Source organism: Herbaspirillum sp. Her2 (assembly GCF_057961375.1).
The window spans coordinates 686,312-800,628 of the sequence record NZ_CM176331.1 but is presented as its reverse complement, the minus strand read 5'-3'; the positions used below and the strand labels follow the sequence as shown (position 1 = coordinate 800,628).

Annotated in this window: 104 protein-coding genes, 1 tRNA gene and 1 pseudogene (2 of these 106 running past the window's edge); 49 read left to right on the top strand and 57 right to left on the bottom strand. The window is 62.3% G+C overall.

Going from position 1 to position 114,317, the window contains the following annotated elements; genetic code table 11:
* Positions 1-46, top strand: a pseudogene (locus ACWHXP_RS03635) (recombinase family protein) (its annotated part extends 758 nt beyond the left edge of the window); the annotation flags it as partial.
* Between the two features lie 368 nt (positions 47-414).
* Here ACWHXP_RS03635 and ACWHXP_RS03630 read toward each other — a convergent pair.
* Both ACWHXP_RS03630 and ACWHXP_RS03625 read right to left on the bottom strand, forming a co-directional pair.
* Positions 415-675 carry a hypothetical protein gene (locus ACWHXP_RS03630; RefSeq protein ID WP_489634480.1) on the bottom strand — a complete coding sequence of 87 codons (261 nt, stop codon included), beginning with the start codon at positions 673-675 and terminating at the stop codon, positions 415-417.
* 110 nt (positions 676-785) lie between these two features.
* A tRNA-Met gene (locus ACWHXP_RS03625) sits at positions 786-862 on the bottom strand.
* A gap of 200 nt (positions 863-1,062) precedes the next feature.
* Between ACWHXP_RS03625 and ACWHXP_RS03620 the strand changes: the two genes are divergently transcribed.
* The 4 genes from ACWHXP_RS03620 (at position 1,063) to ACWHXP_RS03605 (ending at position 4,458) form a co-directional block, all read left to right on the top strand.
* Positions 1,063-1,629, top strand: coding sequence for an NUDIX hydrolase (locus ACWHXP_RS03620; protein ID WP_252695288.1), 567 nt, complete (start codon positions 1,063-1,065; stop codon positions 1,627-1,629).
* Positions 1,630-1,646: 17 nt separating this feature from the next.
* Positions 1,647-2,390 (top strand): leucyl/phenylalanyl-tRNA--protein transferase, encoded by a 744-nt coding sequence (gene aat / locus ACWHXP_RS03615; RefSeq protein WP_489623344.1) that lies wholly within the window; start codon positions 1,647-1,649, stop codon positions 2,388-2,390.
* 120 nt (positions 2,391-2,510) lie between these two features.
* On the top strand, positions 2,511-3,239 hold the full coding sequence (locus ACWHXP_RS03610; RefSeq protein ID WP_034341208.1) for an arginyltransferase: 729 nt from the start codon (positions 2,511-2,513) through the stop codon (positions 3,237-3,239).
* 151 nt (positions 3,240-3,390) lie between these two features.
* Complete coding sequence (locus ACWHXP_RS03605; protein WP_209534346.1) at positions 3,391-4,458, top strand: quinone-dependent dihydroorotate dehydrogenase; 1,068 nt, start codon at positions 3,391-3,393, stop codon at positions 4,456-4,458.
* A gap of 71 nt (positions 4,459-4,529) precedes the next feature.
* Here the strand turns inward: ACWHXP_RS03605 and ACWHXP_RS03600 are convergent, their stop codons facing one another.
* Positions 4,530-4,673: a hypothetical protein gene (locus ACWHXP_RS03600; protein ID WP_157845704.1), complete on the bottom strand. Its 144-nt coding sequence runs from the start codon at positions 4,671-4,673 to the stop codon at positions 4,530-4,532.
* Positions 4,674-4,912: 239 nt separating this feature from the next.
* Between ACWHXP_RS03600 and ACWHXP_RS03595 the strand changes: the two genes are divergently transcribed.
* The 3 genes from ACWHXP_RS03595 to ACWHXP_RS03585 all read left to right on the top strand — a co-directional run bounded on the left by ACWHXP_RS03595 (position 4,913) and on the right by ACWHXP_RS03585 (position 6,780).
* Positions 4,913-5,512, top strand: a complete 600-nt coding sequence (locus ACWHXP_RS03595) for a gamma-glutamylcyclotransferase (protein ID WP_489634481.1) — start codon at positions 4,913-4,915, stop codon at positions 5,510-5,512.
* Positions 5,513-5,547: 35 nt separating this feature from the next.
* A complete protein-coding gene (locus ACWHXP_RS03590; RefSeq protein WP_489634482.1) occupies positions 5,548-5,967 on the top strand; it encodes an NAD-GH domain containing protein in 420 nt (139 codons plus the stop codon).
* A gap of 681 nt (positions 5,968-6,648) precedes the next feature.
* A complete protein-coding gene (locus ACWHXP_RS03585; protein WP_256497413.1) occupies positions 6,649-6,780 on the top strand; it encodes a hypothetical protein in 132 nt (43 codons plus the stop codon).
* A 138-nt stretch (positions 6,781-6,918) separates the two neighbouring features.
* Here the strand turns inward: ACWHXP_RS03585 and ACWHXP_RS03580 are convergent, their stop codons facing one another.
* Positions 6,919-7,767: an alpha/beta hydrolase gene (locus tag ACWHXP_RS03580; protein WP_489634483.1), complete on the bottom strand. Its 849-nt coding sequence runs from the start codon at positions 7,765-7,767 to the stop codon at positions 6,919-6,921.
* On the bottom strand, positions 7,764-9,182 hold the full coding sequence (locus ACWHXP_RS03575) for an HdeD family acid-resistance protein (RefSeq protein ID WP_489634484.1): 1,419 nt from the start codon (positions 9,180-9,182) through the stop codon (positions 7,764-7,766). The genes ACWHXP_RS03580 and ACWHXP_RS03575 overlap by 4 nt, the downstream gene beginning before the upstream one ends.
* Positions 9,183-9,328: 146 nt before the next feature.
* Between ACWHXP_RS03575 and ACWHXP_RS03570 the strand changes: the two genes are divergently transcribed.
* Together ACWHXP_RS03570 and ACWHXP_RS03565 are read left to right on the top strand one after the other, a co-directional pair.
* Positions 9,329-10,102, top strand: a complete 774-nt coding sequence (locus tag ACWHXP_RS03570; RefSeq protein WP_420840832.1) for a YdcF family protein — start codon at positions 9,329-9,331, stop codon at positions 10,100-10,102.
* Positions 10,103-10,352: 250 nt separating this feature from the next.
* Positions 10,353-12,161: a methyl-accepting chemotaxis protein gene (locus ACWHXP_RS03565; RefSeq protein WP_489635878.1), complete on the top strand. Its 1,809-nt coding sequence runs from the start codon at positions 10,353-10,355 to the stop codon at positions 12,159-12,161.
* Between the two features lie 61 nt (positions 12,162-12,222).
* Here the strand turns inward: ACWHXP_RS03565 and ACWHXP_RS03560 are convergent, their stop codons facing one another.
* The 5 genes from ACWHXP_RS03560 to ACWHXP_RS03540 are packed head-to-tail and all read right to left on the bottom strand — an operon-like array spanning position 12,223 to position 15,658.
* Entirely contained in the window at positions 12,223-13,110 is an 888-nt protein-coding gene (locus tag ACWHXP_RS03560; RefSeq protein ID WP_199725121.1) for an HD-GYP domain-containing protein, read from the bottom strand.
* Positions 13,107-13,691, bottom strand: coding sequence for a chlorite dismutase family protein (locus ACWHXP_RS03555; protein WP_209534350.1), 585 nt, complete (start codon positions 13,689-13,691; stop codon positions 13,107-13,109). The genes ACWHXP_RS03560 and ACWHXP_RS03555 overlap by 4 nt, the downstream gene beginning before the upstream one ends.
* Positions 13,692-13,709: 18 nt before the next feature.
* Entirely contained in the window at positions 13,710-14,351 is a 642-nt protein-coding gene (locus ACWHXP_RS03550) for a DUF1109 domain-containing protein (RefSeq protein ID WP_134134565.1), read from the bottom strand.
* On the bottom strand, positions 14,348-14,977 hold the full coding sequence (locus tag ACWHXP_RS03545; RefSeq protein WP_489634485.1) for a sigma-70 family RNA polymerase sigma factor: 630 nt from the start codon (positions 14,975-14,977) through the stop codon (positions 14,348-14,350). The genes ACWHXP_RS03550 and ACWHXP_RS03545 overlap by 4 nt, the downstream gene beginning before the upstream one ends.
* Positions 14,978-14,992: 15 nt before the next feature.
* Positions 14,993-15,658, bottom strand: a complete 666-nt coding sequence (locus tag ACWHXP_RS03540; RefSeq protein ID WP_252695298.1) for a DUF1109 domain-containing protein — start codon at positions 15,656-15,658, stop codon at positions 14,993-14,995.
* Between the two features lie 238 nt (positions 15,659-15,896).
* Here ACWHXP_RS03540 and ACWHXP_RS03535 point away from each other — a divergent pair, with 238 nt between their 5' ends.
* The 7 genes from ACWHXP_RS03535 to ACWHXP_RS03505 all read left to right on the top strand — a co-directional run bounded on the left by ACWHXP_RS03535 (position 15,897) and on the right by ACWHXP_RS03505 (position 21,757).
* The gene (locus ACWHXP_RS03535; protein ID WP_034336271.1) at positions 15,897-16,172 is read left to right on the top strand and encodes a BufA1 family periplasmic bufferin-type metallophore; all 276 of its coding nucleotides are present in this window, start codon (positions 15,897-15,899) and stop codon (positions 16,170-16,172) included.
* Between the two features lie 20 nt (positions 16,173-16,192).
* Positions 16,193-17,044, top strand: a complete 852-nt coding sequence (gene bufB / locus ACWHXP_RS03530; RefSeq protein ID WP_489634486.1) for an MNIO family bufferin maturase — start codon at positions 16,193-16,195, stop codon at positions 17,042-17,044.
* Positions 17,041-17,796 (top strand): HvfC/BufC family peptide modification chaperone, encoded by a 756-nt coding sequence (locus ACWHXP_RS03525; RefSeq protein ID WP_489634487.1) that lies wholly within the window; start codon positions 17,041-17,043, stop codon positions 17,794-17,796. The genes bufB and ACWHXP_RS03525 overlap by 4 nt, the downstream gene beginning before the upstream one ends.
* Positions 17,797-17,808: 12 nt before the next feature.
* Positions 17,809-18,279, top strand: a complete 471-nt coding sequence (locus ACWHXP_RS03520; RefSeq protein ID WP_039784798.1) for a DoxX family protein — start codon at positions 17,809-17,811, stop codon at positions 18,277-18,279.
* A 19-nt stretch (positions 18,280-18,298) separates the two neighbouring features.
* A complete protein-coding gene (locus tag ACWHXP_RS03515; RefSeq protein ID WP_489634488.1) occupies positions 18,299-19,927 on the top strand; it encodes a methyl-accepting chemotaxis protein in 1,629 nt (542 codons plus the stop codon).
* Between the two features lie 41 nt (positions 19,928-19,968).
* Complete coding sequence (locus ACWHXP_RS03510) at positions 19,969-21,288, top strand: class I SAM-dependent DNA methyltransferase (RefSeq protein WP_489634489.1); 1,320 nt, start codon at positions 19,969-19,971, stop codon at positions 21,286-21,288.
* Positions 21,289-21,568: 280 nt separating this feature from the next.
* Positions 21,569-21,757: a hypothetical protein gene (locus tag ACWHXP_RS03505; protein WP_034333213.1), complete on the top strand. Its 189-nt coding sequence runs from the start codon at positions 21,569-21,571 to the stop codon at positions 21,755-21,757.
* Between the two features lie 107 nt (positions 21,758-21,864).
* Here ACWHXP_RS03505 and ACWHXP_RS03500 read toward each other — a convergent pair whose 3' ends face one another.
* The 3 genes from ACWHXP_RS03500 to uraH all read right to left on the bottom strand — a co-directional run bounded on the left by ACWHXP_RS03500 (position 21,865) and on the right by uraH (position 25,046).
* Positions 21,865-24,189: a TonB-dependent receptor gene (locus tag ACWHXP_RS03500; RefSeq protein ID WP_489634490.1), complete on the bottom strand. Its 2,325-nt coding sequence runs from the start codon at positions 24,187-24,189 to the stop codon at positions 21,865-21,867.
* Between the two features lie 313 nt (positions 24,190-24,502).
* The gene (locus ACWHXP_RS03495; protein ID WP_158601279.1) at positions 24,503-24,658 is read right to left on the bottom strand and encodes a hypothetical protein; all 156 of its coding nucleotides are present in this window, start codon (positions 24,656-24,658) and stop codon (positions 24,503-24,505) included.
* A 34-nt stretch (positions 24,659-24,692) separates the two neighbouring features.
* Positions 24,693-25,046 carry a hydroxyisourate hydrolase gene (uraH, locus tag ACWHXP_RS03490; protein WP_034333215.1) on the bottom strand — a complete coding sequence of 118 codons (354 nt, stop codon included), beginning with the start codon at positions 25,044-25,046 and terminating at the stop codon, positions 24,693-24,695.
* Between the two features lie 270 nt (positions 25,047-25,316).
* Between uraH and ACWHXP_RS03485 the strand changes: the two genes are divergently transcribed.
* Positions 25,317-26,135, top strand: a complete 819-nt coding sequence (locus ACWHXP_RS03485; RefSeq protein ID WP_489634491.1) for an outer envelope protein — start codon at positions 25,317-25,319, stop codon at positions 26,133-26,135.
* Here ACWHXP_RS03485 and ACWHXP_RS03480 read toward each other — a convergent pair.
* Positions 26,126-26,473 carry a hypothetical protein gene (locus ACWHXP_RS03480; RefSeq protein ID WP_489637761.1) on the bottom strand — a complete coding sequence of 116 codons (348 nt, stop codon included), beginning with the start codon at positions 26,471-26,473 and terminating at the stop codon, positions 26,126-26,128. The two genes, ACWHXP_RS03485 and ACWHXP_RS03480, sit on opposite strands and share 10 nt — an antisense overlap.
* On the opposite strand from ACWHXP_RS03480, the gene ACWHXP_RS03475 reads away from it, so the two are divergent.
* The 3 genes from ACWHXP_RS03475 (at position 26,463) to ACWHXP_RS03465 (ending at position 32,244) form a co-directional block, all read left to right on the top strand.
* Positions 26,463-28,742, top strand: a complete 2,280-nt coding sequence (locus tag ACWHXP_RS03475; RefSeq protein ID WP_489634493.1) for a catecholate siderophore receptor Fiu — start codon at positions 26,463-26,465, stop codon at positions 28,740-28,742. The genes ACWHXP_RS03480 and ACWHXP_RS03475 overlap by 11 nt on opposite strands.
* Before the next feature lie 438 nt (positions 28,743-29,180).
* A complete protein-coding gene (locus ACWHXP_RS03470) occupies positions 29,181-31,418 on the top strand; it encodes a catecholate siderophore receptor Fiu (protein ID WP_489634494.1) in 2,238 nt (745 codons plus the stop codon).
* A gap of 145 nt (positions 31,419-31,563) precedes the next feature.
* On the top strand, positions 31,564-32,244 hold the full coding sequence (locus ACWHXP_RS03465) for a Fe2+-dependent dioxygenase (RefSeq protein WP_489634495.1): 681 nt from the start codon (positions 31,564-31,566) through the stop codon (positions 32,242-32,244).
* Positions 32,245-32,363: 119 nt separating this feature from the next.
* On the opposite strand, the gene ACWHXP_RS03460 is transcribed toward ACWHXP_RS03465, so the two are convergent.
* Together ACWHXP_RS03460 and ACWHXP_RS03455 are read right to left on the bottom strand one after the other, a co-directional pair.
* A complete protein-coding gene (locus ACWHXP_RS03460; RefSeq protein WP_489634496.1) occupies positions 32,364-33,992 on the bottom strand; it encodes an HAL/PAL/TAL family ammonia-lyase in 1,629 nt (542 codons plus the stop codon).
* 28 nt (positions 33,993-34,020) lie between these two features.
* On the bottom strand, positions 34,021-35,253 hold the full coding sequence (locus ACWHXP_RS03455; RefSeq protein ID WP_489634497.1) for a urate hydroxylase PuuD: 1,233 nt from the start codon (positions 35,251-35,253) through the stop codon (positions 34,021-34,023).
* A gap of 507 nt (positions 35,254-35,760) precedes the next feature.
* Here ACWHXP_RS03455 and ACWHXP_RS03450 point away from each other — a divergent pair.
* The 7 genes from ACWHXP_RS03450 (at position 35,761) to ACWHXP_RS03420 (ending at position 45,166) form a co-directional block, all read left to right on the top strand.
* Positions 35,761-36,705 carry a LysR substrate-binding domain-containing protein gene (locus tag ACWHXP_RS03450; protein WP_034332623.1) on the top strand — a complete coding sequence of 315 codons (945 nt, stop codon included), beginning with the start codon at positions 35,761-35,763 and terminating at the stop codon, positions 36,703-36,705.
* A gap of 277 nt (positions 36,706-36,982) precedes the next feature.
* On the top strand, positions 36,983-38,377 hold the full coding sequence (locus ACWHXP_RS03445) for a nucleobase:cation symporter-2 family protein (protein ID WP_121044866.1): 1,395 nt from the start codon (positions 36,983-36,985) through the stop codon (positions 38,375-38,377).
* 255 nt (positions 38,378-38,632) lie between these two features.
* Positions 38,633-40,396 carry an allantoate amidohydrolase gene (locus ACWHXP_RS03440; RefSeq protein ID WP_310839770.1) on the top strand — a complete coding sequence of 588 codons (1,764 nt, stop codon included), beginning with the start codon at positions 38,633-38,635 and terminating at the stop codon, positions 40,394-40,396.
* A 637-nt stretch (positions 40,397-41,033) separates the two neighbouring features.
* On the top strand, positions 41,034-42,410 hold the full coding sequence (locus ACWHXP_RS03435) for an 8-oxoguanine deaminase (RefSeq protein ID WP_134222940.1): 1,377 nt from the start codon (positions 41,034-41,036) through the stop codon (positions 42,408-42,410).
* 22 nt (positions 42,411-42,432) lie between these two features.
* A complete protein-coding gene (locus ACWHXP_RS03430; RefSeq protein ID WP_489634498.1) occupies positions 42,433-43,980 on the top strand; it encodes a methyl-accepting chemotaxis protein in 1,548 nt (515 codons plus the stop codon).
* Positions 43,981-44,175: 195 nt separating this feature from the next.
* Entirely contained in the window at positions 44,176-44,691 is a 516-nt protein-coding gene (locus ACWHXP_RS03425; protein WP_147432036.1) for a hypothetical protein, read from the top strand.
* 43 nt (positions 44,692-44,734) lie between these two features.
* Positions 44,735-45,166: a DUF2846 domain-containing protein gene (locus ACWHXP_RS03420; RefSeq protein ID WP_489634499.1), complete on the top strand. Its 432-nt coding sequence runs from the start codon at positions 44,735-44,737 to the stop codon at positions 45,164-45,166.
* A gap of 79 nt (positions 45,167-45,245) precedes the next feature.
* Here the strand turns inward: ACWHXP_RS03420 and pyk are convergent, their stop codons facing one another.
* The 4 genes from pyk to gcl form a co-directional block, all read right to left on the bottom strand.
* Positions 45,246-46,664 (bottom strand): pyruvate kinase, encoded by a 1,419-nt coding sequence (pyk, locus tag ACWHXP_RS03415; RefSeq protein ID WP_489634500.1) that lies wholly within the window; start codon positions 46,662-46,664, stop codon positions 45,246-45,248.
* A gap of 194 nt (positions 46,665-46,858) precedes the next feature.
* Positions 46,859-47,746, bottom strand: coding sequence for a 2-hydroxy-3-oxopropionate reductase (locus ACWHXP_RS03410; protein ID WP_343724619.1), 888 nt, complete (start codon positions 47,744-47,746; stop codon positions 46,859-46,861).
* A gap of 42 nt (positions 47,747-47,788) precedes the next feature.
* Complete coding sequence (gene hyi / locus ACWHXP_RS03405) at positions 47,789-48,577, bottom strand: hydroxypyruvate isomerase (RefSeq protein WP_489634501.1); 789 nt, start codon at positions 48,575-48,577, stop codon at positions 47,789-47,791.
* 17 nt (positions 48,578-48,594) lie between these two features.
* Positions 48,595-50,370, bottom strand: coding sequence for a glyoxylate carboligase (gene gcl / locus ACWHXP_RS03400; protein WP_489634502.1), 1,776 nt, complete (start codon positions 50,368-50,370; stop codon positions 48,595-48,597).
* 161 nt (positions 50,371-50,531) lie between these two features.
* Here gcl and ACWHXP_RS03395 point away from each other — a divergent pair, with 161 nt between their 5' ends.
* From ACWHXP_RS03395 to guaD, 6 genes are all read left to right on the top strand, one after another.
* Positions 50,532-51,449 carry a LysR family transcriptional regulator gene (locus tag ACWHXP_RS03395; protein ID WP_489623368.1) on the top strand — a complete coding sequence of 306 codons (918 nt, stop codon included), beginning with the start codon at positions 50,532-50,534 and terminating at the stop codon, positions 51,447-51,449.
* 870 nt (positions 51,450-52,319) lie between these two features.
* Positions 52,320-53,621 (top strand): NCS2 family permease, encoded by a 1,302-nt coding sequence (locus ACWHXP_RS03390; RefSeq protein WP_489634503.1) that lies wholly within the window; start codon positions 52,320-52,322, stop codon positions 53,619-53,621.
* 326 nt (positions 53,622-53,947) lie between these two features.
* A complete protein-coding gene (gene xdhA / locus ACWHXP_RS03385) occupies positions 53,948-55,432 on the top strand; it encodes a xanthine dehydrogenase small subunit (RefSeq protein ID WP_489634504.1) in 1,485 nt (494 codons plus the stop codon).
* 31 nt (positions 55,433-55,463) lie between these two features.
* Entirely contained in the window at positions 55,464-57,833 is a 2,370-nt protein-coding gene (gene xdhB, locus ACWHXP_RS03380) for a xanthine dehydrogenase molybdopterin binding subunit (protein ID WP_489634505.1), read from the top strand.
* A gap of 19 nt (positions 57,834-57,852) precedes the next feature.
* Positions 57,853-58,920 carry a xanthine dehydrogenase accessory protein XdhC gene (gene xdhC / locus ACWHXP_RS03375; RefSeq protein WP_489634506.1) on the top strand — a complete coding sequence of 356 codons (1,068 nt, stop codon included), beginning with the start codon at positions 57,853-57,855 and terminating at the stop codon, positions 58,918-58,920.
* A gap of 188 nt (positions 58,921-59,108) precedes the next feature.
* On the top strand, positions 59,109-60,407 hold the full coding sequence (guaD, locus tag ACWHXP_RS03370; protein ID WP_489634507.1) for a guanine deaminase: 1,299 nt from the start codon (positions 59,109-59,111) through the stop codon (positions 60,405-60,407).
* A gap of 120 nt (positions 60,408-60,527) precedes the next feature.
* On the opposite strand, the gene ACWHXP_RS03365 is transcribed toward guaD, so the two are convergent.
* Positions 60,528-61,130: a TetR/AcrR family transcriptional regulator C-terminal domain-containing protein gene (locus tag ACWHXP_RS03365; protein ID WP_413457283.1), complete on the bottom strand. Its 603-nt coding sequence runs from the start codon at positions 61,128-61,130 to the stop codon at positions 60,528-60,530.
* A gap of 241 nt (positions 61,131-61,371) precedes the next feature.
* On the opposite strand from ACWHXP_RS03365, the gene ACWHXP_RS03360 reads away from it, so the two are divergent.
* From ACWHXP_RS03360 to ACWHXP_RS03345, 4 genes are all read left to right on the top strand, one after another.
* Positions 61,372-62,931, top strand: a complete 1,560-nt coding sequence (locus ACWHXP_RS03360) for an efflux transporter outer membrane subunit (RefSeq protein WP_489623373.1) — start codon at positions 61,372-61,374, stop codon at positions 62,929-62,931.
* 5 nt (positions 62,932-62,936) lie between these two features.
* Positions 62,937-64,169, top strand: coding sequence for an HlyD family efflux transporter periplasmic adaptor subunit (locus tag ACWHXP_RS03355; RefSeq protein ID WP_166675609.1), 1,233 nt, complete (start codon positions 62,937-62,939; stop codon positions 64,167-64,169).
* Between the two features lie 27 nt (positions 64,170-64,196).
* Entirely contained in the window at positions 64,197-65,780 is a 1,584-nt protein-coding gene (locus ACWHXP_RS03350) for a DHA2 family efflux MFS transporter permease subunit (RefSeq protein WP_259432763.1), read from the top strand.
* Positions 65,781-66,455: 675 nt separating this feature from the next.
* On the top strand, positions 66,456-68,267 hold the full coding sequence (locus ACWHXP_RS03345; RefSeq protein WP_489634508.1) for an AIPR family protein: 1,812 nt from the start codon (positions 66,456-66,458) through the stop codon (positions 68,265-68,267).
* A gap of 83 nt (positions 68,268-68,350) precedes the next feature.
* On the opposite strand, the gene ACWHXP_RS03340 is transcribed toward ACWHXP_RS03345, so the two are convergent.
* Positions 68,351-68,800, bottom strand: a complete 450-nt coding sequence (locus tag ACWHXP_RS03340; protein ID WP_489634509.1) for a hypothetical protein — start codon at positions 68,798-68,800, stop codon at positions 68,351-68,353.
* A 178-nt stretch (positions 68,801-68,978) separates the two neighbouring features.
* Between ACWHXP_RS03340 and ACWHXP_RS03335 the strand changes: the two genes are divergently transcribed.
* Together ACWHXP_RS03335 and ACWHXP_RS03330 are read left to right on the top strand one after the other, a co-directional pair.
* Entirely contained in the window at positions 68,979-69,440 is a 462-nt protein-coding gene (locus ACWHXP_RS03335) for a hypothetical protein (RefSeq protein WP_489634510.1), read from the top strand.
* Entirely contained in the window at positions 69,437-69,958 is a 522-nt protein-coding gene (locus ACWHXP_RS03330; protein WP_489634511.1) for a PIN domain-containing protein, read from the top strand. Before ACWHXP_RS03335 ends, ACWHXP_RS03330 begins: the two co-directional genes overlap by 4 nt.
* Positions 69,959-69,995: 37 nt before the next feature.
* Here the strand turns inward: ACWHXP_RS03330 and ACWHXP_RS03325 are convergent, their stop codons facing one another.
* The 15 genes from ACWHXP_RS03325 to ACWHXP_RS03255 all read right to left on the bottom strand — a co-directional run bounded on the left by ACWHXP_RS03325 (position 69,996) and on the right by ACWHXP_RS03255 (position 83,209).
* Positions 69,996-70,505: a lysis system i-spanin subunit Rz gene (locus tag ACWHXP_RS03325; protein WP_489634512.1), complete on the bottom strand. Its 510-nt coding sequence runs from the start codon at positions 70,503-70,505 to the stop codon at positions 69,996-69,998.
* Positions 70,502-71,728, bottom strand: a complete 1,227-nt coding sequence (locus ACWHXP_RS03320; protein ID WP_489634513.1) for a DNA circularization N-terminal domain-containing protein — start codon at positions 71,726-71,728, stop codon at positions 70,502-70,504. The genes ACWHXP_RS03325 and ACWHXP_RS03320 overlap by 4 nt, the downstream gene beginning before the upstream one ends.
* A gap of 12 nt (positions 71,729-71,740) precedes the next feature.
* Positions 71,741-73,342: a phage tail tape measure protein gene (locus ACWHXP_RS03315; protein ID WP_489634514.1), complete on the bottom strand. Its 1,602-nt coding sequence runs from the start codon at positions 73,340-73,342 to the stop codon at positions 71,741-71,743.
* A gap of 69 nt (positions 73,343-73,411) precedes the next feature.
* Positions 73,412-73,597 carry a hypothetical protein gene (locus ACWHXP_RS03310; RefSeq protein WP_088757400.1) on the bottom strand — a complete coding sequence of 62 codons (186 nt, stop codon included), beginning with the start codon at positions 73,595-73,597 and terminating at the stop codon, positions 73,412-73,414.
* A 155-nt stretch (positions 73,598-73,752) separates the two neighbouring features.
* On the bottom strand, positions 73,753-74,193 hold the full coding sequence (locus ACWHXP_RS03305) for a phage tail assembly protein (protein ID WP_489634515.1): 441 nt from the start codon (positions 74,191-74,193) through the stop codon (positions 73,753-73,755).
* Positions 74,190-74,552, bottom strand: a complete 363-nt coding sequence (locus ACWHXP_RS03300) for a phage tail tube protein (protein WP_209534402.1) — start codon at positions 74,550-74,552, stop codon at positions 74,190-74,192. Before ACWHXP_RS03300 ends, ACWHXP_RS03305 begins: the two co-directional genes overlap by 4 nt.
* Positions 74,553-74,564: 12 nt before the next feature.
* Positions 74,565-75,911, bottom strand: coding sequence for a phage tail sheath C-terminal domain-containing protein (locus ACWHXP_RS03295; protein WP_489635879.1), 1,347 nt, complete (start codon positions 75,909-75,911; stop codon positions 74,565-74,567).
* Positions 75,796-76,410, bottom strand: coding sequence for a phage portal protein (locus tag ACWHXP_RS03290; RefSeq protein ID WP_489634516.1), 615 nt, complete (start codon positions 76,408-76,410; stop codon positions 75,796-75,798). Before ACWHXP_RS03290 ends, ACWHXP_RS03295 begins: the two co-directional genes overlap by 116 nt.
* A complete protein-coding gene (locus ACWHXP_RS03285) occupies positions 76,407-76,640 on the bottom strand; it encodes a DUF6148 family protein (RefSeq protein ID WP_088757394.1) in 234 nt (77 codons plus the stop codon). Before ACWHXP_RS03285 ends, ACWHXP_RS03290 begins: the two co-directional genes overlap by 4 nt.
* 8 nt (positions 76,641-76,648) lie before the next feature.
* On the bottom strand, positions 76,649-78,685 hold the full coding sequence (locus ACWHXP_RS03280) for a phage terminase large subunit family protein (RefSeq protein ID WP_489634517.1): 2,037 nt from the start codon (positions 78,683-78,685) through the stop codon (positions 76,649-76,651).
* Positions 78,666-79,181: a terminase small subunit gene (locus ACWHXP_RS03275; protein WP_082803227.1), complete on the bottom strand. Its 516-nt coding sequence runs from the start codon at positions 79,179-79,181 to the stop codon at positions 78,666-78,668. Before ACWHXP_RS03275 ends, ACWHXP_RS03280 begins: the two co-directional genes overlap by 20 nt.
* A 116-nt stretch (positions 79,182-79,297) precedes the next feature.
* Positions 79,298-79,885 (bottom strand): hypothetical protein, encoded by a 588-nt coding sequence (locus ACWHXP_RS03270; protein WP_489634518.1) that lies wholly within the window; start codon positions 79,883-79,885, stop codon positions 79,298-79,300.
* Positions 79,886-79,990: 105 nt separating this feature from the next.
* Positions 79,991-80,464, bottom strand: a complete 474-nt coding sequence (locus tag ACWHXP_RS03265) for a hypothetical protein (protein WP_489634519.1) — start codon at positions 80,462-80,464, stop codon at positions 79,991-79,993.
* A gap of 351 nt (positions 80,465-80,815) precedes the next feature.
* Complete coding sequence (locus ACWHXP_RS03260; protein ID WP_489634520.1) at positions 80,816-81,079, bottom strand: hypothetical protein; 264 nt, start codon at positions 81,077-81,079, stop codon at positions 80,816-80,818.
* A gap of 435 nt (positions 81,080-81,514) precedes the next feature.
* The gene (locus ACWHXP_RS03255) at positions 81,515-83,209 is read right to left on the bottom strand and encodes a virulence-associated E family protein (protein WP_489634521.1); all 1,695 of its coding nucleotides are present in this window, start codon (positions 83,207-83,209) and stop codon (positions 81,515-81,517) included.
* A gap of 42 nt (positions 83,210-83,251) precedes the next feature.
* On the opposite strand from ACWHXP_RS03255, the gene ACWHXP_RS03250 reads away from it, so the two are divergent.
* The 4 genes from ACWHXP_RS03250 to ACWHXP_RS03235 all read left to right on the top strand — a co-directional run bounded on the left by ACWHXP_RS03250 (position 83,252) and on the right by ACWHXP_RS03235 (position 86,135).
* The gene (locus ACWHXP_RS03250) at positions 83,252-84,010 is read left to right on the top strand and encodes a PRTRC system protein B (protein WP_489634522.1); all 759 of its coding nucleotides are present in this window, start codon (positions 83,252-83,254) and stop codon (positions 84,008-84,010) included.
* A complete protein-coding gene (locus ACWHXP_RS03245; protein WP_489634523.1) occupies positions 84,007-84,759 on the top strand; it encodes a PRTRC system protein A in 753 nt (250 codons plus the stop codon). Before ACWHXP_RS03250 ends, ACWHXP_RS03245 begins: the two co-directional genes overlap by 4 nt.
* 1 nt (position 84,760) lies before the next feature.
* A complete protein-coding gene (locus ACWHXP_RS03240; protein WP_489634524.1) occupies positions 84,761-85,522 on the top strand; it encodes a PRTRC system ThiF family protein in 762 nt (253 codons plus the stop codon).
* A gap of 352 nt (positions 85,523-85,874) precedes the next feature.
* On the top strand, positions 85,875-86,135 hold the full coding sequence (locus tag ACWHXP_RS03235) for a helix-turn-helix transcriptional regulator (RefSeq protein ID WP_489634525.1): 261 nt from the start codon (positions 85,875-85,877) through the stop codon (positions 86,133-86,135).
* Here ACWHXP_RS03235 and ACWHXP_RS03230 read toward each other — a convergent pair.
* On the bottom strand, positions 86,077-87,375 hold the full coding sequence (locus ACWHXP_RS03230) for a tyrosine-type recombinase/integrase (RefSeq protein WP_489634526.1): 1,299 nt from the start codon (positions 87,373-87,375) through the stop codon (positions 86,077-86,079). The two genes, ACWHXP_RS03235 and ACWHXP_RS03230, sit on opposite strands and share 59 nt — an antisense overlap.
* Positions 87,376-87,615: 240 nt before the next feature.
* Between ACWHXP_RS03230 and mutS the strand changes: the two genes are divergently transcribed.
* Both mutS and ACWHXP_RS03220 read left to right on the top strand, forming a co-directional pair.
* Positions 87,616-90,267, top strand: coding sequence for a DNA mismatch repair protein MutS (gene mutS, locus ACWHXP_RS03225; protein ID WP_489634527.1), 2,652 nt, complete (start codon positions 87,616-87,618; stop codon positions 90,265-90,267).
* Positions 90,268-90,321: 54 nt separating this feature from the next.
* On the top strand, positions 90,322-91,263 hold the full coding sequence (locus tag ACWHXP_RS03220) for a hypothetical protein (protein WP_259432765.1): 942 nt from the start codon (positions 90,322-90,324) through the stop codon (positions 91,261-91,263).
* A 164-nt stretch (positions 91,264-91,427) separates the two neighbouring features.
* On the opposite strand, the gene ACWHXP_RS03215 is transcribed toward ACWHXP_RS03220, so the two are convergent.
* The gene (locus ACWHXP_RS03215; protein WP_088754969.1) at positions 91,428-91,970 is read right to left on the bottom strand and encodes an FKBP-type peptidyl-prolyl cis-trans isomerase; all 543 of its coding nucleotides are present in this window, start codon (positions 91,968-91,970) and stop codon (positions 91,428-91,430) included.
* 225 nt (positions 91,971-92,195) lie between these two features.
* On the opposite strand from ACWHXP_RS03215, the gene ACWHXP_RS03210 reads away from it, so the two are divergent.
* Both ACWHXP_RS03210 and ACWHXP_RS03205 read left to right on the top strand, forming a co-directional pair.
* Complete coding sequence (locus ACWHXP_RS03210) at positions 92,196-93,323, top strand: cupin domain-containing protein (protein WP_227022811.1); 1,128 nt, start codon at positions 92,196-92,198, stop codon at positions 93,321-93,323.
* 322 nt (positions 93,324-93,645) lie between these two features.
* On the top strand, positions 93,646-93,918 hold the full coding sequence (locus tag ACWHXP_RS03205) for a hypothetical protein (RefSeq protein ID WP_075259113.1): 273 nt from the start codon (positions 93,646-93,648) through the stop codon (positions 93,916-93,918).
* A 440-nt stretch (positions 93,919-94,358) separates the two neighbouring features.
* Here ACWHXP_RS03205 and ACWHXP_RS03200 read toward each other — a convergent pair whose 3' ends face one another.
* The 10 genes from ACWHXP_RS03200 to ACWHXP_RS03155 form a co-directional block, all read right to left on the bottom strand.
* Positions 94,359-95,144 (bottom strand): MBL fold metallo-hydrolase, encoded by a 786-nt coding sequence (locus ACWHXP_RS03200; protein WP_121044979.1) that lies wholly within the window; start codon positions 95,142-95,144, stop codon positions 94,359-94,361.
* Positions 95,145-95,162: 18 nt separating this feature from the next.
* Positions 95,163-96,344 (bottom strand): NlpB/DapX family lipoprotein, encoded by a 1,182-nt coding sequence (gene bamC, locus ACWHXP_RS03195; RefSeq protein WP_209584046.1) that lies wholly within the window; start codon positions 96,342-96,344, stop codon positions 95,163-95,165.
* Between the two features lie 61 nt (positions 96,345-96,405).
* Positions 96,406-97,284: a 4-hydroxy-tetrahydrodipicolinate synthase gene (gene dapA, locus ACWHXP_RS03190; RefSeq protein WP_489623426.1), complete on the bottom strand. Its 879-nt coding sequence runs from the start codon at positions 97,282-97,284 to the stop codon at positions 96,406-96,408.
* A gap of 163 nt (positions 97,285-97,447) precedes the next feature.
* On the bottom strand, positions 97,448-98,647 hold the full coding sequence (locus ACWHXP_RS03185) for a tryptophan--tRNA ligase (protein WP_489623427.1): 1,200 nt from the start codon (positions 98,645-98,647) through the stop codon (positions 97,448-97,450).
* Between the two features lie 61 nt (positions 98,648-98,708).
* On the bottom strand, positions 98,709-99,368 hold the full coding sequence (locus ACWHXP_RS03180; protein WP_039784686.1) for a site-2 protease family protein: 660 nt from the start codon (positions 99,366-99,368) through the stop codon (positions 98,709-98,711).
* Between the two features lie 90 nt (positions 99,369-99,458).
* Complete coding sequence (locus ACWHXP_RS03175) at positions 99,459-100,094, bottom strand: L-threonylcarbamoyladenylate synthase (RefSeq protein WP_288063785.1); 636 nt, start codon at positions 100,092-100,094, stop codon at positions 99,459-99,461.
* A gap of 86 nt (positions 100,095-100,180) precedes the next feature.
* Complete coding sequence (htpX, locus tag ACWHXP_RS03170; RefSeq protein ID WP_121044989.1) at positions 100,181-101,056, bottom strand: protease HtpX; 876 nt, start codon at positions 101,054-101,056, stop codon at positions 100,181-100,183.
* A 64-nt stretch (positions 101,057-101,120) separates the two neighbouring features.
* Positions 101,121-101,963 (bottom strand): 3',5'-nucleoside bisphosphate phosphatase, encoded by an 843-nt coding sequence (locus ACWHXP_RS03165; RefSeq protein WP_121044991.1) that lies wholly within the window; start codon positions 101,961-101,963, stop codon positions 101,121-101,123.
* A gap of 136 nt (positions 101,964-102,099) precedes the next feature.
* Complete coding sequence (locus tag ACWHXP_RS03160) at positions 102,100-103,002, bottom strand: alpha/beta fold hydrolase (protein WP_489634528.1); 903 nt, start codon at positions 103,000-103,002, stop codon at positions 102,100-102,102.
* 104 nt (positions 103,003-103,106) lie between these two features.
* Complete coding sequence (locus ACWHXP_RS03155) at positions 103,107-104,123, bottom strand: patatin-like phospholipase family protein (protein WP_034338929.1); 1,017 nt, start codon at positions 104,121-104,123, stop codon at positions 103,107-103,109.
* Positions 104,124-104,374: 251 nt separating this feature from the next.
* On the opposite strand from ACWHXP_RS03155, the gene ACWHXP_RS03150 reads away from it, so the two are divergent.
* Positions 104,375-104,971 carry an LOG family protein gene (locus ACWHXP_RS03150; protein ID WP_088754957.1) on the top strand — a complete coding sequence of 199 codons (597 nt, stop codon included), beginning with the start codon at positions 104,375-104,377 and terminating at the stop codon, positions 104,969-104,971.
* Positions 104,972-105,097: 126 nt separating this feature from the next.
* Here ACWHXP_RS03150 and ACWHXP_RS03145 read toward each other — a convergent pair whose 3' ends face one another.
* From ACWHXP_RS03145 to trpB, 8 genes are all read right to left on the bottom strand, one after another.
* Positions 105,098-106,339, bottom strand: a complete 1,242-nt coding sequence (locus ACWHXP_RS03145) for a cystathionine gamma-synthase family protein (RefSeq protein WP_121044997.1) — start codon at positions 106,337-106,339, stop codon at positions 105,098-105,100.
* 168 nt (positions 106,340-106,507) lie between these two features.
* A complete protein-coding gene (gene purF, locus ACWHXP_RS03140; protein ID WP_088754955.1) occupies positions 106,508-108,028 on the bottom strand; it encodes an amidophosphoribosyltransferase in 1,521 nt (506 codons plus the stop codon).
* Positions 108,029-108,123: 95 nt separating this feature from the next.
* Entirely contained in the window at positions 108,124-108,624 is a 501-nt protein-coding gene (locus ACWHXP_RS03135) for a CvpA family protein (protein WP_121044998.1), read from the bottom strand.
* Positions 108,625-108,658: 34 nt separating this feature from the next.
* Positions 108,659-109,636 carry an SPOR domain-containing protein gene (locus ACWHXP_RS03130; protein ID WP_489634529.1) on the bottom strand — a complete coding sequence of 326 codons (978 nt, stop codon included), beginning with the start codon at positions 109,634-109,636 and terminating at the stop codon, positions 108,659-108,661.
* Positions 109,637-109,742: 106 nt separating this feature from the next.
* The gene (folC, locus tag ACWHXP_RS03125) at positions 109,743-111,056 is read right to left on the bottom strand and encodes a bifunctional tetrahydrofolate synthase/dihydrofolate synthase (RefSeq protein WP_121045001.1); all 1,314 of its coding nucleotides are present in this window, start codon (positions 111,054-111,056) and stop codon (positions 109,743-109,745) included.
* A gap of 124 nt (positions 111,057-111,180) precedes the next feature.
* Positions 111,181-112,050 (bottom strand): acetyl-CoA carboxylase, carboxyltransferase subunit beta, encoded by an 870-nt coding sequence (gene accD, locus ACWHXP_RS03120; protein ID WP_034331674.1) that lies wholly within the window; start codon positions 112,048-112,050, stop codon positions 111,181-111,183.
* 197 nt (positions 112,051-112,247) lie between these two features.
* Complete coding sequence (trpA, locus tag ACWHXP_RS03115; protein ID WP_489634530.1) at positions 112,248-113,045, bottom strand: tryptophan synthase subunit alpha; 798 nt, start codon at positions 113,043-113,045, stop codon at positions 112,248-112,250.
* A gap of 75 nt (positions 113,046-113,120) precedes the next feature.
* Positions 113,121-114,317, bottom strand: the 3' portion of a protein-coding gene (trpB, locus tag ACWHXP_RS03110) for a tryptophan synthase subunit beta (RefSeq protein WP_034331673.1). 63 nt of this gene lie beyond the right edge of the window; 1,197 of the gene's 1,260 nt are visible here — the last part of the coding sequence; the start codon falls outside the window, past its right edge; the stop codon is at positions 113,121-113,123.

The window sequence follows — 114,317 nt, the reverse complement described above, 5'->3', positions numbered from 1 at the left end:
ACGCCAGCGGACGGAGCGCCCCCGGGAGGAATGGCAAACGGCAAACCTGCCAGAGCTGCGCATCATTGATGACCAACTCTGGCGCCGCGTGCGCGAGCGCATCGACGCCGGCCGGGACGAGCATGGGCGCAAGCGCCAAGTCCGCCCTGCGACAACTCTCTTTGGGGGCATGATGCTCTGCCCGCACTGCGGCGGAGCCGTGGTTGCGATCAATGCCGAGCGCTATGGCTGTGCAGCGGCCAAGGATCGCGGCCCTGCCGTGTGCAAAGGATTTTCAATACTAAGAGAGCTGGTCGAAAAGAGACTGATTTCGATCATCCGCGCAGAACTACTGTCACCTGTGGCAGCTGCCGAGTTTGAGAAGGCCTTTGAAGAGATGCTGAAGGAGAATACCGATTCTACGGAAGATGTTTCTCAGACAACAAAACGTATAGCACAGCTGACGGCAGAGATCGGCAGAGTGGTTGATGCCATCACGATGATCGGTGTCTCGGAGGCGCTGGCGGAGAAATTGAAGACCCTCGAAAATGATCGCAGCTCCCTGCAGCGCAGGCTTGCGCTCAAAGCTGCGAGCGAAGCAGCACGCAATCCCAACGTGACCAGCATCTTCAACGAGATCCTGATGAACCTGACTGCTGCGCTTCGCGAAAATCCTCTGATGGCCAGAAAGATCATGGGCGATATCTTTGGCTCGATCCAGCTGGAGCTCAGGGAAGGCAATCAGGTGTGGGCCAAAATGGCAACGGCCCAGCTACTTAAGCAAGTAGCCGGGCCGTCTATATCGGTGGTTGCGGGGGCAGGATTTGAACCTACGACCTTCGGGTTATGAGCCCGACGAGCTGCCAGACTGCTCCACCCCGCGTCTGAAGAAAACAATTATAGGGCAGGTAAAATCGGAATGCAAACATTTTCTGCAATCTTTTTACAGTGATACACTCCTAACCGCATTGCAGCTTCCCGCAGCCGTCCAGGACAGCGTCCCAACGCCCCGTCGCCGCGGCAAGAAAATGCACCAAGGGCCTTTCCCTACTATATATATAGACAGACACCTTCCGAGCCTCTATGAAATTCTGTTCCGAGTGCGGCCACACAGTCTCCCTGCAGATCCCTCCCGATGACACGCGGCTGCGCCATGTGTGCGGCAACTGCGGTGCAATCCATTATCAGAATCCAAAGATGGTGGTCGGCTCCATCCCCGTCTGGGATCAGGATGGCCAAACCAAGGTCCTGCTCTGCAAGCGCGCCATCGAGCCGCGCCTCGGTTACTGGACCCTGCCGGCCGGTTTCATGGAAAACGCCGAAACCACCGAAGACGCCGCCCGCCGCGAAACCGAAGAGGAAGCCGGCGCACACATCCAACTGCACGAACTGTTCTCCCTGGTCAACGTGCCCCACGTACACCAGGTCCACCTCTTCTACCGCGCCACCCTGCTCGACCTCGACTACCAGGCCGGTGTCGAAAGCCTGGAAGTGGCCCTCTATACAGAAGACCAGATCCCCTGGCAGGACATCGCCTTCCCCACGGTGGAATTCACCCTGCGCGCCTTCTTTGCCGATCTCAAGAACGTGCGCAACGGTGAAGGCAGCTTCACGCTGCACACCGAAGACATCCGCCGCCGCATGATCTGATCCGCAGGAGCACGCGGATGATCGCCTGGCTGGACCTCGATACGCCCTTCCCCGATGTCTCCCGCGCCCTCGCCGACCCGGCCGGGCTGCTGGCGGCCGGCGCAGACCTGTCGCCGCAGCGGCTGCTGGAAGCCTATCGCCACGGCATCTTCCCCTGGTTCTCCGAAGGCCAGCCCATCCTCTGGTGGAGTACCGATCCGCGCATGGTCCTGCGCACCGATCAATTCGCCGTCTCCGACAGCCTCAAAAAGACCCTGCGCCGCATCGAACGCAGCCGCCACGGCGACGGCCTATGGCAAGTCACCTTCGATACCGTCTTCGAACAGGTCATGCAAGGCTGCGCCGGACCGCGCCGCCATGAACAGGGCACCTGGATCTCGCCCGAGATCATGGCAGGCTACACCGGCCTGCATCGCGCCGGCTACGCCCACTCCTCCGAAGTCTGGCTCAACGGCGAACTGGTCGGCGGGGCCTATGGCGTCTCCATCGGACGCATGTTCTACGGCGAATCCATGTTCGCCCGCGTGAGCGACGCCTCCAAGGTGGCGCTGGCGCATCTGGTGTTCTTCCTGCGCAGCCACGGCGTGGAGATGATCGACTGCCAACAGGAAACCTCACACCTGGCCTCGCTGGGCGCTCGCCCGATCCCCCGCAGCGACTTCCTGCGCCACCTGCGCGCAGCCATCCAGTGGCCGCAGATCCGTGGCTGGGAACCGCTGAACCTGCTGGAGCACGGCATCCCGTCGGCCCGACGCGACTGAGCCTGGCGCGGTTCTTCACTGCGGCCATCAAAATGGTGTAAATTGGAACCTGACTCCAGGGACCGCACGGGGCAGCAGAGACCTCGCCGCCGGCCTCCCGCAAGACAGGACAGGACGCACATGACGCATCTCAAAGACTTGCCGTTCTCCACGTTGCAGTTCTATGCAACCGCGCCCTACCCGTGCAGCTATCTCGATGACCAGCAGGCCCGCTCGCAAGTGGCCACCCCCTCCCATCTCATCAATGCAGATGTGTACTCGGAACTGGTCAAGACCGGCTTCCGCCGCAGCGGCATCTTTACCTACCGCCCCTACTGCGACGGCTGCAATGCCTGCACCCCGGTACGCATCCGGGTAGCCGACTTCGAACGCAACCGCAGCCAGCGCCGTGCCTGGGAACGCAATCGCGGCCTGCAAACCCTGGTCACCAACCTGACCTACGCCCACGAACATTACGAGCTCTACCTGCGCTACCAGTGCGCCCGCCACGCCGGCGGCGGCATGGATCAGGACAGCCGCGATCAGTACGCGCAGTTCCTGCTGCAGAGCAAGGTCAATACCCGCCTGGTGGAATTCCGCGAGCCTGACGGCACCCTGCGCATGGTCAGCATCATCGACGTACTCAATGACGGCCTGTCCTCGGTCTACACCTTCTTCGATCCCGACCTGCCCGCAGCGTCCTTCGGCACCTACAACATCCTGTGGCAGATCGAACAGGCGCGCCAGCTGGAGATGCCCTACGTTTACCTCGGCTACTGGATCAAGGAAAGCCAGAAAATGGCCTACAAAACCAACTACCAGCCGCTGGAAGCCCTCCATGAAGGGGAATGGAGCCTGCTGGAAGGCTGAAGCAAGCTTCACCTTTGTGGCGCAACGTCTGCAAAAACAGGGGTAGCGGGATCAAATTGGGGGCAACTACGCCGCCAAGGCAGGGAATGGGCGGTGGCACGCGTTAGAATAGCGGCAGTTTTTTGGCCCCTTCTTTCCTGATCGTCCCATCGTGTCCGACAAATTCCTCTACGCGCTCGCGCGTCCGCTGCTGTTTTCTCTGGAACCTGAAACCGCGCACCATCTGGTGCTGCCTGCCCTGCGCTGTGCCGCGCGCTACAGTCTGACGGACTTCGTCACCAAAAAGCCGGCCGCCGATCCGCGTACCGTCATGGGCATCACCTTCCCCAACCCGGTCGGCATGGCCGCCGGGCTGGACAAGGACGGTGCCTACATCGACGGCCTGGCCGCGCTGGGCTTCGGATTCATCGAGGTCGGTACGGTCACGCCACGCGCCCAGCCAGGCAATCCGCTGCCGCGCATGTTCCGGCTGCCGGCCGCCAACGCAGTGATCAACCGCATGGGCTTCAACAATGGCGGGGTGGATGCCTTCGTGGCCAATGTGCAATCCTCGCGCTTCTACCAGGAACGTCAGGGCGTGCTGGGCCTGAATATCGGCAAGAATGCCGATACCCCCATCGAGCGCGCCGCCGAGGATTACGTGGCCTGCCTGGAAAAGGTTTACCCCTACGCCAGCTATGTGACGGTGAATATTTCTTCTCCGAACACCAAGAACCTGCGCCAGCTGCAGGGGGCCTCTGAACTGGATTCCCTGCTGTCGCAGCTGAAGTCGGCCCAGCGCCGCCTGGCCGATCACCATGGCCGCTACGTACCGGTCGTGCTCAAGATCGCGCCGGACATGGATATGGAGCAAGTGAAGAATGTTGCCGACGCGCTGCTGCGTCACCAGATCGATGGCGTCATCGCCACCAACACCACCATCACCCGCGATGCCGTGCAAGGCATGCCGCATGGGGAAGAAGCCGGCGGCCTGTCGGGCAAGCCGGTGCTGGAACTGTCCAACCAGGTGATCCGTGGCCTGAAGGCAGAAGTGGGCGACGCCCTGCCCATCATCGGGGTGGGAGGTATCTTCAGCGGTGCCGATGCGCGCGCCAAGATCGATGCCGGCGCTTCACTGGTGCAGCTGTACACCGGCCTGATCTACCAGGGACCGGCGCTGGTGCATGAATGTGCCGAGGCGCTGCGCGCTCCGCAGGGCCCGGTCGCCGCGCATCACTGAAACCATCCGTCGCGCGCAAATGAAAACAGCAGGCCGCGTGCCTGCTGTTCTTCTTTGGGAAATCGCCGCGTTCAGTCCTTGGACGACTCCTTCTTGAGATTGAAAATCCGGCGCGCATTGGCATCGGATTCGGATTTCTTTTCAAAGTCGGTCTTTTCGCAACCGGCCAGCACAACACCGACGACCAGCGTCAGCAGCATGACGACGACACGCATGATATTCCCCTGAAGATTCGGATGAGGCCCCGGATGGCCGCACTCCCCTCCCAAGGGCAGGCGGACAGCGCCGCCGCATGGACCGTTGCGGCCAGCAGAGGGGGCCGGCAGGCTGCATTTTATGCGCAAAAGTTCAGAATTCGATGACTATCCCTGAAAGTTTTCGCTCAAAAACGCCTGCCCGTTCCCCTCTATAATGGCAAGCTTCCGACGCCCGGCCGTCGCCCTGCTCAGTCTCCATGTCCGTCAACACCATCGCCATCAACCGTGAGATGCGCCGTTTCGATGACCAGGCCAGCGTCTGGCTGTTCGGTTACGGCTCCATCATCTTCAAGGCCGATTTCCCCTATCTGGAACGCCGTCCGGCCCACATCACCGGCTGGGTGCGACGCTTCTGGCAAGGCTCGCACGATCACCGCGGCACTGCCGAGGCACCGGGCCGGGTCGTGACCCTGGTGCCTGAAGAAGGCGCCGACTGTGCCGGCATGGCTTACCTGATCACGCCAGAAGTCTTTGCCCATCTGGATCATCGCGAAAAGAACGGCTATCTGCGCCTGGCCACCACCATGCGCTTCGAGGACGGCCAGGCAGCAGAAGGCCTGATCTACATCGCCGCCGAAGACAATGAAGCCTTCGCCGGCCCGGCCAGCGAACTGGAGATCGCGCGCCAGATCGCCGGTGCGGTCGGTCCCAGCGGCCGCAACAGCGAATACCTGCTCAAGCTGGCCCAGGCCCTGCGCGAACTGGGCGCCGAAGACCGCCACGTGTTCGCCATCGAACAACATCTGCTGCAACTGACCGGGCAGCCAGCCGTGCTATCGTCTGCCTCTCGCTCCTGAGCACCGCATTGAACACGCCCACAAGGAAGAAGAACATGATCAAGTCCCTCGCAGCCAGCCTCACCCTCCTCATGGCGCTGACCGCCTGCACCACCCCGGTGGAGCGCACCGCCAGCGGCGATATCCCGGCCGCCCGCGTCTACATCAAGAGCATGACCGAACAGGCCGCCGGCCTGTCGCAGATCAGCTTCACGCGCGCCGCCGGCCTGCTCAACAATGACATGCTGGAACTGGCCATCAACGATGTCGTGCTGGCCCAGATCGCCGGTGGCGAGCGCTTGTCGATCTGGCTCAAGCCCGGCATCTACGATTTCAGCGTCAAACGCGTCAACAGCCTGGGCAGCAATGCCGGGCCGACCACCGACAAGCTGACCCTGCAAGTCGCCCAGGGCGGCAGCTACCAGATACAGATCAGTACCGAATTGCGCGGCCTGAACCTGCAACTGGCCAAGTAAGCCTGATCCTCCGACGCAACAAATTGCGCCGGATTGCGCAGTTTTACACTTCAGCCCCTGTGGTGCGGACGACACACCGTATCACAGGGGCTGGTTGCTTCTGGCCAGACTGAATTGCCAAGCGATTGATTTAAAAGGAAATATTTTTCAAATCCAGGTATCCCTGACGACGCAATGCGACATTATTCACAAATCAGATAACTGGTATTGGGATTCAAAAGTGGAAGCACGCCCGTGAAGCGAATATATTGCAATGCAACAGATCAATTTCTTCCTCACGGAGCTCACCATGAACATCGTCGCCGACATCCTCCCGTACACCCTGCTCATCGGCGCCATGGTCGCGCGCTACCTGATTTCGGTCAAGTAAGCAGCCTCCTGGCCGGGTGATCGCCGGTCTCCGCAAGGAGATCTGCTGGCATCCCGGAGCAGTCCTGAAAAGCGGTCATTGTCGCGTTGCAACGCTGACAGTCCGCTTTTTCTTTTGCCCCGGATTGTCCGCATGATTCGCACCATTCCGGCGCAAAATTGCACCATTATCATCATTCTTGATATCTGGACGATGTTCCCTGGTGCAATGTTTGTGGTCGGCTGCAGGTAAATGTCAGGTCGCGGCCTCACTTGCAAAGCTGCTGCAGCGCATTACACTCGCAAGCTTTGCCAACGCAACGAAAGTGAAGCATGAAGCGACTTGCCTCTCTCCTCGCCGCCTCCGCCCTGCTGCTGGCCGTGCAAGGCTGCGCCTGCGCGCCCGGCTTCGTCGGCTTTGACAGCCGCTGCCAGTTCATCAACGTTCCCAGCGGGCAACCCTGAATGAACAAAAGCGCCGGATCGGCTCCTTGGCGGAGCCCGTCACGGCGCTTTACATGCGTAATTTCAGGTTAAATCCTGAACCCTTCTTCACGCTGATTTCAGCGTTCATCTTTCCATCCCGCCTGCTTTGTCCGGTTTTTACTCCGCAGGCGGCAGTTGCCCCAGCCACTCCCGCAAATCGTGCATGGCCTGCTCGCGCAGCCCGGCTTCCTCGTTGAAGATCTCGTGATAGGCCGAGGCATACCAGTGCAGCGTCTTGCGCTCGCCCGGCAACGCCTCGAAGAAGGCCCGGCTGCCGCGCGGGGCGACGAAGGCATCGTCTCCCGCCACCTGCAACAGCACCGGCCGCGTGAATTGGGCGGCATCTCGCGCCACATGGTGCATGGCATCGAGCATGAAATTGAGCATGCGCGGCGCAATCTTGCCGTGGTTGAGCGGGTCCTGCCGGTAGGCCCGGACCTCATGCGGATCGTGCGAGATGCGCTCGGCCGGCAAGGCGGTCGGCAGGGCCAGCCCCGGCGCGATGGCCGACGACACCTTCAGCAGCAACCGCTGCCAGCCCGACAAATCCAGCGCCAGGGCCGGCGAAGACAACGCCAGTGCCCGCACCGGACTGAAACCGCCAGTGGCAAACCGCGCCGCCACCAGCCCGCCCATGCTGTGGCCGAACAGCAGCGGCGTACACTGGGTGCGGCGGCTGAAGTCATCGAAGGTCTGCTTCAGGTCTCGCAGCAAGTCATCCGGCTGGATCAGGCTGCCCTGCCGCCCTCCTGAATTGCCATGGCCGCGATGGTCGCAGATGCGCACCGAACAACCCGCTGCATTGAACAAGTGCGCCAGCGCGGCATAGCGCCCGCCGTGCTCGCCCAGTCCATGCACCATCTGCACGGCCGAAGTGGCCCCGGGCAGCAGCCAGTCGCGGCAAAACAGCCGGGTGCCGTCAGCGGCGTCGATCCAGTGTTCCTGTACCGGGAGGGAAAGCGTCATGGTTTGTCGAGAAGAGTGGAATTGACGTCGGCCTGGCGGCGCGCGGTGCGCCAGGCCTTGCGCAGGCGGCGGCTCTGGCGCAGGGCGAGGTGCAGCGATGCGGCCCAGGACAGCGGACGCGGATGCACCACGGCGCGCAGCGCGCGGGCATAGTCCAGCACCATGCCGGGGGTCCAGGCCATGGTCACGGCGCGTTTGCGGATCTGGCTGGCGACCCAGATCTCGGGCGTGAACATCATCCTGACCGCATTGAACCAGTGCCGGTCGCGTCCGCCGATGACGCCTTCCAGCGCGGCCTCCAGCGCATGCGCCACGGTGCTGGAGCAGTTGCGATAGGTCAGGTTGTAGATCTCGGTCTGGCGGTAGTGCTGCCAGAAGCGGTCCAGCGAGGGACGGCGGTAATCACGGAAAACGATCTTCTCGGTCGATTCGCACCAGGCGGCGGCTTCACTGCGGTAGTCGGTCAGGTAGCGGCCCTTGACGTCATTGTCGGCCGTGGCCCGCAGCAGGCGGGCGAACTGGTCCGGCGAGCGGTCGATTTCTTCGGCCGGATAGAGACTGATGTAGAGCTCGGGCAGGATTTCCAGCGCCGCATGGCCGGTCGAGATGACGCCCTGGTTGTCGACGGCGGCGATGTAGCGGTCGATCAGCGGCTGCCGCCGGGCGGGGCCCTTGGCACTGCCGGCGGGCGTCCACACGTGCACGGTCAGCGGGGGCTGTGCCCCGGAAGGCGGCTTTGCCGGGGCCGGCGCCCCGGCACCCAGTTGCGCCTGCAGGTCCGACGCACCGTCATGCAAGCCGGCATCAAACGGGCGGTCATCGCCGCTGTTGCGCTCAACCAGTACATCGGCCGAGGCTTGCTGCGGCAGCATGCGGCTGCGCAGCGCCAGCCAGATCATGTTCCAGCCGCCAAAGACCAGGCCCAGCCCGATGCAGTAAGGCACCGTGCCCTTGTAATGGGTGGGATAGGGCTGGAAGAAAAAAATCGCCAGCGCAATCTGCACGATCCCGCCGAACATGGCCATGCGCCAGCGCGGAAAGCGCACCACCAGCGCCGAGGTGATCTGCAGCGAGCCGCCGATGGTGAAGGCAATGCCAAAAAGCATGGCCAGCGCCATGTTGCTGGCCTGATGTTGGGTAATGACCAGCACGGCGATGAGCAGGAACAGCCCGCCCTTGGCATAGCGCAGGGTCTTCTGGGCACCCATGCCGCTGTTGGCGACCCACAAGGTCACCAGGCTTTCCACCAGCAGCAGATAGCCGAACAGGGTCAGCGGGAAATTGAGCACGCCATCGAGCGCGTCAATGATCAGCGAGACGCCGATGGTGCCCCAGGCCAGACCGGCCACGGCCAGTGCATGCCAGTTGCGGCGGATGAAATCGGCACCCAGCAATAACAAGACAAGTCGTATCACGGCATTCTCCGGGGCATGCGCCCTTCCCTTTGCGATCCCGCATTCTGGGGGATTCCCTGCGGCGAGGCAAATCGGCCTGCCGGCAAGGCTGGCCGAAGCGGACGCAATCGCGCACAATGCCGGGCTGTCTTCCCTTGCTGCCGCCCATGTCCATGTCCTTGCCGGTCCTGATCTCCGCCCTGGCCAGCAGCCTGCTGCTGCCGCCCGTCTCGCCCTTCCTGATGTGCCTGGCCGGGTTCTGGCTACGCCGTCGCGCACCCCGCACAGGCCTGGCGCTGATGCTGCTGGGGGCCATGATCCTGCTGGTACTCAGCACGCGGATCGGTGCCCTGTGGGTGATCCGGCCACTGGAAGCGCAATACGCTCCACTGGCCGGCGCCGGCAATGCGCAAGCCATCGTCGTCCTGGGATCGGGCCGGATCGACCAGGCACCGGAATACGGCGGCAGCGATGACTCCACCGCCATCGGCATGAAGCGCCTGCAATACGCGGCCTATCTGGCGCGCCACACCGGCTTGCCGCTCCTGGTCACGGGCGGCAGCCCCGACGGCTCGCCCGAAAGTGAAGCCGCGCTGATGGCGCGCAACCTGCAGCGCGACTTCGGAGTGCCGGTGCGTTGGCAGGAAACGCGCGCCGATACCACCGCCCAGAACGCCAGCTATTCCGCCGCCATGCTCAAGGCTGACGGCATCGAACGCATCCTGCTGGTGACCGACAGCATCCACATGCCGCGCGCCATGCGCGTCTTTGCGTATACCGGCTTGCAGGTGCAGGCCGCGCCGACCGTGTTCGCCGGGCGGTCGCGCCCGCGCCTGACCGACTACCTGCCGCGCGCCGGCAACCTGGAGCTGGCCAGCTACGCCCTGCGCGAGTGGGTCGGTCAGCTGTGGTACAGCCTCAGGCGCGCAGCGGGACAGTGAAAACAAGCGTTGCAGCACAAGCCAACTCATAAAATGAATGCCCTTGCGCCTCTTGTTCCGCCATTCAGCACAACGACAGCGGCGTAGAGTGACAAGGTCGCGCGCATTTCGTCCGTAAACGCCCGTGCACACTACTTGACCTAGCAACAACACGCTCACGCAAGGCGATGTACCCGGCCCGCCAGGCCAGGTGCCATCGTCCCGGCACAACGATGCCAGCGAGCGCCTCTACACAATGGGAGATATCACCATGGGCCAGTTGTCCTTCAGTAAAAAACTTTGGCTGCCACTCGGTTTGAGCCTCATCGCACTGCTGGCGATATCCATCTTCAGCGCCGTCATGGTGCGCGATGTGCGCCTGGAAGAGCGCAAGAACGACCTCACCAACATCGGCCAGACCGCGCTGTCCATGGTCAAGGGCTATGGCGCGCTGGCCGAATCCGGCGCGCTGACCAAGGAAGAAGCGCAAAAACGCGCCAAAGCCGCCGTGAAGAGCCTGCGCTACGGCACCGACGGCTACTTCTCGATTTCCACCTCGGCGCAGATCATCATCATGCACCCGATCAAGACCGAACTTGACGGCAAGGACCTGACCAACTTCAAGGATCCGGCCGGCAAGAACCTGTTCGTCGAGATCACCAAGGCCGGCAGCCAGCCCGGCGGCAGCTTCGTCAATTACCTGTGGCCCAAGGTCGGGGCGGCCGAACCGGTGCCCAAGACCTCCTTCGTGATCGCCTATCAGCCCTGGGACTGGAACCTGACCACCGGCGCATACATGGATGACATCAACGCCGCCTTCCTGCGCACCCTGACGCAGATGGCCATCCTCTTTGCCGTGGTGGCGGCGGCCCTGGTAGCGCTGGTGATCGTGATCAACCGCGGCATCCTGCGCACCATCGGCGGCGATCCGGCCAAGGCGGCCGAGGTCGCCAACCGCATCGCCCAAGGCGACCTCACCCCCAACATCGACACCGCACCGGGCGACCGGAGCAGCCTGCTTTACGCAGTACGCAGCATGCGCGATTCGCTGCTGAGTACCATCGCCAACATCAAGACCTCGGCCGACACCATCGCCACTGCCAGCCAGGAAATCGCCAGCGGCAACCTCGACCTGTCGAGCCGCACCGAGCAACAGGCCGGCTCCATCGAGGAAACCGCCTCGGCCATGGAAGAACTGACCGCCACCGTCAAGCAGAATGCCGACAACGCGCGCCAGGCCAACCAGCTGGCTGAATCGGCATCGGAAGTGGCGATCCAGGGCGGCAGCGTGGTCGGCCAGGTGGTGCAGACCATGGAAGGCATCACCGACAGCTCGCGCAAGATTGCCGACATCATCGGCGTGATCGACGGCATCGCCTTCCAGACCAACATTCTGGCGCTCAACGCGGCAGTAGAGGCGGCGCGCGCCGGCGAGCAGGGGCGCGGCTTTGCGGTGGTGGCCTCGGAAGTGCGCTCACTGGCTCAGCGTTCGGCCTCGGCCGCCAAGGAGATCAAGTCCCTCATCGATGACTCGGTGGCCAAGGTCGATACCGGCAGCAAGCTGGTCGAACAAGCCGGTGCCACCATGACCGAAGTGGTGGCCAGCGTGCGCCGCGTCACCGACATCGTGGGGGAAATCAGCTCGGCCAGCCAGGAACAGAGCGCCGGCATCGCCGAAGTCGGCCGTGCGATTACGCAGATGGATGAGGGGACGCAACAGAACGCCGCCCTGGTGGAGCAAGCCGCCGCTGCGGCGCAATCGCTGCAGGATCAGGCGGCCACCCTGGCCGGTCTGGTCGGACGTTTCCAGATTGATGGCAGCCAGGCGCGCACCGTTGCGGCTGCACCGGCGGCGGTCAAGCCGGCCGCACGCCCGGCACCTGCCGCATCAGCGAGCGCTGCGCCGCGCAAGCCGACGGCGGCTCCGGCGGCACGTGCGACCATTCCAGCACCCAAGGCCGCCCCGGCCAAACCCGCTGCAGCAGCCGCGCCCAAGGCGGACGCTCCCGCAGCCAAGCCCGCTGGCAAACCGTCGCGCCTGCCTGCGGGCGACGATGAAGGAGATTGGGAAACCTTCTGAGCCCCCTTGCCTTGCGCACCACCAGCCCGCTTCATGCGGGCTTTTTTCATGGGGACGCCATTCACGCCAGGGCGGCGCGGCTTTCCCCCACCAGCCGGCTGATCAGCCCGGAGTCGGGTGCCACCGCCAGTGCGCGCGCCGTATCCTGCTTGCCGCTGGCCAGCAGGCCCTGCTCATTGGGAGCAATGGTGTATTCGCTATGGCAGGCCGGGCAGTACAGCGTATCGCCGGCCACGGCTTCCCGGGGCCGTACGATGATCGGACCGCATGAGAGGCAGCGCTGCAGAGGAATGCCCTCATCGCTGTGGCCCACGATGTGGGCCAGCTCCGCATCGGCCTGCAGGCCGATGAAGCGGCGTCCCAACTCGGCATCGAACTGCTTGCCGAGCTCACCCTCGATGATTTCCATGGCCCGTGCAATCGGCATCCCGCTGCGGTAGGGACGCGTGCTGGTCATGGCGTCGAAGGCGTCGCAGATGCCGACGATGCGCGCAGCCAGCGGGATGTCCTCACCGCGCCGTCCGAAGGGATAGCCCCGCCCGTCCGGTGTTTCGTGATGCAGCAGCACCGCCTCTTCGGCCAGGGCTGCCAGCGGGTGGCCCGCCAGCATGCGGTGGCCGATCTCGGGATGCGTCCTGATGACCGCGTATTCCGCCTCATCCAGCCGCGATTTCTTGCCCAGTACGGCATCGGGGATGCCGATCTTGCCGAGATCATGCAGGAAGGCACCGATGGTGATGCGGGCCACCTGCTCCGCGGGCAGTCCGGCGGAATGCGCCAGCAGACGCGACAATCGCGCCACCCGCCACAGATGCCCGCCGGTATAGGGATCGCGCGCCTCCACCGCCCAGGCCAACAGGAACAGGCTCATCAGCAGCTGCTCGTCATGCGCCGCCTGGCGCGCAGCTTTGTTGCGGGTGGCGCGCTGCCACAGTGAAAGCAGATTCATCCGGCAGCTCCTTGTCGGGCAGGCTCATCGTAGACCAGGCGGATATCGACCTCGCGATCAACGAACTGCCATTCGGCACTCCGGCGCAATCGCGCGACCAACTCTTCGAATGCTTCAGCGTGTTCCGGCGCGTACTCGAACCAGGTCAGGAAATCGAAAGGCTGGCCCAGTTCGCGCGCATGGTAGAGACGGCGCGCAATCGGTGGCAGGTACTCCAGCCCGATGGCGATGTGGTGCGACTGCTCCTCCAGGATCGCGCGGCGCTCATCCTGCGCCAGCGCCCACCAGGCCGGGTTCTTGCGGATCGGGATGAGGGCTGCGCAGCGTGCCTCGGGCCGCCCCAGGCCCTGCTGCACCGCGCCCAGCGTATCGAGTTCGTGCCGCGTGGCATAACGCGCATGACCGGTGGCACCGTCCAGGCGCCACTGCACGCCGGGCGTAGCGGTGGACTGCGCCTCGCCGGGACCGGCGACGGCAAGCCTTCCCGCCATTGCCAGCGATTCGCCGACCACGGCGTCGACGCGCAGGATACGCCAGCCTCCACTGAGACCAGCGACGAATGCGGTATGGATCACGCTCATGCTCAATCTCTCCAGGACTTACCAGCGCAACAGGCGCGGACCCAGCAGCAGGCCAAGTGCTGCCGGAATGAGGATCCCGAGGAAATACCAGATTCCCCAGAACGGCACGCCCATCTCCGGGCAATGCAGGCAATACACCATGGTCGCCGTGGCACCGGCCAGCAGGCCCGCCACCGCACCGCTCAGGCGCAGCCGGGTCGGGGCCATGCCGCGCACGGCCCAGAAGATGCCGATGAAGAGTGGAATCGACAGCAGCGCGATGTTGAACGGGCAGCTGCGCCAGCTGATCCCCATCAGCAGCGGCAGCCGCTGGGCTACCGGTGCACTGAGCAACACGGCTGCGCCACCGAGCCACACGGCCATGGCAGGCAGGGCGATGCCCGCCCAGTTGGCACCCACGCGCAATCCCGGACGCACCAGGCGTCGCAGCACCAGCATGGCCCCCACGGCCAATGTCGTGGGAAAGGCCAGCTTGATCCAGAACAGCGGCACGCCCAGCATCACCGCCAGATCGGGACGCAGCCCGTAGATCTTCAGCATCAGCAACAGCGAACCCAAGCCGCCCAGCACCAGGGCCTGGGCCATCTGCTTGACCGGCAAACGCCGGTCCACCGGTGCCACGCCGCTGGCCATCATCGAAATAAGGTCTTCAGTCTTCATGCTTGCAGTTTCTCCCGGATCTTCAGGGCCAGGGCCTTGAGGCCACGATGGATGCCGACTTTCACGGCCGATTCCGACATCCCGGTCAGTTGTGCCGTCTCGGCCACCGACAGGCCTTCCAGCTTGACGTGAACGATCGGCAAACGCTGCTTGTCGGGCAGTTCCTCCAGCAGCGCACCGACATCGCGCCGCGCCTGCGCCGGTTCATCGTCACAGGTGGTGAGCAGCTCGTGCTCTTCGTCCAGCGGGTCGTTGAAGGCTTCGCGGCGCGAACGGGCGCGCAGGAAGTCCATCAGCTTGTAGCGCGCGATGACATGCACCCAGGCCGTCAGCGGCTGATCGGGGCGATAGGTATGGCGGGCGTTGTGGATGGCCAGCAGGGTTTCCTGCACCACATCCTCGACGTCATCCTGCAGATGCACCAGGCGCTTGCGCAGGAAGGCACGCAGGCGGCCGCTCAGTTCGGCCAGAAACTGGCGATAGGCCACGGCGTCGCCGTCGAGACCGGCCAGCAGCAGCATGCGCAGGCGCTCCTCGGCGGGATGCGAGGGCTTGCCAGGACGGCCGGCCACCTCATCCGGCACGGCCGGTCCGCCAGTCGCCAACAGGAATGGACTTTCAGTCATGGGCATGCCACCCGATCACCAACGAAGCAGCCACGGGCCGCACAAGGCGCCGGCCGCCGTCGGCAGCGCCACCCCCAGTACATACCAGACGCCCCAGAACGGCGGCGCCATCTCCACGCAATAAAGCGAATAGACTAGCACGCCCTGGGCACCCGCCACCAATCCGGCCACCGCACCGGCGGCACGCAATTGCGTGGGGGCCATCCCGCGCAGGAACCACAGCATGCTGGCCAGCGTGGGCAGCGACAGCAAGGCCACATTGGCCGAACACACTTCCCAGCTGCTGCCCAGCAGCAGGTCCAGACGCTGCGAAGGCGGAGCCAGGGCCAGCCAGCTGCCACCGGCCAGCCACAGCAGGGCCGGTGGCAGCAGCAGTCCTGCCGCCGGAGCCAGCCCCATGCGCATGCCCGGCAGGGCCAGGCGCGAGGCCGCCAGCTGCCCGGCCAGCAAGGCCGCCAGCGGGAACGAGACCTTCATCCAGAACAGCGGCTGCTGCAACAGTTCACGCAGGTCGCTGCGCACCCCATAGAGTATGGCCAGCAGCAGGGCCGCACCCATCAGGCCCAGGGCCAGCGCCACCGCCATGCGCGCGGCCACGTTGCGCACCAGGCTGCGCTGGACGGGGCCGGGGGGCTCGCCCGTTCCGGTTGCCAGCATGTTGACCAGTTCCATCGTTTTCATTCACATCCCCTTAGTGCCCCTGCGGGCGGACTGCGCAATGGCGCGCTCTCTTTTGTATTCGTTCACAACAGCGCTGCGGTTACAGCAGACGCGAAAAATATTTTTTCAAAAAATCTTCATCGCGCTGTAACCGGCCAGCCACTCCCTGCGAATTAACAAGCAGATCGGACGCAAAGCAGCAGCAAGCGAAACGCCGGTCAGTGTCATCTTCCACTTCATCCATTTTCAGGAGCACACCATGAACCACTTCGTCGCCACCGCCGCACTGACCCTCGCCACCCTCGCCTCCGGCGTCGCCATGGCCCAAGACAAGCAACCGATGAACAAGACCGCCGTCGAGAAGTGCTACGGCGTCTCCATGGCCGGCCAGAACGACTGCAAGGCCGGTGAAGGCACCACCTGCGCCGGCACCGCCAAGATGGATTACCAGGGCAATGCCTGGAAGAACGTCCCGGCCGGCACCTGCACCTCGATCAAGACTCCGCGCGGCATGGGCTCGCTCAAGCCGGTCTGATCGTTCCGGAGCCATCGGCCATGACAACGTCACCCCTCACCGCCGGCCTGGGTCTCAAACCCCAGCATTTCGATGCAGCGCTGGCCTGCAAGGCAGCGGGACTGTGGTTCGAAGTCCATCCGGAAAACTACCTGATGGACGGCGGCCCCCGCCTGGCATGGCTGCAGGCGATCCGGGAGCAGCATCCGGTGGCCCTGCACGGGGTGTCGATGTCACTGGCCGGGCCCGACGCGCCCGATCCCCTTCATCTGCGCAAACTGGCACAACTGGTGTCGCGCATCGAACCGGTGCTGGTCTCCGAACACCTCGCCTGGTCGCGCATCGGCGGCCACTACCTGCCCGACCTGCTGCCGGTGCAGCGTACCAACGACACACTGGCACGCCTGGCTGACAACATCAGCCGCACCCAGGATGTGCTGCAGCGCCGGATCGCGCTGGAGAACCCGTCGCATTACCTGCACATGGAGCAGCACAGCTGGAGCGAGCCGGACTTCCTGCGCGAACTGGTGCGCCGGACCGGCTGCGGCTTGCTGGTCGACGTCAACAATGTGCACGTGAGCGCCTGCAATCTCGGCACCGATGCGCGCCACTACCTGGACCAGTTGCCGTTCGATGACATTCTCGAAATCCATCTGGCCGGCCACAGTGCCGATGCCAGCCTGCCCGGCCTGCTGGTCGATTCCCATGACGCCCCGGTGGCGGCAGCGGTCTGGGAGCTCTACACGCATCTGCTGGCACGCACCGGGGAGCGTCCCACCCTGATCGAACGGGATGGCAACGTGCCCGCTTTCGACGTGCTGCTGGCCGAGCGCAACATGGCCGGCACCTTGCTGCATCCGGCAGTTGCCGCGCACGAGGAGCAAGCCGCATGAACGCCCCCGACCATCGCTACTACGCCAGCTTCCTGCAGGCCCTCCTGAACGGGCAGAGCGACGACCCTGGCGTTGCCGCGCTGCTGGCGCAACCGGCCTTCGCGGTCTATCGCAATACCGTCTTCAAGGGCTGTGTCGACGCACTGCTGGCCAACTATCCGGCGGTGCACCGGCTGGTCGGCAGCCCGTGGATGGAGTCTGCAGCGCAAGCTTTTGCGCGCGAGCACTTGCCACAAGAAGCCAGCCTCATCTGCTATGGGGCGGGCTTTGCCGATTTCCTTGCCAAGCTGGAAGCAGCACGGGAATTGCCCTACCTGCCGGGCGTCGCCACCCTGGACCGCTGCTGGACCGAAGCGCACCTGGCCGCCGACGACCCGCTGCTGGACGTGTCGGCCCTGCACACGGCGCTGGCCGCCGGCCAGGACATCAGGCTGGTACCGCATGCCGCCAGCCGCTGGCATCACGATCCGCAGCATCCGGTCTACGCCATCTGGAGCATCAACCGCAGCGACGCTGACGACACCGAAATCGCCCCCGAATGGCAGGGCGAAGGAGCCCTGCTCACGCGGCCGCACGGCCAGGTGCAATGGCAGCCGCTGAGTGCGGGCGCATCACGCTTTCTCGATGCCTGCCGCGATGGCTGCGGCATCGCCAGCGCTGCCGGCCAGGCGCTGGCCCGGGAGCCCGGCCTGGAGATCGGCACCATGCTGGGCCAGTTGATCCAGGCCGATGCCTTTACCTCGTTTCACTGAACGGAGACTTCCATGAACCAGCCCGCCACCCTGCCTGCCGACGTGCAGCCCTCTCCCTCGCTGTGGTCGCGCGCCGCCGACCTGGCCACGCGGGTGATCAGCGACAACGTGCTGACGCTGGTCGCCCGCGTGGCGATCGCAGCGATCTTCTTCCTATCGGGCCGTACCAAGGTCAGCGGTTTCCTTGACATCAAGGACAGCACCTATGTCCTGTTCCAGGAGGAATACCACCTGCCGCTGGTACCGCCCGACCTGGCCGCACACCTGGCGACCTATGCGGAACACTTCTTCCCGCTGCTGCTGATCCTCGGCCTCTGCACCCGGGGCGCGGCCCTGGCCTTGCTGGGCATGACCACCGTCATCGAGATCTTCGTCTATCCCGATGCCTGGCCCACGCACCTGTCCTGGGCCGGCTTGCTGCTGCTCCTGATAGCGCGCGGTGGCGGTGCCTGGTCGCTGGACCGGCGCCTGGGACTGCGTTGATCACGGGGAGGAAAGCATCATGTTGACCAGAATGAAGCTGCGTACCGGCCTGATGCTGGTACTGGGACTGTTGACGCTGGCGCTGTGGCTGGCTGCCGGCATGGCCTGGCAGGGTGCGCGCTCGGCCAGCCGCGCCACCGCCGCGCTGATTGAACTCTCGGACCGCCACATCCAGCCGCTGCATGACACCGAGCGCCTGTTCCTGAACACCCTGATCAACATGGACAATGCCTACATCAACCTGGTCAAGGGCGATGAAATCAAGTCCAACGACTACAGCCGGCGCGCCTCGGCAGCCCTGCAGGACGCACGCAAGGCCTTCGATGGCTATCGTCAGGGATTGACGCCATCGGCACTGGCCGAACCGGAAGCGCTACGTGTTTCGGCCGCCTACGACAGCTACATCAAGGTATTGAACCTGCGCGAGGTCGCCCTCTATGACGTATCGCTGGAGGACTACGCCGCCGCCACCGTCAGCGCCGAAGCCGCCGACCGCGAATTCGCCGCCACGCTGCGCGCCGTGATCCAGCATGCGGAACAGGTCAAGGATGGCCTGCGCCTGGCCTCCGAACGCCGCTCGGACCAGGCCACACTGCTGGCGGTGGCCATGCTGGCGGCCTCGGTCCTGCTCATCGCGATCTGCTGGCTGCTGTTTGATCGCCTGCTCTTGCAGCCGCTCAAACGCGCAGCCGACCATTTCGACCGGATCGCCGATGGCGACCTGAGCCAGGCGGTGCAAGGCATCTCCGGCAATGAAATCGGCGTCCTGCTGGCGGCGCTGCAGCGCATGCAGCATGGCGTGGCCCGTACCGTGGGCGACATTCGCGAAGCGACCCGGGACCTGCATCACGGGGCCGCCGACATCGCCCAGGGCAACGGCGAACTGGCACAACGCACACAAGCCCAGGCCAGCACGCTGGAGACCACCGCCGCGACACTGGAACGGCTCTCCGGTGCGGTGCGCAACAATGCACAAAATGCCGAGCGCACCAACGCGCTGGCCGCTGCTGCCGCCAGCGATGCCGAGCGCGGCGGACAGGTCATGAGCGGCATCGCCGGGGCGATGGCCCAGGTTACCGCCGGGGCGGGACGCATTTCCGACATCGTCAGCCTGATCGACGGCATCGCCTTCCAGACCAACATCCTGGCATTGAACGCCTCGGTCGAAGCCGCCCGTGCCGGCAGCCAGGGCCGGGGTTTCGCGGTCGTGGCATCGGAAGTGCGCTCGCTGGCACTGCGCAGCGCCGAGGCCGCTCGCGAAGTCAAGGACCTGATCGCCACCTCGATCGGTTCAGTCGACCAGGCTGCGCAACAGGTCAAGGAGGCCGACCAGGCCATCGTGCAGATCGTGCAGTCCTTCGGCAACGTCATGACCACCGTCAACGAGATTGCGATGGCAACGCGTGAGCAGGCCGAGGGGATTTCCCAGGTCAGCCTCAGCCTCGCCGAGATGGATCGCGCGACCCAGCAGAATGCTGCCCTGGTCGAACAGACCGCTGCCGCCGCCGATGCCCTGACCGAACGGGCGGCCACACTCACGGCGTCGGTGGCGGTGTTCACGCTGACCGCACCGGCAGCGGTGATGCTGGCCGACACGGACGGCAGTCCCGCTTTGCCACTTCCTCCGCTGGCCGCGTTGAGTCAATGAATTCACCCCGCATGACCGATACCAAGAGAAGGAGCGAACCCATGCCGTCTACCGGGGTCCTGGAAGAGCTGATTGAAGAAAGCTTCACTTCGGCCTTCAACCACCATGCAGCGGGCCGCCTGCAAGCTGCCGAGGAGGACTATCGCCTGGTCCTCGCCATGGAGGAGCAGTACGCCCCGGCCCAGCACTACCTGGGCGTACTGCTGTACCAGTGCGGACCGCACGAAGAAGGCCTGGCGCTGATGCACGAAGCCGCGCGCACCAGCCCGCCCGATGCCGACTGGAGCAATGATCTGGGCAACGTCCTGTTCGCCTGCGGGCGCTTCGACCAGGCGGAGCTGGCCTATGGAAAAGCCCTGGCCTTGCACTCCGACGATGCCCAGCTGTGGACCAACCTGGCCGCCGCACGGCGAGCGCAACATCAGCCGCAGGCCGCCATCGCTGCCTGCGAGCAAGCTTTGCTGCGGGATCCGCATTGCCTTGCAGCCCTGCATCAGCTGGCCGAGCTCTACGCTGCGCTGGGCGACCGCATGCAGAGTTCGCGTTACCAGTGCCTGGCCTTCGTACTGCCTCCGCATGAGGGGAAGTCACGCGAGCTGCTGGCCATTTCCTTCTATTTCCTGGGACGGATGGAAGAAGCGGCGCAAGTCTGCCGCCAGTGGCTGCAGGAAGAGCCAAGCCACCCCATCGCCAGCCACATGCATGCGGCGTACGCGGGTCTGCCCAGCCACAGCGTGCCGCGCGATTACATCGTGCGTCGCTTCGACGAGTATGCCGATCACTTCGACAGCAACCTGGTCAGCCACCTGGACTATCGCGGACCGGAAGTGCTGGGCACGTTGCTCAACACCTTCCTGCCGGGGATGGCGCCAAGTACGGTGCTGGACGCCGGCTGCGGCACCGGGCTGTGTGCGCCGGTCCTCGCGCCTTACGCAATGGCGCTGGGAGGCGTGGACCTCTCCCCCAACATGTTGCGTCATGCCGCGCAACACCCGCAGTACACGGCGCTGGAACAGGCGGACGTGGTGGAATGGATGGCAGCCCATCCGGCACGCTATGGCCTGATCGCCGCCTGTGACGTGCTGATCTACTGCGGGGAGCTGGCGTCCTTCTTCGCAGCGGCGCGACGCTCCCTGCAGCCGCAGGGCCATCTGATCTTCACGGTGGAACTGGCTGGTGAAGAACACGCCGCACCCTACACGCTCCATCCCAGCGGCCGCTTCCGCCACCAGCGCAGTTATGTCGAACACTGCCTGCAAGCGGCGGGCCTGGAGGTGCTGCTGGTGCGTGAAGAAAGCCTGCGCGTCGAAATGCAGCAAGCCGTGCCGGGACTGGTAGTGCTTGCAGTGCGCGCGCGCTGAGACCACCGCGATGACTTCCTGGCAATGATGCAGCCCAAAGCATGACCTGACGGCAACGCAGGCCCATCTTCATATCCACCGTGCAACACGGATGAAGAAAGTTTCACTTTTTGTCGCACTTTTAGACCAAGGTACAGTCGTACCGGCATCCGGCATGGCTTAGAATAGCCAAAGCTCACGACGTAATCGATTGGTACGCACCGGCTTGATGCGCGATGAATTTCCCCTTTTCGTCGCCCTGGACAGGCCGCCAAGGTGCGACATCTGAAAAGGAAACGTAATGACGCAGTCACCCAAAAACATCTCGGCCCTGATGTGTGAGCTCAGCGTGGCGCTGGCGGAATTGTCGGAGAAGATGAGCAATCTCTCGGTCACGCTGGAAAATTCCTACCTGGAATCCAACGCCCCCGAACCTGCCGCCCTCATGGAAGCGGCCCGCGAAACCATCGAGAAGGCCCGCGGCAGCTAAGTCCACGCCGCGCCCGCATCTCCCTGCAACTCACCTCATCCGGCAGCCGGATTCATTCCGGCCTGCCCGGCCAACCGGCCACCCAGCCACAGCAGCGGCCTCCGTCATCAAAAGTCATATTTCAGTTCGGCAAAGACCGTGCGCTGCGGGAAGGGATGGAACAGGAAGTAATCCCGGTTGGTCAGGTTGTCCACGCCCACCGCACCGCTCCAGTGGCGGTCGATGCGATAGCGCACGCGGGCATCGAACACGGTATAGCCATCGAAGCCCTGATAGGTGTGCGTGTTGATGTCGGTATTGTCGACGGTCGCGTAGACCCGCCCGCTGTAACGCCCTGCCACCGTATAGGTCCAGCGGTCATCCGGCTTGTAGCTGGCCACCAGCGTGGCGCGCCATTCCGGCACGTAGGGCGTGCGCTTGCCCACCGAGGTCGCGCCCGCCGTGGTGGCGACATAGCCCTTGTTTTCCAGGATGCGGGCATCGACCCAGGTCACGCTGCCGTTCAGCGAGAAACCGCGTACCAGCAGATCGTTGCGCTCGAAGGCCGCCTCGATGCCGCGCTGGCGGGTGCGATCCACGTTCTGCGTGAAGGAGGCGACACCGCTGCCGATGGTGGAACTCTGCGAAATCAGCGCATCCGACACCCGCTCTTCGAACAGCGAAACGCGCCACTTGCCCTGCCCTTCCTGCAACTGCTTTTCGATGGCCAGTTCGGTGGACCAGACCTTCTCGGGCTTCAGGTTGGGATTGGCCTGCAGATAGACGCCATTGAGCAGCACGTTCTGGTACAGCTCGCCCACGGTCGGGAAGCGCAGCGCGCGGCCGGTGGAGAGCGTCGTCACCCAGTCGTCCGCCAGGGCCCAGGCCAGCGAGGCTTTGGGCGAGAGTCCGCTGTGGCTGACCTCCGGCTGGTTCACCGCGAAGACGGTGCTGCCTGAGGTCGAGACATTGCGGCCATCGAAGGCACGCCACCATTCGTACCGTGCGCCCAGCGTGGCCTTCAGGGAAGACGACAAGCGCCACACATCCTGTGCCCACAGCGCGGAAGTCTCGGTCTTGCCGCGCGAGTCGGAGGCCAGCGTGCCGTTGCCACCGCTGATCCAGTTGCTGGTGTTCCAGGTCGGCGTGGCCAGGGTGTAGCGATCCACATGCGCACCAAAGCTGATGACCTGGGCACTGCCCTGTGGACGCCAGATGCCCTTGGCATCGACCGTGCTCCAGCCGGTGCCGCTGGCATCGGCGATGGTGCCGGCCCCGCCGCTCTGGCCGGCCGGGAAGGTGGCCGTCGAGGTGCGCGTCAGGTCACGCGAGGCCGACAAGGTCGACGCCGCCAGTTGCCAGTCCCACTCGCCCCCGGTCTTGCTGCGCAATTCCAGCGATTGCATCCATTGCTGCTGGTCCACGTCGTTGCTGGAAAAGCCGCTGGTGTAGGCCGTGGCGCCACTGGCGGTCTTCAGGAAACTCTGCGGATTGGCGCTGGCCTGGTTCTGCCAGAAGCCCAGGGTATAGGTGGCCGTGAGCGCTGGCGTGAAGTCGTAGGAGACCTTCAGCCGCGCCGTGTCCTGCACCGTATGGGTTAGATTGCCGGCCCCCAGCACATACAGGTTCTTGCCGGTACGATCCTGCGCCAGCACCGCGCCGGTAGTGCCGGCCGGCAGGCTGGTGGCGGTGATGTAGGTCACCGGCTGCGAGTAGCTGTCCAGATGATTGACCGAGAAGCGCCAGGCCAGCGCCCCGCTGCGATTGCCCAACCCGACGTTGTACTCTTGCGCGCGATAGGTACCGGACGCGCCGTACTGGCTGAAATCCTGCTGCGCATATTGCGCCTTGATGCTGGCCTCGAACTGCTGCGGCATGCGCGTGGTGATCTCGGTGACCGCACCGTAGGAATTGCCCGGATACTCCGCCGCAAACGGTCCATACATCACGTCGATGCGCTCGATCTCTTCCGGTGCCACCATGAACCAGCGCGGCGAGCCATTGCCATTGTTGTTGTTCACCAGCGCCGAGAGCAGGATGCCGTCGGCATAGATCAGGCTGCGCGCACTGGCGTTCACGCCCGTGGTGCGAGTGGCCAGCGGGGATTGCGTATCGCCGATGTAGCGCTTGCGCACCGAGAGGCTGGGCAGATACTTCAGCGCATCCGAGCTGTCGGTGACGTTGATGCTGTTGGCAGCGGTATCGGCAGTGACGCTGGCCGTGGTCTGCGGCAGTTGCTTGCGCTCGGCGACAGAGCCGCTGCTGCGCACTTCGATGGTGGGCAGGGTCGCGGCCTCGCTGCTGCCGTCACTGGCGGCGACCTGCTGGGCCAGGGTGCTGCCGCTCCAGGCGCAGAGCACGGCCAGCAGCAAGGGATGCAGGCGAAGCGGACGGGAGACGGCAGAAGCCGGCGAAGACGGAGACAATGAGGAGCAAACAGGCAGCGTGTTCATGGCGAGGATGTCTGGCTTTTCTTGGTGTTGTGAGGGAAGCGCGCGCAGCCGCACCCGCGACCGCCGTGACGTTCGCACTCCCTGTTTTTTTCATCGGCGCAATCTATCACGCAGCCTGTGCGCTGCAATCCCGTGGCCGTGCTGCCGTCCGGCAAGAGCGACTTGCGGATCCGGAGAAAGTCCTTTTGGCACAAGCAGTTAGCGGCAGCGAACAACAAAAAACATGGGCTGCGACATATTGCCGCAGCCCGCAAATACAACAGAGAGGAGGTGTGATTGGACCCGATTTCCGTCCCCCGTCCCTTAATCCACATCAAACACGCTGCGCTGATCCTTGCCCTTTTACCTTCACGCACAACATCCGGTCACGCCACCAGAAGCCGCGGGTGAATTGCGCATCGCCACGCCTGCGCCGCCTTTTGCGGAAATAAAAAAATCCGGCTTCTTGCGCGAAGGCCGGATTTTTCATTCATCGATTCGAGAGATGAATCAGGTGCGCATCATCAACTGCCGCGATAAGTCGAATAAGCCCACGGCGACACCACCAGAGGCACATGATAGTTCTGCGAGGCATCGGCCACGCCGAAGGCAATCACCACTTCGTCGACGAAACGCGGTTCCGGCAGGCTCACGCCCTGTTCCGCAAAATAATCACCGGCCGCAAAGACCAGTTCGTACTTGCCGGGCTGCAGCGCCTCGCCTTCCAGCAGCGGCGCATCGCAACGGCCATCGCTGTTGGTGACGGCGTGCTTGAGCAGCGTCTTGCCGCCGCCAGTCACCGCATAGAGCGCCAGCTTCACGCCCGCGCCGGGCTTGCCCTTGGTGATATCCAGCACGTGCGTGCTCAGTTTGCCCATGTTGCTGTCCTTTCGCTGTGTAATGGATGAGTGAGGATGAGTAAGGATGAGTGATCGTGAGCGCCGATGATATACCGCCGCCCGCCGAACCCTATACGAGTGCGCTTATACCGGCCATCGATGCAGCGGACATAATGCCTTACCGCGCAGCCCCCTGCCAAACCGGAGCCGACATCCGGACCGCAGATACCAGCACGGGCCCGGCGCGGCAATCATTTAAATCATTTAAATCATTTATATCAAACAACATCCATCACTGGAGGAGACACCATGCCCATTCCATCCCTGCGCCTGCACGGCACGCTCGCGGGCGTCCTGCTCATGGCCGGCGGCAGCGCCATGGCGGCCGACTGGGCCGACAACTCGATCGGCTACCGTTACGGCACGAAGTTTGCCGAGCCCTTCAATACGCAGGAAATCAGCAAGAACATCGTCAATTTCCAGCATGCCAGCGGCTACAAGTACGGCACCAATTTCCTCAACGTCGACCTGCTGATGTCGGACAGCAAGGATGACAATGCCCAGGAAGCCTATGTCACCTATCGCCATACGCTGGACATCGGCAAGATCAGCGGCCGCGACCTGTCCTTCGGACCGGCGCGCGGGGTGGGCCTGACGCTGGGCTTCGACTGGAACACCAAGAACGACAACAGCTATGCCTCGAAGAAACGCATGTGGGTGGTCGGCCCGACCCTGATGATGGATGTGCCGGGTTTTCTCAACGTGAGCGTGCTGGCGCTGTTCGAAAGCAACCAGCCCAAGGGCATCAGCAGCCGCTACACCTATGACACGCATCCGATGCTGAACCTGGCCTGGGGGATCCCGCTGGGCGGCAGCGGATGGGCCTTCGAGGGCTACCTGAACTACATCGCCGCCAAGGGCAGGAACGAGTTCGGCGGGTCGACTGCGCCCGAACTGAATTTCGACGGACAGCTCATGTACGACCTCGGCACGGCCATGGGACTGGGCAAGAACACCTTGCGCCTGGGTCTGGAATACCAGTACTGGCGCAACAAGTTCGGCAACCCGAGCAACGTGCCGGGCTCGCTGGCCAAGACACCGATGGTGCGCGCCGAATATCACTTCTGATCGCCTCCGGCAGCGGGAAGCCGCCCGTTGCGCCAAGGAGTTGGCCGCTCCTGATTGAAAAAAATCGAGCTTCCGATACAAATTTCAATCTTCAAAAACTCCTGCAAAAAATCGAAATTTGCAGGAGTTCTTTTTTTCTCCCCGCTTCCTATACTCAGCCGGATCCGCTCCCGGCACGTCGCCATCGCCGGCCGGATTTCCCCTGACATCTGACCGCCAGCCCCCGTCCGGACGCGCATCCCGCTTTTTTCACAAAGCTTCATATCGTCCCGGACACCGCTCATCGCCAGCCCAGAGATTTCGCCCCCCTTACTCTCGGAACCTGACATGAGCTTCATCAAGAGCAAAAAGCACCCCTCTTCCCCGCCCTCTCCTGCCTCATCCAGCTGCTGCCTGTCGGCGACGCTGGCGGGCGTCCTGCTGCTGCCGGCAGTCACCGCCCAGGCCCAGTCCGCTGGCGGCAAACTGCCTTCGGTACAGGTCGATGCCGTCAAGGAATCGCCCTACAAGGCCGAGCAATCGGCCTCCCCCAAGTACACGCAGCCGCTGGTGGATACGCCGCAGACGCTGCAGGTCTTCAAGCGTCCGCTGATGGAACAGCAGGGTGCCACCACGCTCACCGAGGTGCTGCGCAATACGCCCGGCGTGGGCACCTTCTTCCTCGGCGAGAACGGCAGCACCAGTACCGGCGACACCATCTACATGCGCGGCTTCGACATCTCCAGCGCCATCTTCGTGGACAACGTGCGCGACCTTGGCGCGATCTCGCGCGACGTCTTCAACCTGCAGCAGGTGGAGGTCCTGAAGGGCGCCGCGGGCACCGACAACGGCCGGGGTTCTCCGACCGGCTCCGTCAACCTGGTCACCAAACAGCTCGAACTGGCCGATGCGGTCAGCGCCAGCGGCACCTATGGCAGCTGGAACCAGAAGCGCGCCACCGTGGACTGGAACAAGGTACTGAACCCCGATCAGGGCCTGGCGCTGCGCCTGAACCTGATGAAACAGCACAGCGGCGTACCAGGCCGCCACCAGGTGCACAGCAGCCGCGACGGCTTCGCGCCGTCGCTGGCCTGGGGATTGAACGGCCCCACCCGCATCCTCTTCAACTACGTGCACATGCAGCAGGACAACGTCCCCGATGGCGGCGTGGTCACCCTCGGCCTGCCCGGCTATCGCTCGCCGGATCCGGCGCGTCCCTTCATTGGCGACGCGCCCAAGGTGAATCCGAGCAACTACTATGGCCACGTGGACGACTATGACCGGGTCAACGCCGACATGTACACCCTGCGGGTGCAGCACGACTTCTCGCCCACCCTGAAGCTGGAAAACAGCACCCGCTACGCCCGCACCGACCAGGATTACCGCCTGGCCTCCTTCATTGCCACCGGCAGCGACCGGGGCAAGTACAAGTGCGGCATCCGCACGCCCTCGGCCACTGACCGCACCACCTGGCTACTGGCGCGCAACATCGTCACGCGGCGCGACCAGGCCAACGAGATCCTCAGCAACCAGACCCATGCCACGGCGCAGTTCAATACCGGCACGATCCGGCACACCCTGGTTGGCGGCCTGGAACTGACGCGCGAACGCCAGCATGCGCTGGCCTTCACGGTGGACGGATTCCGTCCACCGGCCAACCTGTACCAGCCGAATCCCCGCTTCGACGAATCGGAAGTCAGCATCCAGACCACCGGCCGCAACGAGGGCCAGATCGATACCGTCGCGCTGTACGTGCTGGACACGCTCAAGTTCGGCGAGCGCTGGTCACTGAACCTGGGCTTGCGCGAGGATCATTACCGCACCTCCTTCGACGGCATCGCCTCCGGCACCGCCACTGCACTGAAAACCTCGGGCAACCTGCTGAGCTGGAAGCTGGCAGCCGTCTTCAAGCCCACCGGCTACAGCAGCGTCTACGCCCTGCTGGCGAGTTCGCAGCAGCCGCCGGGCGGCAACAATCTCGCCCTCAGTGCCAGCCGCAGGAATCCCTCCCACCCCGACTACGCGCCACAAAAGACCCGTACCGCCGAAATCGGCACCAAATGGGACCTGCTCGGCCGCCGCCTGGCCGTCACCGGCGCGCTCTATCGCACCGACGTGCACAATGAGATCGAGCCGGGAACGCTGGCCGACACCTGGTTCCAGATCGGCGAGAAACGTACCGAAGGGGTGGAACTGGGCGTCACCGGCGAGCTCACCCGGGACATTTCGCTCACCGCCGGCTACAGCCGCATGAACAGCCGCGTCAACAAGGGACGCGTGGTCACCGCCAACGGCGAGAACTACCTGGCCTACGCCCCGCGCCAGTCCCTGACCTCGTGGGCCACCTGGCGCGCGGCACCGGGCCTGGCGCTGGGCGGCGGCCTGCGCTATACCGACGGCCTGCTGCGCGGCACCGACAGCAATGCGCTGGGCACGCCCACCCGGACCGACGCCTACTGGCTGGTCGATGCCATGGCCAGCTATGCCATCAACAAGACCGTGGAGCTGCAGTTCAACGTGACCAACCTGTTCAACAAGCAGTACGCCGCTGCGATCAACAAGAGCGGATATCGCTACACACCGGGCGGCACGCGTGCCTTCTCGCTGACCGGCAACTTCCGCTTCTGATCTCCTGCCCGGCGGTGGCGGCGTTCTGCCGCCACCGCTGAACTGCTCCCACACCTCCCTCACGACCAGCCCACTGCATCACGCAGCGCACTGCCGTGAGGCTTCGTGTTTTTTATGCAACAAATGTAGTTTCGGCTTGCCCCGTCCGCCTTCCCGGATGCGGTGCGGCTTTGCGCGGGATGTTCTGAATGGAAGACCAAGAGCAGACGATCAGGGAACAGAAATTTTTAGAATAAGAATCACTTTTATTTGGAACCGTGGCTATAATTGTAAAAATCTCGTAGCAATTTGAAACATTGCGATATCAACGAGATACAAAAACTACAATCTCGCCAGCCATTACGGCGGAGCCTGCCAGGTCTCACCAGACCATGCGATTGCCCGTTCGACTCATAGCCAGCCAAGAGAACTCTCAACATTTTCTCTCGGAACCCTGCCATGAGTTACATCAAGAGCCGCAAGCACGCGCAGCCTGCCTTTGCTTCGACCCGTCTGTCCGCCGCCGTTGCCGGCGCCCTGCTGCTGCCGGCCGTGGGCGTGCACGCACAGACCAGCACCGCCCTGCCCAAGGTCGAAGTAACCGCCACCCAGGAATCGGACTACAAGGCCGACAAGGCCTCCTCGGCCAAGTACAGCCAACCGCTGGTCGACACCCCGCAGACCCTGACCGTGATCAAGAAGCAGCTGATCGACCAGCAGGGCGCCACCACGCTGACCGAAGCCCTGCGCAACAGCCCGGGCGTCGGCACCTTCTTCCTCGGCGAAAACGGTACTACCAACACCGGCGACGCCATCTACATGCGCGGCTTCGACAGTTCCAGCGCGATCTTCGTGGACAACGTGCGCGACCTCGGTTCGATCTCGCGCGACATGTTCAACATTCAGCAAGTGGAAGTCCTGAAGGGCCCGGCGGGCACCGACAATGGACGCGGCTCGCCGACCGGTTCGATCAACATGGTCACCAAGCAGGCCGAGATGAACAACTTCTTCAATTCCTCCGCCACCTATGGCAGCTGGAACCAGAAGCGCGCCACCGCCGACTGGAACAAGGTGATCGATGAAGAGCGCGGCATCGCCATGCGCCTGAACGTGATGAAGCAGGACAGCGGCGTCCCCGGCCGCCATGAAGTCAAGAACGACCGCTGGGGCGTGGCGCCCTCGCTGGCCTTTGGCCTGAACAGCCCGACCCGCGTGTTCCTGAACTATCTGCACATCGACCAGGACAACGTGCCCGACGGCGGCGTGCCCACCATCGGCCTGCCGGGCTATACCTCGCCGGATGCCTCGCGCTCCTTCCTAAGCGGCGCGGCGCGGGTGAACTCGTCGAATTTCTACGGCCTGTCGAGCGACTACGACAAGGTGACCGCCGACATGTTCACGGCGCGTGTGGAGCATGACTTCTCGCAGAACGTCAAGCTGCAGAACACCACGCGCTATGCCAAGACCAGCCAGGATTACCTGCTGACCGCCTTCATGGGCACATCGGCCAACCTGGTCACGCCGTCGGCCAGCAATCCCTCGGCCTGGACCCTGTCGCGCTCCAACCCGACGCGCAAGGACCAGAGCAACGAAATCATCACCAACCAGACCAACATCACGGCCGATCTGCAATCCGGCAGCCTCAAGCACACGCTGGTGGGCGGTGTCGAATTCACCCAGGAGAAGCAGCACGCGCTGTCCTTCACCCGCAGCGGCACGCTGTCGGTGGCCAACCTGTACAACCCGAATCCGAACGCCCCCAAGACCTACACGATGACGGCCACCGGCTACAACGACGGCAAGACCGACACCGTCTCGGCCTATCTGTTCGACACCGTCAAGTTCAACGACCAGTGGTCGATCAACGCCGGCATCCGCGAGGACCATTACCGCACCACGTACTATTCCAACGCCGCCGGCACCATCACCAACCTGTCGACCTCGGGCAACCTGTTCAACTGGAAGCTGGCCGCAATCTACAAGCCGACCGACTACAGCAGCATCTATGCCCTGTACGCCACCTCCCAGCAGCCGCCGGGCGGCAGCAACTTCGCCCTGTCGGCCTCGGCCAACAGCGCGGCCAACAGCAACTACGCCCCGCAAAAGACCAAGACCTCCGAACTGGGCACCAAGTGGGATCTGATGAACAAGAAGCTGGCCCTCACGGCGGCCCTGTTCCACACCGAAGTGACCAATGAAGTCGAGCAGGATCCGACCTCGCTGCAGTACTTCCAGACCGGCAAGAAGACCGTGCAGGGTATCGAACTGGGCGTGACCGGTGACGTGACCAGCAACCTGTCGCTGGCAGCGGGCTACACCTGGATGGACACCAAAGTGAACAACGGTGCCATCACCACGGCCGCCGGCGAGAACAATCTTGCCTATACGCCGAAGCAGGCCTTCACTTCGTGGGCCACTTATCGCCTGCCGCAGGGCTTCACCGTCGGCGGTGGTGCACGTTACGTCAGTTCGCTGCTGCGCGGCACCGATGGTGCGGTCGGTACGCCCAAGTACGCCAACAGCTATTGGGTCTTCGATGGCATGGTTGGTTATATCGTGAACAAGAACGTTGATCTACAGCTCAATATCTACAATATTTTCGATAAAGACTACGTAGCGGCAATCAACAAGAGCGGCTATCGTTACACCCCAGGCACGCCGCGTTCGGTGGCGCTGACCGCCAACTTCAAGTTCTGATCCTGCCCCTGGCATTGAAGCCCTCACCGGGTGTTGTGCTCTGACTCGCAAGAGTTCGTGCCCCCTCCGGTGAGCCAGCGATCGGCGACTTGACGGCCCCTCCCGTGCGGAGGGGTTTTTTCATTCGCTACAGGAGAATTCCATCATGATGCTGCACATCCCCCAGCTCCTGACCCCGCAACAGGTCAGCCACATCCGCTCCAAACTGCAGCGCGCCGACTGGGTGGACGGCCGCGAGACGGTGGGCGACCAGGGGGCGCGCGTGAAGCGCAACCGGCAGTTGCCGGAACATTCGCCGCTGGGGTTCCAGCTCGGCGAGATCATCCTGGAAGCACTGCGCAGGAATCCCCTCTTCTTTGCCGCTGCGCTGCCCAAAAAGACCATGCCGCCGCTGTTCAACAGCTATGAAGGCGGCGAACACTACGGCCTGCACGTGGATGGCTCGGTGCGCATGCTGCCCAATGCGGCCGACAGCATCCGTACCGATGTCTCGACCACGGTGTTCCTGTCGGAGCCGGACGAATACGATGGCGGCGAACTGGTCGTGGTCGATACCTATGGCACCCATGAAGTGAAACTGCCGGCGGGGGACATGATCGTCTATCCCTCCACCAGCCTGCACCGGGTGGAGCCGGTCACGCGCGGGGCGCGCGTGTGCTCCTTCTTCTGGACCCAGAGCATGATCCGCGACGACTGGAAGCGCAGCATGCTCTTCGAACTGGACCGCAACATCGTCGGCCTGCGACAAAAACTGGGGGATACCGACGAAGTGGTGGGACTGACCGGGCATTATCACAACCTGCTGCGGCAGTGGGCGGAGGTCTGACTACGCCAAATTGTTTATTTGTTTTATATCGTTTTTAAATTAGCGTATCCCGATACGCCAAAGACGAAGGCCGTCCGGCATTGCACCGGACGGCCTTTTTCATGCAAGCCAGTGCGGGATCAGACGAAACGCCCGATCGTACCGATCACCGCCTCTCGCACCGATCCGCTGACCACGAAGTCATGCGCAGCGCGCACGTCGTCGTGGAACCAGCGATCGCCATCCAGGCAAGCCGCGATCTGCCGGCGAATCTCCTCGTAGGCCGCCTGCGTACCCTGCCCCAGCTTGAAGTCCTTGAGCAACTCCTCGGTCATGGTCAGCGCCTGCGCCGCCAGCAACATTTCCACGCCGACGATGTATTGCGTGTTCTGCACCACCGTCATCGCCTTGCGGGCGCACCAGGTCGAGTTGGAGATGTGATCCTCGCTGTTGCCCTTGGAAGGGATGCTGTCCACGCTGCCCGGCATGCACAGGGTGCGGTTTTCCATCACCAGCGAACTCATGGAACACTGCACCACCGGATAGCCGGTATTGACGCCGCGCACGCCGCTCATCAGGTTGCGCGGCAATCCCCACGACAGGGTGGGGTCGATCAGGCGCGCGATACGGCGTTCGCAGATACTGCCCAGATCGGTGATGGCCATGGCCAGCAAGTCCATCGCCTGCGCCAGATACTGGCCGTGGAAGTTGCCGCCGGAAATGATTTCGAAACCTTCGCCGTCTTCCTTGTTGAAGATCAGCGGATTGTCGGTGGCGGAGTTGGTCTCTTTCTCGATGATGGTATCGATGTAGTCGAGTGCATCGAATACCGGACCATACACTTGCGGCGCGCAGCGCAGCGAATACACATCCTGGATGCGCGCGGTGTAGGGGATATCGGTACGGCGCAATTCATCGGGCAGTTGTATTGCACGCGCTTCATGCGTAGTACGCGTGGACCCCTTCAACAAGTTGCGGATGACTTCAGCCGTCTTGATCTGCCCCGCATGCGGACGCGCCTGCTGGATACGTGGATCGAAAGCCGACATTTCGGCGCGCATCGCTTCCAGCGTCAGCCCCAGTGACAGGCAGGCATCGGTCAGCAGATGGCGCGCATCGTGCGCGGCGAGGATGGCAACAGCCAGCGAAGCCGTACAGCCATTGATGAGAGCCGAGGCATCCTTGGCCTTGAGATCAAATTTGACCGGACCAATGCCGGCCTGCTCGATGGCCTGCGTGGCGCGCATGCGCTGGCCTTGATACATCACTTCCGCTTCATCAAACCCGGCAATGGCCGCCGCCAGATAAGCCAGCGGCGCCAGATCGCCGGAAGCGCCGACCGATCCCTTCTGCGGCATGATCGGGTGGATACCCGCATTGATGAAAGCCAGCAGGCGATCCACCACTTCCACGCGTGGCGCGGAATAATTCGATGCGAATGCATTGGCCCGCAGCAGCATGGTGGCGCGGCTGACCTCTTCTGAGAACGGCTCGCCGATGCCCGCACTGTGCGCGCGGATCAGCTGGGTCTGGAACAGCTCGATATGCTCGACCTTGATGCGGGTGTCCTTGAGCAGGCCCACGCCGGTATTGAAGCTGTACATCATGGGCGCTTCATCGTGCATCCAGGTCGATTCGATGTAGTCGCGGCTTTGCTTGAGGGCGGCACGCGAAGAATCGGCCAGCGCCACTTTCAGGTGAGGCGCACGAGCCACGCTGACAACTTGCGCGGCGGTGAGATTGAATCCGTCGATGGTAATGGTTTGCATGAGTGCTCTCTGATGGAATCGGGTGCGATTACTTGGCCCCAGCCTGGAACCATGCGGCCAGCTCGGCGCGTTCCGCATCGGTCATCTGGGTCATGTTGGCCAGCGGCATGTCCTTGGTCTGGACGGCGCGCTGGAAGATCTTGGCCGCGTGCTGATGAATCAGCTCGGGCGTTTGCAGCATCATCCCGGCTGGTGCGGTGGCGAAGCCGGCCTGGGTCGGCTTGTCCGAATGGCAGCTGGCGCAACGCTGGGTGACGATGGCCTGGATGCGGGCAAAGTCCGGTGCGGCAGCGGCCACCGGCGCTGCGCCCTCACCTGCGGAGGCAGCAGGTGCCACGGGACGCGGCGCAATCGCCACGGCCACCGCCAGAAGCAGGGCCACACCGGCGATTGGATAGCCCACCGACACCTTGCCCTTGTGCCGCAAATTGAAGAAGTGACGAATCAGCACACCGGCCGCCATGATCGCCGCCAGCACCAGCCAGCTATGGGCATGCGTGTAGGTCATCGCATAGTGGTTGCTGATCATGATGAAGAGGATGGGCAGCGTGAAGTAGTTGTTGTGCACGCTGCGCTGCTTGCCCTTGCGGCCGTGGATGGGGTCGGGCGAGCGGCCGGCCTTCATCGCCTCCACCAGCTTGCGCTGGCCGGGGATGATGACCATGAGCACATTGCCCACCATGATGGTGCCGATCATCGCGCCCACGTGGATATACGCCGCGCGGCCCGACAGCAGGTGCGTGAGCAGATAGGCCACCGCCACGATGAAGACGAACATCACCAGCCCCAGCAGCCCTTCGCGCTTGCCCAGCGGCGACTTGCACAGCAGGTCGTAGACGATCCAGCCCAGCACCAGGGTACCGATGCCCACACCGACGGCTTCCGGCCCGGTGAGGTTGGCCACCGACTTGTCCACCATCATGGCCGAGGCATTGAAGTAATACACGATGAACAGCATGGCCACACCGGTGATCCAGGTGGCATAGGCCTCCCACTTGAACCAGTGGAGTTCTTCCGGCAGCTCGGCCGGCGCGACCAGATACTTTTGCGGATTGTAGAAACCGCCGCCGTGCACGGCCCACAGCTCGCCGGAGACGCCCTTCTTCTCCAGGTCGCTGCCCGGCTTGGGCGGGCGGATGGAGTTGTCCAGCCAGACGAAATAGAACGAGGCACCGATCCAGGCGATGCCCGTGATCAGGTGCAGCCAGCGGACCAGCAGGTTGGCCCAGTCGATGCCATATGAAACCAGGAGTGCTTCCATGTCTTCCCCACGCAGGATTGCTGTCCGCCACCGCGACCTACTCCGGACAGGCGAGGCATTGCCTCAGGAATGGGCCGCCATGGAAGTCTTCCCACCGCCCTGCGTGTACCAAGGCTGCAACTGGATGAGTGGAGTGAAGGCTTCCCGCGCGCCGGGAAGCGCAGGCGCCTTGATGGCGCCCTGGCTGGTCTCCCGTCGTGCTGCCGCTACGACCCGATGGCTGATGCCATCTGTTTTTTTGGCCATCCTGCTGATGCGGGACGGTTGCAGGAAAGATAAACGTGAGGGTCACGCAAAACATGGTCATCAACGTATATTTGACATACGAATGACGATATACAAAAATGCCCCCTGGATGTGGGACGCTTGCGCTCGCATCACGCCAGGCCGCCGCCCGAGCCGGCCCGGCACAAGACAACGATAATGCGCCTGCCCCCGATGCAGCCGCCCCAGAGTGAACGAAAAACCGTCACCTGCCCCGCACCACAAGACCCCGGAGACATTCCCATGTCCAGGCTGCCTGACCATCTCGACATCCACCTCATCCGCATCCTCTATCTCCTGCTCTGCGAGAAGAATGTATCGCGGGTCGCCCTGAAACTGAACCAGCCGCAGCCCTCGATTTCAGCCTCGCTGCGCAAGCTGCGCGAACTGACCGGCGACCCGCTGCTGGTGCGCGGCGCGCGCGGCATGGTGCCGACCCAGCATGGCGAGAGCCTCTTGAAACCCGCCAAGCGCATCCTCGACGAAACCGAGCGCCTGTTCGTGCCCAAGACTGCTTTCGTGCCACAGGAGGAAGAGCGTACCTTCCACATCGCCGCGCCCGATTACATGAACACGCCCTTCTTCACCGAAGTGATCGCCCGCCTGCGGCGCGAGTCGCCGCGCAGCCGCATCGTCATCCACGCGCTGGGTCCGGATACCGATTACGTGCGCCTGCTGTCGGACGGGGAACTGGACCTGGTGATTGCCAACTGGGACGAGCCGCCTGCGCATTTGCACCTGTCAAAGCTGTTTGACGACCCCATCGTCTGCCTGATGCGCGCCGACTGTGCCTACGCCAAGCGCACCGCGCGCGACGCCATGAGCATCGAGGACTATCTCTCGCTGCCGCACGCCGCGCCCTCGCAGATCCTGCCCGGCTATCACGGCACCATCGATACCTTCCTCGAAAAGCAGAACCTGCATCGCAACGTGGTGGTCGAATCAGCGCACTTCCGCATGCTGCCCTACATGGTGGCGCAGACCGACCTGGTGCTGACGGCCGGCCAGCAGTTCGCCAGCTTCTACGAAAAACTCCTGGGCCTGAAAAGCTATACGGTACCCATCAAGTTCCCGCCGCTGCGTTTTTACCAGCTGTGGCACGAGCGGGTGCACCAGGCCACCGAGCACAAATGGCTGCGCGCCCAGGTCAGCGCGGCGGCCAAGATGATGGCGCAGGGCCGCGCCTGAGCCGGTGCCGGGCCGCTCCGGCAAAGGAAACGGGCATTCCGGCATATATCGGCGGCGCGCCAGCCGGTATGCCGGGGCTTATATATCGCACTCCCAGGATTGCATTAGTATCGCCAGCATCAGACCGGCATCCGCACACAAGCCCCACCAAGACGCGGAGCACGGTACTGGGCCGGAACCACCTTCAAGCGGCAAGGCACGCCACCCTCTCAGAATGATCACGGCGGCGCGGTCACATGCCAGGTTCCATCGATAAAAAATACCAGGAGACAATCCCATGCAAGCCACTCGCCATCCGGTGGATGAACGCCTACCCGTATTCAAGCTCTTTGCCCTCGGCATGCAGCACGTGCTGGTGATGTATGCCGGTGCGATTGCCGTGCCGCTCATCATCGGTGGTGCGCTCAACCTGCCCAAGTCCGAGATCGCCTACCTCATCAGTGCCGACCTGTTCTGCTGCGGGCTGGTGACCATCATCCAGAGTGCCGGCCTCTGGAAATTCGGCATCCGCATGCCCGTCATGATGGGCGTGACCTTTGCCGCCGTGGGGCCGATGGTGGCCATGGCCAACAATCCGCAGCTGAACATCCTGCATATCTACGGGGCGGTGATTGCTTCGGGCGTATTCTGCATCCTCGCCTCGCCCTACATGAGCAAGCTCATGCGTTACTTTCCGCCGGTGGTCACCGGCACTGTCATCACGGTGATCGGCGTCTCGCTCATGGGCGTGGGCATCAACTGGGCCGCAGGTGGACAGCCGGTGATCGGCAAGCTGGTCGACGGGGTCTTCGTGAAAGTCCCCAATCCCGACTACGGCTCGCCGCTGTCGCTCTCGATTGCGGCGGTGGTGCTGGTCTCGATCCTGCTCATCACCAAGTACACGCGGGGGTTCATCTCCAACATCTCAGTGTTGATGGGCATGGTGGTCGGTTTCGTGATTGCCTTTGCCTTGGGCAAGATCAGCTTTGACGGGCTGGATGCGGCGGACTGGTTCGCCTTCATCCAGCCCTTTCACTATGGGCTGCCGCAATTCGACATTGCCTCCATCATCAGCATGTGCCTGGTGATGATCGTGACGATGATCGAATCGACCGGCATGTTCATGGCCTTGGGCGACATCGTCGGCCGCCGCATCGACGACCGCACGCTGGCCAGCGGCTTGCGCGTGGATGGCCTGGGCACGGTGATCGGCGGTCTCTTCAACACCTTCCCTTACACCTCCTTCTCGCAGAACGTCGGGCTGGTGGGCGTGACCGGCATTCGCAGCCGTTTCGTCTGTGTGGCGGCCGGGGTGATCCTGATTGCGTTTGGCCTGTTCCCCAAGATGGCGCACGTGGCCGCGTCGATTCCGCAATTCGTGCTGGGCGGTGCCGGCATCGTGATGTTCGGGATGGTGGCGGCGACCGGCATCAAGATCCTGTCCAAGGTCGATTTCCACGGCAACCGCAACAATCTCTTCATCGTCGCCATCAGCATTGGCGTGGGCATGATCCCCATCGTTGCGCCGACCTTCTTCGACAAGATGCCGCATCTGCTGGGCACCATCTTCCACAGCGGCATCCTGCTGGCCTCGGCCATGGCGGTCGGATTGAACCTGTTCTTCAATGGCCGGGGCAGTGAAGAGGACGTGGCCCGCTATGCGGTGGCGGCGGCGCAGAGTTCGGATCACTGAAGCGGGTGCGGCGAGATATGCCGCTGCGCATACGGCCCAGATGAAACCGTTGATGCCATCCGGGCCAAGATGTTTTAAAGTCTCATCTGCGCTGCAGACCGCACCGGGCGGGCTTTGGCGCAGACCGTGAGACGACAGCCGCAGACAACAATCGGTGCCGACAATCCTGATTTTCATGAGGGATGTCGGCGTCGGCTTTGCGGCATCACCCATGAACACAGCGAGGGAGCCGGCGGCGAGCCGACCGGCCAGCACATGACGACGACACTGGAACACCTGAACGCAGCCGAGACTTCGGCCTTCATCGCCGCCCTGCACGGCATTTACGAGCACTCTCCCTGGATTCCCGAGCGGGCGGCGCTGCAGCGTCCCTTCCGCAATCTCACCGCCTTCAAGCTGGCCTTGCACAAGGTCGTGACCGACGCCAGCCGCGCCGAGCAACTGGGCCTGATCCGCGCCCACCCCGAACTGGCTGGCCGCGCCGCGATTGCCGGCGAGCTGACGGCCGAGTCCACGGGTGAGCAGGCCAAGGCTGGATTGAACCTGTGCAGCCCGGAAGAATTTGCCCGGCTGCAACAGCTCAATGCCGACTACAACGCGAAGTTCGGTTTTCCCTTCATCCTGGCGGTGAAGGGTCCTACTGGTGCGGGCCTGACGCGCCAGCAGATCATCGCCACGTTTGCGCGCCGCCTGCGCAACCAGCCGGAAGACGAAGTGCGTGAAGCCCTGCGCCAGATCGGCCGCATTGCCGAGATGCGCATCAACGACCTGCTGGGCTATCGCCCGGCGATGGGGGCCACGGTGATGCAGTGGGCTGAAGAAATCGGCGCCCTGTCGGAAGACGAAGGCGCGCTCACCTGTACTTATCTCACCGAGACGCACCAGCGTACTGCCCAGCAGATTGCGCAGTGGATGCGCGAGGCGGGCATGCATGTGCATATCGATGCTGTGGGCAACGTGGTGGGGCGTTATCTTTCCACGGATCCGCAGGCCAGGACCTTGCTCACCGGTTCGCACTACGACACGGTGCGCAATGGCGGCAAGTACGATGGGCGCGAGGGAATCTTGCTGCCCATTGCGGTGGTGAAGCATTTGCATGAACGTGGCGAGACCTTGCCTTTCCATTTCGAGGTGATTGGATTTTCGGAAGAAGAAGGCGTGCGTTTCAAGAGCACCTTCCTGGGCAGCAATGCGGTGACCGGCCATTTCGACATGAAACTGCTGGACCTGCAGGACAAGGATGGCATCAGCATGCGCGAGGTGATCACCCAGGCGGGCCATGATGTGGCGGCCATCCCGCAGATTGCGCGTGATCCGGCCGACATCCTGGGCTATGTGGAGGTACACATCGAGCAGGGACCGGTATTGCTCAATCGTGATTTGCCGGTGGGCATTGTCACTTCGATTGCGGGCAGTTCGCGCTATCTGGTGGAGTTGAAGGGAGTGGCCAGCCACGCGGGTACCACGCCGATGGACATGCGCAAGGATGCGGCGGCAGCGGCGGCCGAGATCATCCTTTATGTGGAGCAGCGTTGTTCGCAGGATCAGCATGCGGCGCTGGTGGGCACGGTGGGGCAATTGCAGGTACCGCGCGGATCGACGAATGTGATTCCGGGTGCGTGCCAGTTGTCGCTGGACATACGTGCGGCGGTGGATGAGGTGCGTATGGCGGCGGTGAAGGACATCCTGGGCAAGATCGAGGAGATCTGTGGCCGGCGCAGCATTGATTTCAAGCTGGAGGAGACCTTGAGCGCAGCGGCTGCGCCGTGTGCGCCGTGGCTGATGGATCAGTTGCGTGCCGCGACGGAGCGTGCCGGCGTGACGCCGTTTGAGCTGGCGTCGGGGGCTGGGCATGATGCGATGGCGATAGCCAAGCTGACGGATGTCTGCATGTTGTTTACGCGATGTGGCAATGGAGGCATCAGCCACAATCCGCTGGAGACGATGACGGCGGATGATGCGGAGGTATCGGGGCAGATTTTGCTGGATTTCCTGCGCAGTTTTGAGGCGAAGCGTTAATGATTTATATGATTTAGCGTTCTGCGCGTCTTCGATACGCGGCTGTGCCGCTACTCAGTCCGAACGGGAATTTGCAGCACAGGTCCGGACGAAGCCGCAGGCGAGTACGACCGAAGCCGCAGGCGAGCAAGACAAGGGCGATGCCGCAGGCGAGCCCGAGTTGGTGTTGGCCCCATAGGGCCAGCCGCCGCAGCGGAGCGAAAAGTGGATCAGAAGGATAGTGGGAGCGAAGCGACTCTATCCTTCCCACTTTTCGCTTCGCTGCGGCGGGGACCCTCCGCAGGAGGGCTGGCTCTTTGGGGTCGCCTTCTTTTGCTTACTTTTCTTGGCGAGACAAGAAAAGTAAGCGGCTGCCGGGCCGCTCCCGGCGCTCCGTTCCGCCCGGAGAGAGAAAGTAATTAAGCTAGAGCGCAGGAAGAAATTCCGTGCAGACTACCCAAAGCTCAACAACACGAAAACACCAGCATTAAGCAAACCTTAACGCAAAACAAAACCAGCATTAAACGGACCTAAACCCTCCCAACAACCCCACCCGTCGCAGTCGTTAATAGGGCAAGAAAGGGACTCCCCCCCTGTCACCTGCGCCGACCCGCAAGTCAAACACATCAACAAGGAAGCCAAGAAGGAGTCCAACATCATGCAAGAGCAAGCAACAGGCAAGACGCTGTTGATCAGGAACGCGCGCGTCCTGGTCACGATGAACGAGGGCCGTGAAGAGATCGCCGATGGTGCGCTTTACATCAGGGGCAAGGTCATCGAGCAGGTCGGCAAGACGGAAGATCTGCCGCAAGAGGCGGACGAGGTCATTGATGCCAGCCATCACGTGGTCATCCCGGGCCTGATCAACACGCACCACCACATGTACCAGAGCCTGACGCGTGCGATCCCTAGCGCGCAGAATGGCGAGCTGTTCAACTGGCTGACCAATCTGTATCCGATCTGGGCGGGCCTGACGCCGGAGATGATCCGGGTATCGACGCTGACGGCCATGGCCGAGTTGATCCTGTCGGGCTGTACCACCAGCAGCGACCACCTCTACATCTACCCCAACCAGACCCGCCTGGACGACAGCCTGGAGGCTGCGGCCCAGATCGGCATGCGATTCCACGGAGCGCGAGGTGCCATGAGCGTAGGCCAGTCCAAGGGAGGATTGCCGCCGGACCGTGTGGTGGAAGAAGAGCCTGCGATCCTCAAGGACACACAACGCCTCATCGAGACTTACCACGACAGCCAGCGCCACGCCATGCAGCGCATCGTCGTCGCCCCTTGCTCCCCCTTCTCGGTCTCACGCGACCTGATGCGCGAGGCCGCCGACCTGGCGCGTCACTATGGCGTATCGCTGCACACGCACCTGGCCGAGAACGTCAACGACATTGCCTACAGCCGCGAGAAATTCAACATGACGCCGGCGGAATATGCCGAAGATTGCGGCTGGGTCGGCCACGACGTCTGGCACGCCCACTGCGTGCAGCTCGACGAGCATGGCATCGACCTGTTTGCCCGCACCGGCACGGGCGTGGCGCACTGTCCCTGTTCCAACATGCGGCTGGCCTCCGGCATTGCGCCCATCCGCAAGATGCTGGATGCGGGCGTACCGGTCGGCCTGGGCGTGGACGGCAGTGCGTCCAATGACAGTGCCCACATGCTGGGCGAAGTCCGCCAGGCCATGCTGCTGCAACGGGTCGGCTTCGGCCCCGACGCCATGACCGCGCGGCAGGCGCTGGAAGTGGCCACCCTGGGCGGTGCCAAGGTATTGAATCGCGACGACATCGGCGCGCTCAAGCCCGGCATGTCCGCCGACGTCGTGATGTTCGACACGCGCCAGATCGCCTTTGCCGGCGCACTGCATGATCCGGTGGCCGCACTCGTTTTCTGCACCCCGGCCAACGTGAACACCAGCATCATCAACGGCCGCGTGATCGTGCGCGAGGGACAGCTCACCACCATTGACCTGGGGGCGGTGCTGGAGCGGCACAATCATCTCGCGTACCAGCTGGCCGAAGCGGCGCGCTGACATGGGCAAAGGGAAAAGCAGCATGCGTATTGCAGACATGAAAATAGGGGCGCGACTGGCGCTGGCTTTCGGTGCCGTCATGGTGCTGTTGCTGGCCATTGCGGTACTGGGCAATCTTCAACTGGGGCGACTGGCCGACGGGATCGGCCTGATCGTCAAGGACCGCTACCCCAAGACGGTGATGGCCAACACGGTACAGATCCAGGTCAACAAGATCGCGCTCGACATCCGCGACATCCTGCTCACTGATGATCCGCAACGCATCAAGGCCCTGGTCGCCGACGCCACCGCAGCGGACCGCAAGATGAACGAGTCGCTGGCCAGGCTCAAGGAGGTAGCGCGGTCCGAAGAAGACAAGCGCTACGTCGAGGCTGCCATGACCGCGCGCCAGGCCTACGTACCGGCGCGCGACAAGCTCCTGGCCCTGGCACTGGCGGGCCAGGTGGACGAGGCCAAACAATACCTGCCGCAGCAATTCATGCCGGTACAGATCAAGTACTTCATCGCGCTCGATGTCATGTTCGACTACCAGGGCGGCCTGATGGATGCAGCCGGCGAGGCCGCCACCCAGGACTCCGCCAGCGCTCGCAACATCATCAACGGCCTGGCGCTGGCTGCCCTGCTGCTGGCGGCGGGCGTGGCATGGCTGGTCTCGCGCAGCATTGCGCGGCCGCTGGTCAATGCGGTGGACGTGGCGCGGCGGGTGGCGCAAGGCGACTTGTCGGCGCGGGTCGAGGTGAGCTCACGGGACGAGACAGGCGAACTGATGATGGCCTTGAAGCTGATGAACGACAACCTGCGCAACATCGTCAGCCGCGTGCGCCTTGGCACCGACACCATCCATCATGCTGCTGAAGAAATCGCCAGCGGCAACCTGGACCTGTCGGCGCGTACCGAGCAGCAGGCAGGCTCCATCGAAGAGACCGCTGCCGCCATGGAAGAACTGACCTCCACCGTCAGGCAGAACGCCGACAATGCCCGCCAGGCCACCGAGCTGGCCGGGAATGCTTCGCACATTGCGGTGCAGGGCGGTGAGGTGGTGGAGCAGGTGGTCAGGACGATGGCCGACATCAATGCCTCCTCGCGCCAGATCGTGGACATCATCAGCGTCATTGATGGGATTGCCTTCCAGACCAACATCCTGGCCCTGAATGCGGCCGTGGAGGCGGCGCGCGCGGGCGAACAGGGACGCGGCTTCGCAGTGGTGGCCTCCGAAGTGCGGTCACTGGCACAACGCAGCGCCACCGCCGCCCGTGAAATCAAGGAGCTGATCAACGATTCGGTGGGCCGCATCGACAGCGGCGCCACGCTGGTACAGCAGGCCGGCAGCACCATGCATGAGGTGGTGCAGAGCGTGCAGCGGGTCAACGCCATCATTACTGAAATCAGCGCGGCCAGCCGGGAACAGAGCAGCGGCATCGAAGAGATCCACCGCGCCATCACCCTCATGGACGAATCGACCCAGCAGAATGCGGCGCTGGTGGAAGAAGCAGCCGCAGCTGCCCAGGCCATGCGCCATCAGGCCGGACAGTTGCAGGAGGCGGTGGAAGTGTTCAGGCTTGATGCGTGAGGCTCGGGGAGCGCAACGCCGGTTCGCCACGATCCTCTGCAACCGGCGCAGGTGCAAGCGGTGCCCTGACAAGTCTTGCAAGATGGATTATTATTCCTCCCGTCATTGCTGAGCTGCGTCGAGAGCGCAGGGCAGTGGCGAAAAATGAAGAAGTAGAAAAATACGACATTCAACAACACAGATGTCAGGGGAAAAATGAGATTGACTGGATTGGCTTTGGCCACGGCCATCGCATTGACAGGCTGCGCAAGTCTCAAGCAGACGCTGCCGGAAAACTATCAGGGGCCGAAGGCAACCATCAAGGACTCGACCAAGCGCCACTCGTCCCAAAAAGCCGATATCTTCTACATCGATACCGTTGATGGCGAGTCAGTCCTCACTTCCCCCATGCGTACGCGTGCGGAGAACCAGGGCAAGTTTTTGTTCATGCGTGTCTACCTGATCAGCCACGATTTCCCGATCCAACCCACCACCTTGGGCATTCGCGGCGAGACGCAATATGCCGCGCCCATCCTGGCCTTGACCAATCCTGTCTATCGCGTTGAGGGCAAGGTCCAGTTCACGCCGGAAGCCGGCAAGGTCTACGTGGTCAAGGGGGAACTGGGCGAAGATTATTCCGCGGTATGGATCGAGGAAGAACAAACGCATACCGTGATCGACAAGAAGATCGAGACGAATGGCTCCGCCAAAGCGGGCGCCATCCAGAAATAAGAAGCAAGAAAAACATCGCCATCACAACCCAAGGGGAAAACCAATGAAAGTCATGCTGTTCAGTCTCGCGCTGGTCTCAGCGCTGTCCGGTTGCGCCGTGCCCATGGCCGATCCGGCCAAGGATGCACAACTCAAGGAATTCAAGATCGACAAGGACAAGAGTGCCGTCTACATCTATCGCAATGAAACCATGGGCGCGGCCGTGCGCATGGATGTCGCGGTAGATGGCGCGCCACTGGGCCGCACGGCTGCACACACTTATCTCTACAAGGAGCTGACGCCTGGCAAGCACGTCATCACCTCCACCGCCGAAAATACCGAAACGCTGGAGATCGATGCCAAGCCGGGCGTACTGACCTATATCTGGCAGGAAGTGAAGATGGGTATCCTGATGGCGCGCAACAAGTTGCACCTGGTCGATGAAGAAGAAGGACAGGCCGGCGTCAAGGAAAGCAAGCTGGCTGAATCAAAGTAAGCCGGCTCGATGAAGCACGGCCCCTTGTGACGCTCTTCCTCCAGAACGTCGCAAGGGGCCGTTTTCATTGTGTCGCCCCCTACCCCCACACCTCCGCCACCCGCAACAGATTCGTACTGCCCGGCTGCCCGAAGGGCATGCCTGCGGTGATCGCGATCTGGTCTCCCTTGCGCGCAAACCCTTCGCGCACCGCCGCCTGGCAGGCCGCGCTGACCATCTGGCGTTCGTCATGCACGGCTTCGCTGATGGTGGAATGCACGCCCCACACCAGCGCCAGCCGCCGCGCCGTGGCCAGTTGCGGCGTGATGCTCAAAATGGGCGCAGCAGGACGTTCGCGCGCCGCGCGCAGGCTGGTATGCCCCGAGCTGGTATAGGTCACGGTGGCGCTCGCCCCAAGGATGCCGGTGACGTCACGCAGCGCCGCGCAGATGGCGTCGGGCCGGTTGCGTTCGGGGGTCGCGTATTGCGCCTGCATCAGGGTGCGATACAGCGGATCCTTCTCCACCTCCGCAATCACCCGGTCCATCATCGTGACCGCCTGCAAGGGATAGCTGCCATTGGCCGACTCGGCCGACAGCATCACCGCATCCGATCCATCATAGATGGCACTGGCCACATCCGAGACTTCGGCCCGCGTGGGTACCGGTGCGACAATCATCGATTCCAGCATTTGCGTGGCGATCACGATGGGCTTGCCCTGCTGGCGGCAGGCGCGCAGGATGCGCTTTTGCGTGCCCGGCACGCACTCCGGCGGCAGCTCCACACCGAGGTCGCCGCGCGCCACCATGATGGCGTCCGACACTGCCACGATCTCATCGAGCCGCTCCAGCGCGGCCGGTTTCTCCAGCTTGGAGAGGATGGCCGCGCGGCCCGCCACCAGCGCCCGCGCCTCCAGCACATCCTCGGGGCGCTGCACGAAGGACAGCGCGATCCAGTCCGCGCCCATCTCCAGCGCGAAGTCCAGATCACGGCGGTCCTTGGCGGTGAGCGCCGGAATCGGCAAGACCGCATCGGGCACATTGACGCCCTTGCGATCGGAGACCACGCCGCCATTGACCACGCGCGTGCGAATGGCATGGCCATCGCTGGCTTCTACCTGCAGGCGCAGCTTGCCGTCATCGATGAGCAGGCTTTGTCCGGCTTGAATGGCCTCGAACAATTCAGGATGGGGCAGGCAGACGCGGCGCTGGTCGCCAGGAGAGGCATCACGGTCGAGGGTGAACACCTGCCCGGTTTGCAGCACTGTCCTGCCCCCGGCAAACTGGCCTATGCGCAGCTTGGGGCCCTGCAGGTCGGCCAGCACGCCGATGGGGCGGCCGACTTCGCGCTCCACCTGGCGCACGATCTGGTAACGCGCGTGATGATCGGCGTGGCTGCCGTGACTGAAGTTGAAACGAAATACGTCAGCACCGGCGTCGAAGAGCGCGCGGATCATCTCCGGCGTGGCGCTGGAGGGACCGAGGGTGGCGACGATTTTGGCCTGGCGTAGTCGGCGCATGGAAAACCTCTTGTTCTGGTTGGATACAAAAAAACCGTTCGGACTGAGTAGATCCGCAGGATCGTATCGAAGGCGCGCAGTCGTCTGTGCGCCTTCGATACGCCGCATGCGCGGCTACTCAGTCCGAACGGGATGTGAAGTGAAGCCGAGGCGAAATACGCGCAGTCTCACTTCACATTGACATCATCATTCGCTCAGGCCTTGGCGATCTCGTGATTGGACAGGATCTCCACCGCCCGGCACAGCGCCGAGTGATCCATCCCCGCCAGTCCATTGGCGGCGCAGGCGTTCATCAGCTCCTGGGCCGCGGCAGTATTGGGCAAGCTGATGCCCAGTGCCTTGGCGCCTTGCAGGGCCAGGTTCAAATCCTTCTGGTGCAGCTCGATGCGGAAGCCCGGCGCGAAAGTCCGTTTGACCATGCGCTCGCCGTGCACTTCAAGGATGCGCGAGGAGGCAAATCCACCCATGAGCGCCTGCCGCACCCGTGCCGGATCGGCCCCGGCCTTGGAGGCGAAGAGCAAGGCCTCGGCCACGGCCTGGATGTTCAGGGCCACGATGATCTGGTTGGCGACCTTGGTGGTCTGGCCATCGCCGTTGCCGCCGACCAGGGTGATGTTCTTGCCCATCAGTTCGAACAGCGGCTTGACATCGTTGAAGGCCGATTCCGAACCGCCGACCATGATGGTGAGCGAGGCCGCCTTGGCGCCCACTTCACCGCCCGAGACCGGCGCGTCCAGATATTGGCAACCGAGCGCATTGATCTTCTGCGCGAACTCCTTGGTGGCGATGGGCGAGATGGAGCTCATGTCCACCACGATCTTGCCCGGCGACAGGCCTTCGGCCACGCCCTTCTCGCCGAAGAGAACGGCCTGCACGTGGGGCGTATCCGGCACCATGACGATGACGATGTCAGCGCGCCGCGCCACTTCCGCACCCGACGTGCAGACGGTGGCCCCGCCCTCCAGCAAGGGCGCCGGGGGATTTTTCTGGTCGTGCAGGTAGAGCTTGTGGCCGCCCTTCTGCAGGTTTTCCGCCATGGGTGCGCCCATGATGCCCAGGCCGATGAATCCAACTTTTGCCATGCTGTGTCTCCTCAAGAAAGATGAAATCCTGCTGTCATGTGTTCAGGCTGTCTGCAATCCGTGTTGCGCGATCCAGCCCAGTCCTGCAACGGTCCCGGCCTGCGGTTTGTATTCGCAGCCGATCCAGCCGCGATAGCCGATGGCCTCCAGCCAGTTGAACAGGTAGCGGTAATTGATCTCGCCGCTGCCGGGTTCACCGCGTCCGGGGTTGTCGGCCAGCTGCACGTGGCCGATCAGGGATAGGTTGGCCTTGAGCGTGTTGGCCAGTTCGCCCTCCATGCGCTGCATGTGATAGATGTCGTATTGCACGAAGAGATTGTCCGAGCCCGTGGCCAGGATCAGCTCCACCGCCTGGCGCGTGGTGTTGAGGAAGAAGCCGGGAATGTCGAAGTGATTGATCGGCTCGATCAGCAGACGGATGCCCTGCTCCTTCAGGCGCGTGGCCGCGTATTTCAAATTGCCGACCAGCACCTCGCGCGCCGCTTCGCGCGAGACGCCCGGCGGCAGGATGCCGACCAGGCAGTTGAGTTGCGGCACCTCCAGCGCGCGGGCATAGCGGATCGCCTCATCGACCCCGGCACGAAACTCCGCCACGCGATCGGGATGGCAGGCGATGCCGCGTTCACCGGCGTCCCAGTTGCCGGCCGGGAGGTTGTGCAGCACGAGTTGCAGGCGATGCGTGCGTAATTGATCGGCGATCTGTTCCGGCGCGAAGGCGTAGGGGAAGAGGAATTCCACTGAACGAAAGCCGGCCTGCGATGCGGCCTGGAAGCGTTCCAGGAAAGGCTGTTCAGTAAACAGCATGGTGAGATTGGCGGCGAGTTGGGTCATGCGAGTCTCCTTGGTTTTCAGTCGAGCAGGCTGATGGCAGTGGGCGCATCATCGGCGCGCTCGGCCAGGGGTTCGAATTCATTGATGGCATCGATCTCGGTGCCCATGGCGATATTGGTGACGCGTTCGAGGATGATTTCCACCACCACCGGCACGCGGTATTCGGCCATCCAGCGCTGGGCCTGGACGAAGGCATCCTGGATGGCATTGGGATCGGTGACGCGGATGGCCTTGCAGCCCAGGCCCTCGACCACGGCCACGTGGTCCACGCCATAGCCGTTCAGTTCGGGGGCGTTGATGTTCTCGAAGGCCAGCTGCACGCAGTAATCCATGTCGAAACCGCGCTGCGCCTGGCGGATCAGGCCGAGGTAGGAGTTGTTGACCAGCACGTGCAGGTAAGGCAGCTTGAACTGCGCGCCCACGGCCAGTTCCTCGATCATGAACTGGAAGTCATAGTCGCCCGAGATGGCCACCACCTTCTTCTGCGGATCGGCCGCCACCACACCCAGTGCGGCAGGAATGGTCCAGCCCAGCGGCCCGGCCTGGCCGCAGTTGATCCAATGGCGATCGCGATAGACGTGCAGGAATTGCGCGGCCGCGATCTGCGACAGACCGATGGTCGCCACATAGCAGGTCTCACGGCCGAAGGCGCGGTTCATTTCCTCATACACGCGTTGCGGCTTGACGGGCGTGTCATTGAAGTGGGTGCGCCGCTGCAGCGACTTCTTGCGCTGCTGGCATTCGGCCAGCCAGGCAGAACGGTCGGGCAGGCGGCCGGCGGTCTTCCACTCCTTGGCCACTTCGACGAAGAGTTTCAGCGCGGCACCGGCATCGCTGACGATGCCGTAATCCGGACCGAAGACGCGGCCGATCTGGGTCGGTTCGATATCGACGTGGACGAAGGTACGGCCCTTGGTGAAGACATCGATGGAACCGGTATGGCGATTGGCCCAGCGGTTGCCGATGCCGAGCACGAAGTCCGAGGCCAGCAGGGTCGCGTTACCGTAGCGGTGGCTGGTTTGCAGGCCGACCATGCCGGCCATCTGCGGGTGGTCGTCGGCAATGGCGCCCCAGGCCATGAGGGTCGGAATCACGGGGATGCCGGTGAGCTCGGCGAACTCCACCGCCAGTGCGGCCGCATCGGCGTTGACCACGCCGCCGCCGATGGTCAGCAGCGGACGCTGGGCCGCGTTAAGCATGTCGAAGGCCTTCTCGATCTGGGCGCGGGTGGCGGCGGGACGATAGACCGGGAGCGGCGCGTAGGTATCGGGATCGAAATCGATCTCGGCCATCTGCACATCGAAGGGCAGGTCGATCAGGACCGGGCCGGGGCGGCCGGAGCGCATGAGGTGGAAGGCTTGCTGGAACACGCGCGGCACCAGGGCTGGTTCGCGCACGGTCACGGCCCATTTGGTGACGGGCTTGGCGATGGATTCGATGTCGACGGCCTGGAAGTCTTCCTTGTAGAGCCGGGCGCGGGGGGCCTGGCCGGTGACGCAGAGGATGGGGATGGAATCGGCCTGGGCGGAATAGAGCCCGGTGATCATGTCGGTCCCGGCCGGCCCCGAGGTACCGATGCACAGCCCGATGTTGCCGGCCTTGGCGCGGGTATAGCCTTCGGCCATGTGGGAGGCGCCCTCCACATGGCGGGCGAGGATGTGGCTGATGCCGCCGTGTTTCTTCAATGCCGAGTAGAAGGGATTGATGGCGGCGCCGGGCACGCCGAAGGCTTGCAGGCAGCCTTCCTTGACCAATACGTGCACTGCCGCGTCGACTGCTCTCATCTTTGCCATGCTCGTTCTCCAGGATGTCCGTTGGTGGATGTGTGATCGCTGGAGGCCATGCTAGTCATTACAAATCCGGATGATAAGTATCATCACAGTCCACTGATTACTGAGCAAAAGTATGGAAACATCCAAAAAGTATTGAATTACACTCAGGCCGGGAGGGATTGATGGACAAACTCAAGCAGATCGAAGCATTCGTGCTGGTGGTGGACAAGGGCAGCCTGGCGGCGGCGGCACTGGAAGACAAGGTGACGCCGGTGATGATGGGGCGGCGCATTGATGCGTTGGAGAAGCGTTTGGGCACCAAGCTCATGCATCGCACGACGCGGCATTTGACGTTGACGGAGCAGGGCAGCGTGTTCCTGGATCATTGCCGCAAGTTGCTGGAGCAGATGGACACGGCCGAGAAGAGCATTGCCGAGGGGCGCCACAAGGCCACGGGCCACCTGGTGGTCTCGACCCCGGCGGCGTATGGGCGGCTGCATGTGGCGCCGCATGCGCCGGCGTTTTTGGCGGCGCATCCGGAGGTACAGATTTCATTCAATCTGACGGATCGCGTGGTCGATCTGGTGCGCGAGGGGTATGACCTGGGCATCCGCATTGGGGGGGCGATTGAGCCGAGCTTTGTGGCGGTGCGGTTGGCGAGCAACCGGCGGGTGGTGTGTGCGGCGCCGGAGTATTTGCATCGTCATGGTGTTCCGCGCACGCTGGATGATCTGGCGCAGCACAACTGCCTGGCGTTCAATTTGCAGGGTGGGCAGCAGCGCGGATGGTATTTCCAGCAGAACGGCAAGCCGGTGATTGCCAAGGTGCAGGGCAATCTGGATTGCAACGATGGGGAGTTGTTGCATCGCTGGGCCAGTGAAGGGTTGGGGTTGGCGTGGCGGTCGACGTGGGAGATCCAGGCGCAGTTGGCGTCGGGGGAGTTGGTGACGGTGTTGGATGAGTATGCTTTGCCGCATTACGACATCATGGCGGTGTATCCGCAGCAGCGGCATTTGCCGGCGAAGACGCGGTTTTTCATTGATTACTTGAAGGACGTTTACGGGCAACAGGATTACTGGAATCGGGCGCGGAAGGTGTGAAACAGGGGACGGTGCGCCTTCGATACGGCCCTGACGGGCCTACTCAGGACGAACGGGCGTCGATAAAACAAGGGCAAAACCAAAGCCGACGAAGCCGCAGGCGAGTACGGCCGAGGCCGCAGGCGAGCGAGAAAGGGCGAGGCCGCAGGCGAGCGAGAAAAGGCGAGGCCGAAGGCGAGCCCGTGGGGGGGTGTCCCCATAGAGCCAGCCGCCGCAGCGGAGCGAAAAGTGGATCAGAAGGATAGTGGGAGCGAAGCGACTCTATCCTTCCCACTTTTCGCTTCGCTGCGGCGGGACCCTCCGCAGGAGGGCTGGCTCTTTGGGGTCGCCTTCTTTTGCTTACTTTTCTTGGCGAGACAAGAAAAGTGAGCGGCTGCCGGGCCGCCCCCGGCGCTCCGTTCCGCCCGGAGAGAGGAAATAATTAAGCTAGAGCGCAGGAAAGCATTCCGTGCAGACTACCCAAGCAAGCAATCAAACAAACAAGCAAGCAAATAATTTCCCCAAAACAACAAACCCCACCCCAAAAAGCCCCCGCAAGATAAAACTGGCAAAATCTCGCCTGCGAAACACAAGATTCCATACCTCCGTGTCACCAATGCGCAGCAACAATCTCCAGCGCCAGCGCTGATTTCCGCCGAAAATCCCACTTATAACTCCAGGTTAATAATGGCTATGTGCCATCCCTTACATCCCTCAGATGAAATTCAACGACATTAGCAACGCTGCCAAAACAATGCGAAAAGCACCCCCACCAGCACCGCCCATTTTTTGCCTGCCCCCGGCCCTGACGCATGCTCAAGCGCATGCACAGCGCCCATGCCAGGCAAGTTTTCCGGCGCATAAAAACGGACCAAACGGAGACAACCCACAATGAACGCCCTGAACAAGTTCTTCCGCCTGGAAGAGAACGGCACCACCGTCCGCACGGAGTTGCTGGCCGGCCTGACCACCTTTTTGACGATGGCTTACATCATCTTCGTCAACCCCAGCATTTTGGGCGATGCCGGCATGCCCAAGGACTCGGTCTTTGTGGCCACCTGTGTGGCGGCGGCGGTGGGCACGCTGATCATGGGCCTGTATGCCAACTATCCGATTGGCCTGGCCCCTGGCATGGGCTTGAATGCCTACTTTGCCTATGCCGTGGTCAAGGGCATGGGTTTCCCGTGGCAGGCTGCGCTGGGCGCGGTGCTGATTTCGGGCTGCCTGTTCTTGCTGGTGAGCGTGCTGCGGGTACGTGAGCTGATCATCAAGAGCTTCCCGCAGTCCTTGCGCACGGCCATCCCGGCCGGCATCGGACTGTTCCTGGCGATCATTTCCCTGAAGAGCGCCGGCATCGTCGCTGCCAACCCGGCCACCTTCGTCACCCTCGGCGACCTGCACCAGCCGGCCCCGGTGATGGCCATCATCGGCTTCCTGGTCATCGTGGCGCTGGACCGATTGAAGGTGCGTGGCGCGCTGCTGATCGGCATCCTGCTGGTGACGGTGCTGTCCTTCGTCTTTGGCGGCAACCATTTCTCCGGCATCTTCGCCGCCCCGCCCTCGATCGCCCCGACCTTCCTGCAGCTGGACATCAAGGGGGCCATTTCCATGGGCCTGTTGAATGTGGTGCTGGTGTTCTTCCTGGTCGAGCTGTTTGACGCTACCGGCACCCTGATGGGCGTGGCCACCCGTGCCGGCCTGATGAAGGACGGCAAGATGGAACGCCTGAACAAGGCCCTCATGGCCGACAGCACCGCCATTGTCGCCGGCTCCCTGCTGGGCACCTCCTCCACCACCGCCTATATCGAAAGCGCTGCCGGCGTGCAGGCCGGTGGCCGCACCGGCCTGACTGCGGTGGCCATTGCCGTGCTGTTCCTGCTGTGCCTGTTCATCGCCCCGCTGGCCGGCGTGGTCCCCGCCTACGCCACGGCACCGGCACTGTTCTTCGTGGCCTGCCTGATGCTGCGCGAACTGGTGCACATCGACTGGGAAGACACCACCGAATGCGTACCGGCCGTGATCACCGCATTGGTGATGCCCTTCACCTACTCCATTGCCAATGGCCTGGCACTGGGCTTCATCAGCTATGCCGGATTGAAGCTGCTGACGGGTCGTATGAAGGATGTATCAGTGGTAATCTGGATCATCGCCGCGATCTTCCTGTTCAAGATCATCTACCTCGGCGGTGAATGAGCGGCCAAGCGGCCTCATGAAGTAAAAGGAAAAATCGAAGAGGCAGCCCGGTGACAAACCGGCCGCCTCTTCGGGATCGTGACAAGAGGGAACCCGACAATCGTTCGCAACAATCATCCGCGGACAATCGGTTTCCTCTTTTGACGACCCCGGCACGTTTCTTGAATGCCATCTGGCCACGGGAGACACCACAGGCCGGCCACCGCCCCAAGCGGAGGTGCCGCCTGAAAGCAGATCCAACAACAAGAAGCACGCCCCACGATACGCCCTGGAGCGCGCCATAAAGCAGTCTGTTTTGTAGACAATCCAAATTCGAGTAAAGCCAAATGCCAGAGACCACCCGCCCCATCCAGTTCTACTTTCGCGGCCAGACCCACGAAGTAGCAGGCCAACCCACGACCCGCACCGTTCTGCAGCATCTGCGCGAGGACCTGCATTGCACCGGCACCAAGGAAGGCTGTGCCGAAGGCGATTGCGGGGCCTGCACCGTGGTCGTGGGTGAGCTGCGCGATGACCAGCTGGAACTGAAGACGGTCAATGCCTGCATCCAATTCCTGCCGACGCTGGACGGCCGCGCCTTGTTCACCGTCGAAGACCTGAAGCAGTCCGACGGCTGCCTGCATCCGGTGCAACAGGCCATGGTGGAATGCCATGGCTCGCAATGCGGCTTCTGCACGCCGGGCTTCGTGATGTCGCTGTGGGGCCTGTACCTGAAGCATGACAAGGACGGCATCACGCCCGACAAGCGCGAGATCGACGATGCCCTCTCCGGCAACCTGTGCCGCTGCACCGGCTATCGTCCCATCATCGATGCAGCGCGCCGCATGGGCGAACTGCCCAAGGTCGAGTTCGACCGCGAGGCCGTCAAGACTGCCCTGCGCGCCATCGATCAGGACACGCCGCTGGCCGTCACGCATGCCGGCCAGACCTTCCACGCCCCGCGCACCCTGGCACAGCTGGTGCAACTGCGCGCCGACCTGCCCAAGGCGCGCATCCTGGCCGGCTCCACCGACGTGGGCCTGTGGGTGACCAAGCAGATGCGCGAGCTGGGCGATATCGTCTATATTGGCCGCGTGGAAGAACTGCGCGCCATGCAGGTGCAGGACGGCATGCTGGAGATCGGGGCCGGCGTCTCGCTGGAAGAGGCCTATGCTGAAGCCGCGCGCCACTATCCGCAAGAGCTGTCGGAACTCTGGCAGCGCTTCGCCTCCCTGCCCGTGCGCAATGCCGGCACGCTGGGCGGCAACGTCGCCAACGGTTCGCCCATCGGCGACTCCATGCCCTGGCTGATCGCACTGGGCGCACAGATCGTGCTGGCCAGCGTGCGTGGCCAGCGCGTCATGCCGCTGGAAGATTTCTACCTGGCTTACCAGAAGTCGGCCCTGCAGCCCGATGAAGTGGTGCAGGCCGTGCGCATCCCGCTGCCGCGCAAGGACGTACGCTTCCGGGTTTACAAACTCTCCAAGCGCTTCGACCAGGACATCTCTGCAGTCTGTGCCGCCTTCGCGCTGCGCATGGAGGGCGACACCATCGCCGAGGCGCGCATCGCCTTCGGCGGCATGGCCGCCACCCCCAAGCGTGCGGCCCACGCGGAAGCGCTGCTGCAGGGCGGCGCCTGGAGCGAAGCGCAAGTGCAGGCGGCCATGACCGCACTGGCACAGGATTACGCACCGCTGTCGGACATGCGGGCCAGCGCCGCCTATCGCTTGCGCACGGCGCAAAACCTGCTCTATCGCTATTGGCTGGAAACGCGCACCGATGCGCCCCTGGCACGCCAGGATGTGCGCGCCTTCGCGGTCAGCGCCGCGTGAAGCCCTTGGACCGAACCTGCAGGAGAACCGCATGAACAAGCAAACCGAACAATTCCTCAACACCCTGGTGCAGCCGCCCAAGGACTGGGCCACCGTGGGCAAGCCGCATCCGCATGAATCGGCGATCCTGCACGTGACCGGCGAAGCCACCTATACCGATGACATCGCCGAGCTGCACGGCACCCTGCATGCAGCGCTGGGCCTGTCGCAAAAGGCCCATGCGCGGGTGCGCGGCATCGACCTGGAGAAGGTCAAGGCTGCCCCCGGTGTGCGTGCCGTCTTCACCGCTGCCGATATTCCGGGCGAGAACGAATGCGGTGCCATCATCCATGACGACCCGGTACTGGCCGATGGCCTGGTGCAATACGTGGGCCAGCCGGTCTTCATCGTGGTGGCCGACAGCCATGACCAGGCCCGCCGCGCGGCCCGCCTGGCCGTGATCGACTACGAAGAACTGCCGCCCATCCTGACCCCGCGTGATGCCCATGCGGCGCAATCCTACGTGCTGCCGCCGATGCATCTGTCGCGCGGCGAACCGGCAGTGGCGCTGGCGCTGGCACCGCACAAGCTGCGCGGGCAGTTCGATGTGGGCGGGCAGGAACAGTTCTATCTGGAAGGACAGATCTCCTATGCCATCCCCAAGGAGGGACGCGGCATGCACGTGTATTGCTCGACCCAGCACCCCAGCGAGATGCAGCACCACATTGCCACCGTCCTGAAACTGGCTTCGCACGATGTGCTGGTGGAATGCCGGCGCATGGGCGGCGGCTTCGGCGGCAAGGAATCGCAATCGGCGCTGTGGGCTTGCGCTGCGGCCGTTGCAGCGGCCAAGCTGCGGCGCCCGGTGAAACTGCGCGCCGATCGAGATGACGACATGATGGTCACCGGCAAGCGCCACTGCTTTGCCTATGATTACGAGATTGGGTATGACGATGACGGGCGCATCCTCGCGGCCAAGATCGACATGATCTCGCGCGCCGGTTTCTCGGCCGACCTCTCCGGCCCGGTGGCCACGCGCGCAGTCTGCCACTTCGACAATGCCTACTATCTCTCGGACGTGGAAATCCACGCCATGTGCGGCAAGACCAACACGCAATCCAATACCGCCTTCCGTGGCTTCGGCGGACCGCAGGGCGCGCTGGCCATCGAATACATCCTCGATGACATCGCCCGCAATCTCGGACGCGATCCGCTGGAGATCCGCCGCAACAATTTCTACGGGCCCAGCGATGCCGAGGGACCGGAGGCACGCAACGTCACCCACTATGGCCAGAAGGTGGAAGACAACGTCATCCATGGCCTGGTCGATCAGCTCGAACGCAGCAGCCGCTACCAGGAACGCCGCCGCGCCGTGGCCGAGTTCAATGCGGGCAGCACGGTATTGAAGAAGGGCCTGGCGCTCACGCCGGTGAAGTTCGGCATTTCCTTCAACGTGCCGCACCTGAACCAGGCCGGCTCGCTGGTGCACGTCTATACCGATGGCTCGGTGCTGGTCAATCACGGTGGTACCGAGATGGGCCAGGGCCTCAATACCAAGGTCGCGCAGGTAGTGGCCAACGCCCTGGGCGTGCCGCTGGAGCAGGTGCGCTGCACCGCCACCGATACCAGCAAGATCGCCAACACCTCGGCCACCGCCGCCTCCACCGGCAGCGACCTCAACGGCAAGGCAGCGCAGGATGCTGCCCTGCAGATCCGCGCACGGCTGGCCGATGTGGCGGCTCGTCATTTTGGCGTGGAGGCCGCAACAGTGCGCTTTGCAGATGGCCTGGTGCTGGCGGGGGAACAATCGCTGCCCTTCGTCGAGCTGGTCATGAAGGCTTACCTGCAACGGGTGCAGCTGTGGTCCGACGGTTTCTATTCCACACCCAAGGTGCATTGGGATGCCAAGCGCATGCACGGCCATCCCTTCTTCTATTTCGCCTATGCGGCGGCGGTGTCGGAAGTGGTGATCGATACCCTCACCGGCGAATGGAAACTGCTGCAGGCCGACCTGCTGTATGACGCCGGCGAGAGCCTGAACCCGGCGCTGGACATCGGCCAGGTCGAAGGCGGTTTCATCCAGGGCATGGGCTGGCTGACCACCGAGGAACTGTGGTGGAACAAGGACGGCAAGCTGATGACGCATGCCCCTTCCACCTACAAGATCCCGGCCATCTCGGATTGTCCGGAAGCCTTCCGCACGGAACTGTATGCCAACAGCAATGTGTCCGACACCATCCACCGCTCCAAGGCGGTCGGTGAGCCGCCGCTGCTGCTGCCGTTCTCGGTGTTCCTGGCGATCCGCGATGCGGTCTCGTCGGTAGGCGCGCATCGCATCAATCCGCCGCTGCGCGCACCGGCCACCAGCGAGGCCATCCTCGATGCGGTCGATGCCGTGCGCGCGGCCACGCTGACCCAGTAATACGCGGCGGAGAAACATCATGAGCACATGGTTGAGCGCATTACGTCTGATGCAGCAGGACAGCATCCCGGCAGTGCTGGTGACGGTGGCGCAGATCCAGGGATCGACCCCGCGCGAGCCGGGGGCGCGCATGCTCTACACCGCCGAGGGCCAGTTCGACACCATCGGCGGTGGCCACCTCGAATGGCGTGCGGCGCAGATCGCGCGGGCCATGCTGGCGGCGGATTCCGACGCGCTGGCCGATCAGCGACGGCTGGAACGCATCGCGCTCGGGCCGAGCCTGGGACAGTGTTGCGGCGGTGTGGTGTTTCTCTGTTTCGAGCGCATCGATACCGAGGCTACCTCCCTGCATACCTGGCAGGCGCTGGAGCAGGCGTGGTGCAGCGGCACTGACCGCTGGCGCGCCTTGCCGCTGGATCACGACGCGCCCCAGCAACTGCTGGAGAACGATGCAACTGACCTCGGCCTGCCGCCGCAGGTCATTCGTCACGCGCGCCAGACACAGCTGGTGCGCGACGGCCAGGGCCGCCGCTGGCTGCTCGACCTGTGCCGGGCACATCAGCCGCAGGTGGTGCTGTTCGGCGCCGGCCATGTGGGGGCGGCCATCGTCAAGGTCTTGTCCAACCTGCCTTGCCGGGTGCTGTGGGTGGATGAGCGCGAGGACATGTTTCCCCCAGGCCTGCCGCCGCAGATCCGCATTGAGGCCACTGACGTGCCCAATGCCGCGGTCGACATGGCCGAACCCGGCGCGTATTATCTCGTGATGACCCACAGCCACGCCCTCGACCAGCAACTGAGCGAACGCATCCTCAAGCGTGAAGATGCGGCGTGGTTCGGGCTGATCGGGTCCATCACCAAGCGCAAGCAGTTCGAGCATCGCCTGTCTGAACGCGGTTTCTCGGCAGCGCAGCTGGAACGTATCACCTGTCCCATCGGCATCCCCGGTATCTACGGCAAGGAACCCGCCAGCATCGCCATTGCGGTGGTGGCGCAACTGATGCAACTGTGGGAACTGCGCTTTACCCAACCCAAACCTAAGGCATGGCCACTGAGTCTGGCCACACACGCTCTGGACGGCAGAGGCTGAAGGAACACCCTGCCGTCACCCCTTCCGGGAATCCTGTCGACACGTTTTGGCTGATCGCACCGGATTCCCCTTCGATTCCACTCTCGCAACACGGAAAGCATCGTCACGACCATGCCTTCCAGTATGATGACCATTGAATCGACGGCCCGCGCCCGTGCGCGCGGCGCCGCCTGCATCGAGGAAACACCATGAGCCCATCCCTGCAAGCCTACCGCGCCAGCCTGCTGTATTTCACCAACGATCCCGCCTTCGACGAACACGCCACGCAATGGCACAGCGATGGCCTGCTGCTGGTGCAAGACGGCAAGATCCAGGCCGCCGGCGACTACGCCACGCTGGCCGCCACCCTGCCGCCCGGCACCGTCATCGAAGACCTGCGCGGCAAGATCCTTTGCCCCGGCTTCATCGACACCCACATCCACTATCCGCAGACCGACATCATCGGTTCGCCCGCACCGGGCTTGTTGCCCTGGCTGGACAACTACACCTTCCCGGCCGAGCGCCGCTTCGAGCAGCCGGAACACGCCTCCGAGGTGGCCGATTTCTTCCTGGCCGAACTGCTGCGCAACGGCACCACCAGTGCGGCCGTGTATTGCACGGTGCATCCGCAGTCGGTGGATGCCTTCTTTGCGGCCAGCCATGCACGCAACCTGCGCATGGTGGCCGGCAAGTGCCTGATGGATCGCAATGCGCCGGATTTCCTGCGAGATACGGCCGAGTCGGGTGTGCGCGAGAGCGAGGAGCTGATCGCGCGCTGGCACAACAAGGGCCGCCAGCATTACGCGATCACCGTACGCTTTGCCCCGACCTCCACCCATGAACAGATGAAGCTGGCCGGGGAGCTGGCGGCGCAGTATCCGGACACGTATATACAAACCCACGTGGCCGAAAATACGGACGAAGTGAAATGGGTCAAGGAGCTCTATCCCGATGCCCGCAGCTACCTGGACGTGTATGACGGCTACGGCCTGATGCGCCAGCGTGCGCTGTATGCGCACTGCATCTGGCTGGACGACCAGGATCGCGCCCGCATGGCGGCCACGCAGTCGGCCGCCACCTTGTGCCCGACGTCCAACCTGTTCCTGGGCAGCGGCCTGTTCGATTTTGCCCGTGCCGATGCGGCGCGGGTGCCGCTGTCGCTGGCCACCGATGTAGGCGGCGGCACCAGCTTCTCGATGCTGCAGACCATGAACGAGCTCTACAAGGTCGCCCGCATGGGCGGCACCTACCTGCCGGCGCAGCGCATGTTCTATCTGGCCACCCTGGGCGGTGCCCGCGCGCTTCAGCTGGAAGGGACCATCGGCGGCTTCACGCCGGGCTGTGATGCGGACTTCATCGTGCTCGATCCGCAGGCCACACCCTTGCTGGCCCGCCGCAGTGCCACCACCGACAGCCTGGAGGAACAATTGTTCGCACTGGCCATTTTGGGCGACGACCGTGCCATCGCTGCGACCTATTCGGCGGGGGTGCGGGTGCATCAACGCTGAAATCGTTCATATCGGCCCCATCGCGGGGAAAGCCGGGCTTGCCGTAGTGGTGAGCCCGTTTTTTTTGGACTTGATCGGCAGGCGATTTACCGTCAAGCCACCTTGCACGTCTGAATCCCCTCAGCGCGGCTGATAAAGATAAAGAAAAGCCTCCACCGCCCGCTCCGCCGAAGCCTGCAGCTGATCCGCCGGGATCTCGGTGACCACGTTGAGCATGCGCACTTCCATCCATTCTGCTTCGATCAGTGCGCGAAACTGCATGGCCGCAATCCAGGAATCAGCGGCGCGCAGCTTGCCCTCCTCCATTTTGACCTTCAGGAAATCGGCGATGCGCGTCCAGCCGCGCTTGGGCCCGCGCTCATAGAGCAACGGCCCCAGCTCCGACTTGCCGGCGTAATACATTGCCAGCCGCTTGACCGCCACGATTTCGGGCCGGAACACCACGCCCAGATAATGATTCGCCAACCGCAATAAACCTGCGCGTACTTCGTCTTCGTTACGCAAGGCCATGAACAATTCTTCAAACTGGCAACCCACCTGCTTGATCATCACCTCCACGAAGATCTCTTCCTTGGAGCTGAAATAGTTGTACAGCGTGGCCTTGGAGCCCCCGATACGGGCCGAGATTTCGGCCATGGAGGCGCCTTCGAACCCGATTTCGTTGAATACCTCGGCGGCGATGTCGATCATCTGCTGCCGCCGTTCTTCACTCTTCTTGCGCATGATTGTCCTGTAATGCCGGCCAGAAAACCGGCCAATCCCGAATTATAGGCGACGATGCCGCCGAAAGCCGCCTGATTGCCATCAAATCGCGGCCAAAAAAACTGTTGCGGCAATGCCGCGAAAAGACGAGCAATTTATCGCAAAGCGCCTTGACACTTCATGAAAGCGAATACTATACTGAACTGTACAGTTTTTAAACATCAAAATTCAGATTCAGTCGTTCACTCCACTCTCCACGCAAATGAACAAGAACTCATCTCTCCCCGACCAGCGCGCGCCCTATCCGGCGCTGCGGTCCGAGCGGCCTACCCTGCCGTGGCGGCGGACGGCGGCGGTCTCGGCGGCCGTGCTGACAGCGGCGCTCATGGCCGGCTGTGCTTCCTTCACCGATCTCGGTGCGCGCGCCGAACCCAAGTCCATCGACCAATACCAGAGCACCCAGACCCTGGCCGCCACGGCCGTGCAGACCGCCTGGCCGAGCGACCAGTGGTGGACGGTCTACGGTGACACCCAACTCAACGGCCTCATCGCCGAAGCCCTGCAAAGCGCGCCCTCCATGGCGGTGGCCAAGGCCCGCCTGATGAAGGCCGAGGGCACGGCCCAGCAGCAAGGCGCGGCGCTCTATCCGCAGGTGAGCGGCAATGCCTCGCTGGATCGCATGAAGCAGTCCTACAACAATGGCGTGCCGCCGGACTTCGTGCCCAAGGGCTACAACAACGAAACCCGCGCCACGCTGGATTTCAGCTACGAAATCGATTTCTGGGGCAAGAACCGCGCCGCGCTGGCGGCGGCCACCTCCGAACTGGAAGCCAGCCGGGCCGATGCCGCCCAGGCGCGCATCACCCTGGCCACCTCGATTGCCTCGGCCTACGCCGACCTGGCCCAGCTCTACGCCCAGCGCGACACCAATGAAGCCGCGCTCAAGGTGCGTGAAGAAACCCTGGACCTGTTCAACCAGCGCTTCACCAATGGTCTGGAGACGCGTGGCTCGGTCAAGCAGATGGAAGCGCGCCGCGCCATTGCCCAGGCCGACCTCAAAGCCACCGACGAATCCATCGCCCTGCAACGCAACAAGCTGGCCGCACTGGCCGGGGCCGGCCCGGATCGCGGCCTGCAGCTGGCGCGTCCGCAGATCGATCTGTCCAAACCCTTTGGCTTGCCCGCGCAACTGCCGGTGGAACTGCTGGGCCGCCGTCCCGACATCGTGGCCGCACGCCTGCGTGCCGAAGCGGCCGGCAAGCAGATCAAGGTGGCGCGTGCTGCCTTCTATCCGAATGTGAACCTGTCGGCCTACTTTGGCTTCCAGTCGCTGGGCATCGACATGCTCACCCGCAGCGGCTCCGACATCGGCAGCTTCGGCCCGGCGATCTCGCTGCCCATCTTCAATGGCGGCCGCCTGCGCGGTCAGTTCCGCTCGGCCAGCGCCAGCTATGACGAAGCCGTGGCCAACTATGACCAGGCCGTCACCCAGGCCCTGCAGGATGTGGCCGACGTCGGCGTGAGCGAGAAGGCCCTGGCCGGACGACTGCAGGACGTACAGGCCGCAGCCGACGCTGCCGAAGAGGCCTATCGCATCGTCAGCAACCGCTACAACGGCGGCCTCAACACCTACCTCGACGTGCTCAATGCGCAGGACACGCTCATCAGCAACCTGCGCCAGCTCTCCGACCTGCGCTCGCGCCTGTTCACCCTGGATGTCGCGCTGGTGCGCGCCCTGGGCGGCGGCTACCGCGCCGCCGACGACAGCAAGAGCCAAGACAGCGCCACCGCGCCCCACACCGAACAGCAAGCGAAAGGTTGAACATCATGTCCCACAGCGATTCCCAAGCGGCCCATACCCTGGCCGAAGAAACCCGTCAGCGCAATGAAGCGGCCACCAAGGCCGCCGCTGCGCAAAAGCGCAAGAAGCTCTTTGCCATCTTCGGCGGCGTGGTCGCCATCGCCGCCATCGGCTATGGCAGCTACTGGTACCTGATCGGCTCGCGCTACGTCGAGACCGACAATGCCTACACCGCCACCGAAGTGGCCACCGTCACCCCAGCCATCAATGGCATCGTGGCCGCCGTCGACGTGGTCGATACCCAGGCCGTCAAGAAGGGCGACGTGCTGGTGCGCATCGACGACGCCGATGCCAAGCTGGCCGTGGACCAGGCCGCCGCCGACCTGGACCGCACCGAGCGCAAGGTCAAGGGCTACTTCGCCAACGATGCCGGCCTGGCCGCCCAGGTGCTGGCCCGTGAGGCCGAGCAGAAGCGTGCCAGTGCCCAGTTGCTGTCGGCGCAGGCCGATATGAAGCGCGCCGAGATCGACCTGCAGCGCCGCGAGGCGCTGGCCAAGTCGGGTTCGGTGTCGGGTGAAGAACTGAGCAATGCGCGCACTGCCCTGCTGACCGCCCAGGCCAATCTGAAAGCCGCTGAAGCTGCCGAAGTGCAGTCCCGCGCCAACATCAAGGCGACCCAGGGTGCGCAAAAGGCCAGTACCGTACTGACGGCCAATACCACCGTGGACGACAACCCGGAAGTGGTCCTGGCCCGCGCCAAGCTGGATCAGGCCAAGCTGGATCTCGAACGCACCGTGCTGCGCGCCCCGGTGGACGGCGTCATTGCCCGCCGCCAGGTGCAGGTCGGCCAGCGCGTGCAGAGCGGCGCCAGCCTGCTGTCGGTGGTGCCGCTGCAGCAGATGCACGTGGATGCCAACTTCAAGGAAGGACAACTGACCAAGGTGCGCATCGGCCAGCCGGTGACCATGAAGGCGGACATTTATGGCGGCTCGGTGGAATACCACGGCGTGGTCACGGGCCTCTCCGGTGGGACCGGTTCGGCCTTTGCGGTGATCCCGGCGCAGAACGCCACCGGCAACTGGATCAAGGTGGTGCAGCGCCTGCCGGTGCGCATCTCGCTGGATCCCAAGGAACTGGCGCAGCGTCCGCTGTCGGTGGGCCTGTCGATGGTGGTGGAGATCGATACGCGCGGCCAGATGCAGGCCGGTGACGCCCAGACCAAGTCGGCCAGCACCGAGACCCGGGCCGGCGCGCTGTAATCCGGCGAGCACAAGGAAAGACTCATCATGTCATCCACAACAAGCGCAGCGGCGGGCGACCTGCCCGCCCCCAAGCCTGCCGCCCAGCCCGGCCCCTTCGAGGCCCCGCTGACCGGCGGCCAGCTGGTGGGCGCCGGCATCCTGCTGGCCGCCGCCAACTTCATCGCGGTGCTCGACACCACCATTGCCAACGTCTCGGTCTCGACCATCGCCGGCGCCCTGGGGGCCTCGACCAGCCAGGGCACCTACGTCATCACCTCCTATGCGGTGGCCGAAGCCATCACCGTGCCCCTGACCGGCTGGCTGGCCAATCGCTTCGGCACGGTGCGCGTGTTCATCCTGTCGATGGTCATGTTCGGGCTGTTCTCGGCCCTGTGCGGCCTGGCCAATTCGCTGGGCATGCTGATCGCCTTCCGCGTCATGCAGGGCCTGGCCGGGGGGCCGCTGATGCCGCTGTCGCAAACCCTGCTGCTGCGCATCTTCCCCAAGGAAAAAGCGCCGGCTGCCGTGGGGCTGTGGGCCATGACCACGCTGGTGGCGCCGATTGCCGGCCCGATCCTGGGCGGGGTGCTGTGCGACCAGTACAGCTGGCCCTACATCTTCTGGATCAACGTGCCGGTGGCGCTGATCTGCGGCTATCTCGGCTGGCGCATGCTCAAGCGCTTCGAGACCAAAACCAGCAAGCTGCCCATCGACCGCGTGGGGCTGATCCTGATGGTGGTCTGGGTGGCCGCCCTGCAGCTGATGCTCGATGAAGGCAAGGAGAAGGACTGGTTCGCCTCCACCGAGATCGTGCTGCTGGCCGTGACCGCCGTGGTGTTCTTCATTGCCTTCCTGATCTGGGAGCTGACCGAGCACAATCCCATCGTCGACCTGCGGGTGTTCCGCCATCGCGGCTTCACCGCCAGCGTGACCACCATCTGCCTGGCCTTCGGTGCCTTCTTCGGCTCGGTGGTGTTGACACCCCTCTGGCTGCAGGGCTACATGGGCTACACCGCCACCTGGTCGGGCTGCATTTCGGCGCTGACCGGCATCCTGGCCGTGTTGACCGCCCCCATGGTGGCCAAGATGTCCACCACCGTCGATGCGCGCAAGCTGGTCTGCATCGGCGTGACCTGGCTGGGCTTCATCACCTTCCTGCGGGCCTTCAACAACACCGACATGTCGTTCTTCCAGATCGGCTGGCCGCTGTTCCTGCAGGGGATCGGACTGCCGCTGTTCTTCGTGCCGCTCACCGGCCTGGCGCTCTCCAGCGTGAACGAGGAAGAGACCGCATCGGCGGCCGGCCTGATGAGTTTCTGCCGCACCATGGCCGGGGCGATTGCGACCTCCATCGTCAATACCAGCTGGGAAAACGACGCCACCTACTTCCACGCCGAACTGTCCGGCCTGGTGGATCGCGGCGGCGATGCAGTCAATGCCATGATGGCCTCGGGCATGAGCGCTGAACAGGCCACGGGCTCGCTGGCGCAGACGGTGCAGAACCAGGCCGTGATGCTGGCCACCAACCACATCTTCATGATGGCGGCGGTGTCCTTCTCGCTGGCGGCGCTGGCGGTGTGGCTGGCACCGAAACCCACACGGGTGGCCGATACGAGCTCGGCGCACTGATCGACAAGCTCTCCCCCCCACAGTCCGTCTCCCCCCTGCGGACTGGGCAGGCGGCCACTTCGGTGGCCGCCTGTTTTTTTTTGGGACTCAGTTTTGACTGCGCAGCCAAACCAATCGAACTTTCTGGACATTCACCCGGAGCTTTGCCCCGCTTCGGGGCGACGCCGGGTGCCGCCCTTGGCTGCACTGCCCCAATGCGCGTACAATCCCGGCTCAAGCATGCGGACCAAGGTCCGCATTTTTGATTTATGGTGGCCCGCCCGGCGCGGCCGCCAGGCTGACTTCCCGCCGCCCGCCGTGGCCTGATCACACCGTGGCCTGCCCGCGCGGCCCTGCATTCCCGAACTTGCAAGAAGCGATCCCTGCATCGCCACCCAGACTCATGACCAAAGACCTCGCCGCCCACACGCCAATGATGCATGGGGATGTAATGCCTATGAGGAGTAGCGCAAGTTCCATGAAAGTCACGCCAAATGTTACGCCAAAAGCAATTTCTGCATACGGCATGTTTATGGTGCGTTCGGGCTTCAAATACATCCTGCGTTCTGGGTGCCTAGCCCTTTAGCTAGAAAGGACGGCAAAATTTTTGATCGGTCGAAACGCCAAAGAGATTTGTTGTTAAGCTAGCACATCATTAAAAATCAAACGAGACACGGGGGTCCAATGCACATTTTGGTGAAGAGTCACGTCCAAGAACTGATCAAAGATTTTTCGTACGAAGGCTACAAAGAGTCGAAACTATTTGAATTTCTCTGTAACTATTGCATCGTTTCCAAGCACTTCTTCGGGCGGTTTGAACCAGAGGATGTGACGACAGAGGAAGACGACGCATCAATTGATGGAATTGCCATTATTGTCGATGGCGACCTCATCGGCACTGAAGAAGACGCAAGTAAGGCTTTCGGAACGCATAAAACCAATCTCGTCGTTGATCTGGTTCTTGTCCAGGCCAAGAGCGGTGAAACGTTCAAGAAGGACGAGATTAGCAACTTCAAACTAGGGGTAGAAGACTTTTTGTCTCTGGCTCCTAAACTGCCAAGCGGCCGCTTTAACCACGAGGCGATCAAAATATTGAAAGTGGTTTTTGCCAACCTTAGAAAGGTTCGGAATCGTCTGCCGAACGCCCACATTTATTACTGTACTAGCGGCACTTACAAGAAAGAGCGGGAGATTAAGGCATGCTTCGATCTAGTCGAAGAATCAGCTAAATCTAGTGAGCTCTTCCACAAGGTGACGGTCACCCCGATGGGGAGAAAAGAACTTTCTCGTTTATATGCAGAGATCACCGTTAAAAACGAAGCAAAGCTGAACTTGATTGACTATTTCGGAATGCCTGCAATGCCTGGTATTCCGCAATCGTACGTCGCCTTAGTATCCGCCAGGCAGTTTGTTGAGCAACTGCTAAGTGATGATGACGGCAATTTGCGCCAAGCGGTCTTTGAAGAGAACGTACGATCTTTTCTAGGCGATGATAACGATGTCAATACCGCGATCCAAAAAACCTTAGAAGAAGCCGAAAAGAAAAAGCTATTTTCGGTGTTGAATAACGGCATAACAATCGTGGCGCCGGAGCTTACTCTCACGCCAAATACCAAGCAGATCACGATTACAAATTACCAAATCATTAACGGATGCCAGACGAGTACAACTCTTCATTCAAACCTAAAATGTCTGACGCCCGATGTGAATGTCGTCATCAAATTTATCGAGTCGCCTGAGAATCAGAGTTCAGAAGACATTATTGCGGCGACGAACTCTCAATCTGACATCCCCAAGGAAGCGTTCTTTGGTTTGCGGGACAAGGCTAAGCTGGTCCAAAAATATTTCAACGCGCAAAATAAAAACTCTGCAGACAACCTTATTTATTTCGAGCGTCGGCAAGCCGAATACCGTGGACACGCGTTACAAGCATCGAGGATCTTCGATGTCAGAGAAGTTGCGCGATGCTATGTAGCTATGTTCCTGAACCAACCCCATAGTTCAGCACGATACGTAAGCACCATTTTCACTGCTCACGATGAGCAGTTGTTCAAGGACGATGATCACGAGGCCTATTACTACGCGAGCTCATTAGCACTATACAAATACAAAACTTTAATCAACGGGCGTAAAAACGGGGCGCAAAACTTTACCAAACTGCGCTGGCATGTGATCCAAGTGTTCAAATGGCTTGTACACCAAGATATGAATGTTCCAGCTCCGAACTCGAATAAAGCGGACGGATATGCAAATCAGCTGATCAAAGTTCTCAATGATGATAAAAAACCATACATCAAAATCTTTGAAAAATGCCAACAAATCATAAGTGAAGTTGGGATACCCTCGGACGACGCACTCAAACGCGCTAAATTTTCCAGTGACCTAATGAGAGCGGTTGCGGCCAATCTTGAGGCAACGACGAAAGCTACAGGGAAAACTAAATCCGGTAAAGGTTTTGCAAAAAAGGGGGATTGGGCTGGCCATACAACCCAGAACGCGAAAAAATAGTAGCCTGATTAGCGATGGCGGGAAATTAGGCCCTGCTTGCCAAGGGCATCGGTCTCGCGGCGGCAGATCCATACCCGCAGCATTCATGGCGGCGGTTCCGGAGGCACATCGCCAAAAAGGACGAGCCACATCTGCTGAAACGATGCCCAGGCACCGTTAAACTCTACCTTTTCGATGCCTTGAATGACCATGCCGCGCTCGTCGGCCGCGAAAACGACGGGGTTGCAGAGGCTAGCCTGGCGCGAAGGGAAGTGGTAGTTCTCGAAGCGAACCACCTCCGCAATGGAATGATGATCCAGCTCCCGGCCATGGACGCGTTCGATCAGCAACTCACCGACAATCGGCACCTGCTCGGCGCGCTCCCGCTTTGTCAGAGCCACGCCATATCTCTTGAGTTTCTTCACACTGACTGCGATACCCCGACGCTTGCCGTGCAGACTACCGATGTTGCCGTGTCCAGCCACGATTTCGGTGCGAGGATTCAGGTCTTCAGGGGTCGGATGTGGATCCATTTTCTCGGTCCACTTACTCATGGTCGGGGGCGATTTCATCGGCGTGCTATAAATACTGTATTTACATACAGTATCACAACCATTTTTGCCCTGCCTCGCCTAACTTGAGATGTGTTGCGCTACCGTGCGCCACCGATGCGGTGCCAGAATTTCTGTTATACACTTCAAAATCAATACCTTAGATGCGGAGCGCATCATCATGGCTGAAAAGACAACTAACAAACCTTTGCCTAGCTCGTTTAAAGTCAGGCCGACTGCGGATTACTATCGCGCAGACAGCGAGCAAGCCGCGTCGAGAGGCGTCGTCTTTTATGAAAACAAAAAGCCCTTCCTGCAGACTTGGCGACGCGCCCACACTCATGTCATTCACGCTCAGATCAACCACGAAAGCGTAGGCCTTAGGGGTGCGTTGCAAAATGGCAGCACATTCACCGTTTACGACATGTCAGAGTCGGAGAAGCGAGATCTTTTTCAGGCGAGCAAGCTGATATTTGGATGTTCACTCGAAAACGACGCCCAATTTCGAGAAAACAGCGCGGTTGCGAAAGAACGGGAGAAGGCCGCCCGTAAGGAACGCATGCACAGCTTCATCGGAATATTTGGGGACGTCGAGCAGGATAGCGTTGATCTGCAAAAAGAACTGCGCGAGGACTGGTCTTGATCCATCTGCTCGACACCAACATCCTGATTGACTACCTGAAGCCTGTACCCGACGCGGTCGCTTTTGTCGACAGCCTGGACGATCCGGCTGTCAGCATTGTCACGCAGTTGGAGTTACTGGTGGCCGCCGCAACGCCAGCTAAGGAACAGGGCATCTTGGAGTTTCTCAAGGATTTCAAGGTGCTGCCGATGGATGACGCCGTCGTTCTGGAAGCTGCGCGGCTGAAGCGCCACCTAAAGCAGACAGGGGCCAAGAAGATGCAGATGCCAGACCTCATCATCCGCGCGACAGCGAGCGTTCACGGTGCCACCATCTACACGCTTAATAAAGACGACTTCCCCGCCGGCACCGGTGTGGTTCACCCCTATTCGCCGGTGGCGAACACTTCACCCACGCTGCGCGAGCAGGCTGTTGCAGCGCAAGCCGCTGCAGCCGGCGGCACGAATGTCACACCCATCACGGCAGCCCAGCAGCCTAGCCAGAGCACTGGCACAGATGGGGCCAGCACCCCCAGATAGATATTGGTCTGCTGTTCGTGCAGCAGAACAGGGCGCTTCATTTTTGCAGCAGCCCAGCTTCTTCAATCAATCTTTCTGCACGGTGGTACTTGTCGACACAGGCGTTGAGGTCCCGCAGGATGTCATCGCCTTCGAGGGCGAAATCGAGAATTCGCCCAGCAGCCGCTGGCAGAAGGTCGGCTCGCGCTTCTCGATCCCCAGCGGCGGCAGCTTGGGCAACGGAGGCTGCACTAGCCGCGTCGACGGCGACTGACAAGCGCACAGCACCAGCGCGCAGCTCACCACGCAAAACATCCATTTGCTTCTTTGCATTGTCTTTCTCCTGTTGAGCGGCCGCCGTTATGGCAGCAACGGCCGCCTGGCCCCCGCGTTCGGCCTCTCGGTATCGTTCGGTGGCGCTGGCGAGGGCTTGCGCATGCTGCTCATTGACCTCCGCCGCCCTACCATCATCGATCTGCGCCTGGCGGTGCCCGCCCCATAGGTAGCCACCAATCAGGCCCAGGCAGAGGGCCAGCACGACGGTGCCGAAGGTCTGAAGTCGGTTCATGGGATCACCTCCAGCGCGCGCTCATAGATGGCCTGACGTTCGGTAAAACCATTGGCATCACCGATGGCCACCGTTTTCTTTCCCCTGTTGACCAGGTCGCTCACGCCATCGATGTCGCCGGCATCAGCCCACTTGGACAAGCCATTGACCGACCAGAACCAGCCAGCAGCGCGACAACCGTGGACTGGCTCGCACAAGAGGCGCGGCTGCTCAACGCAATCCACGTGCAGCGCCATCATGGCGGCCAGGTGGTTGAGGTAGCCGGTGATCTGAATCGGGCCATGGCCCTTCCAGAATCGGCCCGGGGTGGTGCCATGGGCGGCCGCGATCCGGATTGCCTCCGGATTGGTGTTACCGAGATCGGCGCGATTGTCATAGGCGGCACCGCTGGACGTTGCACCACCGCGCACCAGGTCACTGAAGGCCGTCTGATTGCGCACCACCGCGATCCGCGATGCCGTTGTCGCGTTGACTGCAGAAGCGGATGACGCCAGCCCTTCGGAGAAATTAAAGAAGGAGAGCCAGCGCTGCGCGCCGCCAATGAGACCCAGCACCCCCTTCGCCAACGACAGCGGTGCATCCAGACTGCTGCGCAGGTTCTCCGGCAACAGAGAGGTGAGCACCGATGTGGGATCCGCCCGGATCCAGTCCAATGCACCGAGATCGACATCCGGCAGCGCCATGAGGCCGTCGACCTGACCCTGGGCATCGTCGACAGCGAAATCCGGTAGCCCATCCACCGAGAAGTTGTCGGCGAAGTCCTTCTCGAAGGATGCATCGCACACGCCAGCCTGCTCGGAGAGCTTGGCCTCGGTATCCACCGAGGTCTTCGGCTCTTCCTGCTTGCCGGCCTCCAGGAAGGTGATCGAAAACTTCGCCATCCCGCCTTCACGGGACGACTCGGTAATCTGCACCTCACCGAACACGGTCACCGAGACGGTGCCGTAGTACGGATGTACCAGTTGGCCGGCGCCAGCCTTCTCGATCGCAGCGATCAAGGCGTCGCGGGGCACCATGTAGTCGTTGTCACCCGCTGGGTCGCCCAGCACGAAGGCATCGACCTTGTACTCGCGTGCCCGACGCCCCATGTCTTCTGCATAGGGAATGTCGCGCTGGGGATATTCGTGCCGCGCTATGCGGCGGCCGGCGCTCAGGCTGGATCCGTCGACGTTGAACTTCGCGCCTCGGAAACTCGCCTGGCGCAAGTTATCTCGCCATGCCATGTGATTTCTCCCTTACATCATCATGGCCAGGCCGGCCGTGACATCGATATCCATCGCGTTGCCGGCGCGCTTGAGCTCGGTCACCTTCGCTGGTGCGCCCTCCAGCTGGATCTTGAGCGTGCCGCCCACCTCCGTCTTGCCGGCGCTGGCAGCCTGGGCGGCCGTGATGTTGCTGGCCCGGTCGGTGGCAAAGGTGAACTTGAAATCCTTCATGGCGTCCGGCATCAACCGGTCAGGCAAGATGGTCTTCAGGATCCCCAGGATGCCGTTAGCCAGCGCCTGCCATCCCTCCAGCCAGACCTGGATCATCCCGCTGAAGAAGTTGACATCAAAGACACCCTTGATCCGGTCCCAGGCGCCGCTGACGTAGGAAACGATGTTGTCCCAGTTCTTGTAGATGAGCACCCCGAAGGCCACCACACCCGCGATCATCAGCCCGATCGGATTGGCGAGCATCACGCCCCACAGGGCCTGCAGCCCGCTCATCGCCGCCGGCAACATCGTCCAGGCAAAGACGCTCAGCTTCACCGCAGCCACCCCGAGCGCCCAGCCCAACTGCCCGAAGGCTAGCAACACCGGCGACATGAGACCGCCCAGCATTAACAGCGTGGAGACTGTCGGCCCGAAGGCGCTATTGAGCGACTTGAAGACTGCGCCGACCTTCTGCGCCACCTGCCAGAGGCCCTGGAAGAGCTGCACGCCGATATCGATGATCGCCGGCAGCTTCTCCAGGAAGGCGTCGAATTTGCTCTCAATCAGGCCACGATTGGCCACCGTCCATTTCTGGATGTTCTCGAACATGGGCTGAATCTTCTCGGCCAGCTTCAGACCGAGGAAATTCTTGATGCCCTCGAAGGTGCCCTGCAGGCGCTTCCACATCTTGTCGAAGGAATCGGCCTGCTGCAGCTGGTCGTCGGTGAAGATCCGGCCGTCTGCCGTCATCTGCTCATACTTCTCGCGGATCCCATCAGCACCACGGTTCATAGTGCCCATCATGATCTCGCCGGACTTGCCCATCAGCTCCAATAGAACTGCCTGTTTGGCAATGTCCTTGTTGGAACCCTTGAAGGCATCGGCCATACGCTCGATCACCTCCTCGGGCTTCATTCCCTTCAGCTGCCCCAACGAGATCCCGACGCCCGCAAAGGCTTGCTGCTGCTCTTTGCCGCCGGCCAGCGCCAGGCCCATCGCCTTCTTCAGCTTGCCCATGGCGGCGGCGGCGTCTTCCATGGTGCCGCCGTCTTCCTTCACCAGCTCACCGAACACCTGCAGGCGCTGGGCGTTGATCTGATATTTCTCTGCCAGGTCGCCGACGCTGTCAGCGGCCTCAGCCGCTGCGACACCGAAGTGGAGGATCTCCCCCACCGTACCCGCATACACACCGCCGATCCCGACCGTAGTGACGGCCAGTCCCACCAGGGACTTGGACAGTGCGCCGACCGCGGATTTGACCTTACCCAGGCCCGTGGCGTCGTACAGCTTGCCAAAGGCGGAGTGCAGATCGCCGGCCGGCTTGATCATGCCCTCCAGCTTGGCGCCGATCTCATTGAGGGTGGTCGAGGCCTTGTCGATGGCCGAGATCACCAGCTCTGTTTTTGTCTGTTGCGTTCCCATTCGATTCTCGCGGACAAAAGAAAAGCCCCGCCGGGTTTCCCAGGCGGGGCTTGTCAAAGTTGCGTTACGTCAGGAGAAGAGGATGCCGAAGAGGCCGATCACGAAGCGCAGACCGATCCAAGCGATACTGGCGATCAGGATCAAACCGAGCACTGCCGGAACAAGCGCAATGCCACCAGCACCGAAGGCCAACAGGCCGATCAGGCCCGTCTTGAGGTCCGGCTTCGCTTTGGGAGATTGAGTGGTGTCATCCATGCACCCATTCTAGCAAAGGCCCCCCGGCCGTCAAGACGAACCCTGCAGCCGCTGTTGCGCCTTGATCACCTCGCTAGCCTCATTGGCCCAAAAGTCCAACTCCCAGCTATCCATCTCCCACATCTCGCTCGGCGGAAAGTGGTAGAAGTGTGCGATCAGGCCGATGGCGTCACGCCAGTGCCACGTACCAAAAAAGGCGCCACCTTCCCCACCAGCTCGATCACATCGACCGCGTCCAGCTCGTCCAGCGTATCGGCCGGCAAGCCGTTCATCTCCGCGATGAACTTCAGCGCGCCACCGAACTTCCCGTCCGACGTCTTCGGATCAACGCCCTTCATCTCTTTCGCCTTCAGGCGGCGCAGTTTCAGGAAGGTGATATCGGAACCGTCCGCCGCCTTGATCGGGAACGCCAGGTCATAGCGATCTTCCAGTACCGCCAGGATACCGGCGACCGGGATCGGCGCGGTCCCATCGCCCACCGGCGCCGATGCCGGCGTGCCCATGGAAGGCGGCAGTGTGAGCGATGGTGCAGACGTCTGCACAGGGCCGGCGGTCGGTCCGTTCGGTTGGCTCTCGTAGAATTGATCGTAGCTCATGCTTGCTCCACCGGTGCGCCGATGAATTTGAGCGATGCCTTACCATCGCCCGCCTGGGGACTGATCGGCGATTCCAGACCAGCACCGCGCTGGATGAACTGCTGCCCGGAATCGCATTCGAAGACGATCGAGCCATTGGTCATGGCGTTCAGGCCCACGATATCCGTATCGGCGTTCACCGCGATATCGCATTCGATTTCCGAATGCACCGGCGTCTCCGTCCAGCCGAGGAAGCCGTGGTCCCCCACGACCGGCTTGCGGCTGACGCCGCCCGGATTGAGCTTCGCCGTGCCGGGCAGGCTGGCGATGCTCGCACCATTGACGCGAATGAAAGCGCGCCCAAAAAATTGAGATGGCATATAAGCCTCCTGTTAAAGACGGAACTGGACCTGTGCTGCGAAGACCCGGAACTGGTTAACCAGATCAGGCGGCAGGCGCACGTCCACTCGGTTGCGATCGTTCTTGTTACGGACCACCAGCAGATCCGACTTGAACTGATCAGGGTTCTCCATGATGCCGGCGTCCACCCAATCCAGAGCCAGAGCGATCAGCTCTGCCTTGATGTCCTTCGGCGCGGCAACCGCCTGACCCGGCGCCACCGGCGTGGTGTCGTCCACCAACTTGTGACGCGGGAAACGCTGGGCGATGCGCGCGCGCACCTGGTAGCGCATCAGCGACAGGGTGTACATGGTCTCGATGTCCCGATAGCTCGGGTCCACCGTGCCGGACGCATTGGTCTTGTAGTTCGTCACCGCGCGCTCGATCACCACGTTGCCGCCGTTATCCACCACGGTCGTCGCACCGCCATAGGACAGGATGTTGTTGCGTTCGGAGCGCAGCCACCGCTTCGCGGCCGGTGCCGGCAGACGTGTGGGCAGGACCAGCGTCTGCAGCGGACGGGCCGGGTCGATCGCCAGGTAGTATGCCGAGACCGCGCCGGCCAGCACCGCCTTCTCCCACACCGGACCAGGCTCACCACCGGTTTCGCAGGTCCACAGCGTAATGTGCGGATTGTTGCGCACCGACAGCAGCGTATTGAGGGAGCCCACAGTGCCACGCACAGCCGAGTGGCAGTGGCCATCGTTCTGGTACAGCGGTCCCCAGCGGTTGTTCGCCTCGGTTTCCATCAGCCCCAAGTTCGCCGCATCATTGAACGGCATGATGATGGTGTTGTACTGCACTGCACCGATGTTCGCCAGTGCGGTTGCGATGGTCGGATCAGCCGTACCACCGTTCATCTGGACGATGGCCACGCCCAGGCCGGCCGGCGTCGCCTCCGACATCGGGTAATAGTTCAACTGCATCATCAGATCGTTCGTCAGCGCGCCCTTGTGGCGAGCGGTGACGGTCACCACGCCAGCAGCACTGGCAGCAGTCACGACAAGATCCGGCTTGGCGTTGATGGCTGCAGCCAGGGCAGCGGCGATGACGGCAACGGTATCGGTCGTCGCCACCGCGACCTGCACGACATCTTCGCCGATATACAGATTCAGCGTCCCGGCCTGCGTCGCGGCACCGGTGATCGTGATGGTGCCGGTGGCCGCCGTGCCCGCGCCGTTGTCCGGGACCGGGACGATCCAGGTTTCGATCGTGTCGGTCACGTCAAACAGCGAGGCGATCATCGCAGCGCCAATCGAACCACGACCGAAGGCGGCGATTCCCGCGGTCTTGCCGCTCACCTGCAGGGGGACGTTGGCAGCACCGTTGCCGGTCGCCAGGGACTGGCCGATCAGCAGGATGCGTTGCGGCATGTTCACCGGCGCGTTGATCGCCTTGCTGTTGTCGAATTCGACGTATTGACCTGGCGTGAGCCCAAAGCAGATACTCGCGGGTGACCGAGCGCTGCCACGCCTGCACTTGCTCTTCACTCATCCCGAGAGCCTCGCCGTCAATGGCGGGCCGCATAGCCAGGCCCGTCCCGACGACGTTGGTCACCACGGTATTGATCGCGCCACCGGCCAGAGGGGCATTGCGGATCAGATCTCGCGAGTTCTCCCGAAGCGTGGCCAGATCCGGCAACAGGTCTTCATCGGCACTCTTGCCCGAAGTGAACCAGTTGCGAAAGCTTCGCCGGCTGCGATCAGCCCCCACATAAGATCCCGCGATCGCCATGTGTGCGCGTGCCTGCATCCGCCTCGTGCCGGCCACGGGATCGAAGTACGACACGACTTTATCGATCACGTTGGGCGCCAGATCCAACTTGCGTCGGGCGCTCATCGCGGCACACCATAGCTGATGTTCAGACTACGGCGGCGCCCGGAGGCAGCGGCCGAGAGCTGTGCCACCATGCCCTGCCAGTAGGTGATCTGTTCCTTGATCACGGCCGCATCGGCGCGGCGCAGTTTGCGCGTGCCGATGGTGTACTCCTGGTTCTGCGAGACAGCAAGGCTGGCGGCCAGCCACGCGGCCAGCTGCGCCTGGGCCTGATCCAGAGTAATACCAGACATATCGTTTCCTATCGTTCAATCCCGCGCGAGCGCACGCGCCGCCCGCCAGATGGCGGCGGCAACGATGCAGACGTCTGCACCCGCGAGGGTGGATTGTTGATTTCTATCGACTCGGCCGGGCTGGCCGATGCCATGGGCGCCGGTGGCGGCGATGCAAACATGTCAGCGACTGCCGGCTGTACTGCTGCCTCCAGGCGCTCCCACATCCGCTCGGTATAGCGGTGCAGGTCCAGCATGTGCGCGGAAAACAGCGATAGCACCGTGCAGTCCAGTACCTCGTTGCGCTTGCGCAGCGGCACCCAGCGATACTGTTCGCCAGAAACCGTGCGCACCTTGACGCGAGCCTCGGCCGTCAACTGGTGGTAGAACTCAGCCGGCAGGTCCTGCGAGAAATGCAGGCATCCCGGACCGGGCTGCGTCACATTCAAGCGCCCGAAGATCAAATCCTTCGCCGTGTCGGTTCCCACCAGCCAAAGCTTGATGCCGCTCTTGATGACCTTGCCAGCGTAGTTGACGTCCTGCAGGGACGAGCGGCCCTTGACTGGTCCGCCTAGGCGCGAATCGCCCTTACTGGCAAAGCAGCGCCGGCCCTTCGCCTGCTGCATCCGCGCCCAGGCATAGGCCTGGTGCGTGAAGTGGCCACCGGTATCGATGGTGTATCCCTCGATGCCCAGCGTCCCGCCCGCCATGTGCTGAAACCGCGTCTCCATATAGAAGGATAGCTTCTCCCAGTCAGCCGGCACAGCGGGGTTCGCTGCCAAGACCATGTAGTCAACGACCCACATCTCCTCGCCGCGCCCGACCGCCCACACGACCACTTCGAAGCGGTTGTCCTGGACGTCGATCCCAGCCACCAGCACCAGGCCGCCCATTTGCACCACACGAAGCGGGTACGGCTCGGCGCGCTGCATCAGCGCATGGATATCAGCCTTCTCGACATCCTCCTCCCAAGTCTCGCCCAGCGTAGTGTTGACAAAGGTCTGCAGCTCCGACTTGTCGCCGGACTTGGCCTTGCGCTGCGCCGACATGAATTCGTCCACGATCTGCGCCCAGCTGGTCTGCGGGCTGTAGGCCGTCCAAACATGGAAGGCCACTTTCTTCGGTACCGGGATCCGTGCGCCGTCCGGCGCATGGAAGGTGCCGTCCGTGTCATCGATGTATGAACCATCCTGCGCGATCCAGCGGCCCAGCCCCCAAACCTCCAGATAGTCGGCCTGGGTCATCTGGCCGTCGCACAGGTCACACATGTGCATCACGGTCGAGGGATCGTCATTGATCCACTTCATGCCGAAGGACTTATCCTTGCCGCCCCAGCGCAGAGTGATCATCTCGCCGCAATGCTTACACGGGATGTGCCGTTTGAATTGCAGGTCGGCTTGGTCATGCCGGGCCTCGATCAGCGAGAGGCCTTTCAGCTTTGGCGTCGATCCGCCGATCAGCTTCGGGAACGTGGCGCCCTCGATGCGCTTACGCGCCAGGGTAATCGGGCTGCCTTCCTTCTCCACGTTCTGGTCGAAACCATCCACTTCATCGAGGATAGACACGTCGACCGACAGGCGCCGATAATTCTTCGCGGCCTTGCCGCCCCGCAGATGCAGGACGGAAGTCAGAAACTTCTTCTGCCGCAAGGTGTTCGCCTTGCTCTTGGCCTGGAAGCTCGGAAATACCTTCATCATCGCGGGCACGTCCCGCAGCATCGGCTCCAACTCGGTCTTGCAGAACTCGTCGCTGTCGTCGTCGGTCGGTTGCCACAGTGCCTGGTTGCGCCGCTTGTGTTCTGCGAAGTAGCCGACCGCCGCCAGGATCATCTTCGTATAGCCGACGCGCGCCGACTTCATGAAGGTCACCTCCTCGATCTCATCATTGGACATGGCATCCATGATGGCGACCTGGTAGGGGTATGCTTCCCACGCTTGCTCGACATAGGACGACTCGGCCGACAGGTAAAAATTCTTGGCCGCCCATTCCGACAGCCTCATCGGCTCGACGGCCGCCAGCGATTCCAGGCCTGCTGCAATCGCGCGTTCAATCTCCTTCAGATCCATCTTCGAGGTCGCTTTCTGCGGCCTCGCTGTCGTCTTCATCGTCGAGGTCCGCTAATTTGATGGCGGCCGCATGGTTGCGCGCCTTGACCAGCTCGCGCGTGATGAAATCCAGATCATCCGCCGAGAGCTGGGAGCGCCGCTTCAATTGCACCGGCACCGCTTCCAGGATGCCAGCGATCTGCCGGCCGACCTTCGAGAGGACTTGCTCCAGCAGAGCAACCGGCGCCAGCTCGCGGCGGGTGACCGCGTTCTGCATCTCCACCTTTTCGCGCTGGGCACGCGCGAGCGCGGCGCGCTCCGTTGCGAGATCCAGCTCGCCAGCAGCGAAGCGGCCCGCGGCCTGCTCGCGCAGGTTCGTGCAATACGCTTTCAGCCAGACGCCAGCCGGCTCACCGGGCTGAAGAATGCCGCGCGTGAGGAGTTCGCTGACGGCTGGTTGGCTGATTCCGACCAGCGCGCCGAACGCGGCCTGGGTCGTCTTGGCCTCCAGATCCATCACATAACCCCCTAGGGAAAAGTTTGTAAGTAGTGCGAAATCGGGGCGCGAATTACCCTCGCCAGCCGAGGCCCCGGAAGTACCTTGAAAAAAATGTCACCCGAGCAACACCCGCCCTACCGGGCCGAGGCCAGGGCCGCGTCGATCGCCGCGATCAGATTCTTCGCAGAGCTCGCCCTGACGGCGGCCTGCCCGATGTCTCCGAACGGGAATCGCTTCTTGTATTGCACGCGGTCCGCATAGCTGACGATCAGCTGCACATGCGTGCCTTTGCGCTGGTAGATTCCCGCGACACCTTTGACCTTGCCACTGAAGACATCCTTCCGAGCCAACAGCTTTTTGATGGCGCCTCGCGTCATGTTGCCGTACTGGTTCAGTCGTACGCCTTTTGGCACGACGACAGCACGTCTAGCTGGCGTGCGCGTTCCACCTGCCACCTGATACTGGAGATACTTTTCCTGATCATCCTTAATGAAGACTTTGGCGTACTGCTTCTGCTTTGTGGCCGGCTCGACGCCAAACGCCTTTAAGGTGAATGGGGTCGGGCGATCAAGGTTTTCCGGCAGCGCCTTTCCGAGTGCAATCTGGGCATCCTTCGCTGTTGCAGTCAGCCCCTTCGCAATCCCGAAAGGGAGCTGCTTACCGGCTTCCTTGAACTTCAGTGCATTGGCAAGCAGGTCATGCCTTACGGTAGCGATAAGCATGTACACCTTTCTTCAGTGGTACGGGCAAACACTTGCTGTCTCGAGTCGGGCTGGGAAAAAATCTCTGGTCGAAAAAAAGCCCGCAATTGCGGGCTAGTGAGTTCCTTAGTCGCCGGCGACTGGTAATGAGTCAGTCGCTGCATACACCAACATCGTGACAAAAACTGCTCGAAACTTTGGCAAACTGCCGGCGAAATACGAGATAGATTGCAGGGGAAAGTCCGGATTTAAGACGTTACCGATTCGATCAAAATCAATACTAAGAAATGGCTTTGATTCTTTTTCGGCTTCGTTCAAGTAGAAGTTATACCGCCCGACAAAGATGTTCGAACCAGCACCTTTAGCTCGACACAACATGTATCGAACCTCAATAGTGCCAAACGTCGTATTAATTGCACAATTGAATTTTCCGCTTCTTTTCTCAAAGGAGCTGCTCGTGAGGTAAGCCGGCAGCGGATCCCAAGACTCGATAGTGACAAGCGCGGCATTAAAATCCCCCGCGACCTGCTCGATTTCTCTGGCCTCTTGTTGGCGCGCGTAGAGTTGATTTGCAGCCTGTTCAACAATGGCTATATCCATTTCCCCTCCCTAGAAAATTGTCATAATGGAGATCGAAATATAGCATCCAAAAGACAAAAGCCCCGAACCATTACTGGGCGGGGCTTTACTTAACCTGGTCGCCAAAATGCCTGCCATAGGGCAGACACTTCAAGGCACGCAAAACGGCGGCGACGTAAATTTGTTGGATGTAACTTTAGTCCCGCGCCTCCAGTTTGACAAGAGCCTGCTGCAAATTTTTTTCTGCTCTCAACCTGACGTCACGGAGATGTGGCCCTCGGACGCGCGCCCGGCGACGGATAACTGATGGCGGCAAGCACCACACGTACCATGCTCGCAAGAGCTCGCGCTCGTACTCGCTGACCAGCGAGGCTACTGCTCGCTCGACAAGCCAGCCATCTTTCGTATCTGCACGCCGACCGGAGTGACGCGCAAGAGACGTGGCACCGATATTCTGGTCGGTATTCCGAAGTGCGATGTACTGGCCGACCCAGCCTGGCCCATCACCGCCAGCAGATCGTCCACCAGGCCGAAGATACTCTCGCCAGTTTTGCAGCCGCGAGAATAGCGCGGGATCACTACCGTCCAAGTCTTCAGCCAGGGTTTCAACTGGGTGATGGAAATTGTGGAGATCATCAGCCATGACGACCTCCCATCTTGGCTACCGTCCCAGCTGTCCCAGTTGTCCCAGTGAAAAGGCAGGGGACGCGCGCACGCGTGTACGCGCAGGCACGCGCCCTCGCACACATGCACGCACACACACGCACGCACACACACACGAGGCAAACCACTGGGACAACTGGGACAGCTGGGACAACCCGCAGCGGCATGCGGGTTTCCGCTGTCCCAGTCTTTCCGCCAGACTGGGACACTGGGACAGATTTCGGCGTGCTGTCCCAGTGCTGTCCCAGTGAATCGAAAGACTGGGACAGCCCAGCATTTACAGGCCTGTCCCAGTGCTGTCCCAGTGAATCGAAAGACTGGGACAACCCAGCATTTACGGGCCTGTCCCAGTGCTGTCCCAGTGAATCAAAAGACTGGGACAGATCAAAATATTTTTGCCGATAGGAATCAGATCGGAGCATCGTCGCCCTCCTCTTCCTGACCGGACGAAGAAACCGCCTCGCCATCGCCCCGCACGTAGATCCAGGGGCGATCACCACCCTTACTCGGCCCCTTTTTGCGTATCCACCCGAGTTGGCCCAAGCTGCGGCCAACTCGTTGTTGCTCCGGCATCGTCCACTTGGAAGTGTCCAACTTGAGGATATTTTGCAAAACATCCGTCACGCTGGTCTGGGTCTTACCGATCAATCCGACAGCGATAACTTCGGTGTAAGCATCGCTTACGAAACGAGCTTCCTGCTGTTCACGGAAGAGAGGAACATCGTCAGGCGTTTCCCAGTAAGGCTCGCCAGCGCGGAATGCTACCACGGCTTCAGCCCAAAGTTGATCCCTGGCGGCCGCGAGCGCCTCAAGATAAATCTCGATGGCTCGCACTGGCCAATAACGGCGGTTGCCGGTCTCGTCCTTGAGATAAACATATTTGTTCGTGCTGCCCGCGAAAACCTGCTGGCGCGGCACATCGCTCGCGCGCTTCCCATAAAAGTCTCGATACCGATCAACATACTGCCCAAAGAACTGCTTGGCAGCTTCAGAGTCGGCCTTGTTAAACGAGTCCAGCTCGGCCAGCTCAATGATCCACTTACCCCGCATGATCGAATAGGTATCCTTGTTCTCAAATCGGAGGGGCGCATCGGTAAACCACTCTCCGGCCAAAGTCTTCAGGGCCGTTGATTTTTTCAGCCCTTGCGTCCCTTCCAGAATCAGCACGTTGTCCATCTTGCAGCCTGGCTTGTAAATGCGGGCCACTGCGCCAATCATGAACTTGCGTGATACCCGGCGTACATACTCAATATCCTCGGCCCCAAGGTAGTCGATCATCCACATCGACAACCGCTCTTTTCCGTCCCACACCAGCGGGTCGAGGTAGTCGCGCACCACGTGCCGCGATTGCGCATCGGCGGCCAGCAGCACTCCCTTCATCACCACGTCTTCTCTAGGATGAAAGGAATACTTCCTCTGTATCCACAGAGTCGCACGCAGGTCGTCCTTGTCGGTCCACTCGCCAATCTCACCGCGCGGAAACGGTGGTGCCTTAGCCTTGACCACCTGGCCGCTGAATTCATCGTACACAATCACGCCCTCCCAATCGGGCGAATTGAGCAAGACGTCCACCACGTTGCTCAGAACAGGAAGAATCTGCCCCTTATCATTACGGACGAGGCGCGCCTCCCAAGTGAGCTCGGAATTCTCATGCTCGGCCTCCATAGGCCCGGTCTCAGAACGGATCACCTTCTCTGCGGCAGCGGTGTTCGCGGCCGGCGCCGCCACCGAGCGCGCAAGCTCCTTCTCAGCCTGCGCGGCTTTGACCACCGGTGGCGTGAGCGCGCACAGGACCGCGGCCTCCAGCTGCTGGGCGCACGCTTCCAGGCCTTCGACACAATGAAGGTCATTCCAATCGGTCCACTTGTTCTCACCGCGATCCGCAAACTCGGGCACCACCACGGAGGCATTACCAATCGCCTGCGCGGCTTCATGGGCTTTGACCAGTCCGGTATTCTCGTACCGTAAGGTGCGCGTGAATCCGTCGCCGGCAACTCGAACCTCGATGAACCCAAGTTCGCCTATGCCCTGGCACCAGCTTGCGGTGACCTGGTATTCCCCGTCCCTCCCAGGATGCATACGCTGCTGTCCGTCGATGACCACGCCATCGATAGAAGAGCTGATCCTCCTGATAGGAGCACGTACATGAGCAGAGTTCAACTGCGTAGTCAGGCGGCCAGCTTCGGTATCGTCGAGGCCGAGGCGTCAAAGGAAATGGATCTAATCGGTGCCCTCCTGCTGTATTCATCCAGCGACGGTCGATCGGTATATGCCAGTAATCATCAGGTGATCTATGCCGAAGACGCGCCAGACGTGCCATTGCTCGGTCCGGGCAGTGCGCCTAGCAAAAAGGTACTTGCGCAACTGGGAGAGAAAATATCTGCGGCCGCAGCCTTTGCAGGCTTCATTCCGGAAAACCTGCTGTATATGGCACCTCGCTTAATTGCTTGGTGGTGCCCACCACAGCCGCGTCATCTTTGGTTCACAACTCAGGATGACGTAATCGGCGAGGCCAGCGCAACCATCACCCAACCTGGCGTGGTCTTTCTTGTGAGCTCCGGCCGTCTGTATGTGTTCTCGACGGAGGGTGAGGAACGCCCACGCCCGGAAACGCCCTTGTACAAGGCCCCCTACTTCAATGTCTGGAAGAGCGGCGAAGTGTGCACCGGGAACGTGGCCATGCCGAAGTCCATGGACGCCGGAGCGATGAAGGACTATGAGCGCGCCTTCTATGGTAGTCGGTTCACGCACCCCAACGATCCCAATCTGGTCAGTTGCCAGGGTGGCGCGATCCCGATGTGGAAACACTTGCTGGACAACCCTAATGCCGCATGGGAGTGGGCCCAATGGCTCGTGCCATGCAAATCCACTCTTGCCCAAAAGATTAAGGAACTGACCAAATGAACGCTATCGCCTTCGACAAATTGCAGAACACCATCACCAGTGCCATCGACGAGATTGCAACGCTGCGAAAGGCGGCGCACTCTCTGCACTCGCTCTACCCGATTGCCGGCGCTGGCGATGACCCGGCCGCGCCGCTCGATCAGGCCAGCTTCCTGGCAGCCCCTGTGGCAGTGGTGCCCCAACACGGTATGTTTGTGCCTATCGAGGAAAACAAGCACCGCTTTCTGCTGGCGCGGGACGGCCTCTACTTGGAGGTGCGTCGTCCATGGCTCCATTCCATCGTCCGCTTAAGCGAGCAGCGCGCTGTCGCCATGCCATTTGGCGAGATCTCGCCCCGCAACCAACTGGCCTTTGGTCGGCTCAGCTGCGCCATTGATCTGATGCGCGCCTTTGCCCGGCAGGCTGTGAGCCACCTTCCCAACGAGGACATCTGCCACATTGCATGGGACAGCGAGGCCTGCCAACTGGTGCCCGTCAAGTTGCAGATCGAAGACGCAACGCCAGGTTCGGTCCGATATCGCACTGACTCGCTTCCGGCACATCAGTCGTTGGCCATCGATATGCATAGTCACGGCTCGATGCCTGCGTTCTTCAGCGACCAGGACAATCTGGACGACGCCGGCAGCGTAAAGTTTGCGGGGGTCATCGGCAACCTGGATAGCGATTCTCCCACCGTATCCTTCCGCTTGTGCATGCTGGGGCTCTACGCTCCTATCACCGTGCCAGCGGACAAACTGTTTGGAGGGTGAGATGCCGCATTACACCCACCCCCATCTGTTGGAGAAGGTAGTGGAAATTGATCTTATCGGATGCGGCGGAAACGGCTCGCAGATGCTCACGGGCCTGGCCAGGCTGGACCATGCACTGCAGGCACTGGGGCATCCTGGCTTGATGGTCCGCAGCTGGGATCCGGACACGGTAAGCGAAGCCAACCTGGCACGCCAGCTCTTCACGCGCGCCGACGTCGGGCAATCCAAGGCCATCGTGCTGACACATCGCATCAACGCGTTTTTCGGATTGAACTGGAAGGCCCATCCCGATCGCTATTCCGGACATGGAAATGCTGGCATGGTGATCGTATGCGTCGACAGCATAGCGGCTCGCTATGACATTGATCAGCAGATTAACAGCTGGAGCCGAGAGCCTCACTATGTGATGGACCTCGGCAATCGGGCGGCCGATGGCCAGGTCATCCTTGGCCAGCCGAGAGCACATATCACAGCTGGCGAGCGCACTCCTGACGGGCACGTGCGCCTGCCCTATCCCTATGACGTTCTTCCTGAGCTCGTCAATGTGGCGATTCCAGAAGACGACACCCCAAGTTGCGGCCTGGCGGAAGCGCTGGAAAAGCAAGAGCTGTTCGTCAACCAATCCATCGTGACACCGGCTCTCCAGCTTCTCTGGGAAATGTTCCGTCATGGCCAGGTGAACTGGCACGGTGCATTTATGAATCTTAAGGCTGGCCGTATGGTACCCATGGCAGTAGCAAACAACATGATGGAGGTCGCATGAAGACGATCAGCCTTCTCGCAGCCGCGTGCGCTCTCGGCGCCTACCTTATTGGTGTATTCATCGGGATCAGGCGTGCTATCAAGGCTGAGGAGCGCGCGGACAGGTACCTTTTCGCAGTCCTTGACGTTGACCGGTGGTGCGGACACCCATTCCCTGCGGCCAGGATCATCGCCCGGCACCTTAAGGCCATAGGTGAGGGTCAACCTATAAACGCTGGCACGCCCTGCGGAGAAGAAGCTTGCACGGTCATGGGCCTGCGCCAACAACTTCTGCGCCTGGAGGGGGAGCAGGCCGCCTACGCCGCACTCTGCCAGCCAGCAGAAGAAAGAGAGAGCCAGCCATGATTTCGACAATGAAGATCTACTTCGACATGCCTGAGCTGTGTGCTGCCACGACACTCAGCGAGACAACCATCCAGAAGATGATCCGCGAGCAGCAGTTCCCCGCACCTCGCCATCTCGGCGGACGACGCGTTGGCTGGCTGGTGAAGGAAATCTTGGAATGGGCTGAAAACCGCCCGGTGTCAGATCTCGCCCCTCCACCCAACACCGGAGCTAAGAAGCCTGGCCGCCGCCAGCAGCAATCTGCTCCAGTCGCTCAGAAAGGCGCGTGAGCCACTCGCGCCTTTCTTTGTCGTATTTGTGGCGATTGTAGACTCCCCGCACGCCTTCCAACATATGCCCGAGGATCATTTCAGCGATGTCCTCCGGGCACCCCATCGCAGCCAACAGCGTCCGGGATGTCCGTCGCAGATCATGGGGCGCCCAGCCTGATACTGGCAGGCGCTTGCGCTGCGCCTCCGGCCTACTCTCGTTCTCTGGCCGGTGATAATGCACCGCCACCCCTACGTTTTTCTGCTCCCACACCTCGCCCTTCCGCCCGGTGAACAGATAGCCGTTCACCGGGTCTTGCAGCCGGCGCTTGACGATTCTAAGCGCACGGCCGACGAGCGGTATGCGATGATCAGTGGCGCCGCCCTGGCGCCGATTCTTTGTTTTTGCCTTCGGTATCGTCCACCACCAACCATCAGTCTCTTCCGATATCTCGCTCTCATGAATCTGGCAGATCTCTGTGCCGCGAGCGCATGTCCAAAGATACATCGTCAGGATGTCTTCATTAGTGCCGGTGAAATTGGGCAGCCATGGAATCAGAAGCGCCAGCTCGGCCTCGGACAAGACCCGCTTGTCCGTTCCTCGGTATTCACCGCGCACCTGGTGGCCACGGCTCCGGAACTGCCCACGCATGATGTCACGCCAAAAATTCGGGGTATCGTCCGGAAGGTTGCCGGCGTCGAGGCTGTATGACCAGGCGGCACCGAGCTCGCGCCGGAGGTTAGCGCCCTGGACCGGGATATGCAGGAACTGCTGCAGGAAAGCGAATGCATCGCGGCGGCTGACCGATATTGCGGCCCGATCTCCGAACTCTCCCAGCATGGTATCGAAGGTACGCTTCACCTCACGGTAGCCCTTATCCATCCGGTTCACTCGGATGTGGCCCTCGAGGTAGAAGCGGCAGACCTCCGCGACAGAGAGGCTGGCCAGCCTCTCTGACTCCTTCATCGAATCAGCCAACTCCTGCGCTTGCTTGCGACCGTCTCGGCGTTGCACCGCCAGATCGACGCCGGCGTCGCGCTCGACCTTGAGCTCTTCCCAACGTACAATCGCGGCCGCGACCGACATTGCCGGCCACGACCCGATCTTTACCTGGCGCATCTTCCCGTCGACGGGACTCTTATAGCGGTAGACCCAAGTCCGTGTAGACTCGGTGGCTTGCAGGCGAAGCCCAGGATGATCCGGCACCACCAGGTGCTGACCAGGCTGCAGCAGCTTCGCCGCCCTTGCGTCAAAATACATGCCCCCTCCGGCGTAACTTTTCACCACACGTGTGATGCGCCGGGATTGTAGCGTAACTTCGTCCCGAGACGAGTCGAAAAACTTACGCTAAAAGCGAAGTGGATACTTCCTTTGGCGATACTTGGCGCGGAAACTATTTACGCCACACGAAACAGCAAAGCCTTTATGAATCAAGTAGTTAAAGAAAATTCGGCATCAAATCAACGGTTTAGCGAAGAGGAAGTTTCGCGTCACACGCCAATGATGCAGCAGTACCTGCGCATCAAGGCCGACCATCCCAACACGCTGGTGTTCTACCGCATGGGCGATTTCTATGAACTCTTCTTCGAGGATGCCGAAAAGGCCTCGCGCCTGATGGGCGTCACCCTCACCCAGCGCGGCTCATCCAACGGCAACCCGATCAAGATGGCAGGTGTCCCCTTCCATTCGGTGGAGCAATACCTGGCACGCCTGATCAAGCTCGGCGAATCGGTGGCGATCTGCGAACAGATCGGCGACCCGGCTACCAGCAAGGGCCCGGTGGAGCGCAAGGTGGTGCGGGTCGTCACGCCCGGCACCCTGACCGATTCCGACCTCTTGCCCGAGAAATCCGAGCGCTGCCTGCTGGCCATGCAGCTGCTGCCCTCGAAGTCGCGCAAGCAGATGCAGGTCGGCCTGGCCTGGCTGTCCATGGCCAGCGGCGCGCTGAAGATGATGGAATTCACGGTCGAGAGCAGCTTGCTCGATGGCCGCGTGAAGCAGGAACTGGAACGCATCTCGGCCGCCGAGGTGCTGGTGGCCGATGGCCAGCTGGAGCAGTGCGAGCCGCTCCTGCCCAACCGCGCCGTGACAGTGCCGGACTGGCATTTCGACCAGCCCAGCAGCGAGAAGGCCCTGCTCGATCAACTGGGCGTGGCCACCCTGCACGGCTTCGGTGCCGATGGCCTGGGCCCGGCCATCTGTGCCGCCGGTGCCCTGCTGCGCTATGCGCAATCGACCCAGGGACGCGGCCTGCAGCACGTGCGCACGCTCACGGTCGAATCCGAAAATGAATTCATCGGCCTGGATGCCGCCACCCGCCGCAACCTGGAACTGACCGAAACCATCCGCGCGCAGGATGCCAATGCCCTGGCCCCGACGCTGTTCTCCACGCTGGACCACTGCCGTACCGCGATGGGCTCGCGCCTGCTGCGCCATTGGCTGCATCACGCCCTGCGCGACCAGCAAGTGGCGCGCGAACGCCATGCCGCCATCAATGCACTGATGCGCACGGATGCCTGCTCGGGCCTGTCGGCCACGCTGGCGGCCGTGCCCGACATCGAACGCATCACCACCCGCATCGCCCTGCTCTCGGCCCGTCCGCGCGACCTGGCGGGCTTGCGCAGCGGCCTGCAGCAGCTGGGTTCATTGCGTGCCTACGTGGAGATGTGCGCCCGCGACGCCGAAGCACCGCTGCTGGGCAAGTTGCACGAAGACCTGGCCACGCCCGTGGAATGCCTGGACCTGCTGGAACGCGCCATCATGCTGGAGCCCGCCGCCATGGTGCGCGACGGCGGCGTGATCGCGCGCGGCTATGACGCTGAACTGGACGAACTGCGCGGCCTGTCGGAAAACGCCGGCCAGTACCTGCTGGAACTGGAAGCGCGCGAGCGTGAACGCACCGGCATCGCCAACCTGCGGGTGGAATACAACAAGGTGCATGGCTTCTACATCGAGGTCACCCACGGCCAGACCGACAAGGTGCCGGAAGACTATCGCCGCCGCCAGACCCTGAAGAATGCCGAACGCTACATCATCCCCGAGCTGAAAGCCTTCGAGGACAAGGCGCTCTCCGCGCAGGAACGTTCACTGTCGCGCGAGAAATTCCTCTACGAGCAGCTCCTCAATGACATGGGCGCGCACATCGTGCGCCTGCAATCCATCGCCCATGCGCTGGCCCAGCTCGACACCCTGGTGGCCCTGGCCGACCATGCCGTGCGCAACAACTGGTGCGCACCACAACTGGTCGATGAGCCCTGCATCCAGATCGAGCAAGGCCGCCATCCGGTGGTGGAGAACCAGATCGAACGCTTCATCGCCAATGACTGCCAGCTCGCCGCCGAGCGCAAGCTGCTGCTCATCACCGGTCCCAACATGGGTGGTAAATCGACCTTCATGCGCCAGGTGGCGCTGATCACGCTGCTGGCCTACGTGGGCAGCTTCGTGCCCGCCACCAGCGCGGTGATCGGACCGATCGACCGCATCTTCACCCGGATCGGCGCCGCTGATGACCTGGCCGGCGGCCGCTCCACCTTCATGGTGGAGATGACCGAATCGGCCTCCATCCTCAACAACGCCACCGAACATTCGCTGGTGCTGATGGATGAGGTCGGACGCGGCACCTCGACCTTCGACGGCCTGGCCCTGGCCTGGGCGATTGCCAAGCATCTCATCGACGTGACGCGCAGCTTCACGCTGTTTGCGACCCACTACTTCGAACTGACGCAGCTGCCCGAGATCCACCCGACGGCGGCCAACGTGCACCTGTCGGCCGTGGAGCACAAGGACAGCATCGTGTTCCTGCATGCCGTGCAGAGCGGCCCGGCCTCGCAGAGCTACGGGCTGCAGGTGGCGCAGCTGGCGGGGGTGCCGGCCCCGGTGATCCGCGCGGCGCGCAAGCATCTGTCGGCGCTGGAAAGCCAGTCCATGCAGCCGACGCCGCAGTTCGACCTGTTCAGCGCCCCTTCCTTCATGGAAACGCAAGCGGAAACTGAAGAAGCGGACCATGAACGCAATCCCGCCAGCGCGGTCGAACCCGATCCGCTGGCCCAGGCGCTGCTGCAATCGCTGGACGGCATCGATCCCGATGCCCTGACGCCGCGCCAGGCGCTGGATGCGCTCTACCAGTTGAAAGCCCTGAGCCGGGGACAATAACAACACCACGGGGACGCCGGCTTCGTGCCGCCCTTTGAACCGCAGAGAGACTGCATGCCGATCCGCCCGATCCGACGCATCCTGCTGTGCACCTGCTTCACCGCTGCCATCCTGATGGCGGGCGGTGCGGCGCGGGCCGCCGGGCAGGATTTCTCGTTCGGCGTGATCAACCATGCCGCGCCCGGCGTCAAGGGCGACCAGGCGCTGCGCCAGGCGCTGACCGAGACCGATGCCGACAACCTCGCCTTCGTGGTGGTCAATGGCATCAAATCCCCCTCCGAAAGCTGTGATGACGCGCTCTATGCCGAGCGCCACGAGATGCTCTCGCAGGCACAGAACGGCATCTTCGTGTCGCTGGCTGGCAGCGACTGGATCACCTGCCGCGACCGCGAGAACCGCTCGGACGCCATCGAACGCCTGGCCCGCATGCGCGAGATCTTCTATGCCAGTGAATTCTCGCTGGGCGCGAGCCGGCTGCCGATGCTGCGCCAATCGCTCACGCCCAAGTTCCGCAGCTATGCCGAGAACACCCGCTGGGAAATCGGCAACGTGCTCTTTGCCACCGTGAACCTGCCGGCGGCCAACAATCACTTCCTGCTCGATGGCGGCCGCAACAATGAGTTCGAGGACCGCCTCATCGCCAACCGCAACTGGCTGCAACACCTGTTCGCCTTTGCCGCCTTGAAGAAGAGCGCGGCCATCGTCTTCTTCAGTGATGGCAATCCCTTCGGTCCGCCGCCCAAGCGTTCCTTCTTCCGCACCCAGCGCGATGGTTTTGCCGAGACGCGCAAGCTGTTCTCCGAGCTTGCCGGCAAGTTCCAGGGGCGGGTGCTGGTGGTACATGCCCAGGGCGGCAAGAACAAGACGCCCGCCCATATCCTCTGGACCGGCAACCTGGGCAGCGTGGGCGTGGGTGAGCGCTGGCTCAAGGTGGTGGTGGATGACCATCTGCCACAGCTGTTTGCGGTGGCCGATGCGGATGGAGAACGGCGCTAGCTGCCCGATGCCAGGTACAAGATCCTTGCCGGTAAACGGATTTTTACGGTTTAAATGAAGAAAAACGCCCGCAGAGCGTATCTGCGGGCGTTTTTGCATGGGAGCCGGAAGGAAAATCCCGATTTCCGGGATCGGCTTGCGGCGCTGCGATCAGAATTCAGCGATCAGTTCAGCGGCTGGCTGCGGAAGTGGTCGCCGGCGTCGCCTTCATCTTCATCATCGTGGTGATGATGGTGGCCGTGGGCACCGTGGACGTGACCGTGGGCCACTTCTTCTTCGGAGGCGGCGCGCACTTCGGTGACCGCCAGTTCAAAGCGCAGCGCGATGCCGGCCAGCGGGTGGTTGCCATCGAGCACGGCCTTGCCGTCCGCCACTTCGGTGACGGTGAAGATGACCGACTCTTCGCTGTCGTCATCGGGCGAACCTTCGAACTGCATGCCCACTTCCAGCGGTTGCGGCAGGCGCTCGACCGGCTCGATCTTGACCAGCTCGGAATCATATTCGCCGAAGGCATCTTCCGGTTCGACCTGAATGGTGGTGCTGTAGCCGACTTCCTTGCCGTCCAGCGCTTCTTCGATCTTGGGCAGGGTGTTGTGATAGCCGCCGTGCAGGTAGACCATCGGCTCGCTGCTTTGCTCGATCAGGTTGTTCTGGGCATCCGACAGCTTGTAGTTGACGGAAACGACGGTATTCTTCGCGATCTTCATCGTAAGGGTCCTTTGTATCGATAGTGGTGCGGGAGCGGCAGCTGCTGCGGAAGCGTCGCGCGGGACACCTGCCACCCGGGTTGGGGCCTAAGAACCATCCCCTTGCCATTCCCGCGAGGCAAGGACGCTTTCAAAAACGGTATCTCGACTCCGCGATTATACCTGCATCAAACTTGGCCGCCGCCAATGGCGTACGGCTGCGCTGGCACCTCTATAATGGCGACCATGAAAAAACTCGATCTGCTCGGCGGCATCACGCCCGCCCAATTCCTGCGTGACTACTGGCACAAGAAGCCGCTCCTGATCCGCAACGCCATCCCCAATTTCACCGCGCCGCTGCCGCGTCAGGAACTGTTCGACCTGGCCCGCCGCGATGATGTCGAATCGCGCCTCATCACCCATCGCACCGATGGCTGGGACATGCAGCACGGCCCCTTCAACAAGCTGCCGCCCCTGAAGCAAAAGGCCTGGACCCTGCTGGTGCAGGGCGTGAACCTGCACCATCCGGCCGCCGATGCCCTGCTGCGCCAGTTCCGCTTCGTGCCCGATGCACGCCTGGACGACCTGATGATCAGCTACGCCACCGATGGCGGCGGCGTCGGTCCGCACTTCGATTCCTATGATGTTTTCCTGCTGCAGGCCCACGGACAACGCCGCTGGCGCATCAGCGCGCAAGACGACCTGACGCTGGAAGAAGGCGTGCCGCTGAAGATCCTCAGCCACTTCCAAGCCGAACAGGAATTCGTGCTGGAACCGGGCGACATGCTCTACCTGCCGCCGCAATACGCGCACGACGGCGTGGCCATCGGCGAATGCATGACCTATTCGGTCGGCTTCCGCTCACCGGCCTACCAGGAACTGGGCGAATCCTTCCTTGAATTCATGATGGATACCATCGACCTGTCCGGCCGCTATGAAGATCCTGACCTGAAAGCCACCGCCAAGCCCGCCGAATTGCCACTGGACATGGTGGCGCGCATCCGCGACGAGCTCAACAAGATCCGCTTCACCGACGACGACATCACCATCTTCCTGGGCGAGCATCTGTCAGAGCCCAAACCCAGCGTTTTCTTCGAAGCACGGACCGAGGAATTATCTTTTGCTCGCTTTTTCCAGGGCGCGAAGAAACGCGGTCTGGCGCTGCATCGCAAGACGCGCATGCTGTACCGTGGCTCTCACGTCTTCATCAATGGCGAATCCTTCCAGGTCAATCGCGGCGACAAGGCGATCCTGGCGCGATTGGCAGACTCGCGTGTGCTGGAGAAATCCGACCTCGACCTGGCCTCCGAAGACCTGCTGGAAGCATTGCACCAATGGCATGAAAGTGGCTGGCTCGACATCATTCGAGATTAATGAAATTTATTGCGGACACTTCTCGAAATTACTTTAGAAAATCCCGGAGAGCGGCTTGCGCCAAGACTTTCCGGGCCGCTGAAAAGGGATGTAAGTTCTTACAAATTCTTACGAATTCCCATAGTGGCGATGTGATTCCGGAAAAAAATAGCTATAATGATGGGCTGGAAAGTTTTCGTTGTCAGGCGTTGTTTCGGCAGTAAAAAAGAAGCAAGAACCGAAGCCCGACCGTGAGGTCTTACCCGCGGCGAAAGCCTCCCAGTAGAGCGATAATTACCGGTAATTATTCATCGCACAATTTTTAAATATTGAAGGAATATTCATGAAAAAGACTCTGTTGATCGCTTCGTTGTTGGCTGTTGCCCTGGCTGCTTGCGGCAAGAAGGAAGAAGCACCGGCACCTGCTGCTGCTCCTGCTGCTGAAGCTCCGGCCGCTGCTGCTCCGGCTGCTGATGCAAAGCCGGCTGACGCCGCTCCTGCTGCTGACGCTGCCAAGCCGGCTGACGCCGCTGCTCCGGCTGCTGATGCGAAGCCTGCTGACGCTGCCGCTCCGGCCGCTGATGCAAAGCCGGCTGAAGCCGCTCCGGCCAAGTAATCTTCGGATTATTTTCGAAAAAACCGGTCGCAAGACCGGTTTTTTTTCGTCCCGAGTTTTGTTGTCGTTTTGTTTTTGCCGGGCGTTCCAGTCCGAAACTTTATATCACTGTCTTTTCTCTTCACTTGGCACGTGAAGCCGCCTTCACTTCAGATCTCCCGGACATTGCCCTCGTTTGATCCAGCGCAAACCGCTCAGAACGGCCCAGGAACGCATCGCCGCATTCAATCCTGGCTCACCCACTGACAACGACCTGACAAGCCCGCAGAAGCCGCATTTCTTATCGAAGACACAATATCGCAGCAGACGAGACGGAACCGCGGACCGGGATCAAATCAAGGCCCTTCAAGCTGAAGAAAAAGAGAAACAAATTGTTTCTGACGCAGCGCACCCAAGACACAGACAGCCTGACAAAGAGCTGACCCACTCGCGTTTTGCGATCAGACGTCCAGCCAGGCGAAGCCTTCTTCCTGACAGGCGATGCCGATCTCGCCAAAAGTGGTGCCGAGTACGCTTTCGATGGCCGCACGGGCCAGTTCGGGAGTGTTGTTCTGCTGGCTCAGGTGAGCGCCGATGACGCGCTTGAGCCGGCTTTTGTCGAGCAGCCGCAGGATCTCGGCGCTGGCGTCGTTGGCCAGATGGCCGTAGTCGCCGCCGATGCGGCGCTTGAGGAAGGCGGGATAAGGCGAGCGATCCAGCATGTCGCGGTCGTGATTGCATTCCAGCAGCAGCGCATCGCAGGCATCAAGGGCCTGCACCAGGTGCGCAGTCGGCTGGCCGGCATCGGTCAACACGCCGAGGCGACGATCACCATCGCTGGCCACGTACTGGACCGGCTCGCGGGCATCGTGCGGAACGGTATAGGGAGAGAGTTCGAGATCGCCGATGGCAAGCTTCTGGCCATCGGCGCAGAAACGTACATCGACATCGTTGGCCTGCTCGGCCACCGCCTGCCAGGTGCCATAACTGAGCCAGACCGGAATGCGATAGCGCCGCGCGAATTTGAAGACGCCGCTGACGTGGTCCGAATGTTCATGCGTGACCACGATGGCCGAGACGTCGGAAGGATCCAGGCCCAGGCGCAGCATGCGCTTTTCGGCTTCGCGCAAAGTAAAGCCGCAGTCCAGCATGACCGTGGTCCCCGAGGAGGGACGCTGGTCGCCGGCTGCGGCCGAGATCAGCAGCGCATTGCCCTCGCTGCCGCTACCGAGGCTCGCGAACTTCATCTGAGCCCCGGGTCCTGCTTACTTCAGCTGGTCGTTGAGCAGACCGAGGATCTTGTCGGAGATACCCGAGGTATCCGGACCGCCCTCGCCGTTCTGCACGACGATGTTGCTGCTGTCGGAACCGGCACCCTTGACCACGATGCGGTACTTGGCAGCCTTCTTGTCCTTGTCCTTGGAGCTGAAGATGCGCGAGAAGAAACCGTCATCCTTCTTGTCCTTGGCATCCTGGTTCTGGTCCACGTAGCGCACGAAGTAGATGCCCTGGCTGCGGTCGCGGTCTTCCACGGTGAAGCCCACGCGGTCCAGTGCCAGGCCGACGCGACGCCATGCGCGGTCGAAGCCCTCATCCACTTGCACGCTGGTGCCGGTGGCGGTCTTCTGCAGGCGCGAACGGGCCTGCAGCGAGGGAGCATTGGCCACGGCTGCCTTGGCCTTGGTTTCTTCTGCACCCAGGCGCACCATCAGGCGCGACAGGAATTCAGCTTCCAGGCCAGGATCGGAGGGACGTGCGGTCCAGACCGAGGTTTCCTTGGCCGAACCGGTCAGCACTTCTTCGGCACCGCGATGGCTGATGAAGATTTCGGTGGTGCCGTTCGGGCCGCGTTCCAGACGGGTGCGGAACTTGTCGCGCTCGCCGGTGGAGTACAGGGAATCAAACACCTTGCCCAAGGTATTGCGGATGAAGTCCTGCGGGATCTTGGCGCGGTTCTCGGCCCAGTCGGTTTCCATCACGCCGGTATCGGGCGATTCGATATTGATCAGGAATCCGCTGTCTTGCCAGAAGTCCTTGATCTGCGGCCACAGCTGTTCCGGGGTCTGCTTGACCACCAGCCAGCGCTGCGAACCATCGCGCTCGATACGGATTTCGTTGCCCTTGGACGTCGGTGCCACGGAGGTGACATCGGTGGTCGGCTTGTTCTGCTGTTCCAGCTGGTAGCCGGAGGCAGTGGCCACACCCTTGTTGGCTTCAGGGATGGCGTAGCGGTTGTCGCGCTGCAGCTGGGTGAGGTCGGGCGGCACTTCCAGGCGCGGGCCACGGGCCTTTTCGGCGCTCTTGTAATCGATACGGTCGCCTTCGAGCATGTTGCCGATGGACGAGCATCCTGCCAGTCCGGCCAGCGCCAGTGCGACGACGATGCTGCGTTGGGTAAGTGTGTACGCGGAGCGGGAGACCGGACGAACGTTATTGCTATTAGTCATATCGTTACTAGTGAAAGCGGAATCGGATTTCAGGAGACCTGCGCCAAAACGGCCAAGCCGATCAGTTTAAGACGCCGGACTCGCGCAGGGCAGCGCGCACGGTGTCGTGGAAGGACTCGCCCAGCGGCGCCAGCGGCAGGCGCATGCCCGACGGGATCAGACCCATCTCCTGCATGGCCCACTTGACCGGCACCGGGTTGGGTTCGACGAAGAGCTTGTTGTGCAGCGGCAGCAGCTTGTTGTTCAATTCCACGGCACGGGCGATGTTGCCGCTCATGGCAGCCACGCACAGCTCGTGCATGTCGCGCGGGGCGACGTTGGCCGTCACCGAGATGTTGCCGGCGCCGCCATACAGCATCAAGGCGATGGCGGTGGCGTCGTCACCGGAGTAGACCGCGAAGTCCTTGGGGGCCAGGCGGATCAGGTCGGTGCCGCGGCCGATGTTGCCGGTAGCATCCTTCACGCCCACGATGCCCTTGACCTGCGCCAGGCGCAGGATGGTCTCGTTGCTCATGTCTGCGACCGTACGGCCGGGCACGTTGTACAGGATCACCGGCAGATCCACCGCTTCGGCGATGGTCTTGAAGTGCAGGTACATGCCTTCCTGGGTCGGACGGTTGTAGTAGGGCACCACCTGCAGCGAGGCGTCGGCGCCGACCTTCTTGGCGAAGGCGGTCAGCTCGATGGCTTCGGCGGTGGAATTGCCGCCGGTACCGGCGATGATGGGGATGCGTTTGGCCGTGTGCTCGACCGCGACCTTGATCAGTTCGCAGTGCTCTTCCATCGAGACGGTGGGCGATTCGCCGGTGGTACCGACGATGACGATGCTGTCGGTTCCCTCGGCGATATGCCAGTCGATCAGCTTGCGCAGGCCATCGAAGTCGAGGCTGCCGTCCGGATGCATGGGAGTGACGATTGCAACAATGCTACCCTTGATCATGGTGTGCGTATGTAAGGTGGTGGTCAGAATAAAGGCCTGATTGTAGCGGATAGACGCCTCATCAGGTCAATTTGCGGCTGCCAGAGATGAAAGCGGACGTAAAAAAAACCGGAGAGCCCGCCCCTGCGGGCCCCGCGACGGCCTGCAACCCGCTTGCCGCTGGTCAATAACCCAGCCCCATGGCTTCGCGCACGTCGCGCATGGTGTCCTGGGCCAGCTTGCGCGCCTTCTCGCAGCCATCGGCGACGATGGCGCGCACCAGCGAAGGATCGTCCAGGTAAGGCTGCGCACGTTCCAGCATCGGCTGCTGCTCCTGCAGGATGGCATCGATCACCGGTTGCTTGCACTCCAGGCAACCGATCCCGGCCGAACGGCAGCCCTTGGCGGCCCATTCCTTCACTTCCGGGGTGGAATAAACCTGGTGGAATTGCCAGACCGGGCATTTGTCCGGATCGCCCGGATCGCTGCGACGCACGCGCTGCGGGTCGGTCGGCATGGTCTTGACCTTCTTGGTGACCGAAGCGGCATCTTCACGCAGGGCGATGGCGTTGCCGTAGCTCTTGGACATCTTGGCCCCATCCAGCCCCGGCAGGCGCGAGGCCTCGGTCAGCATGGCCTGCGGCTCAGTGAGGATCAATTTGCGGCTGCCTTCGAGGTAGCCGAACAAACGTTCACGATCGATCATCGACAGGTTCTGGGCATCGTCCAGCATGGCCTTGGCCTGCTCCAACGCTTCATCGTCGCCCTTTTCCTGGAATTGCGTACGCAGTTCCAGGTACAGCTTGGCGCGCTTGCTGCCCAGCTTTTTGGTGGCGGCCAGGGCCTTTTCCTCGAAGCCTTTTTCCTTGCCGTACAGGTGGTTAAAGCGGCGCGCGATCTCGCGCATGATCTCGATGTGCGGCACCTGGTCTTCACCTACCGGCACCTGGCTGGCGCGGTAGATCAGCACGTCGGCCGCCTGCAGCAGCGGGTAGCCCAGAAAGCCGTAGGTGGCCAGGTCGCGGTCGGCCAGCTTTTCCTGCTGGTCCTTGTAGGTCGGCACGCGTTCCAGCCAGCCCAGCGGGGTGGCCATGGACAGCAGCAGGTGCAGCTCGGCATGCTCGGGCACGCGCGACTGGATGAACAGCGTGGCCTGGGAGGGATCAACCCCGGCGGCGAGCCAGTCGATCACCATTTCCCAGGTGCTGGTCTCGATCACGGAGGGATCGTCGTAATGAGTAGTCAGTGCATGCCAGTCGGCCACGAAGAACAGGCAGGGCAGCTCGGATTGCAGTTTGACCCAGTTCTTCAGGGCACCGTGATAGTGGCCCAGGTGCAGCGCGCCCGTGGGGCGCATGCCGGAGACGACGCGGTCAGGATACATGGCGTTTGGCGTTGGTTGGCAGGTGGCGGTTCGACATGAACAGAATCAGCGACATGAAGGATCAGAACAGCAAGGTGATGGGGAAGGTAATGAGCTGCAGCAGCTTGCCGGCCACATACATCACGGGGGCCATCCACCAGGCGTAAATCACCTTGAGCAGCACCAGCGCCATGACGATGAAGAAGCCATAGGGCTCGATCTGGGCGAATTTATACGCATATTTGTTCGGCAACAAGCTGGTGAGGATGCGCCCGCCATCCAGCGGCGGAATCGGGAACAGGTTGAAGGCGAACATCACCAGGTTGGTCAGCACCCCTGCCCTGGCCATCAGTGTGAAGAATTCTTCCTGCACCCCGCCCAGCGCCAGGGCATAGATGGCCAGCATCCACAGCAGTGCCATGAAGAAATTGGCAGCGGGACCAGCCAGCGAGACCCAGGCCATGTCGCGCTTGGGCTTGCGCAGGTGGCCGAAGTTGATCGGCACCGGTTTGGCGTAGCCGAACAGGAAAGCGCCATTGGTGGCGAAGTACAGCATGATGGGAATGAGGATGGTGCCGAAGGGATCGATGTGCTTGAGCGGATTGAGGCTCATGCGCCCCATCGAATACGCCGTGGTATCCCCGAAAAACTTGGCCGCATAGGCATGGGCCGCCTCGTGCAGGGTGATGGCGAAGAGCACGGGCAGCGCGTAAACCGCGACGGTCTGGATGAGTTCATTCATGGGCGGGGATTTTAGCAGAGGGACAACGAACTGCCCCGGATTCGCTCGGGGCCGCTTCCGCTGGCCGGATGTGGGTGAACAAAAACTCGCTCAGGCAGCCTGCAAACCGAAGATGCCTGCATCTCCCCTGCCCTGGCGTACCAGCACGGGTTCATTGTCATCGGTGAGATCAATCACGGTGGTCGGCTCCAGGCTGCAGGCACCGCTGTCGATGACCAGGTCGATCTGCTTTTCCAGATGGCTGCGGATGTCTTCGGCGCTGGTCAGCGGCAGGTCTTCGTCCGGCAGGATCAGGGTGGTACCCAGCAGCGGCTGGCCCAGTTCTTCCAGCAGCATGTGGGCGATGCGGTTCTCCGGCACGCGCAGGCCGATGGTCTTGCGCGAGGGGTGCGAGAGGCGGCGCGGCACTTCCTTGGTGGCTTCCAGGATGAAGGTATAGGCACCGGGGGTGGCGGCCTTCAGCAGGCGGTACTGGCGGTTGTCCACCTTGGCGTACAGGGCGATCTCGGAGAGGTCGCGGCACAGCAGGGTCAGGTGGTGCTTGTCGTCCACGCCACGGATGCGGCGCACGCGTTCCACGGCATCCTTGTTGTCCAGCTGGCAGACCAGCGCGTAGCAGGAGTCGGTGGGCAAGGCCACCAGGCCGCCCTTGTGGATGATCTGCGCGGCTTGCTTGATCAGGCGCAGTTGCGGGTTGTCGGGGTGAATCTCGAAAAACTGGCTCATGATGCGGTTTCCGTTTCCAATCCAAATCCAAATCGTAAAAAGCACAACGGCGGTGTCGCCACCGCCGTTGTCGCTGCCCGCCGGGCTTAGCGCTGGCCGCGCAGGGCGGCGATGCGCTGTTCCAGCGGCGGGTGTGTCGAGAACAGCGCCATGATGCCGGGCTTGTCGCTGATGCCCAGGGCCGCCATGTTCTGCGGCAGGCCTTCCGGCGAAAAGCCGCCCAGGCGCGCCAGGGCATTGATCATCGGCTGGGGCGTGCCCAAGAGGCGCGCCGCACCGGCATCGGCCCGGAATTCACGATGGCGCGAGAACCAGGCCACGATGATCGAGGCACCGATACCGAAGACGATCTGGCACACCATCACCGTCACCATGTAACCGATGCCGGGGCCGGAAGACTCGTTGTTGCGACGCAGGGCCGAATCCACGAAATAGCCGACCACCCGCGACAGGAACACCACGAAGGTATTCACCACGCCCTGGATCAGGGTCATGGTGACCATGTCGCCGTTGGCGATGTGGGCCACTTCGTGGCCGAGTACGGCTTCCACTTCGTCCTGCGTCATGCCCTGCAGCAGGCCGGTGGAGACCGCCACCAGGGCCGAATCCCGGAAGGCACCGGTGGCAAAGGCATTGGGTTCGCCGTCATAGACCGCCACTTCCGGCATGCCGATGCCGGCGCGCTGGGCCAGCTTGCCCACGGTCTGCAGCAGCCAGGCTTCGGTACCGTTCATGGGCGTTTCGATCACGCGCGCGCCGGTGGACCACTTGGCCATGCTCTTGCTCATCAGCAAGGAGATGATCGATCCGGTGAAGCCGACCACCAGCGAGAACACCATCAGCATCGGCAGGTTCAGGCCAGAACGCGTGAGGAAGCGGTCCACGCCCAGCAGGGAGAGGATCACGCTCATCACCACCAGCACGGCGATGTTGGTGGCGATAAACAGCAGGATGCGTTTCATCGGGGAAAACTCCTATCGGAAAAGTGGTTATTAGATAGGAATCGCCCTGCTGAATTCAAGAGCTTCACAGCCCCCAGTCATGCCAGACCGGCTTGACCCCGGTCGGCAGGGGCGGCAATCCCCCGAGGTCCATGCGCGACTCGCCCGGACCGTGGAAATCCGAGCCCATCGAGGCCAGAAAGCCATAGCTGCGCGCTACCTGGGCGTATTCCTGGTACTGCTCCGGCGTATGGCTGCCGGTATTGACTTCGATGGCCGCGCCGCCCAGTTGCTTGAACTCGTCGAACAATGCGCCGAACTGGGTCTGGGTGTACTTGTAGCGCCCCGGATGGGCGATCACCGCCACCCCGCCGGCGCCGCGGATCCAGCGCACCGACTCTTCCAGCGTAGCCCAGCGGTGCGGCACGTAGCCGGGCTTGCCTTCGGTGAGGTAGTTGGCGAAGACTTCCTTGGTATCACAGCAGGTGCCGCATTCGACCAGGTAGCGCGCGAAGTGCGTGCGCGAGATCAGGTCGGGATTGCCCACGTGCTTCAACGCGCCTTCATACGCGCCGCCAATGCCGTGACGATCCAGCGCCTCGGCGATCTCGCGGGCGCGCCGTTCGCGGCCGTTGCGGGTGGCGGCCAGGCCGTCGACCAGGGCCTGGTTGGTCTCGTCGATACGCAAGCCCACGATATGCACCGTATGCCCGGCCCAGGTGACCGAAATTTCCACGCCGGCCACATGTTCCATGCCCAGCGCGCGCGCAGCCGCCCGGGCGCGTGCCACGCCGCCCACTTCATCGTGGTCGGTCAGCGCCCACACGCCCACGCCATTGGCCTTGGCGCGCGCGGCCACCTCCTCCGGCGGCAGCAGGCCGTCGGAGACGTTGGAATGGCAATGCAGATCGAACTTGAGTTCAGACATAGGAAGTCGCAATGACCTCAGCGACCGCGCCGGTCGCTTGTGGCTGCCGTCGGTCAGGGAGGTCCGGGTGATTGGAATGCGTCCATTTTACGCGCTTGATGCCAACCCCGCACTGCACCGCACGATGCGGCCAGCCTCAGGCCGGCTGCTGCAGGAAAGCCTCGATCAGTTGTGCCAGCCGCTCGGGCTGGTCGTGATGCAGCATGTGGCCGGCGTCGGCGATCATCTCCACCTGCGTCTTGGGGATACAGGCGATGCGGCGGTCGATTTCTTCACGTTTCAACGAGGCCGGACCGAAGAAACGCCAGATATCGCTGTCTATCGCCTCGATCCACAGCACCGGGGCGGTGATGCGGCTCCAGCAGGCCATCATTTCATCGACCCGGTACAGGATGGGGCTGACCTGCTTGTGGGCCGGATCCCCCAGGATCTGCCACAGGCCGCTCTCATCCTGCTGCGCCCAATGCTGGGCCAGGAAACCGGCGCGCTCGTCCGAGAGGCGCGCATTGTTCTTCTGCAGCCGCGCCGCGACCTCTTCGAGCGTCTCGTAGCCGCGCAATACGGGACGATTCTTCATCTCGTCCAGCCATTGCGTGAAGCGTCCCGGCGCCTGCTCCGGCTTGGCCGTGGGCAGGCCGATGCCTTCCAGGTTGACCAGCCGCTTGATGCGCTGGGGGCGCACGCCCGCATACAAGCTCACCACATTGCCGCCCATGCTGTGGCCAAGCAGGTTGATGGCCTCCTCACCGGCGTAGTGGTCAAGGATGGCATCGAGGTCGGCCAAATAATCGGGGAACCAGTAGGACTGCGCCGGGCCCCGCTCGGTCAGGCCGAAACCGCGCCAGTCGGGAGCAATTACGTGCCATTCCCCTTGCAGGGCATCGACCATGAACTGGAACGAGGCCGACATATCCATCCAGCCATGCATCATGAAGATCTTGGGGGCCTGGGGGTCGCCCCAGTGGCGCACGTGGTAGCGCAGGCCGCGCACGTCGAGGAATTCGGAACGGGAGATTTTCTGGGCGATGGTTTGGCGCATGGCTTGTCTTTTTTGTCGGTACTGCGGGGCGGAACGAAGGATCAAGCCGCAAAGTATAGACAAAAGTGAACGATCGTGCGCCCGCCCTGCCCCGCAAGCCTGTCTCAGGGCAGGAAACGTCCGAGGTCGAAGGTGGAGGTATGACCGATCTGGGCGAAGTTCTGCTCCAGCCATTCCGAGGCGCGCTCGCGGCCCTGCTGGAACAGGCTGCCGATGAAACTGGCCTGGGTATTGAGCTTGGAGAGGTTGGTCAACTGCTCCATGAGCTCATTGGCATCGATCATGTGGATGTTGAGCTGGCGCAGCCGCCGTTCCAGCGAGCCGAAGGCCAGAGTGGAATTCTCGGCCTCGCGCTTGGCCAGGGCCAGTCCGCTCAGCTCGGTGAAGAAGGCCGAGCTGAAGCTGATTTCCGAGAGCCGCTGGCCGATGTCGTGGCTGGAAGTGGGCGTGCCGGCGCGACGGCTGGGATGCAGCAGCACCACCATCACGTCACGTGCGGCACAGGAATGCAAGAGCGGGAAAATCGGCGGATTGGCGGTCAGGCCGCCATCCCAATAGGCTTCGCCATCAATCTCGATGGGCCGGTGCAGCGAAGGCAGGCAGGCCGAGGCCAGCAGCACTTCCACCGACAGATCGGGGTTGCGGAAAATCTTCAGCGTGCCGGTACTGACCTGGGTGGCCGCAATGAACAATTTCAGCTCACGCTGGCTGCGCAGGCGTTCGAAATCGACCTGCTCCACCAGGATGTCGCGCAGGGGATTGATATCCAGCGGATTGAGTTGCGTGGGCGAGAAGAAGCGCGTCATCGCCAGCAGCGCCTGCATACCGGGCATAGGCGTGGGGTTGGCGATGACGGGCGCGCCTTCGGCCGTGACATGGTCCAGCGGCACGCCATTGGAGAGCGCCGTCCAGAAGCGCTCCAGCGCCGCACGGGCACCGTCGCGGCCGTCCTGCACGTAGCCCTGGGCCATCACCGCCGCATTCATGGCCCCGGCCGAGGCACCGCTGATGCCTTCCAGGTCCAGCCGGCCATCCTCCAGCAAACGATCCAGCACGCCCCAGGTGAAGGCGCCATGCGAGCCCCCGCCTTGCAGGGCCAGACTGACGATCTTGTTCGACATGATGTCCTTTATCTTCACGTGCCGCGTGACAGACCCGCACAATGTGGCCGGGCGCATGCGCAGTGCCTCGCTGTCACGCCGGCGTCACCACTTCGGCTTATGCTGCACTGCACTATCATGGTATAACAGGAAGACGGCTGGAGATAGTGGCAGCTTGGAGAGACATTCTGGTTCCAGCAGGAAACATCTGGCTATCCAGCTCAGCCATTGTAACCATGTACTGACGTAACGACGGACACAGCAGAGGACACATGAAATCGATTTGCGTATATTGCGGTTCTTCCCCCGGCGCTTCCCCGGCCTATGCCGAGGCAGCGCGCAAGCTGGCCCAGGAGATGGTGAAGAACAACATCGCCCTGGTCTATGGCGGCGGCAATGTGGGCCTGATGGGCATCATCGCCAGTGAAGTCATGAAGCTGGGCGGCGAAGCCACCGGCGTCATCCCCAAAGCCTTGCTGGACAAGGAACTGGGCCACGACGGCCTGACCCGCCTGCACATCGTCAAGGACATGCACGAACGCAAGGCCATGATGGCAGAACTCTCCGATGGCTTCGTGGCCATGCCCGGCGGCATGGGCACCCTGGAAGAACTGTTCGAAGTGCTGACCTGGGCCCAGCTGGGCTTCCATTACAAGCCGATCAGCCTGTACAACGTGGACGGCTTCTACAACAACCTGATCGCCTTCGTCGACCACCTGGTCTCGCAGCGCTTCGTCAGCAGCGACCAGTCCGGGCTGATGATGCATGAGGCCGATCCGGTCAAGCTGATCGAACGCTTCCAGACTTTCAAGCCGACCTACAAGACCAAGTGGGCCGATCGGGAAGCGGTGGCCAACCTGGTGCCCTGATACCGTTTTTTTACATAAACGTTCATCTGGCGGCACCAACGACAACGCCCGTCCCTCTTGCGAGGCGACGGGCGTGTCGTTTCATTCACTTCGGCCTGGAACCGCCGTCATGGCGGGCTTGCCGCGTCAGGCCTCCAGCGCCTGGCGGAAATCGGCCACCAGGTCATCAGTATCTTCCAGACCCACGGACACACGAATGAGCGACTCGGCGATGCCCATGCTGGCGCGGCGCTCAGCCCCCATCTCGTAGAAGATGGTGTGCGCCACCGGGATCACCAGCGTGCGTGTATCGCCCAGATTGCTGGCGGCCACGGCCAGGTTCAGCCGGTTGAGGTAATCGAAGCAGTCGATGCTGTCCTTCAGCTCGAAGGACATCAGGCTGCCGAAGGAGCGGAACAGCTGCTTGCACAAGGCGTGCTGCGGATGCGACTCCAGCCCCGGATAGTGGACTGCCGCCACGCGCGGATCAGCTTCCAGCATCTGGGCCAGCGCCAGCGCATTCTTGCATTCACGTTCCTGGCGCAGGGCCATGGTCTCGGCGCCAACGGCGATGTGGTGCGCCGCTTCCGGGCCCAGCGTGGCGCCAAAGTCGCGCAATGCCTTGGCGCGGATCTGCGCCATGCCCCATTGCGGGGCCGGGTTCTTCTTGTAACTGTCGGCAATGTGCGGGTAGCGCGTCCAGTCGTATTCACCGGTATCGGTCAGGGCTCCACCGAGGGCATTGCCGTGGCCGCCGATGGACTTGGTCAGCGAATTGACGACCAGGCCCGCACCGACCGTCTTGGGACGGAACAGATAGGGCGAGGTCATGGTGTTGTCCACCACGTAGAGGATGCCGCGCTCGCGGCACAGCTCGCCGATGCGCTTCAAGTCCGCCACCTGGGTGCGCGGGTTGGCGATGGTTTCCACAAAGACCAGGCGGGTCTGCGGTGTGATGGCCGCTTCCACATTTTTCACATCGGTAGCATCCACCATGGAGACCTTGGCACCCTGCGCGCCCACCGTCATCCAGAGGCTATTGGTATTACCGAACAGGAAAGCCGACGACACCACATGATCGCCCTCGCGCAGCAAGCCCTGGACGATGGCACCAATGGCGGCCATGCCGGTGGCAAAACAGATGGTGGATTTGCCGTCTTCCATCTTGGTGATCTTGTCTTCCAGCGCCGACACCGTCGGGTTGCCCTGGCGACCATAGCGATAGCCGGGCTGCTTGCCCTGGAACACTTCGGCCAGCTGGCGTGCATCTTCATAGCCGAAGGTCACGGAGGTGTGGATGGGCTTGTGCAGCGAGCCGTGTTCGATGCCCTTCTGGCGGTCGCTGTGGAGGATGGTGGTGGTGAAGCCGTAGGTCTTTTTATCGTTCATCGCGTGATCGGAAAAGCAGAAGAAATGAGCAAGGCCGGCGCACGGCCAAAGGCAAAATGATAAGCCAGATTCCCGTCGGCTGGTTTGCGTGGCACCTCAACGCAAAACGCCGGTGCCGCCAAAGCGGCCACCGGCGTCCTGGTCCAGCCTGGAATCAGACGGCGGGGATCAGTCCACGCGCGCCAGGTTCAGGTTCAGCTGGGAACGCACCACATCTTCCAGCGCCGGCTTGGGGTTCTTGCGGGCGTATTCGATGCGGTCCAGGTATTCCTGGGTGATGTCGCCGGTGATGTAGTGACCATCGAAGCAGGAGGCCTCGAATTGCTTCAGGGCCGGGTTGGCGTCGGAGATGGCGCGCTTCAGGGCTTCCACATCCTGGTACACCAGGGCGTCGGCGGTGATCTCGCGGCAGACTTCTTCGTCGCTGCGGCCGAAGGCGATCAGTTCGTCACGGGTCGGCATGTCGATGCCGTACACGTTGGGGAACTTCACCGGCGGCGCGGCCGACGCGAAGATCACGTTCTTGGCGCCCGACTCGCGGGCCATCTGCACGATTTCACGGCTGGTGGTGCCGCGCACGATGGAGTCATCCACCAGCAGCACGTTCTTGCCCTTGAATTCGCTGCCGATGGCGTTGAGCTTCTGGCGCACCGACTTCTTGCGCAGCGCCTGGCCCGGCATGATGAAAGTGCGGCCGATGTAGCGGTTCTTGATGAAGCCTTCGCGGTACTCGATGCCCAGCTTCAACGCCAGTTCCATGGCCGCCGGACGCGAGGAATCGGGAATCGGCATGACCACGTCAATCTCGCCATGCTTGAACTGGCTACGGATCTTGTCGGCCAGGAACTCGCCCATCTTCAGGCGGGTGGCGTAGACCGAGGCGCCATCGATGATGGAGTCCGGACGGGCCAGGTAGACGTATTCGAAGGCACAGGGGTTCAGCGTCGGGTTTTCGGCGCATTGCTGGTTGTACAGCTTGCCGTCGTTGTCGATGAAGATCGCTTCACCCGGGTTGACGTCGCGCAGGAAGCGGAAGCCCATGCCTTCCAGGGCCACCGATTCGCTGGCCATCATGTATTCGATGCCCTTGTCGCTCTCGTTGAAGCCCAGGCACATCGGACGGATGCCGTACGGATCGCGGAAGCCCAGCAGACCGTAACCGGCGATCTGCGCCACCACGGCGTAGGAGCCGCGCACGCGCTTGTGGACCATGGCCACGGCCTTGAAGAGCGCAGCCGGGTCCAGCGAGTAGCCGGTAGTGGCTTGCTGGATCTCGTGGGCCAGCACGTTCAGCAGCACTTCGGTATCGGAATCGGTGTTGATGTGGCGGCGATCGTTCTTGAACATCTCGATCTTCAACTGTTCCGCATTGGTCAGGTTGCCGTTGTGCGCCAGGATGATGCCGAAGGGGGCATTGACGTAGAAGGGCTGCGCTTCTTCTTCCGAGGACGAGCTGCCTGCGGTCGGGTAGCGCACCTGGCCGATGCCGGTGTTGCCGGGCAGCGAGCGCATGTTGCGGGTACGGAACACGTCGCGCACCAGGCCATTGGCCTTGTGCATCGAGAAACCGTTGCTGTGGTTGGTTGCGATCCCCGCCGCATCCTGGCCGCGGTGCTGCAGCAGCAGCAGCGCGTCATACAGCATCTGGTTGACGGGACTATGAGAGACGATACCGACGATGCCACACATGGTGGACTCCTAACGAAAAACGAAAACGAAAATGAACCACGACTGCCACGCCACTCCCGCGATACTATGGTCCCCGCCACGGGGCGCCCATCCGCTCACACCGGAGTGGAAAAACTCACATGCTCGGCCAGCTTGCCCGGCAGGTAGGGCAGCACCGCTTCGGCGGCCTGCTCGACCCAGGGACTGAAGCGCGCCTGCTTCCAGAAATCCTGTTGCGGAATGGCCGTGGTACCGCACAGCAAGGCCACCGCCACCACCAGCAATACCCCACGCGCCACACCGAAAATGCTGCCCAGCGTGCGATCGAGGAAACCCAGGCCAGTCGCCTTGACCAGCTCGCCCAGCGTCTTGGCCACCAGCGCCATCAACAGGCGCGTGCCGATGAAGAGCGCAATGAAGGCCACGATCAAGCGGGTCAGTTCACCGGGCACCACATCCGGCAACATGCCCGACAGCGCCTCGCCATAAGTATTGGCCACCACCAGCGCGACGATCCAGCCGGCCAGCGACAACACCTCGCGCACCAGTCCGCGCAGGGTGCCGATGATCACTGAACAGACAAGGATCAGCAGCACCAGGTAGTCAAATATCGTCACGATGACAACAATATGCGGCTATCTGTAGCCAAATTCAAGCAGGAACAATCGTGGCATTCAGGCCCAGCTTCTTGATTCGGCCGCCCATGCGTTCGGCTTCCTCGCGGCTGGCGAAGGGGCCGACGCGAATGCGCGTGCGCTCTCCTGCCTCGGTTGCGATCTTTTGCGTGTACGAATGGATGCCAGCGGCGCTGAGCTTGTTGCGCAATTCATTGACCTTGTCCTGAGTGGCCAGCGCAGCCACCTGGATGACGAACTTGCCACCGGCCGCAGCCGGTTTCTTTTCCGCCGGGGCCGCAGCGGCACTGGCCGGCTTGCCCTCGAGAATGGCCAGCGCACGTGCGGCATCGTCGTCGGCAGTGTGCGCAGGCGCCTTGGGCTTGACGGCTTCCTTCTTCGGTTCTTCCTTGTGCTCGGCCACGGCCGGCTTATTTTCCTCGGCCTTGGGGGCGGGCTTTTCAGTATGCTTTTCCATCGGCTTGTCAGCCGGCTTCTCGACCACCTTGGGTGCCACGGCAGCCACCGGCGGCGTCACCGGCTGGGCCGGGGCAGCCGGCGTGACCGCTGCTGCGGGCTCAGGGGCGATGCTGGACGGCTCGACGATCTCTTCCTTCTGGTCCAGCGAAGCCTGCTTGGCATCACGGCCACCCGGCTGGGCCACGCCGGAAGCCGGCTGGTCCTTGGACGGGATCTGGATGGCGATGTCGTCGTTGAGCGGCTTGGGCTCGGAATCGAGGATCATCGGCAACACGATCACCACGGCCAGCGTCAGCGCGACGGCACCGATCAGGCGGCGGCGGGCACGTTTCTTTTCCGGCAACAGCGGATCGGCGGCGGCATCCTTGCCGGCCTTGCTGCGGCTGCTGCGGGCAGAACCGGCGGCACCACCGGCCGCACTGCGGCTGCTACGGCTGCGGATGACGGAAGATTGCTCCTCGGAACGTGAACGGAAGGACCCTTGGTCAGCAGAAGAATCCTGCTTGTTTTTACGGAAAAACGAGAACAAGCCCATGCGGAGTCGTCTTGAATTGATCTGGAAATCGTGGAAAACCTGCCTGGCCACTCAGGTCCTGGCACCGTCTGGCAAGGACGGCCGGCTCCGGAACGCGGGTTCGGAATCAGTGCAGACCGGGGCGGCGCGCCTGCATGACGCCGGCTACGGTCAGGAAGGACCCGAAAACCACAATTCTATCATTCTCCCCTGCTCTGCTTAATGCATTTGCATACGCCTCCGCCGGTGTAGTGAAGGTTTCTACGCTGCGTGCCGCGTCCCGCCTGAATTCCGGCTGCACGCCGGCCCCCAGCAGGGCTTCCTTGAGCTGTTGCGCGCTGGCCGCGCGCGGCAGCGGCAGATCGGTCACGCACCAGTGATCGATCTTGTCCTTGAGGTGGCCGATGACGCCTTCGATGTCCTTGTCCAGCATGGAGCCGAACACCGCGTAGGTGTAGGGGTGGAAGCCCATGTTGTCCAGGTTCTGCGCCAGCGTGGCGGCCGCATGCGGGTTGTGGGCCACATCCAGGATCACCAGCGGCTGGCCCGGCAGCACCTGGAAGCGGCCCGGCAGCTCCACCGTGGCCAGGCCGGTGCGCACCTCCTGGGCACCCACCGGCAGCACTTCGCGCAGGGCTTCCAGCGCAGCCAGGGCGGCCGAGGCGTTGAGGATCTGGTTGGCACCGCGCAGGCTGGGATAGGCCAGCGAATTGCGGCGCATGCCGCGCCCGCCATAGGCCCATTGCTGCTTGTCGCCCTGGTAGTTGAAGTCGCGGCCCATGAGCCACAGGTCTGCACCGATCTTCTCGGCGTGAGCGATGAGCGACTTGGGCGGCACCGGGTCGCCACACACGGCGACCTTGCCGGGACGGAAGATGCCGGCTTTCTCGAAACCGATCTCTTCGCGCGTCTCGCCCAGGTATTCGGTGTGGTCGATGTCGATGCTGGTGACGATGGCCACATCGGCATCGATCACGTTGACCGCATCCAGGCGGCCGCCCAGACCGACTTCCAGGATCACCACATCCTGCCGGGCATCAGCCAGCAGCTTCATGATGGCCAGGGTGGTGAATTCGAAATAGGTCAGCGAGATGTCGCCGCGCTGGGCCTCCACCGCCTCGAAGGCGGCGATCAGCTGGGCATCGCTGGCCATGTCGCCGGACAGACGGGCACGCTCATTGAAATGCAGGAAATGCGGCTTGATGTACAGGCCCACGCGATAACCGGCGCGCAGCAGGATGGATTCCAGCATGGCGCAGGTGGAACCCTTGCCATTGGTGCCGGCCACCATGATGACGGGGCAGTCGAAGCGGATGTCGAGCTTTTCCTTGACGGCCAGCACGCGGTCCAGGCCCATGTCGATCTGCTTGAAGTGGCGTTGTTCCAGCAGGGCCAGCCATTCGTTCAAGGTGGCGGGAGTCGGGGAGGCTTGGGAAGTCATGGCGCGTCTCGGTCGGTGAAGCTGCTGCTCGAAAAACGGAATACGGATTACGGCTTGCGGATGTCGAAAAGACAAAGCCCGGATTTGCACTTCTGCAAATCCGGGCCTGAAGTATAGCGGCTAATCAGGAAACCGTTTCGGCGGACTGATTTTGCAGCAGGGCCAGCAGATGGGCGATTTCCTCGCGCATCTTGCGGCGGTCGACGATCATGTCGATGGCGCCCTTGGTGACCAGGAATTCAGCACGCTGGAAGCCTTCGGGCAGCTTCTCGCGCACCGTGTTCTCGATCACGCGCGGACCGGCAAAGCCGATCAGGGCCTTGGGTTCGGCCATCACCACGTCGCCCATGAAGGCGAAGGACGCCGAGACGCCGCCCATGGTCGGGTCGGTCAGCACGCTGATGAAGGGCAGCTTCTTTTCCGACAGCTTGGTCAGCATGGCGGTGGTCTTGGCCATCTGCATCAGCGACAGCAGGCCTTCCTGCATGCGCGCACCGCCGGTGGCGGTGATGCAGATGAAGGGGACCTTCTGTTCCAGTGCGGCCTGGGCACCGCGCGCAAAGCGCTCGCCGACCACGGAGCCCATGGAACCGCCCATGAATTCGAACTCGAAGCAGGCCACCACGACCGGCAAGGTCATGATGGCACCGCCCATGACCACCATGGCGTCGGTTTCGCCGGTGGATTCCATGGCGTCCTTCAGGCGATCGGGGTACTTCTTGCTGTCCTTGAACTTCAGGGTATCGACCGGCAAGGCTTCCTGGCCGATCTCATAGCGGCCGCCTTCGTCGAGCAGGGCATCGAGACGAGCGCGGGCGCGGATACGCATGTGGTGGCTGCACTTGGGGCAGACATGCAGGTTCGATTCCAGGTCGGTACGGTACAGCACGGCCTCGCAGGAGGGGCACTTGACCCACAAACCTTCCGGGATGGCTTTGCGGCTGGTGGAGCCGCGTTGAATCTGGGGTGGCAATAACTTCTCGAGCCAGCTCATAGAGACCTCATAGATGTTTCCGGTGGCGCGCATTGTACCAGAGCCCACCGGCGGCGGACGTAAAGCACGGTCATGCTTTCCGGCGAGCAAGTAAATTCACGCTGCCCGCTTGCGCCGTATCAAAAAACAAAGCCCCCGGACGCTGCCGGAGGCTCCTCATTGCGCTCCCCTGCCCTGCCGGACCGGGACGCTGCCGCTCAGGCGTCCAGCGCCTGGCGGATATCGGTGACGAAGGCTTGCACCGCTGCGCAGGCCTGGTCATGCGGGGTGTTTTCCAGTTCGGCAATGATGCGGCTGCCGATCACGACTGCATCGGCCACGCTGCCGACGGTGCGGGCGGTTGCGCCATCACGAATGCCGAAGCCCACCGCGATGGGCAGCTTCACGTGCTGGCGGATGGCGGCGATGCGCTCGGCCACTTCGGCCGTGTCGATATGGCCGGCGCCGGTGACGCCCTTCAACGAGACGTAATAGCAGAAGCCTCTGCTGACGGCCGCCACCTGGCGGATACGTTCTTCCGAGGAGGTCGGGGCCAGCAGGAAGATCGGATCCATGCCCCTGGCCTGCATCTTTTGGGAGAATTCTTCACATTCCTCGGGCGGATAGTCCACCACGATGGTGCCATCCACGCCCGCCTCGCTGGCCGCTGCGATGAAGGCATCGACGCCAAAGCGTTCGATGGGATTGGCATAACCCATCAGCACGATGGGCGTGTGGCTGTTGGTCTTGCGGAATTCACGCACGTAGCCCAGCACGTCGTGGGTGCTGATGCCGAATTTCAAGGCGCGTTCGCAGGCGCGCTGGATCACCGGTCCTTCGGCCATCGGGTCGGAGAACGGCACACCCAGTTCGAGGATGTCGACGCCGCCGGCCACCAGCGCGTGCAGCAGCGGTACGGTCAGCTCGGGGGCCGGGTCACCGGCCGTAATGAAGGTAATGAGCGCCTTGCGCTTCTGCTCGGCCAGTTGGGAGAAGGTGGTCTGGATTCTGGACATGATGATATGAAGTTTTTTGTCGAAACTGCCGATCGGCTCCACAGAGCCGGTCGGCACGTGCGGGCAGGCCGGGGATCAACCCTGATGCTGTTGCACGGTATGCATGTCCTTGTCCCCACGGCCGGACAGGTTGACCAGCACGATCTGATCCTTGGGCAAGGTGGCCGCCAGCTTGGCCGCATGGGCCAGAGCATGGCTGGACTCCAGCGCCGGGATGATGCCTTCGATGCGGCAGCAGTTATGGAAGGCTTCCAGCGCTTCTTCATCGGTGATGCAGGCGTAGCTGGCGCGGGCGCTGTCCTTCAGCCAAGCGTGTTCCGGACCCACGCCCGGATAATCCAGGCCGGCCGAGACCGAATGGGTCTCGATGATCTGGCCGTTGGCATCCTGCAGCAGGTAAGTGCGGTTGCCGTGCAGCACGCCGGGCGAGCCCAGGGTCAGCGAAGCCGAGTGACGGCCGGTGTCCAGGCCATCGCCGGCGGCTTCCACGCCGACCAGCTTGACATCCGGATAGTCGATGTAGGGATAGAAGATGCCCATGGCGTTGGAACCGCCACCGACGCAGGCCACCACATAATCCGGCTGGCGCGAGGCGATTTCCGGCATCTGCTGGATGCACTCGTTGCCAATCACCGACTGGAAGTCGCGCACCATCATCGGATAGGGGTGCGGACCGGCGACGGTACCGATGATGTAGAAGGTGGTCTCGACGTTGGTGACCCAGTCACGCATGGCTTCATTGAGCGCATCCTTCAAGGTCTTGGAGCCGGATTCCACGGGCACCACCTTGGCACCCAACAGGTTCATGCGATAGACGTTCTGCAGCTGGCGCTTCACGTCTTCGCTACCCATGTAGACGATGCATTCCATGCCGAAGCGCGCGCAGATGGTGGCGGTGGCCACACCGTGCTGGCCGGCGCCGGTCTCGGCAATGATGCGCTTCTTGCCCATGCGCTTGGCCAGCAAGGCCTGGCCGATCACGTTGTTGATCTTGTGGGCGCCGGTGTGGTTCAGGTCTTCGCGCTTGAAGTAGATCTGCGCGCCACCGGCGATCTCGGACCAACGCTTGGCGTGATACACCGGGCTGGGGCGGCCGACGAAATGCTTCAGTTCGGTATGGAATTCGGCCAGGAACTGTTCATCGTGCTGATATTTTGCATAGGCGTCGCGCAGCTCGTTCAAGGCCAGGGTCAGCGTCTCGGAGACGAAGCTGCCGCCGTAGGGACCGAAGTGGCCACGGGCGTCGGGCAGGTTGTAATGGGCCGTCTGGTG

Excerpts from the sequence above, each read along its gene's own strand:
- ACWHXP_RS03630 (WP_489634480.1), bottom strand. The coding sequence starts at position 675 with ATGATCTTTCTGGCCATCAGAGGATTTTCGCGAAGCGCAGCAGTCAGG.
- ACWHXP_RS03620 (WP_252695288.1), top strand. The coding sequence starts at position 1,063 with ATGAAATTCTGTTCCGAGTGCGGCCACACAGTCTCCCTGCAGATCCCT.
- aat (WP_489623344.1), top strand. The coding sequence starts at position 1,647 with ATGATCGCCTGGCTGGACCTCGATACGCCCTTCCCCGATGTCTCCCGC.
- ACWHXP_RS03610 (WP_034341208.1), top strand. The coding sequence starts at position 2,511 with ATGACGCATCTCAAAGACTTGCCGTTCTCCACGTTGCAGTTCTATGCA.
- ACWHXP_RS03600 (WP_157845704.1), bottom strand. The coding sequence starts at position 4,673 with ATGCGTGTCGTCGTCATGCTGCTGACGCTGGTCGTCGGTGTTGTGCTG.
- ACWHXP_RS03595 (WP_489634481.1), top strand. The coding sequence starts at position 4,913 with ATGTCCGTCAACACCATCGCCATCAACCGTGAGATGCGCCGTTTCGAT.
- ACWHXP_RS03590 (WP_489634482.1), top strand. The coding sequence starts at position 5,548 with ATGATCAAGTCCCTCGCAGCCAGCCTCACCCTCCTCATGGCGCTGACC.
- ACWHXP_RS03585 (WP_256497413.1), top strand. The coding sequence starts at position 6,649 with ATGAAGCGACTTGCCTCTCTCCTCGCCGCCTCCGCCCTGCTGCTGGCC.
- ACWHXP_RS03580 (WP_489634483.1), bottom strand. The coding sequence starts at position 7,767 with ATGACGCTTTCCCTCCCGGTACAGGAACACTGGATCGACGCCGCTGAC.
- ACWHXP_RS03570 (WP_420840832.1), top strand. The coding sequence starts at position 9,329 with ATGTCCATGTCCTTGCCGGTCCTGATCTCCGCCCTGGCCAGCAGCCTG.
- ACWHXP_RS03565 (WP_489635878.1), top strand. The coding sequence starts at position 10,353 with ATGGGCCAGTTGTCCTTCAGTAAAAAACTTTGGCTGCCACTCGGTTTG.
- ACWHXP_RS03560 (WP_199725121.1), bottom strand. The coding sequence starts at position 13,110 with ATGAATCTGCTTTCACTGTGGCAGCGCGCCACCCGCAACAAAGCTGCG.
- ACWHXP_RS03555 (WP_209534350.1), bottom strand. The coding sequence starts at position 13,691 with ATGAGCGTGATCCATACCGCATTCGTCGCTGGTCTCAGTGGAGGCTGG.
- ACWHXP_RS03550 (WP_134134565.1), bottom strand. The coding sequence starts at position 14,351 with ATGAAGACTGAAGACCTTATTTCGATGATGGCCAGCGGCGTGGCACCG.
- ACWHXP_RS03545 (WP_489634485.1), bottom strand. The coding sequence starts at position 14,977 with ATGACTGAAAGTCCATTCCTGTTGGCGACTGGCGGACCGGCCGTGCCG.
- ACWHXP_RS03540 (WP_252695298.1), bottom strand. The coding sequence starts at position 15,658 with ATGAAAACGATGGAACTGGTCAACATGCTGGCAACCGGAACGGGCGAG.
- ACWHXP_RS03535 (WP_034336271.1), top strand. The coding sequence starts at position 15,897 with ATGAACCACTTCGTCGCCACCGCCGCACTGACCCTCGCCACCCTCGCC.
- bufB (WP_489634486.1), top strand. The coding sequence starts at position 16,193 with ATGACAACGTCACCCCTCACCGCCGGCCTGGGTCTCAAACCCCAGCAT.
- ACWHXP_RS03525 (WP_489634487.1), top strand. The coding sequence starts at position 17,041 with ATGAACGCCCCCGACCATCGCTACTACGCCAGCTTCCTGCAGGCCCTC.
- ACWHXP_RS03520 (WP_039784798.1), top strand. The coding sequence starts at position 17,809 with ATGAACCAGCCCGCCACCCTGCCTGCCGACGTGCAGCCCTCTCCCTCG.
- ACWHXP_RS03515 (WP_489634488.1), top strand. The coding sequence starts at position 18,299 with ATGTTGACCAGAATGAAGCTGCGTACCGGCCTGATGCTGGTACTGGGA.
- ACWHXP_RS03510 (WP_489634489.1), top strand. The coding sequence starts at position 19,969 with ATGCCGTCTACCGGGGTCCTGGAAGAGCTGATTGAAGAAAGCTTCACT.
- ACWHXP_RS03505 (WP_034333213.1), top strand. The coding sequence starts at position 21,569 with ATGACGCAGTCACCCAAAAACATCTCGGCCCTGATGTGTGAGCTCAGC.
- ACWHXP_RS03500 (WP_489634490.1), bottom strand. The coding sequence starts at position 24,189 with ATGAACACGCTGCCTGTTTGCTCCTCATTGTCTCCGTCTTCGCCGGCT.
- ACWHXP_RS03495 (WP_158601279.1), bottom strand. The coding sequence starts at position 24,658 with ATGAAAAATCCGGCCTTCGCGCAAGAAGCCGGATTTTTTTATTTCCGC.
- uraH (WP_034333215.1), bottom strand. The coding sequence starts at position 25,046 with ATGGGCAAACTGAGCACGCACGTGCTGGATATCACCAAGGGCAAGCCC.
- ACWHXP_RS03485 (WP_489634491.1), top strand. The coding sequence starts at position 25,317 with ATGCCCATTCCATCCCTGCGCCTGCACGGCACGCTCGCGGGCGTCCTG.
- ACWHXP_RS03475 (WP_489634493.1), top strand. The coding sequence starts at position 26,463 with ATGAGCTTCATCAAGAGCAAAAAGCACCCCTCTTCCCCGCCCTCTCCT.
- ACWHXP_RS03480 (WP_489637761.1), bottom strand. The coding sequence starts at position 26,473 with ATGAAGCTCATGTCAGGTTCCGAGAGTAAGGGGGGCGAAATCTCTGGG.
- ACWHXP_RS03470 (WP_489634494.1), top strand. The coding sequence starts at position 29,181 with ATGAGTTACATCAAGAGCCGCAAGCACGCGCAGCCTGCCTTTGCTTCG.
- ACWHXP_RS03465 (WP_489634495.1), top strand. The coding sequence starts at position 31,564 with ATGATGCTGCACATCCCCCAGCTCCTGACCCCGCAACAGGTCAGCCAC.
- ACWHXP_RS03460 (WP_489634496.1), bottom strand. The coding sequence starts at position 33,992 with ATGCAAACCATTACCATCGACGGATTCAATCTCACCGCCGCGCAAGTT.
- ACWHXP_RS03455 (WP_489634497.1), bottom strand. The coding sequence starts at position 35,253 with ATGGAAGCACTCCTGGTTTCATATGGCATCGACTGGGCCAACCTGCTG.
- ACWHXP_RS03450 (WP_034332623.1), top strand. The coding sequence starts at position 35,761 with ATGTCCAGGCTGCCTGACCATCTCGACATCCACCTCATCCGCATCCTC.
- ACWHXP_RS03445 (WP_121044866.1), top strand. The coding sequence starts at position 36,983 with ATGCAAGCCACTCGCCATCCGGTGGATGAACGCCTACCCGTATTCAAG.
- ACWHXP_RS03440 (WP_310839770.1), top strand. The coding sequence starts at position 38,633 with ATGACGACGACACTGGAACACCTGAACGCAGCCGAGACTTCGGCCTTC.
- ACWHXP_RS03435 (WP_134222940.1), top strand. The coding sequence starts at position 41,034 with ATGCAAGAGCAAGCAACAGGCAAGACGCTGTTGATCAGGAACGCGCGC.
- ACWHXP_RS03430 (WP_489634498.1), top strand. The coding sequence starts at position 42,433 with ATGCGTATTGCAGACATGAAAATAGGGGCGCGACTGGCGCTGGCTTTC.
- ACWHXP_RS03425 (WP_147432036.1), top strand. The coding sequence starts at position 44,176 with ATGAGATTGACTGGATTGGCTTTGGCCACGGCCATCGCATTGACAGGC.
- ACWHXP_RS03420 (WP_489634499.1), top strand. The coding sequence starts at position 44,735 with ATGAAAGTCATGCTGTTCAGTCTCGCGCTGGTCTCAGCGCTGTCCGGT.
- pyk (WP_489634500.1), bottom strand. The coding sequence starts at position 46,664 with ATGCGCCGACTACGCCAGGCCAAAATCGTCGCCACCCTCGGTCCCTCC.
- ACWHXP_RS03410 (WP_343724619.1), bottom strand. The coding sequence starts at position 47,746 with ATGGCAAAAGTTGGATTCATCGGCCTGGGCATCATGGGCGCACCCATG.
- hyi (WP_489634501.1), bottom strand. The coding sequence starts at position 48,577 with ATGACCCAACTCGCCGCCAATCTCACCATGCTGTTTACTGAACAGCCT.
- gcl (WP_489634502.1), bottom strand. The coding sequence starts at position 50,370 with ATGGCAAAGATGAGAGCAGTCGACGCGGCAGTGCACGTATTGGTCAAG.
- ACWHXP_RS03395 (WP_489623368.1), top strand. The coding sequence starts at position 50,532 with ATGGACAAACTCAAGCAGATCGAAGCATTCGTGCTGGTGGTGGACAAG.
- ACWHXP_RS03390 (WP_489634503.1), top strand. The coding sequence starts at position 52,320 with ATGAACGCCCTGAACAAGTTCTTCCGCCTGGAAGAGAACGGCACCACC.
- xdhA (WP_489634504.1), top strand. The coding sequence starts at position 53,948 with ATGCCAGAGACCACCCGCCCCATCCAGTTCTACTTTCGCGGCCAGACC.
- xdhB (WP_489634505.1), top strand. The coding sequence starts at position 55,464 with ATGAACAAGCAAACCGAACAATTCCTCAACACCCTGGTGCAGCCGCCC.
- xdhC (WP_489634506.1), top strand. The coding sequence starts at position 57,853 with ATGAGCACATGGTTGAGCGCATTACGTCTGATGCAGCAGGACAGCATC.
- guaD (WP_489634507.1), top strand. The coding sequence starts at position 59,109 with ATGAGCCCATCCCTGCAAGCCTACCGCGCCAGCCTGCTGTATTTCACC.
- ACWHXP_RS03365 (WP_413457283.1), bottom strand. The coding sequence starts at position 61,130 with ATGCGCAAGAAGAGTGAAGAACGGCGGCAGCAGATGATCGACATCGCC.
- ACWHXP_RS03360 (WP_489623373.1), top strand. The coding sequence starts at position 61,372 with ATGAACAAGAACTCATCTCTCCCCGACCAGCGCGCGCCCTATCCGGCG.
- ACWHXP_RS03355 (WP_166675609.1), top strand. The coding sequence starts at position 62,937 with ATGTCCCACAGCGATTCCCAAGCGGCCCATACCCTGGCCGAAGAAACC.
- ACWHXP_RS03350 (WP_259432763.1), top strand. The coding sequence starts at position 64,197 with ATGTCATCCACAACAAGCGCAGCGGCGGGCGACCTGCCCGCCCCCAAG.
- ACWHXP_RS03340 (WP_489634509.1), bottom strand. The coding sequence starts at position 68,800 with ATGAGTAAGTGGACCGAGAAAATGGATCCACATCCGACCCCTGAAGAC.
- ACWHXP_RS03335 (WP_489634510.1), top strand. The coding sequence starts at position 68,979 with ATGGCTGAAAAGACAACTAACAAACCTTTGCCTAGCTCGTTTAAAGTC.
- ACWHXP_RS03325 (WP_489634512.1), bottom strand. The coding sequence starts at position 70,505 with ATGAACCGACTTCAGACCTTCGGCACCGTCGTGCTGGCCCTCTGCCTG.
- ACWHXP_RS03320 (WP_489634513.1), bottom strand. The coding sequence starts at position 71,728 with ATGGCATGGCGAGATAACTTGCGCCAGGCGAGTTTCCGAGGCGCGAAG.
- ACWHXP_RS03315 (WP_489634514.1), bottom strand. The coding sequence starts at position 73,342 with ATGGGAACGCAACAGACAAAAACAGAGCTGGTGATCTCGGCCATCGAC.
- ACWHXP_RS03310 (WP_088757400.1), bottom strand. The coding sequence starts at position 73,597 with ATGGATGACACCACTCAATCTCCCAAAGCGAAGCCGGACCTCAAGACG.
- ACWHXP_RS03305 (WP_489634515.1), bottom strand. The coding sequence starts at position 74,193 with ATGAGCTACGATCAATTCTACGAGAGCCAACCGAACGGACCGACCGCC.
- ACWHXP_RS03300 (WP_209534402.1), bottom strand. The coding sequence starts at position 74,552 with ATGCCATCTCAATTTTTTGGGCGCGCTTTCATTCGCGTCAATGGTGCG.
- ACWHXP_RS03290 (WP_489634516.1), bottom strand. The coding sequence starts at position 76,410 with ATGAGCGCCCGACGCAAGTTGGATCTGGCGCCCAACGTGATCGATAAA.
- ACWHXP_RS03285 (WP_088757394.1), bottom strand. The coding sequence starts at position 76,640 with ATGTCTGGTATTACTCTGGATCAGGCCCAGGCGCAGCTGGCCGCGTGG.
- ACWHXP_RS03280 (WP_489634517.1), bottom strand. The coding sequence starts at position 78,685 with ATGGATCTGAAGGAGATTGAACGCGCGATTGCAGCAGGCCTGGAATCG.
- ACWHXP_RS03275 (WP_082803227.1), bottom strand. The coding sequence starts at position 79,181 with ATGGATCTGGAGGCCAAGACGACCCAGGCCGCGTTCGGCGCGCTGGTC.
- ACWHXP_RS03270 (WP_489634518.1), bottom strand. The coding sequence starts at position 79,885 with ATGCTTATCGCTACCGTAAGGCATGACCTGCTTGCCAATGCACTGAAG.
- ACWHXP_RS03265 (WP_489634519.1), bottom strand. The coding sequence starts at position 80,464 with ATGGATATAGCCATTGTTGAACAGGCTGCAAATCAACTCTACGCGCGC.
- ACWHXP_RS03260 (WP_489634520.1), bottom strand. The coding sequence starts at position 81,079 with ATGATCTCCACAATTTCCATCACCCAGTTGAAACCCTGGCTGAAGACT.
- ACWHXP_RS03250 (WP_489634522.1), top strand. The coding sequence starts at position 83,252 with ATGAGCAGAGTTCAACTGCGTAGTCAGGCGGCCAGCTTCGGTATCGTC.
- ACWHXP_RS03245 (WP_489634523.1), top strand. The coding sequence starts at position 84,007 with ATGAACGCTATCGCCTTCGACAAATTGCAGAACACCATCACCAGTGCC.
- ACWHXP_RS03240 (WP_489634524.1), top strand. The coding sequence starts at position 84,761 with ATGCCGCATTACACCCACCCCCATCTGTTGGAGAAGGTAGTGGAAATT.
- ACWHXP_RS03235 (WP_489634525.1), top strand. The coding sequence starts at position 85,875 with ATGAAGATCTACTTCGACATGCCTGAGCTGTGTGCTGCCACGACACTC.
- ACWHXP_RS03230 (WP_489634526.1), bottom strand. The coding sequence starts at position 87,375 with ATGTATTTTGACGCAAGGGCGGCGAAGCTGCTGCAGCCTGGTCAGCAC.
- mutS (WP_489634527.1), top strand. The coding sequence starts at position 87,616 with ATGATGCAGCAGTACCTGCGCATCAAGGCCGACCATCCCAACACGCTG.
- ACWHXP_RS03220 (WP_259432765.1), top strand. The coding sequence starts at position 90,322 with ATGCCGATCCGCCCGATCCGACGCATCCTGCTGTGCACCTGCTTCACC.
- ACWHXP_RS03215 (WP_088754969.1), bottom strand. The coding sequence starts at position 91,970 with ATGAAGATCGCGAAGAATACCGTCGTTTCCGTCAACTACAAGCTGTCG.
- ACWHXP_RS03210 (WP_227022811.1), top strand. The coding sequence starts at position 92,196 with ATGAAAAAACTCGATCTGCTCGGCGGCATCACGCCCGCCCAATTCCTG.
- ACWHXP_RS03205 (WP_075259113.1), top strand. The coding sequence starts at position 93,646 with ATGAAAAAGACTCTGTTGATCGCTTCGTTGTTGGCTGTTGCCCTGGCT.
- ACWHXP_RS03200 (WP_121044979.1), bottom strand. The coding sequence starts at position 95,144 with ATGAAGTTCGCGAGCCTCGGTAGCGGCAGCGAGGGCAATGCGCTGCTG.
- bamC (WP_209584046.1), bottom strand. The coding sequence starts at position 96,344 with ATGACTAATAGCAATAACGTTCGTCCGGTCTCCCGCTCCGCGTACACA.
- dapA (WP_489623426.1), bottom strand. The coding sequence starts at position 97,284 with ATGATCAAGGGTAGCATTGTTGCAATCGTCACTCCCATGCATCCGGAC.
- ACWHXP_RS03185 (WP_489623427.1), bottom strand. The coding sequence starts at position 98,647 with ATGTATCCTGACCGCGTCGTCTCCGGCATGCGCCCCACGGGCGCGCTG.
- ACWHXP_RS03180 (WP_039784686.1), bottom strand. The coding sequence starts at position 99,368 with ATGAATGAACTCATCCAGACCGTCGCGGTTTACGCGCTGCCCGTGCTC.
- ACWHXP_RS03175 (WP_288063785.1), bottom strand. The coding sequence starts at position 100,094 with ATGAGCCAGTTTTTCGAGATTCACCCCGACAACCCGCAACTGCGCCTG.
- htpX (WP_121044989.1), bottom strand. The coding sequence starts at position 101,056 with ATGAAACGCATCCTGCTGTTTATCGCCACCAACATCGCCGTGCTGGTG.
- ACWHXP_RS03165 (WP_121044991.1), bottom strand. The coding sequence starts at position 101,963 with ATGTCTGAACTCAAGTTCGATCTGCATTGCCATTCCAACGTCTCCGAC.
- ACWHXP_RS03160 (WP_489634528.1), bottom strand. The coding sequence starts at position 103,002 with ATGCGCCAAACCATCGCCCAGAAAATCTCCCGTTCCGAATTCCTCGAC.
- ACWHXP_RS03155 (WP_034338929.1), bottom strand. The coding sequence starts at position 104,123 with ATGTCGAACAAGATCGTCAGTCTGGCCCTGCAAGGCGGGGGCTCGCAT.
- ACWHXP_RS03150 (WP_088754957.1), top strand. The coding sequence starts at position 104,375 with ATGAAATCGATTTGCGTATATTGCGGTTCTTCCCCCGGCGCTTCCCCG.
- ACWHXP_RS03145 (WP_121044997.1), bottom strand. The coding sequence starts at position 106,339 with ATGAACGATAAAAAGACCTACGGCTTCACCACCACCATCCTCCACAGC.
- purF (WP_088754955.1), bottom strand. The coding sequence starts at position 108,028 with ATGTGTGGCATCGTCGGTATCGTCTCTCATAGTCCCGTCAACCAGATG.
- ACWHXP_RS03130 (WP_489634529.1), bottom strand. The coding sequence starts at position 109,636 with ATGGGCTTGTTCTCGTTTTTCCGTAAAAACAAGCAGGATTCTTCTGCT.
- folC (WP_121045001.1), bottom strand. The coding sequence starts at position 111,056 with ATGACTTCCCAAGCCTCCCCGACTCCCGCCACCTTGAACGAATGGCTG.
- accD (WP_034331674.1), bottom strand. The coding sequence starts at position 112,050 with ATGAGCTGGCTCGAGAAGTTATTGCCACCCCAGATTCAACGCGGCTCC.
- trpA (WP_489634530.1), bottom strand. The coding sequence starts at position 113,045 with ATGTCCAGAATCCAGACCACCTTCTCCCAACTGGCCGAGCAGAAGCGC.